Annotated in this window: 100 protein-coding genes, 3 tRNA genes and 1 pseudogene (2 of these 104 cut by a window edge); 58 read left to right on the top strand and 46 right to left on the bottom strand. The window is 53.0% G+C overall.

Translation table 11 applies throughout. From position 1 onward, the window contains the following. The 4 genes in view from ACMGG1_RS07260 to ACMGG1_RS07245 are tightly spaced (at most 18 nt apart) and all read left to right on the top strand, a layout consistent with a single transcriptional unit that may run on beyond the window. On the top strand, nucleotides 1-574 hold the 3' portion of the coding sequence (locus ACMGG1_RS07260) for a type IV secretory system conjugative DNA transfer family protein (protein ID WP_089575845.1). It extends 1,163 nt beyond the left edge of the window; 574 of the gene's 1,737 nt are visible here — the last part of the coding sequence; the start codon falls outside the window, past its left edge; the stop codon is at nucleotides 572-574. 8 nt (nucleotides 575-582) lie between these two features. Then, nucleotides 583-1,386, top strand: coding sequence for a MobC family replication-relaxation protein (gene mobC, locus ACMGG1_RS07255; protein ID WP_047740652.1), 804 nt, complete (start codon nucleotides 583-585; stop codon nucleotides 1,384-1,386). Next, nucleotides 1,379-1,504, top strand: a complete 126-nt coding sequence (locus ACMGG1_RS07250; RefSeq protein ID WP_256376340.1) for a hypothetical protein — start codon at nucleotides 1,379-1,381, stop codon at nucleotides 1,502-1,504. Before mobC ends, ACMGG1_RS07250 begins: the two co-directional genes overlap by 8 nt. A gap of 18 nt (nucleotides 1,505-1,522) precedes the next feature. Then, nucleotides 1,523-2,428, top strand: coding sequence for a DNA-methyltransferase (locus ACMGG1_RS07245; protein ID WP_224251940.1), 906 nt, complete (start codon nucleotides 1,523-1,525; stop codon nucleotides 2,426-2,428). A 145-nt stretch (nucleotides 2,429-2,573) separates the two neighbouring features. Here the strand turns inward: ACMGG1_RS07245 and ACMGG1_RS07240 are convergent, their stop codons facing one another. Then, a complete protein-coding gene (locus tag ACMGG1_RS07240; protein ID WP_197769050.1) occupies nucleotides 2,574-3,008 on the bottom strand; it encodes a winged helix-turn-helix transcriptional regulator in 435 nt (144 codons plus the stop codon). A 69-nt stretch (nucleotides 3,009-3,077) separates the two neighbouring features. On the opposite strand from ACMGG1_RS07240, the gene ACMGG1_RS07235 reads away from it, so the two are divergent. Beyond that, the gene (locus ACMGG1_RS07235) at nucleotides 3,078-4,031 is read left to right on the top strand and encodes an aromatic alcohol reductase (protein ID WP_047740651.1); all 954 of its coding nucleotides are present in this window, start codon (nucleotides 3,078-3,080) and stop codon (nucleotides 4,029-4,031) included. A gap of 105 nt (nucleotides 4,032-4,136) precedes the next feature. Here the strand turns inward: ACMGG1_RS07235 and ACMGG1_RS07230 are convergent, their stop codons facing one another. From ACMGG1_RS07230 to ACMGG1_RS07220, 3 genes are all read right to left on the bottom strand, one after another. Next, the gene (locus ACMGG1_RS07230; protein ID WP_047740649.1) at nucleotides 4,137-4,997 is read right to left on the bottom strand and encodes an SMP-30/gluconolactonase/LRE family protein; all 861 of its coding nucleotides are present in this window, start codon (nucleotides 4,995-4,997) and stop codon (nucleotides 4,137-4,139) included. Between the two features lie 100 nt (nucleotides 4,998-5,097). Beyond that, the gene (locus tag ACMGG1_RS07225; protein ID WP_012539997.1) at nucleotides 5,098-5,571 is read right to left on the bottom strand and encodes a DMT family transporter; all 474 of its coding nucleotides are present in this window, start codon (nucleotides 5,569-5,571) and stop codon (nucleotides 5,098-5,100) included. Between the two features lie 14 nt (nucleotides 5,572-5,585). After that, a complete protein-coding gene (locus ACMGG1_RS07220; RefSeq protein ID WP_047740647.1) occupies nucleotides 5,586-6,983 on the bottom strand; it encodes an amidohydrolase family protein in 1,398 nt (465 codons plus the stop codon). Between the two features lie 142 nt (nucleotides 6,984-7,125). Here ACMGG1_RS07220 and ACMGG1_RS07215 point away from each other — a divergent pair, with 142 nt between their 5' ends. Both ACMGG1_RS07215 and ACMGG1_RS07210 read left to right on the top strand, forming a co-directional pair. Then, the gene (locus ACMGG1_RS07215; protein WP_414161256.1) at nucleotides 7,126-8,013 is read left to right on the top strand and encodes a LysR family transcriptional regulator; all 888 of its coding nucleotides are present in this window, start codon (nucleotides 7,126-7,128) and stop codon (nucleotides 8,011-8,013) included. Between the two features lie 236 nt (nucleotides 8,014-8,249). Next, a protein-coding gene (locus ACMGG1_RS07210) for an IS3 family transposase (protein ID WP_089575847.1) occupies nucleotides 8,250-9,409 on the top strand; the annotation gives its coding sequence in 2 pieces (ribosomal slippage) (nucleotides 8,250-8,508 and nucleotides 8,508-9,409; 1,161 coding nt in all). Between the two features lie 78 nt (nucleotides 9,410-9,487). Here the strand turns inward: ACMGG1_RS07210 and ACMGG1_RS07205 are convergent. Then, nucleotides 9,488-10,678, bottom strand: coding sequence for a CynX/NimT family MFS transporter (locus tag ACMGG1_RS07205; RefSeq protein WP_047740640.1), 1,191 nt, complete (start codon nucleotides 10,676-10,678; stop codon nucleotides 9,488-9,490). An 86-nt stretch (nucleotides 10,679-10,764) separates the two neighbouring features. On the opposite strand from ACMGG1_RS07205, the gene ACMGG1_RS07200 reads away from it, so the two are divergent. Continuing rightward, nucleotides 10,765-11,559, top strand: a complete 795-nt coding sequence (locus ACMGG1_RS07200) for an AraC family transcriptional regulator (RefSeq protein WP_047740638.1) — start codon at nucleotides 10,765-10,767, stop codon at nucleotides 11,557-11,559. Between the two features lie 297 nt (nucleotides 11,560-11,856). Here the strand turns inward: ACMGG1_RS07200 and ACMGG1_RS07195 are convergent, their stop codons facing one another. The 10 genes and pseudogenes from ACMGG1_RS07195 to ACMGG1_RS07150 all read right to left on the bottom strand — a co-directional run bounded on the left by ACMGG1_RS07195 (nucleotide 11,857) and on the right by ACMGG1_RS07150 (nucleotide 22,768). After that, nucleotides 11,857-12,804 carry an ArdC family protein gene (locus ACMGG1_RS07195; protein WP_047740636.1) on the bottom strand — a complete coding sequence of 316 codons (948 nt, stop codon included), beginning with the start codon at nucleotides 12,802-12,804 and terminating at the stop codon, nucleotides 11,857-11,859. Between the two features lie 1,068 nt (nucleotides 12,805-13,872). After that, nucleotides 13,873-14,280, bottom strand: a complete 408-nt coding sequence (locus tag ACMGG1_RS07190; RefSeq protein ID WP_071844519.1) for a DUF6527 family protein — start codon at nucleotides 14,278-14,280, stop codon at nucleotides 13,873-13,875. Next, nucleotides 14,277-15,470 carry a ThiF family adenylyltransferase gene (locus ACMGG1_RS07185; protein WP_103072789.1) on the bottom strand — a complete coding sequence of 398 codons (1,194 nt, stop codon included), beginning with the start codon at nucleotides 15,468-15,470 and terminating at the stop codon, nucleotides 14,277-14,279. Before ACMGG1_RS07185 ends, ACMGG1_RS07190 begins: the two co-directional genes overlap by 4 nt. Continuing rightward, nucleotides 15,445-16,128, bottom strand: a complete 684-nt coding sequence (locus ACMGG1_RS07180) for a multiubiquitin domain-containing protein (RefSeq protein ID WP_080962815.1) — start codon at nucleotides 16,126-16,128, stop codon at nucleotides 15,445-15,447. Before ACMGG1_RS07180 ends, ACMGG1_RS07185 begins: the two co-directional genes overlap by 26 nt. Before the next feature lie 249 nt (nucleotides 16,129-16,377). Further along, nucleotides 16,378-16,715, bottom strand: a pseudogene (locus ACMGG1_RS07175) (transposase); the annotation flags it as partial. A gap of 187 nt (nucleotides 16,716-16,902) precedes the next feature. Next, on the bottom strand, nucleotides 16,903-18,654 hold the full coding sequence (locus ACMGG1_RS07170; RefSeq protein ID WP_414161255.1) for a hypothetical protein: 1,752 nt from the start codon (nucleotides 18,652-18,654) through the stop codon (nucleotides 16,903-16,905). Next, entirely contained in the window at nucleotides 18,651-19,130 is a 480-nt protein-coding gene (locus tag ACMGG1_RS07165; RefSeq protein ID WP_039356835.1) for a hypothetical protein, read from the bottom strand. Before ACMGG1_RS07165 ends, ACMGG1_RS07170 begins: the two co-directional genes overlap by 4 nt. Then, nucleotides 19,127-20,404, bottom strand: a complete 1,278-nt coding sequence (locus ACMGG1_RS07160) for a dsDNA nuclease domain-containing protein (RefSeq protein WP_227505318.1) — start codon at nucleotides 20,402-20,404, stop codon at nucleotides 19,127-19,129. Before ACMGG1_RS07160 ends, ACMGG1_RS07165 begins: the two co-directional genes overlap by 4 nt. A 402-nt stretch (nucleotides 20,405-20,806) precedes the next feature. Then, nucleotides 20,807-21,598, bottom strand: coding sequence for a PhzF family phenazine biosynthesis protein (locus ACMGG1_RS07155; RefSeq protein WP_261102683.1), 792 nt, complete (start codon nucleotides 21,596-21,598; stop codon nucleotides 20,807-20,809). Nucleotides 21,599-21,814: 216 nt separating this feature from the next. Continuing rightward, nucleotides 21,815-22,768, bottom strand: a complete 954-nt coding sequence (locus ACMGG1_RS07150; protein WP_020827734.1) for a LysR family transcriptional regulator — start codon at nucleotides 22,766-22,768, stop codon at nucleotides 21,815-21,817. 139 nt (nucleotides 22,769-22,907) lie between these two features. Between ACMGG1_RS07150 and ACMGG1_RS07145 the strand changes: the two genes are divergently transcribed. Next, nucleotides 22,908-24,077 carry a M20 aminoacylase family protein gene (locus ACMGG1_RS07145; RefSeq protein WP_142814842.1) on the top strand — a complete coding sequence of 390 codons (1,170 nt, stop codon included), beginning with the start codon at nucleotides 22,908-22,910 and terminating at the stop codon, nucleotides 24,075-24,077. A gap of 35 nt (nucleotides 24,078-24,112) precedes the next feature. Then, the gene (locus ACMGG1_RS07140; RefSeq protein ID WP_130016492.1) at nucleotides 24,113-24,901 is read left to right on the top strand and encodes an ABC transporter substrate-binding protein; all 789 of its coding nucleotides are present in this window, start codon (nucleotides 24,113-24,115) and stop codon (nucleotides 24,899-24,901) included. Between the two features lie 69 nt (nucleotides 24,902-24,970). Here the strand turns inward: ACMGG1_RS07140 and tmaR are convergent, their stop codons facing one another. The 3 genes from tmaR to ACMGG1_RS07125 all read right to left on the bottom strand — a co-directional run bounded on the left by tmaR (nucleotide 24,971) and on the right by ACMGG1_RS07125 (nucleotide 27,384). Further along, nucleotides 24,971-25,288 carry a PTS system regulator TmaR gene (tmaR, locus tag ACMGG1_RS07135; RefSeq protein WP_020827737.1) on the bottom strand — a complete coding sequence of 106 codons (318 nt, stop codon included), beginning with the start codon at nucleotides 25,286-25,288 and terminating at the stop codon, nucleotides 24,971-24,973. Between the two features lie 161 nt (nucleotides 25,289-25,449). Continuing rightward, nucleotides 25,450-26,517, bottom strand: a complete 1,068-nt coding sequence (locus tag ACMGG1_RS07130; RefSeq protein WP_020827738.1) for an FUSC family protein — start codon at nucleotides 26,515-26,517, stop codon at nucleotides 25,450-25,452. A gap of 99 nt (nucleotides 26,518-26,616) precedes the next feature. Next, complete coding sequence (locus tag ACMGG1_RS07125; protein ID WP_262243980.1) at nucleotides 26,617-27,384, bottom strand: N-acetylmuramoyl-L-alanine amidase; 768 nt, start codon at nucleotides 27,382-27,384, stop codon at nucleotides 26,617-26,619. A 214-nt stretch (nucleotides 27,385-27,598) separates the two neighbouring features. On the opposite strand from ACMGG1_RS07125, the gene ACMGG1_RS07120 reads away from it, so the two are divergent. Further along, nucleotides 27,599-28,345 carry a helix-turn-helix transcriptional regulator gene (locus ACMGG1_RS07120; RefSeq protein ID WP_020827740.1) on the top strand — a complete coding sequence of 249 codons (747 nt, stop codon included), beginning with the start codon at nucleotides 27,599-27,601 and terminating at the stop codon, nucleotides 28,343-28,345. 40 nt (nucleotides 28,346-28,385) lie between these two features. Here ACMGG1_RS07120 and ACMGG1_RS07115 read toward each other — a convergent pair whose 3' ends face one another. Then, nucleotides 28,386-29,495 carry an SDR family oxidoreductase gene (locus tag ACMGG1_RS07115; protein WP_046375008.1) on the bottom strand — a complete coding sequence of 370 codons (1,110 nt, stop codon included), beginning with the start codon at nucleotides 29,493-29,495 and terminating at the stop codon, nucleotides 28,386-28,388. Nucleotides 29,496-29,753: 258 nt separating this feature from the next. Here ACMGG1_RS07115 and ACMGG1_RS07110 point away from each other — a divergent pair, with 258 nt between their 5' ends. The 3 genes from ACMGG1_RS07110 (at nucleotide 29,754) to sbcB (ending at nucleotide 31,762) form a co-directional block, all read left to right on the top strand. Continuing rightward, on the top strand, nucleotides 29,754-29,963 hold the full coding sequence (locus ACMGG1_RS07110) for a hypothetical protein (RefSeq protein WP_122079862.1): 210 nt from the start codon (nucleotides 29,754-29,756) through the stop codon (nucleotides 29,961-29,963). A gap of 76 nt (nucleotides 29,964-30,039) precedes the next feature. Further along, the gene (locus ACMGG1_RS07105; RefSeq protein WP_046373098.1) at nucleotides 30,040-30,234 is read left to right on the top strand and encodes a DNA polymerase III subunit theta; all 195 of its coding nucleotides are present in this window, start codon (nucleotides 30,040-30,042) and stop codon (nucleotides 30,232-30,234) included. Nucleotides 30,235-30,334: 100 nt separating this feature from the next. Then, nucleotides 30,335-31,762, top strand: a complete 1,428-nt coding sequence (gene sbcB, locus ACMGG1_RS07100) for an exodeoxyribonuclease I (RefSeq protein WP_142814840.1) — start codon at nucleotides 30,335-30,337, stop codon at nucleotides 31,760-31,762. A 53-nt stretch (nucleotides 31,763-31,815) separates the two neighbouring features. On the opposite strand, the gene ACMGG1_RS07095 is transcribed toward sbcB, so the two are convergent. Further along, nucleotides 31,816-33,183 carry an APC family permease gene (locus ACMGG1_RS07095; protein ID WP_020827745.1) on the bottom strand — a complete coding sequence of 456 codons (1,368 nt, stop codon included), beginning with the start codon at nucleotides 33,181-33,183 and terminating at the stop codon, nucleotides 31,816-31,818. A gap of 533 nt (nucleotides 33,184-33,716) precedes the next feature. Continuing rightward, nucleotides 33,717-35,135, bottom strand: a complete 1,419-nt coding sequence (locus ACMGG1_RS07090) for a glutamine synthetase family protein (protein WP_414161254.1) — start codon at nucleotides 35,133-35,135, stop codon at nucleotides 33,717-33,719. A 394-nt stretch (nucleotides 35,136-35,529) separates the two neighbouring features. On the opposite strand from ACMGG1_RS07090, the gene puuR reads away from it, so the two are divergent. The 6 genes from puuR to ACMGG1_RS07060 all read left to right on the top strand — a co-directional run bounded on the left by puuR (nucleotide 35,530) and on the right by ACMGG1_RS07060 (nucleotide 43,259). After that, nucleotides 35,530-36,087 (top strand): HTH-type transcriptional regulator PuuR, encoded by a 558-nt coding sequence (gene puuR, locus ACMGG1_RS07085; protein ID WP_012145933.1) that lies wholly within the window; start codon nucleotides 35,530-35,532, stop codon nucleotides 36,085-36,087. Nucleotides 36,088-36,107: 20 nt separating this feature from the next. Next, nucleotides 36,108-37,388: an NAD(P)/FAD-dependent oxidoreductase gene (locus tag ACMGG1_RS07080; protein WP_201896208.1), complete on the top strand. Its 1,281-nt coding sequence runs from the start codon at nucleotides 36,108-36,110 to the stop codon at nucleotides 37,386-37,388. Between the two features lie 121 nt (nucleotides 37,389-37,509). After that, nucleotides 37,510-39,021: a sugar ABC transporter ATP-binding protein gene (locus ACMGG1_RS07075; RefSeq protein ID WP_414161253.1), complete on the top strand. Its 1,512-nt coding sequence runs from the start codon at nucleotides 37,510-37,512 to the stop codon at nucleotides 39,019-39,021. Beyond that, complete coding sequence (locus tag ACMGG1_RS07070) at nucleotides 39,018-40,013, top strand: ABC transporter permease (protein ID WP_020827750.1); 996 nt, start codon at nucleotides 39,018-39,020, stop codon at nucleotides 40,011-40,013. The genes ACMGG1_RS07075 and ACMGG1_RS07070 overlap by 4 nt, the downstream gene beginning before the upstream one ends. Nucleotides 40,014-40,258: 245 nt before the next feature. Next, nucleotides 40,259-42,253, top strand: coding sequence for a ligand-gated channel protein (locus ACMGG1_RS07065; protein WP_020827751.1), 1,995 nt, complete (start codon nucleotides 40,259-40,261; stop codon nucleotides 42,251-42,253). Between the two features lie 58 nt (nucleotides 42,254-42,311). Then, complete coding sequence (locus tag ACMGG1_RS07060) at nucleotides 42,312-43,259, top strand: siderophore ABC transporter substrate-binding protein (protein ID WP_128864582.1); 948 nt, start codon at nucleotides 42,312-42,314, stop codon at nucleotides 43,257-43,259. A gap of 50 nt (nucleotides 43,260-43,309) precedes the next feature. On the opposite strand, the gene ACMGG1_RS07055 is transcribed toward ACMGG1_RS07060, so the two are convergent. Further along, nucleotides 43,310-44,098, bottom strand: coding sequence for an ABC transporter ATP-binding protein (locus ACMGG1_RS07055; protein WP_414161252.1), 789 nt, complete (start codon nucleotides 44,096-44,098; stop codon nucleotides 43,310-43,312). Continuing rightward, nucleotides 44,095-45,177 carry a FecCD family ABC transporter permease gene (locus tag ACMGG1_RS07050; RefSeq protein ID WP_020827754.1) on the bottom strand — a complete coding sequence of 361 codons (1,083 nt, stop codon included), beginning with the start codon at nucleotides 45,175-45,177 and terminating at the stop codon, nucleotides 44,095-44,097. The genes ACMGG1_RS07055 and ACMGG1_RS07050 overlap by 4 nt, the downstream gene beginning before the upstream one ends. Before the next feature lie 352 nt (nucleotides 45,178-45,529). On the opposite strand from ACMGG1_RS07050, the gene ACMGG1_RS07045 reads away from it, so the two are divergent. Then, entirely contained in the window at nucleotides 45,530-46,627 is a 1,098-nt protein-coding gene (locus tag ACMGG1_RS07045; RefSeq protein WP_414161251.1) for a GGDEF domain-containing protein, read from the top strand. Nucleotides 46,628-46,682: 55 nt separating this feature from the next. On the opposite strand, the gene ACMGG1_RS07040 is transcribed toward ACMGG1_RS07045, so the two are convergent. Beyond that, nucleotides 46,683-48,161, bottom strand: coding sequence for an amino acid permease (locus ACMGG1_RS07040; protein WP_041414759.1), 1,479 nt, complete (start codon nucleotides 48,159-48,161; stop codon nucleotides 46,683-46,685). A 200-nt stretch (nucleotides 48,162-48,361) separates the two neighbouring features. Then, nucleotides 48,362-49,234, bottom strand: coding sequence for a DNA-binding transcriptional regulator YeiE (gene yieE, locus ACMGG1_RS07035; protein ID WP_041415520.1), 873 nt, complete (start codon nucleotides 49,232-49,234; stop codon nucleotides 48,362-48,364). Between the two features lie 261 nt (nucleotides 49,235-49,495). Between yieE and ACMGG1_RS07030 the strand changes: the two genes are divergently transcribed. Beyond that, a complete protein-coding gene (locus ACMGG1_RS07030) occupies nucleotides 49,496-50,584 on the top strand; it encodes a YeiH family protein (protein WP_217331648.1) in 1,089 nt (362 codons plus the stop codon). Nucleotides 50,585-50,687: 103 nt separating this feature from the next. Continuing rightward, complete coding sequence (nfo, locus tag ACMGG1_RS07025) at nucleotides 50,688-51,527, top strand: deoxyribonuclease IV (RefSeq protein ID WP_020827759.1); 840 nt, start codon at nucleotides 50,688-50,690, stop codon at nucleotides 51,525-51,527. Nucleotides 51,528-51,583: 56 nt separating this feature from the next. Here nfo and fruA read toward each other — a convergent pair whose 3' ends face one another. From fruA to fruB, 3 genes are read right to left on the bottom strand one after another with little or no spacing between them, the layout of a single operon-like run. Beyond that, nucleotides 51,584-53,275: a PTS fructose transporter subunit IIBC gene (gene fruA / locus ACMGG1_RS07020; protein ID WP_414161250.1), complete on the bottom strand. Its 1,692-nt coding sequence runs from the start codon at nucleotides 53,273-53,275 to the stop codon at nucleotides 51,584-51,586. Between the two features lie 11 nt (nucleotides 53,276-53,286). After that, a complete protein-coding gene (gene fruK, locus ACMGG1_RS07015; protein WP_012145945.1) occupies nucleotides 53,287-54,228 on the bottom strand; it encodes a 1-phosphofructokinase in 942 nt (313 codons plus the stop codon). Continuing rightward, nucleotides 54,225-55,358, bottom strand: a complete 1,134-nt coding sequence (gene fruB / locus ACMGG1_RS07010; protein ID WP_142814833.1) for a fused PTS fructose transporter subunit IIA/HPr protein — start codon at nucleotides 55,356-55,358, stop codon at nucleotides 54,225-54,227. The genes fruK and fruB overlap by 4 nt, the downstream gene beginning before the upstream one ends. A gap of 247 nt (nucleotides 55,359-55,605) precedes the next feature. Here fruB and ACMGG1_RS07005 point away from each other — a divergent pair, with 247 nt between their 5' ends. The 4 genes from ACMGG1_RS07005 (at nucleotide 55,606) to ACMGG1_RS06990 (ending at nucleotide 61,284) form a co-directional block, all read left to right on the top strand. Beyond that, on the top strand, nucleotides 55,606-56,028 hold the full coding sequence (locus ACMGG1_RS07005) for a nucleotide triphosphate diphosphatase NUDT15 (protein WP_414161249.1): 423 nt from the start codon (nucleotides 55,606-55,608) through the stop codon (nucleotides 56,026-56,028). A 259-nt stretch (nucleotides 56,029-56,287) separates the two neighbouring features. Further along, nucleotides 56,288-57,448 (top strand): NapC/NirT family cytochrome c, encoded by a 1,161-nt coding sequence (locus tag ACMGG1_RS07000; RefSeq protein WP_020827764.1) that lies wholly within the window; start codon nucleotides 56,288-56,290, stop codon nucleotides 57,446-57,448. A 12-nt stretch (nucleotides 57,449-57,460) separates the two neighbouring features. After that, nucleotides 57,461-59,941 (top strand): trimethylamine-N-oxide reductase TorA, encoded by a 2,481-nt coding sequence (gene torA / locus ACMGG1_RS06995; protein WP_020827765.1) that lies wholly within the window; start codon nucleotides 57,461-57,463, stop codon nucleotides 59,939-59,941. A 164-nt stretch (nucleotides 59,942-60,105) separates the two neighbouring features. Then, nucleotides 60,106-61,284, top strand: a complete 1,179-nt coding sequence (locus tag ACMGG1_RS06990) for a sugar efflux transporter (RefSeq protein ID WP_046375007.1) — start codon at nucleotides 60,106-60,108, stop codon at nucleotides 61,282-61,284. On the opposite strand, the gene ACMGG1_RS06985 is transcribed toward ACMGG1_RS06990, so the two are convergent. Next, on the bottom strand, nucleotides 61,281-61,535 hold the full coding sequence (locus tag ACMGG1_RS06985) for a YkgJ family cysteine cluster protein (protein WP_044552526.1): 255 nt from the start codon (nucleotides 61,533-61,535) through the stop codon (nucleotides 61,281-61,283). The two genes, ACMGG1_RS06990 and ACMGG1_RS06985, sit on opposite strands and share 4 nt — an antisense overlap. Before the next feature lie 284 nt (nucleotides 61,536-61,819). Between ACMGG1_RS06985 and mtr the strand changes: the two genes are divergently transcribed. Beyond that, complete coding sequence (gene mtr / locus ACMGG1_RS06980) at nucleotides 61,820-63,064, top strand: tryptophan permease (RefSeq protein WP_020827768.1); 1,245 nt, start codon at nucleotides 61,820-61,822, stop codon at nucleotides 63,062-63,064. Nucleotides 63,065-63,345: 281 nt separating this feature from the next. Continuing rightward, nucleotides 63,346-63,918 (top strand): elongation factor P-like protein YeiP, encoded by a 573-nt coding sequence (gene yeiP / locus ACMGG1_RS06975; RefSeq protein ID WP_020827769.1) that lies wholly within the window; start codon nucleotides 63,346-63,348, stop codon nucleotides 63,916-63,918. 38 nt (nucleotides 63,919-63,956) lie between these two features. Here the strand turns inward: yeiP and uxuA are convergent, their stop codons facing one another. Continuing rightward, the gene (gene uxuA / locus ACMGG1_RS06970) at nucleotides 63,957-65,147 is read right to left on the bottom strand and encodes a mannonate dehydratase (protein WP_217331650.1); all 1,191 of its coding nucleotides are present in this window, start codon (nucleotides 65,145-65,147) and stop codon (nucleotides 63,957-63,959) included. Nucleotides 65,148-65,482: 335 nt separating this feature from the next. On the opposite strand from uxuA, the gene ACMGG1_RS06965 reads away from it, so the two are divergent. Then, nucleotides 65,483-66,964 (top strand): mannitol dehydrogenase family protein, encoded by a 1,482-nt coding sequence (locus tag ACMGG1_RS06965; RefSeq protein ID WP_414161248.1) that lies wholly within the window; start codon nucleotides 65,483-65,485, stop codon nucleotides 66,962-66,964. A gap of 66 nt (nucleotides 66,965-67,030) precedes the next feature. Here ACMGG1_RS06965 and ACMGG1_RS06960 read toward each other — a convergent pair whose 3' ends face one another. Beyond that, nucleotides 67,031-67,339, bottom strand: a complete 309-nt coding sequence (locus ACMGG1_RS06960) for a type 1 fimbrial protein (RefSeq protein WP_041414761.1) — start codon at nucleotides 67,337-67,339, stop codon at nucleotides 67,031-67,033. Between the two features lie 317 nt (nucleotides 67,340-67,656). On the opposite strand from ACMGG1_RS06960, the gene ACMGG1_RS06955 reads away from it, so the two are divergent. The 8 genes from ACMGG1_RS06955 to yejF all read left to right on the top strand — a co-directional run bounded on the left by ACMGG1_RS06955 (nucleotide 67,657) and on the right by yejF (nucleotide 77,930). Further along, nucleotides 67,657-68,631 carry a CobW family GTP-binding protein gene (locus ACMGG1_RS06955; protein ID WP_414161247.1) on the top strand — a complete coding sequence of 325 codons (975 nt, stop codon included), beginning with the start codon at nucleotides 67,657-67,659 and terminating at the stop codon, nucleotides 68,629-68,631. A gap of 52 nt (nucleotides 68,632-68,683) precedes the next feature. Continuing rightward, nucleotides 68,684-69,388: a phosphatase PAP2 family protein gene (locus ACMGG1_RS06950; RefSeq protein WP_174574464.1), complete on the top strand. Its 705-nt coding sequence runs from the start codon at nucleotides 68,684-68,686 to the stop codon at nucleotides 69,386-69,388. A gap of 415 nt (nucleotides 69,389-69,803) precedes the next feature. Beyond that, the gene (gene mepS, locus ACMGG1_RS06945; RefSeq protein WP_041414762.1) at nucleotides 69,804-70,379 is read left to right on the top strand and encodes a bifunctional murein DD-endopeptidase/murein LD-carboxypeptidase; all 576 of its coding nucleotides are present in this window, start codon (nucleotides 69,804-69,806) and stop codon (nucleotides 70,377-70,379) included. Nucleotides 70,380-70,724: 345 nt separating this feature from the next. After that, nucleotides 70,725-72,311, top strand: coding sequence for a cyclic di-GMP phosphodiesterase (locus ACMGG1_RS06940; RefSeq protein ID WP_046373088.1), 1,587 nt, complete (start codon nucleotides 70,725-70,727; stop codon nucleotides 72,309-72,311). Nucleotides 72,312-72,400: 89 nt separating this feature from the next. Then, nucleotides 72,401-74,209, top strand: coding sequence for an extracellular solute-binding protein (locus ACMGG1_RS06935; protein ID WP_414161246.1), 1,809 nt, complete (start codon nucleotides 72,401-72,403; stop codon nucleotides 74,207-74,209). A gap of 10 nt (nucleotides 74,210-74,219) precedes the next feature. Beyond that, complete coding sequence (locus ACMGG1_RS06930; RefSeq protein ID WP_048759238.1) at nucleotides 74,220-75,314, top strand: microcin C ABC transporter permease YejB; 1,095 nt, start codon at nucleotides 74,220-74,222, stop codon at nucleotides 75,312-75,314. Then, nucleotides 75,311-76,336 (top strand): ABC transporter permease, encoded by a 1,026-nt coding sequence (locus ACMGG1_RS06925; protein ID WP_020827779.1) that lies wholly within the window; start codon nucleotides 75,311-75,313, stop codon nucleotides 76,334-76,336. The genes ACMGG1_RS06930 and ACMGG1_RS06925 overlap by 4 nt, the downstream gene beginning before the upstream one ends. 1 nt (nucleotide 76,337) lies before the next feature. Then, entirely contained in the window at nucleotides 76,338-77,930 is a 1,593-nt protein-coding gene (gene yejF, locus ACMGG1_RS06920) for a microcin C ABC transporter ATP-binding protein YejF (protein WP_187961688.1), read from the top strand. Between the two features lie 9 nt (nucleotides 77,931-77,939). On the opposite strand, the gene ACMGG1_RS06915 is transcribed toward yejF, so the two are convergent. The 3 genes from ACMGG1_RS06915 to rsuA form a co-directional block, all read right to left on the bottom strand. Then, complete coding sequence (locus tag ACMGG1_RS06915; protein ID WP_048759243.1) at nucleotides 77,940-78,284, bottom strand: YejG family protein; 345 nt, start codon at nucleotides 78,282-78,284, stop codon at nucleotides 77,940-77,942. A 602-nt stretch (nucleotides 78,285-78,886) separates the two neighbouring features. After that, nucleotides 78,887-80,095 carry a Bcr/CflA family multidrug efflux MFS transporter gene (locus ACMGG1_RS06910; protein WP_115060986.1) on the bottom strand — a complete coding sequence of 403 codons (1,209 nt, stop codon included), beginning with the start codon at nucleotides 80,093-80,095 and terminating at the stop codon, nucleotides 78,887-78,889. A gap of 39 nt (nucleotides 80,096-80,134) precedes the next feature. Next, complete coding sequence (gene rsuA / locus ACMGG1_RS06905) at nucleotides 80,135-80,848, bottom strand: 16S rRNA pseudouridine(516) synthase RsuA (RefSeq protein WP_128864591.1); 714 nt, start codon at nucleotides 80,846-80,848, stop codon at nucleotides 80,135-80,137. Between the two features lie 309 nt (nucleotides 80,849-81,157). Here rsuA and ACMGG1_RS06900 point away from each other — a divergent pair, with 309 nt between their 5' ends. Further along, nucleotides 81,158-82,915 carry a DEAD/DEAH box helicase gene (locus ACMGG1_RS06900; protein ID WP_046373083.1) on the top strand — a complete coding sequence of 586 codons (1,758 nt, stop codon included), beginning with the start codon at nucleotides 81,158-81,160 and terminating at the stop codon, nucleotides 82,913-82,915. 162 nt (nucleotides 82,916-83,077) lie between these two features. Next, the gene (gene rplY, locus ACMGG1_RS06895) at nucleotides 83,078-83,362 is read left to right on the top strand and encodes a 50S ribosomal protein L25 (protein ID WP_020827785.1); all 285 of its coding nucleotides are present in this window, start codon (nucleotides 83,078-83,080) and stop codon (nucleotides 83,360-83,362) included. An 84-nt stretch (nucleotides 83,363-83,446) separates the two neighbouring features. On the opposite strand, the gene yejK is transcribed toward rplY, so the two are convergent. Continuing rightward, nucleotides 83,447-84,457: a nucleoid-associated protein YejK gene (gene yejK, locus ACMGG1_RS06890; protein ID WP_414161245.1), complete on the bottom strand. Its 1,011-nt coding sequence runs from the start codon at nucleotides 84,455-84,457 to the stop codon at nucleotides 83,447-83,449. Nucleotides 84,458-84,761: 304 nt separating this feature from the next. On the opposite strand from yejK, the gene ACMGG1_RS06885 reads away from it, so the two are divergent. The 3 genes from ACMGG1_RS06885 (at nucleotide 84,762) to ACMGG1_RS06875 (ending at nucleotide 86,935) form a co-directional block, all read left to right on the top strand. Next, the gene (locus tag ACMGG1_RS06885; protein ID WP_020827787.1) at nucleotides 84,762-84,989 is read left to right on the top strand and encodes a YejL family protein; all 228 of its coding nucleotides are present in this window, start codon (nucleotides 84,762-84,764) and stop codon (nucleotides 84,987-84,989) included. Nucleotides 84,990-84,998: 9 nt separating this feature from the next. After that, complete coding sequence (gene yejM, locus ACMGG1_RS06880) at nucleotides 84,999-86,780, top strand: LPS biosynthesis-modulating metalloenzyme YejM (RefSeq protein WP_128864592.1); 1,782 nt, start codon at nucleotides 84,999-85,001, stop codon at nucleotides 86,778-86,780. A 78-nt stretch (nucleotides 86,781-86,858) separates the two neighbouring features. Next, a tRNA-Pro gene (locus ACMGG1_RS06875) sits at nucleotides 86,859-86,935 on the top strand. A gap of 245 nt (nucleotides 86,936-87,180) precedes the next feature. Here the strand turns inward: ACMGG1_RS06875 and ACMGG1_RS06870 are convergent. The 4 genes from ACMGG1_RS06870 to ACMGG1_RS06855 form a co-directional block, all read right to left on the bottom strand. Continuing rightward, nucleotides 87,181-87,256 (bottom strand) — tRNA-Thr (locus ACMGG1_RS06870). Nucleotides 87,257-87,262: 6 nt separating this feature from the next. Next, nucleotides 87,263-87,350: transfer RNA gene (locus ACMGG1_RS06865), tRNA-Ser, on the bottom strand. A 156-nt stretch (nucleotides 87,351-87,506) separates the two neighbouring features. Next, the gene (gene osmE / locus ACMGG1_RS06860; RefSeq protein WP_041414766.1) at nucleotides 87,507-87,836 is read right to left on the bottom strand and encodes an osmotically-inducible lipoprotein OsmE; all 330 of its coding nucleotides are present in this window, start codon (nucleotides 87,834-87,836) and stop codon (nucleotides 87,507-87,509) included. Nucleotides 87,837-87,903: 67 nt separating this feature from the next. Further along, a complete protein-coding gene (locus tag ACMGG1_RS06855) occupies nucleotides 87,904-89,310 on the bottom strand; it encodes a PepSY-associated TM helix domain-containing protein (protein ID WP_414161244.1) in 1,407 nt (468 codons plus the stop codon). Nucleotides 89,311-89,478: 168 nt separating this feature from the next. Here ACMGG1_RS06855 and ACMGG1_RS06850 point away from each other — a divergent pair, with 168 nt between their 5' ends. Further along, entirely contained in the window at nucleotides 89,479-89,919 is a 441-nt protein-coding gene (locus tag ACMGG1_RS06850) for a DUF2946 domain-containing protein (RefSeq protein WP_414161243.1), read from the top strand. Nucleotides 89,920-89,979: 60 nt separating this feature from the next. Here ACMGG1_RS06850 and blaSPR read toward each other — a convergent pair whose 3' ends face one another. Further along, nucleotides 89,980-90,876, bottom strand: coding sequence for an SPR family subclass B3 metallo-beta-lactamase (gene blaSPR / locus ACMGG1_RS06845; protein WP_414161242.1), 897 nt, complete (start codon nucleotides 90,874-90,876; stop codon nucleotides 89,980-89,982). Between the two features lie 79 nt (nucleotides 90,877-90,955). Here blaSPR and ACMGG1_RS06840 point away from each other — a divergent pair, with 79 nt between their 5' ends. Then, nucleotides 90,956-91,858, top strand: a complete 903-nt coding sequence (locus ACMGG1_RS06840) for a LysR family transcriptional regulator (RefSeq protein WP_414161241.1) — start codon at nucleotides 90,956-90,958, stop codon at nucleotides 91,856-91,858. A gap of 6 nt (nucleotides 91,859-91,864) precedes the next feature. Here ACMGG1_RS06840 and ACMGG1_RS06835 read toward each other — a convergent pair whose 3' ends face one another. Further along, nucleotides 91,865-92,332 (bottom strand): DUF1348 family protein, encoded by a 468-nt coding sequence (locus tag ACMGG1_RS06835; RefSeq protein WP_414161240.1) that lies wholly within the window; start codon nucleotides 92,330-92,332, stop codon nucleotides 91,865-91,867. Nucleotides 92,333-92,444: 112 nt separating this feature from the next. Between ACMGG1_RS06835 and ACMGG1_RS06830 the strand changes: the two genes are divergently transcribed. Next, a complete protein-coding gene (locus tag ACMGG1_RS06830) occupies nucleotides 92,445-93,023 on the top strand; it encodes a TetR/AcrR family transcriptional regulator (RefSeq protein ID WP_414161239.1) in 579 nt (192 codons plus the stop codon). On the opposite strand, the gene ACMGG1_RS06825 is transcribed toward ACMGG1_RS06830, so the two are convergent. Both ACMGG1_RS06825 and ompC read right to left on the bottom strand, forming a co-directional pair. Then, nucleotides 93,017-93,433 (bottom strand): VOC family protein, encoded by a 417-nt coding sequence (locus ACMGG1_RS06825; protein ID WP_392455621.1) that lies wholly within the window; start codon nucleotides 93,431-93,433, stop codon nucleotides 93,017-93,019. The genes ACMGG1_RS06830 and ACMGG1_RS06825 overlap by 7 nt on opposite strands. Nucleotides 93,434-93,587: 154 nt before the next feature. Then, entirely contained in the window at nucleotides 93,588-94,718 is a 1,131-nt protein-coding gene (gene ompC / locus ACMGG1_RS06820; RefSeq protein WP_201896192.1) for a porin OmpC, read from the bottom strand. Between the two features lie 721 nt (nucleotides 94,719-95,439). On the opposite strand from ompC, the gene ACMGG1_RS06815 reads away from it, so the two are divergent. From ACMGG1_RS06815 to rcsB, 4 genes are read left to right on the top strand one after another with little or no spacing between them, the layout of a single operon-like run. Beyond that, nucleotides 95,440-95,844, top strand: a complete 405-nt coding sequence (locus ACMGG1_RS06815; protein ID WP_122079885.1) for a DUF4186 domain-containing protein — start codon at nucleotides 95,440-95,442, stop codon at nucleotides 95,842-95,844. A gap of 54 nt (nucleotides 95,845-95,898) precedes the next feature. After that, a complete protein-coding gene (locus tag ACMGG1_RS06810) occupies nucleotides 95,899-97,053 on the top strand; it encodes an MFS transporter (protein ID WP_122079886.1) in 1,155 nt (384 codons plus the stop codon). 21 nt (nucleotides 97,054-97,074) lie between these two features. Further along, entirely contained in the window at nucleotides 97,075-99,777 is a 2,703-nt protein-coding gene (gene rcsD, locus ACMGG1_RS06805; RefSeq protein WP_414161238.1) for a phosphotransferase RcsD, read from the top strand. Further along, nucleotides 99,770-100,420 carry a response regulator transcription factor RcsB gene (rcsB, locus tag ACMGG1_RS06800; protein WP_004947156.1) on the top strand — a complete coding sequence of 217 codons (651 nt, stop codon included), beginning with the start codon at nucleotides 99,770-99,772 and terminating at the stop codon, nucleotides 100,418-100,420. The genes rcsD and rcsB overlap by 8 nt, the downstream gene beginning before the upstream one ends. A 50-nt stretch (nucleotides 100,421-100,470) precedes the next feature. Here rcsB and rcsC read toward each other — a convergent pair whose 3' ends face one another. Beyond that, nucleotides 100,471-103,341, bottom strand: coding sequence for a two-component system sensor histidine kinase RcsC (rcsC, locus tag ACMGG1_RS06795; RefSeq protein ID WP_187961696.1), 2,871 nt, complete (start codon nucleotides 103,339-103,341; stop codon nucleotides 100,471-100,473). Between the two features lie 164 nt (nucleotides 103,342-103,505). Continuing rightward, nucleotides 103,506-106,157: a DNA topoisomerase (ATP-hydrolyzing) subunit A gene (gene gyrA / locus ACMGG1_RS06790; protein ID WP_122079889.1), complete on the bottom strand. Its 2,652-nt coding sequence runs from the start codon at nucleotides 106,155-106,157 to the stop codon at nucleotides 103,506-103,508. Nucleotides 106,158-106,369: 212 nt separating this feature from the next. Here gyrA and ubiG point away from each other — a divergent pair, with 212 nt between their 5' ends. Then, nucleotides 106,370-107,095: a bifunctional 2-polyprenyl-6-hydroxyphenol methylase/3-demethylubiquinol 3-O-methyltransferase UbiG gene (gene ubiG / locus ACMGG1_RS06785; protein ID WP_414161237.1), complete on the top strand. Its 726-nt coding sequence runs from the start codon at nucleotides 106,370-106,372 to the stop codon at nucleotides 107,093-107,095. Nucleotides 107,096-107,155: 60 nt separating this feature from the next. On the opposite strand, the gene ACMGG1_RS06780 is transcribed toward ubiG, so the two are convergent. Continuing rightward, nucleotides 107,156-107,884: a FadR/GntR family transcriptional regulator gene (locus tag ACMGG1_RS06780; protein WP_414161236.1), complete on the bottom strand. Its 729-nt coding sequence runs from the start codon at nucleotides 107,882-107,884 to the stop codon at nucleotides 107,156-107,158. Nucleotides 107,885-108,281: 397 nt separating this feature from the next. Here ACMGG1_RS06780 and ACMGG1_RS06775 point away from each other — a divergent pair, with 397 nt between their 5' ends. The 7 genes from ACMGG1_RS06775 to nrdA all read left to right on the top strand — a co-directional run. Continuing rightward, a complete protein-coding gene (locus ACMGG1_RS06775; protein WP_128864601.1) occupies nucleotides 108,282-108,968 on the top strand; it encodes an RraA family protein in 687 nt (228 codons plus the stop codon). Nucleotides 108,969-109,038: 70 nt separating this feature from the next. Continuing rightward, the gene (locus ACMGG1_RS06770; RefSeq protein WP_104410954.1) at nucleotides 109,039-110,343 is read left to right on the top strand and encodes an MFS transporter; all 1,305 of its coding nucleotides are present in this window, start codon (nucleotides 109,039-109,041) and stop codon (nucleotides 110,341-110,343) included. A 2-nt stretch (nucleotides 110,344-110,345) separates the two neighbouring features. Beyond that, nucleotides 110,346-111,359 (top strand): zinc-binding alcohol dehydrogenase family protein, encoded by a 1,014-nt coding sequence (locus ACMGG1_RS06765; RefSeq protein ID WP_414161235.1) that lies wholly within the window; start codon nucleotides 110,346-110,348, stop codon nucleotides 111,357-111,359. Between the two features lie 25 nt (nucleotides 111,360-111,384). Beyond that, nucleotides 111,385-112,146, top strand: a complete 762-nt coding sequence (locus ACMGG1_RS06760; RefSeq protein ID WP_048759279.1) for an SDR family NAD(P)-dependent oxidoreductase — start codon at nucleotides 111,385-111,387, stop codon at nucleotides 112,144-112,146. 72 nt (nucleotides 112,147-112,218) lie between these two features. Then, nucleotides 112,219-112,545, top strand: coding sequence for a UxaA family hydrolase (locus ACMGG1_RS06755; RefSeq protein ID WP_020827811.1), 327 nt, complete (start codon nucleotides 112,219-112,221; stop codon nucleotides 112,543-112,545). After that, a complete protein-coding gene (locus ACMGG1_RS06750; RefSeq protein ID WP_128864604.1) occupies nucleotides 112,538-113,767 on the top strand; it encodes a UxaA family hydrolase in 1,230 nt (409 codons plus the stop codon). The genes ACMGG1_RS06755 and ACMGG1_RS06750 overlap by 8 nt, the downstream gene beginning before the upstream one ends. A 608-nt stretch (nucleotides 113,768-114,375) precedes the next feature. After that, nucleotides 114,376-115,343: the 5' portion of a class 1a ribonucleoside-diphosphate reductase subunit alpha gene (gene nrdA / locus ACMGG1_RS06745; protein WP_020827813.1), read on the top strand. Its footprint extends 1,321 nt past the window's final position; only the first 968 of its 2,289 coding nucleotides appear in the window; its start codon is at nucleotides 114,376-114,378; the stop codon falls past the right edge of the window.

Genomic DNA, 115,343 nt, shown 5'->3' with positions numbered 1-115,343 from the left:
GCGTGACCGGATAAAAGGCAAACCTCGTCCTGTCGCTATTTTCCTTGATGAACTCAAGTATCACCTGTCCCGCCCTGCACTTGAGGGACTTGGCGCAGCGCGGGACAAAGGTGTACATATCATCATGGCTCACCAGTCGGTAAAAGATCTATATGACTGTCCGGCAGATCTGGAGGGTGATGCCGTTGCCGGTTCGGTGATTGAGAACTGCAAGTTTATGCTTGTTTATCGCCTTCGCGATCCGGACACCGCCGACTGGGTGGCAAGGATGACAGGCTCTATTCTGGTTGACGATGAAATGAGAAAAGTTAAAACAGATATATCCCTGACGGAGAAGATGGAAACGGACAGGATGATCCGCCAGGCTGAACGATATTATATAGACAGCAACATGTTGCTTAACCTCCCCAAATTTGTTGGTTTTGTTTTTACCCAGAACGATCTGGCGAAGGCAACCAAGCTATTCCACATTCCAGCTAATAAGCAATATATCGACCTGTTTTCATTTGAACATAAAAACCCGCCGCATACCGAAAAAGAAAATCAGATTCATAAACCCTCCATTAACCTGTGAGGCTATCAATGCTTATTCATAACGTTGCTGAAAGAAATGAAGCCGCTAAACGGAGAATGCGGGCATTGCTGTATTTTCTCAAGGAGGAAACGTTCTCTGATTTCCAGACCTTAAAAAGAGTTGTTGGCTATAAAGGGAAACATAACCATGCGATGTATAACCTGCTGAATAAAGCGGTTTCAATGGGTCTCCTGAATAAACATGAGTATCCAGTATTGACCGGGAAAAAATCATTGTGGGGGATCACCATGCAGGGACTGGCAATGGTGGTTAGCGCTAATGACAGGGTTTTCCCCGCCTATTTTGAGCCGGGCAAACTCAAAAACTCGACGCTGGAACATCGACTGTTAAACCAGCGGGTAAGGATCGCCCTTGAGGAAAAAGGTGGCACAGGCTGGCTTAACGGCGACCGGGGAGAATTTATGTCGCGATACCCAGGCGTCCGGCACCGACCGGACGGCATTATTACCTTAAGCAGCGGTGCCATCGTTGCAGTGGAAACAGAGCGAACGATGAAAACCCGCGCCCGTTACATCAGCATCATTAACAGTCATCTGACCGCCAGCGACGCCGGACGCTGGCATTACGTGATATATGTTATGCCGGATGATAAAACTAAGGAGTCGCTGGTCAGGCTGTTTGGCAGCATCAGGACGGTGATGAGAAAGAGCGTTCCTGTTCCATTTGATGTGAAGAACCGAGAAATGTTTATCTTCCGCGCCCTCGATGAACTGGAAAATAGTGTCAAGGATAAACAAGGGCCCCCCTCCCCATCTGTCGGTGATGATGAAGGGAGGGAACGCCATGCATGATATTCTGACTCATGGCGACTGCCTTGACGTACTGCGCAATATGCCGGGCAACTCTGTGGACAGCATCGTGACCGACCCGCCTTATGGTATTAAATTCATGGGTAAGACATGGGACTAAGATGTTCCCTCACAAGCCATCTGGGAAGAATGTCTGCGCGTACTCAAGCCCGGTGGTCATCTACTGTCCTTCTCGGGATCCCGAACTCAACACCGGATGGCAGCGCGTATTGAGGATGCGGGCTTTGAAATACGTGACATGATCGTATTTCTCTACGAAACCAGCAACATTGCTCAGGCCCTCATTGAAAGTTTGTCGCCGGATCAGCTCAAATTACTGGACGCGACATTTGGACGTGACGGAATGTTGGGCTGGGTATACGGTTCGGGCTTTCCTAAATCTCACCATGCGTTAAAACCGGCACTGGAGCCGATTACCCTTGCCCGTAAGTCATTCAACTGGTCTATAGAATCGAATCTATGCGCGCATGGTACCGGCGTTCTGAACATCAGTGAATGCAGGATCCCTCTGGCAGAAGGAGAATCACCCTATGATTATCCAAATGGCCCGGGAGGTTCCGATCCTAACCACATGTGGCAAGGCAGAAATAAAGGTGCTGGGGATATCGCCAGGCAAGGAAACCCTGATGGCCGATGGCCTGCCAATCTTATCCATGATGGCAGTGATGCAGTACTTGCCTGGTTCCGGGATAACCCTCAGCAGGTAGAAATTAGCAGCGCCAGTTGGTTCTTTTATTGTGCAAAATCCAGCAAAAAAGACCGTGGTGAGGGTAACAATCATCCATGTGTAAAGCCCACCGAGCTGATGCGTTACCTTTGCCGCCTGGTTACTCCCCCAGGCGGCACTGTACTTGATCCCTTTATGGGGAGTGGAAGTACCGGTAAAGCTGCGGCGATGGAAGGTTTCTGTTTCATCGGTATTGAGCGCGAAGCGGATTATGTGGAAATTGCTCGCAGGCGTATTGCGGCAGCACGTAGCACCATGGCTCGTTCTGGCGATGCAGGAATACACATTGACAATTGAATTCGGGTAAAATGCCTCTAAAAATGTTAGCGAAGATTTGAGCTAACATTTTTATGGCTCAAGGCCATAACCTAACCTAACAGACAGCTTTGTGCCAGAAGCAGATCTTGAACAAAGTAAAGTTACCATTTACCCTGAAAACTTGTTAAGAACTTGGGATGCTGCTCTGTTTGTCGTATTTAAGCCTGTCTTCCCTGAAACGATCCGCATTCTCGACAATCCAGGTCCATAGCGGAATCATACGAACAAGCAGCTCCATCCCCGTATCAGAAAGCTCGTACTCGACTTTCGGAGGAACCTCACCGAAATCATGGCGGATAACCAGTCCGTCACGCTCAAGCTGCCGTAATGTGCGCGTCAGCATACGCTGAGTCACTCCATGCATACGCCTGCCAATCTCGGCATGACGCAGTCTGCCATAAACGCCAAGCGTGTTGACGATACCCAGCGACCAGCGACTTCCTGCATGAGTCAGCACTTCCCGCCGCAAACCATCATCATCGTCTCTCAGACCCTTACATACAGCCTGCGAATACTGAAGAATCTCTTCCCGAACCATCTCACTAGCTCCCAGTATCATGCATGTACCTTCTTTTTTAGCCTGTTATGAATTGCTAGAGTGGCTCAACAATTCCTGTAAGGCCAGATTATGAACAAAACTGCTCTTAACACTACGTCTGAAAATATCCTCGTGCTCGGTGCCGGTGAGCTGGGCCTCCCCGTTCTGCGAAATCTTGCCCTTCGGGCAAAAGATGTGGAGGGAACGAAAATCAGCGTGCTGCTGCGCGAAAGCACCGTAACGTCAGATGAACCTGGAAAACAATTCGTTATCACGGAAATCAGAAACCTCGGTATCAATATAGTCACGGGCGATCTCGTCATGAGTTCTGTCGACGATTTGGCCAGCCTCTTTGCGCAATTTGACACAGTCGTTGGCTGCACGGGGTACGCGGCCGGCATAAATACACCGATGAAACTGGCGCAGGCGGCCCTGCAGGCGCGGATTCCACGCTATTTCCCATGGCAGTTTGGTGCCGATTTTGATGCCATCGGACGCGGCAGTCCACAAGACATCTTCGACGCGCAGATTGACGTGCGTGACTTACTACGCAGCCAGCATGAAACTGAGTGGGTCATCATTTCGACCGGCATCTTCATGAGCTATTTGTTCGAACCAGACTTCGGTGTGGTCGATCTGCAGAACGATACTGTTCACGCACTCGGCAGTATTGACAACACCATGACGCTGACAACTCCCGATGATATCGGGATGCTGACGGCAGCGATCGTATTTAAAACTCCTCGCATCCGGAATGAAATTGTGTATATCGCCGGTGATACACTGACCTACGCAGAGGTAGCAGATAAGCTGCAATCAGCGCTTGGCCGTCCTTTCAGCTGCACGGAATGGAGCGAACAATATCTGATGGATAAACTCGCGCTCAACCCGCAAGACATGATGTCTAAGTATCGTGCCGTTTTTGCACAGGGGCGGGGAGTTGCATGGGATAAAAAGCAGACATTCAATGAACGCCATAACATTCCGGTTACCGACGTGGCAGCCTGGATAAATGCAAACCTGACCCCGGGCAGCTCATTATAAACGTATTTAAGCTGCTGTAATAAATACCAGAGTCTTTCTCCTACCTACCCGAATATGGTGAAGAGAAAGACTCTGTTCCCCCTGTTGGCACTGATAGCAAAGCGGTTACGCTGTGTGAGCTGAAAACCGGCTCTCCGGTAAACCGGGGAATACGGCTGATTCCGCTCTTAGCAACGCTCCATCATGCCTTGACGGCACAGAAAGACCCACGCTGGCACTGGTACAATACAGCGTTGTGAATGCTTCTCCCGCGAGTGTCGGGCAAGTGCTCTGAACTCCTGGAGAGGGCAGGATACTCTCCGTCGTTCCGTCCGGACGATAACGTACAACACGGCTTCCTCCCCATTCGGCATTCCAGACATAGCCCATTGCGTCCACGCAGGAGCCGTCAGGCGCCCCCTTTCCTTCTGTTGCAGTGAACACGCGCTGGTTATTCATAGAGGGGTAATCACAGCACATTATACGGCCCTGCATCGAGTCACAGTAATACATCGTGCTGCCGTCCGGACTGAAACAGATGCTGTTCGGGATGGCCACCTCAGGCAGGGGTAGCGTCTCAATGCTGAGTGTCGCTGCATTTAGCCTGTGAAATCTTCCTATGACTTTCGCGGGGTATCCGTCATCCATGGTCCCGAAGACGAAATTACCCTCGCGGTCGCACCGACCATCCCCTGTCCGTGTTCCCGGTCCTCCCGGTGACGCCACAACCGGCGTAAAGATACCCGTATTCAGATCGCAGAAGGCGAATCGGGACGCCAGTCCCATCAGTAAAACGTCAGAATGTTCAGTAAGTGCAAACGATCCGAGGCGCTCAGGCAGGGACCAGCGCATCACAACACTGGTGTCTTCTTCAAGGGCAAGCAGCTCGCTGCCTTCAATGTCAGTCCAGTAAATCCTGCGTGTCCTCTCGCACCAGATTGGGCACTCTCCCAGCAAATTTCTGGCATCAGCAGCCACTGAAAACATGTTATTTCTCCCGCATATAAAAGTTTCGCATCGCGCCTGACCAAAAGCGTAAGGCCATCTGCACTATGGCAGACGGCAGTAACAAGCTATTCCCACCCTGTCAGGGCAAAAAACGCGCTGAAAGTTTGTCACCAAAAAGCATGATGGCGAGTCCTGCCAGCATGACCAGCATGCCCCCCAGTTTGAGCAGCGAAACCGGTCGCCGTACAGCACCCAGCAGACCGAAATGGTCAATCATCTGCGACGAGAGTAACTGCCCAACGATTGCCAGCCCGAGCAGGGCTGAAAAACCGATTTTCGGTGCCAGCACCACGTAGCTGAACAACGCACAGGCACCGATCAGGCCGCCCGCCAGACTCCATGCTGGCTGCGAAGGAATAGCAGCGAGAGAGCTAAATAACCCTCCACGTAGCAGCGAGTAAATCCCGAGGCTCAACGCCCCGGCCGTAAAGGAAAAGAACGCGGCGGTGACCGGATCGCCCCCGAGTCCTTTTGCGAGCTGACTGTTCAGGGTCGTCTGCAAAGTAATACCAAGACCCGCTGCAAAAGCTATTACGTAATAAATCGCGCTCATGCTGTTATTCCCTGTCAGCTTGCCTGTACCAGCGGCAGGAATTTCTCCGCAAAGATGTCCGGCTCATACCCGGCGGCGGCGAAAAGGTGTTCGCGTGATTCATCGATGGCAGCACGAAGACGCTCGCTGTCCACGCCCAGAACTTTGCCGTTCTGCTTGACGATGCGCCCGCCAATCATGACGGTATCGATGTTGCTGCGTTCAGTTGCATGCACCACCGTCCCGAAGGCATTCCCGTTCGGATAGAGATTGAGATCAGCAGCGTTAATCAGGATCAGGTCGGCCTGTTTGCCTGGCGTCAGGCTACCCACTTTATCCTGTAGTCCAGCACAGGTCGCACCATCGACGGTTGCCGACTTCAGCAGCTGCGCTGCCGGGAGCGTTGTCAGAGAATGCCCTGAATCACAGCAGTGCTGCTTATGCATACCCATTACTCGCTGCAGATAGAACGCCACGCGCATTTCCATAAACATATCTGTGCTGTAAGACGTTTCGTTATCCACGCTCAGGCCAGGATTGATGCCATGGCGCTGCGCGGCCTCAATGGCAAACATCCCGCTTTCAATGCCATAGTGCGAATCTGAGCGCGGACAGACGTTCACCCGTACGCCGGCTTCACGCAGGATTTCCCAGCCCTCATCAGGCAGTGCTGTGCAGTGGTTGAAGATATTGTCCGGGCCCAGCAGGCCCTGCTGATGCAGTGATTTAAGCTCTGAAGCCATTTCAGCGCCAAAGAATTCGGTCACGATTGGCAGCCCGAGCCGGCGGGCCTCGGCCCACAATTCCGGCTCCAGCTGGGCCATGACGCCCAGAGAAACCAGTCCCTCAGGATTGTCTTTGAAATATTTTTCCTGCAGACGCTGCCAGTTACCCGGCCAGTGCGCTTTATCCCATTCGCCTGCTACCGGCGCGCCGGAAGCATGAATAGCGCGAATTCCGGCATCAAGCAGGGCTTCAACGGCGGCGTCTGCATGTGCTGCGGTACGGCTGTTGTGCGAGTTATCAATCATGGTAGTGATACCCGCATCAATCGCGCCCAGCGCCGTCAGGAGATTACCGACATAGATATCTGCGGGCCGATAGTATTTCGCAAACGAGAAGTGCGTGGCATTGCTATAGTCGTCCAGACAGGTGGCGTTGGGGTTGATGCGGCGCAGCTGGCCTTCCCAGGCGTGACGATGAGAATCGACCATCCCCGGCATGGCAATCATATTTGTGGCATCAATGACGTGAGCACCCTCGGCGTTCAGGTCCTTACCGATGGCGGTGATGGTTGACCCTGTGACAAGAATATCGCCACGTTCATAGTTACCAACATTCTCATCCATACTCAGTATGGTTGCACCGCGGATCAGCGTTACCGGCGCATTTGCCGTCTGATTGTTAACAATATTTCTGCTGTAATCGGTCATTTGAATTGTCTCTTTCAGGTTCAGAAGGAAAACAATACGCCTCCTATTTAAGCTGAAAAAGATGACTAACGTGTTTTCATCATTCAGAATTTGCGAATAATGATGGTTATCACCGTCACATGCTATTCAGGAGCGCAATCAGGTGGATCGAATTCAGGCTATGCAGGTTTTTATAAGGGTGGCTGAGGCCGGAAGCTTTGTCCGGGCAGCGGAAACACTGTCCCTGCCTTCTTCTACTGTTACCAGCACCATCAAAAACCTGGAGAAATATCTGCAGGTGCGTCTGCTGAACCGGACCACAAGACGGGTCAGCCTTACTCCGGAAGGTATGCAGTATCTGGCGCAGTGCCGGGAAATTCTGGCCTTAATTGAGCATACGGAAGCCAGTCTGGCCGATTCGAACAGGCGCCCCCGTGGCCGTTTACGCGTTGATATGCCCGGCGGTATAGCGCACTTCCTCGTGATGCCAAACCTGAAAGAGTTCTACAGCCGTTATCCTGATATTTACCTGATGATCGGCGTCAGCGACCGGCAGGTTGACCTGGTTCAGGAGGGCGTGGACTGCGTGATCAGAACCGGAGAGTTACTTAACTCCACGCTTGTAGCCCGTTCGCTCGGAGAATTTCGCTGGATCACCTGCGCCTCTCCCGATTATCTCAGGGAGTACGGTATTCCGCAGTCACCTGAAGATTTATCTCATCACCGGGCTATTCATTATTTTTCCGGACAAAGCCGGCGTACAGACGAATTGCGTTTTGTAAAGGGAACAGAAACGCTGTCCGTACCCGTCAGGGGGCAGGCAGCCGTCAACGAGACGGGACTCTATATAAAAATGTGCCTCGAAGGATTCGGGCTGGCGCAGCTTGCTGAGAACGTTGTGGCAGAACACCTTCAGAAAGGAACGCTGGTTGAAGTCCTGGCCGACTGGCAGCCGTCGTCTGTTCCTGTCGCATTGGTTTATCCCCATCAGCGTTTTCTTTCACCCGCCGTACGTGCATTTGCAGACTGGATAGATGAAATATTCAGTTGATACGTCTGTCACAGCTCCCCGTTGCACACTAAAAGTCAGTCATAAGGCTTGCTTATTATATTATTACTGACCGCGATCGCCCTGAGCGGCCTTTTCACCGAAAAGTCCGCTCATCGGGATAGTACAGATGGCTCCGGTACCATTAAGACGCTTCAGAACCTCGATGGAAAGTGATCTTACCCAGCAATAGTGGACACGAGACTAAGTGAGTAAACTCTTAACCAGAGGTGACTCATATGGCAAAACCAACGGCGACCAAAAAGCCCCGTAAACAACACACGCCGGAGTTCCGCCAGGAAGCCATCAAGCTTGCTGAACATATCGGCGTGGCCGCTGCAGCTCGCGAGCTCAGCCTGTACGAATCGCAGCTCTACAACTGGCGCAGCAAGCAGAAAAATCAGGCAACGTCCTCTGAGCGCGAGAGTGAACAGGCAGCTGAAATTGCTCGCCTCAAACGCCAGCTGGCTGAAAAGGACGAGGAGCTGGCCATTCTCCAAAAGGCCGCGACATACTTCGCGAAGCGCCTGAAATGAAGTATGTCTTCATCGAAAACCATCAGGCTGAGTTCAGTATTAAAGGCATGTGCCGGGTGCTGCGTGTGGCCCGCAGCGGCTGGTATGCCTGGCGGAGCCGTTGCACAGTTATCAGTGCACGCCAGCGCTTCCGACAGAACTGCGACAGCCTGGTCTGTAGCGCCTTCAGCCTGGCTAAACAGCGCTACGGAGCACCCCGCCTGGCAGAAGAGCTGCGTGCGCAGGGCCTGACATACAACGTGAAAACGATAGCCTCCAGCCTGCGGCGTCAGGGTCTGCGGGCAAAAGCTTCACGCCGGTTCAGTCCGGTAAGCTACCGTGAACACGGTCTGCCGGTCTCAGAAAACCTGCTGAAGCAGGATTTTAACGCCAGCGGCCCGAACCAGAAGTGGTCGGGAGACATCACATACTTACGTACGGCTGAAGGCTGGCTGTACCTGGCCGTGGTCATCGACCTCTGGTCGCGGGCCATTATCGGCTGGTCGATGTCATCGCGGATGACGGCAAACCTGGCCTGCGATGCGCTTCAGATGGCGTTATGGCGGCGCAGGCGGCCAAAATACGTTATCGTTCATACGGATCGGGGCGGGCAATACTGCTCAGCGGACTATCAGGCGCTACTGAAGCGGCATAATCTGCACGGGAGCATGAGCGCCAGGGGGAACTGCTATGATAACGCCTGCGCGGAGAGCTTCTTCCACTCGCTGAAGGTGGAATGCATCCATGGAGAACGTTTTACCAGCCGTGAAATGATGCGGGCAACGGTGTTTAATTATATAGAGTGTGATTACAATCGCTGGCGTCGTCACAGTGCCTGCGGCGGCCTCAGCCCGGAACAGTTCGAAAACCAGACCCTCGCTTAGGGACGTGTCCACTTCACGTGGGTAAGATCAAAGCATCCGCCGCAGAGGATCAGCTGGTACCCTGTTGTGTAAACCCATTCAGCCCGGCTGCTGTACAGGTTCCAGGTGCGCATCTCGTCCGGCAGCCATTCCGGTGCAGGCTCCTGCAACTGAGATTGCTGTGGTCATCAGTAATGGCACCGTCCAACCTCCGGACAACTCCTGTACTTTACCCAGCAACAGCGGTCCCATCGCCGCCATCAGATAACCGATACTCTGCGCCATACCTGACAGCGCGGCAGCATCACCAGCGTTTGTAGTGCGCAACCCGATGAAGGTCAGACCCAGCATCATGCTGGCACCCGAGCCGAAGCCGAGGAGTGCAGCCCACAGCATCGCCAGATTTGGCAAATAAAGGATGCCAATAAAGGACACTGCGGTTAACAGGCTGACGCCAGCAGCGGCTAATTTCTGATCGTTAAGACGACGCAGCGTGGCTGCCAGAATCAAGCCGGGAATGGCGGTGGTAAGCTGAAGGATACCATGTACCTCACCAGCCTGAGCTGAGGAGAGCCCACTGCCTGTCAGAATGGCTGGCAGCCAGCCGACCGCAACATAAAACGGCATCGCATTCAGGCCCATAAACAAGGTGACCTGCCACGCCAGAGACGAGCGCCAGACCGCAACGGTCGCTGCTTTTTTCTCACCTGCTACTGGCAGTTGATGCTTTTTCTTAAACTGCGGCAACCATAAAAGCAACGCAAGGAGCGGTGCAATAACCAACATGGCTAACGCGATGTTCCAGCCCCAGCTCTGCGTCAGAGGAATGACAATGGCAGAGCCAATGGCGCCAGCGGCGCCCATGGTGATGGAATATGCTCCCGTCACGGAAGCCACGTTGCCGGAAAAGTCACGCTTGATCAGGCCAGGCAGCAGGACATTGCCCAGGGCAATCCCGATACCAATTAACACTGTTCCGCCATAAAGCGCCCAGACGCTGTCTGTTGAGCGAAGCAGAATCCCCGCTGAAATCACGACCAGGGCACCAAAAAGGGTGCGTTCCAGGCCGTACTTGCGGGAAATCGATGCGCTCATTGGAGAAAAGGCGGCAAAGGCCAGTAAAGGCAGCGAGTTAAGCAGCCCAACGGCCGTGATACTTAGGTCAAAATCATGGCGAATAGACTCTAAAACGGGTGCGATAGCGGTAAAAGGAACACGCAGGTTAATGGCGATAAAAAGGATGCCGGTCACTAGTAGGATTGAAGACCACTTGTTCGTAGTGTGGGACATAAGTTTTGCTTTCTCTGAAAAAAGAAAGACTTTAAAGGACGCATGAGTTACAGAATATAGATAACCTGACAACATATAGCTAAATCATGCCAGTTAATAAAAAATCCGTGACCTCGCCGGAAGAGTTTAATGCCGATGATTTCAGTCAGGCCGCTATCGCCCTGCATGTATCATCGTCAGGCGAGTATGCCGGGCAGAGTCCGCACGCTCATCGCAAGGGGCAACTTATTCTCTCTTTGCGCGGTGCAGTGCGCTGTGAGGTTGAGGATGCGCTGTGGCTTGTTCCACCGGGACATGCCGTCTGGGTTCCGGGAGAAATCCCCCACCGTTGCCGGATCACGAAGAATGCAGACACGTGCTTTTTATTCATCGAGCCCGGCACGGCAGCGATGCCAGAAGTCTGCTGTACCATAGCGATTACACCTCTGGTCCGCGAGCTTGTTCTGTATCTTGCAGAGCAGGAACATGCTTATTCGCCTGACAGTAAGACCGCAAGGCTGGCAGCGGTGCTGCTGGAACATATACCGGATGTGCCGGTTAAAACGCTCCACCTGCCGAGATCCGACCATCCTAAAATCCGGACTATGGCTGAGGCACTTTTTAATGATCCTGATGACCGGAGGACGTTAAAACAGTGGGCTGCTCATCTTGCTACCAGCGAACGATCGCTGGCCAGGCTGATAAAAGAGGCGACAGGAATGAGCTTTGGTCGCTGGCGTCAGCAACTGCATTTGATGATTGCCCTGAGCCATCTGTCTGAAGGTCAGCCCGTGCAGTGCGTAGCCGGAACGCTGGGATATGATTCGGTCAGTGCGTTTATTACGATGTTCAGAAAAGCGTTGGGTAAATCACCGACGCAATATTTTTCTTCCCTGGATTAGTACACAAGCACAGAAGGCGGATTTATTCAAAGAACACCAGCGTCCGCTTTTCGCTCGTTGCCGACCGTCATGCTGAATCGTGTTATAACAAAGAACACGGCCAGATCAAGTCTGAGCCTATACATCTAAAGTGATGAGCGGGCTCTTTGCCGCCCGCCCCCGCAGCCTGCGAATTTTTCCTGACACACAGTGCCACGAAAAATTCGTAGGGAGGTTATACCTTTAACACCACCACGACTCTGCCCACAAGAATATATTGTCAAAGCCACATTCCTTTGCGGCTTCTTGCCCCTGCCCTCAGGCTTTATCCATCAAATAACGATGTGCTTTTGATGCCGCACTGGCGGCTTTGAAAATATAGCGTTTGTCGTTTTTCAGTGCTTTCAGCCAGGAAGCGATATAGCTTTCGTGCTGAACCTCTCCGAGAATCCCCAGATCCGCCATAAGGAACGCGCTTCCCAGCTCGGCGATCAACTCCTCATAAGCATAATCCTCACTACCAAATTTTCCTTTAATCTCGCGATTCAGGCGGCTTTTACCACCACTCCAGTGCACCAGTTCATGCAGTCCAGTGGCGTAGAAATTGGCTGCATCTGAAAACAGATAGCGCTCTGGTAGCCAGACTTCATCAGTTGAGGGTCTGAAAAAGGCGTTTTGTCCTTTCTCAATAATGTTTGCGCCGCTCTTCTGGAACAGATTTTCAGCCTTCGGCAATGGGTCAAAGGTTGCTTCCGGGCTGACTGTTTCAGTTGTCAGAGGCAAGCCGTCAATTTGCTGAACGTTAAACACGGTGAAAGTTTTCAGCATCGGGATCTGGTCGATTCCACCATATTCGTTTTCTTTCTCTAAGGTTGTATAGAAAATGGCTGTCGTGCCGTGCTCGCCTTTGCGAACCTGCCCACCTACTGCCTGTGCTTGTTTGTAGGTCATCCAGCGTGAATCACCGAAGCCCTGTTTTGACGCACTGCACCACAGCAGCATGATATTCATTCCGCTATACGAGATACCGGTTGCGAAGTTGCAAGGCAACCCAGACATGCCCGGCACCCGTTGCCACGGGCAAGACCATGGTTTTACACCGACTTCAAGCGCTGCAATGATGTTGTCGGTGACGGTCTGATAAATATCTGTTCTGGTTTGAGAAAACTTCGTTTTTGAGGAGCCTGACTGCTCCAGCGGGGATAAGCTGGTCGCCGCTGCGGTGTTAGGGGCGCTAGTCTGGGTGGTATGCAGGGAAATGGTCATGTTTTTTCTCCGTCAGTGGTGTGATTTTCGTCTTCGTATCGCCTGACGATTCGCTTTCCCGGCATCGTTCCGTCCCGCAAGGGCGCAGAATGCGTGCCATTTACCCTTGCGGGACGGGTTGTGTTGGGAAACGATTAACCGGAAGCTGATACGGGAACGAAAATCACGCTGGAGAAAAACTGCTCCTGCATAGGCGGGCGTAGCGCCCCTTGTTCCAGAGTGGTGAAAGGGGGTTGGGGGTTGGGGTTTGGGTTTGGGGTTTCCTGATAGAATCACATAGTGGGTGATAATATGTTTATCAACCGAGTTAGGCATTCATGTTCGCTGGAGATGGTTTTTTCTGTAAAGTCTCGCTCCGCCATTCTGATTCATATATATGATAGCTAAATTAAAATTTATTCAGAAAAATCAATCCAAACAACAAGTCGGCATAAAAATAATATAAAAAATGAATTAATTAATAATTAACAGTCACTCCAAGCCAGTAAAAATTAAAATCCCTCTCCTAGATTGATCTCCCGACTAGCCATATCATTATATATAAGCACCTCCCATGTGCTAGGCAGTTGTGGTTACAACATTAAGGCGATTGCAGTTATATTTCCGGCCTTGTTGTGTCAGCCTAAGCTGACGCGAGCCCTAATGAACTTCGCTGGCTTATGTCTCGTTACTTGTACGAACTCAGAGTTCGATAATTTTTCAGGTTTAGTACGCCTGGACCTTACCTATTTTGTCATTACTTACGACTAGTTGAGCAATCGCAGGAGACTTACTGATTTTGAGTCCTTAACAGCTACATCGTTTCCGGCTGGTTTAAATACTACTTATCGTGAGGCAGAATAGAGCAAATGGTTCTGGCCATTTTATTGTCCAGCACCGCCGATGCAAGTTTTACTGGCCGCTTTTTAAGGAGTTCTATTACCTAGGGCCCCGCCTGTTCACCTTTTGAGCTTGCGTTTTGCAAAAAATTTATTAACCATACATCCATATTTAATTTAAAAAAATTACAATAAAATATTAGGGAGGAGCAATCTAATTGCCCCCATGAATACTTCAAAAACCCAAATCTTATAAGCCAAGTTTATCTTTAATCCACAACCAAATTTTATTAAACACGCTCTGCTTGGAGTAAATGCGATTATAATGGTCAATTCGGGCTTGTTGCTCTCTATACCTTCCCTCTTGGATTTGCTTTTCAGTCCAAGCGCCGCACCATACTATCTTACCCTTTCTAATATAATAGTGAGATTTACATTCTTTTTGCCAATTACCTACAGAGGGATGTAAAGTTGGCCCCTGCTCAGTTTTAACAATACTCCACTCGTTGACATCTATTGGGGTTCTAATCTTTGCTCCGCATCCACATGCACATAAATGAGATGCCGTACCAAATCTTTCCGAGTAATAAAGGGTATTTGGCTCAAGATCTCTAGGCATACTATCAACTTCAACTAGCTTTATAGTAAAAGTTTTCATGATATTGACTCAGATACAATTTTCAAATCAGATATGTTGAATAATGTATGGTAAAAGTCTTCTTCACTCGAGTAAAATCCTTTATATTGCTTGAATTTTATAACTGCCAAGCAGGCATTCAATGCATTGAGCTCGCCGATTTGAATATTAGTGCGATATAAATTATCCCTTTGTTTAGATAAGTCAGACAGATTTTTATCCAACACTTCTTGGGCGCTCCCCTCCGGATAGTAAGTAGTTCTTATCATTCCGCTTAAGGTTCCTGATTTCTTAGATAAGCCCATGCCAACATCAATGTAAGGTATTCCTAAACTAATTAATGCTTCAAATATCTCTGCTCTTGACTCCCCATTATCTACACAGACAAAAGCAAAAGTCACTCCCTGTAGTAACTCTAATGATTCTGTACCAATCTTCTGTGTTTTAAGGAAAACTCCATGTCTGAAATTATCATATCGCTCCTGATATACAGTGCTTTTCTTTTTCTTAAACTCGGTATTTTCCGTTTTCCCAGGAGACCTGAAAGCATTATGAATGAAGAAATCGTCGAAATCGAACCCCCTTATTTCCTTGACTGGAGTCTTGACCAAAAAATCAAGAATATAAGAACCAGTGCCCCCTAGCCCTATAATTGCTACAATTTCACTTTTAAATTTATTCGACAACTCAACTATTTCGGCTCTGCTCGTTAAAGTATCTTGGAATTTAAAAACGCTATTTTCTTCTATATCAATTTTATGATTAAAGGTATAAGGATCAACATTGTATAATTCCATAGCTGGTCCAGATATTATTGATGTATAGCTTTCAATTTTTTTAAAAAAATCTTCAAAGTTGCCAGGTACCCCTTTTACATAGGGTTTATTTGAAAATTGTCTTTGAACTATTAAATCTGTACAATTTTCGCTTAATGTTAATGTAGCAGGACGGTCTGCTAAATTCGGGATCAACATGCCGTTTACATCACAAGGAGATTCTCCGGTAAAAAAAACCTGATGATCTTCTTGCATAACAGTTTCTGCGTCTTTATATACGATTTTGCATATAAATGCAGCGTACAATAATTCCTTACTTTCATTTAAGTAAGGAATATCTCTAATTATCAGATAATTACTATCGAAGCTTACCGCATAACCTTTTTCAACTAACAAGTTTAAGTCTTGATTATGACTGACCAGTTTCTGAAACATTGAATTCCATCCCGTTTTTTACATTAATGATAGCGCCTTTAGTGAGAATGCCTTCAGGCTTTACCCCTGGACCTTTTTTATATTTAACAGAATACGTTATTTCAGGGTGGGTAGCGTAATCAGGCACTTCCAATGTGACTACCTCTTCATAACTAATTTCTTTTTTGTACCACTTATGTAAAATTCCTTCTACAAAAATATCAAATGATAAGTCAGGCTTCTTTTTAGTATAAAAGCGTTCAACACTGGGTTGGGTAATATCTATAAGCCTATCATCATTAACTATTTGATCAGCCTCATCCTTATACTCTAAAAATAGATCGAAATCGCTTGAGTTTTTTTTGATAAGTTTCTTTATATCCCCCCCCCTGATTGCCCTCGGCCAAACCAAGTTGAGACCATCAACAGTAAAATTATAACTAGCATCGCCTTCTATGATATAAATATCGCTAGGGCTGGAAATATCTATTTTTTCATTAGGCCTTAATTCTTCCAGCTCTAAATTTTTTACCTGCTGATAAACCCTATAATTTTCAACTGGGTGCACACCAAAAACATCAGCCAACTCTCCACCTGTAACTTTGGCATCGTCAAAGGTGAAATCACTAAATTCAAATTTATCATCGGAAATTTTAACAACGTAGTTATTGTTACTCATTTTTCACCTATCTTTTTTAGGAGGAATCATCATTGACTTTTTAAATCGAATTCATGTTTCAATTTATTACCGAAAATTACGACAGTCAAGTAAACATGAAATAATTAAGATTATTTTTATAAGCAATTGTTTTTTAACAATTATTTTTGAAGAATGAAGATTAAAAATCGAATTTCGATTAGTATTTACATCTTGCTGACAAATAATTTTTCTAAGAGAGGATTTAGGTGGGGGTTCGGGCTGCTAAAAATAGACTGCCCTACTCAGTGATAACTTCCTGCATGCCCGGCAGATGCTCATGCCAAATTTTTGCGATCAGATAGCCCATAAGTTCACGTTTTATCGTTGGTTTTAAAGCTTTTTTCGATGACATCTTTCAGTGCCCCATATTCACGACCAAGCTCGGCAAACATCCTTTTGAGACGACGGTTTTCATCCTCAAGGCCTTTCATCTTTTTGATATCAGAGGCTTCCATCCCACTGTACTTAGCTTCCCAGTTGTAGTTCGAGGCCACAGATATGCCTGCTTCACAGCAGAAATACTTGACAGCACGTACGGCTTTGACGTACTTCAAAACGGCGATGATCTGGTGTTCCGTGAATAGGGTTCAACGCATAGCGATGTCCTCAGGGAACATAATCCGGCTGTCGGAAGATCTCTAAAAGTGGATGATTCGTTTTGCAGGGATGCTTAAAGGAGGTGCTCATATCATTATATATAACTTGCCATAATAAAATGACACATGCCGTAATAAACGGCATGAAAAAATTAAACTAGTATCTTCTTAAAAACATTTCATGCTGTTCACCAGGATATTTTGGTGTAAGCAAAATATCATTTTCATCACCTAAATACTTATACTCTGTGGAAGAGAATATAAATTGAAAATTAAACTTTTGAGATAACTTCTTCAAATTAAAAATGAAATTATTGATATCTTCGTAATGTATCTCATGCTGTTTAGGCGTATCGAATATTGCAAACATGAACGATTTATTTTCTAATTCAAGCATGCTTTCAATTAATGCACTACGATAAGCAAGTATAGCTCTTACTTTTGTACTTCCTTTGAGTTGCTCTAAAGTTTCAAAACCTAGAACAGGGCTAAAATCTTGCTCAAATGATATATTAAAATCTATGTTTGGGGTTTTTAAAACTTTTAGCCAACTGATGTACTTTTCTCTCAATGTAGATTTAACCCGCGTTAGCCGTGGTATTGACTGTCTATTTTTACCTAACCCCTCCAGTTTATCTAGCGCATTTTCCCGCTTATTAAGCATTTCGACATACTTATCCTCCAAAATTGATATTTTATGTAACTCACTTTTTTCTAACTGTAATTTAAACAACATAGATGTTATTGAAGAAATTGCATCAATTACTGATGAGAGGTCCTCTTCTTCTATGATTCCATTTCTCATAGAGTTGAGGTCTTCGACAGTTTTATTAACATAAGCTATTTCTTGTGTGATTTGATCATATCGTCCTCCATCCAAATTCAAGCTTCTTTCAATATCCTTGATTTGATCTTTAAGATATAAGAGATGTTTTGCATAACTTTCCGAACTACGCGAAAACATTTTACAATCAAGAGACGGACATATTTCTTCAAAAGAACGAAATATTCTTTTAGCTTCTTCGTTAAGGTTTAACGTATTGATCTCTGTATTAATTTCTTTCATTATCTGAACTAATGAAGACTCTCTTCTAGCGATAAAACTCAGTTCTTCGTTTAAATCCCTCAAGTTTTCTTTTTGTCTTCTTATAATTTCATCAATGCTATGAAGGGAATCATTCTTCAATGACTTACTATTTTTCAATACTGAAAGTTCATTTTTTAGATCTATAATTGAATTATCGATAGATTCTATATCTTTATCTTTATTAGCCTCTTTAGCTATTTCAATATCTCTTCTTTGCATAGCTAACGAGTTATCTAGGTATTTAATTTCCTCCATTATATTAATGGATTTTTTCTTAACATCGAAGGAATGTTTTTCGGGCAAAAAGAATACAATTCTAAGCATTTCAGAGAATTGATCTTTTATAAAATTATTTGGTGAATAATAAAACTTTGAATATCCGAAATCCTGATCTAAATAAAAAATTGGTAAAATAGTTGCTAAATACGGGTATGATTGCTTATTTTGGGTTGTAAGAAGAGATGGATATGCTAGTGATAGCTTTTCTAGGATAGATTTAGAGTAATCCGCTTGATTATAAAACATTGATTTTTTGCTATTACATACTAATGATAAAATGAACTCAGTATGTTCAAAATCTCTTGTCGCCCTAAAATTATCATTTCCTATGGTAAAAGTAAGGGTGGCCGATTTGCATAGTTTATAAATATCCTCTCTGAACTTACATGGATACCCTAAGCAATAGGAGATAGATTGTAATAATGGAGTTTTGCCACATCCATTTGGGCCATAAAGCTCAGTTATATGCTCCCCAAAAATAAGCTCATCTGATTCAAGACCTGAAAAATCTCTTCCATTTATTTTGAGACTTAATAATTTCATAAAATTTCACCGTCCAATTTTGAATCAACGCAGTAATTCCTGTATGCTCTATCTATCAAGGCTAGATTATAAGACAAATCACTTTCATATATAAACACTTCGTCAATAACTTTCTTCCCCAATTTCGTAATGTTTAACTTGTTATTTCTTTCGTCTATTATAATTAGACATACTGACTCAAGGAAATTCAAAGCGGTAACGGTTCGTATCCTAAGATTTGCTGACCATCCTAATAATTGTGATGATCCTTTAAAACCTAGCATGACATCCTCTAAAAGTTTCCCTACCAAACCTCCAACTTCATTTACTCTTGGTTTCACTCTATTTTTAGATATTAAAAGTATTATCATGGCTATTAAAGGAAGTTGAAAAAGAGCTTCGTTATTAAGGCCAACACTTTCTTGTCTTTCAATATTTTTTATATCTATTCTAATATCTTTTTGAGATATACTATCGAAAAATTCATCGTAATTCATTTTGAACGCTCTACAAGTCTCGCAAAGAGGCTTCCAGTCAAAGCTTCTTTATCTAAAGAATTAAGTAAATTATTTTCAAATAACGAATCATGTAATTCATTAACAACCGATCTTAAGCCTGAGAGAAATAAAACACCATGCATAAATGTCAGCTTATCTAATGTTGAATTTATTTCACTATCTATAGTAATGTAATCTAAGTCAGAAATTACATGTCTGTTTTTTCTTAACCACTGATCCCATTTTATTTTACACCTTGCAAAAAAATCAATTTGACTTTCACTAGCTCCAGCCTTTCTTAACAATCTCTCAATCACAGATGCTGATTTCAATGCATGCTCATCCCCATTATAAAGAAACTCATAATAAGCATTTTTGGAGATACTCAGTACATCCAATAAATCATCTATGTCTATTCCAGACAGATCCTTAATATTGCCCCTTGAGCAATCGTTGATTTTTACGCTTGACTTATTATTAACAAGAGCTAAAAGAGAAAGTAATATCTCCTTAGCTTCAATATGTGATAAATCTATTTCGCTGTATTTAAAAATTTTTTCCTTTGCAAGAATCTCAAATGTTTCATGTTTGCTTTTTATATATTCAACATCGGTTTTAAATTTTAATTTCTTGAGGTTTTCTTTTATTTCTTCAATTTCGAGATTTTTCTTCCCGTCTCTGATAGAAATGAAGCAGTTATTAAACGAATCAATAATCAGTTTACAATGTACACTGGAAAACGCATCGGTTTTAATATCATCAATGACATTCTCAATATCTTCGTCAATATGGGTATTTGTAAGAAAAATGACTTCCTTACAGGTATCTTCAAAATTTATAGTGTGTTGTAATAGTTTACCGACAAAACTATCTCTAATCATCTCATCTGTTTGAGGGTTTTTTTTAGTTTTTCTTTTTAATATTCCAAATACTTCTCGAAGTTTCCATATTTCACGTAATTTCTCCTTAGTTTTGACTTGCACAAAGGTATAATGGATATCATTAGCGACAACTCTCTCGACCACAAAATCGTCGTGAAATTCACAAAACACACGTTTTACATCTTTACCTTCTAAAATTGATAAACACGCGATACTGGCCGCTCGAATTTGAGCGTTATATCGTTCTAATGTGTCTCTGCCTGCTTGTTCTCTCGGTTTAACCTCATGTAACTCAGCCATAACATTCCACATTGGTCCAAAAAAACATATAGATAATGTAAATGCTGAAATCATTTTTTGAAACAAAAAATTCAGAAAATCAATCACAAACATCTTAATTCAACACTGTTTTTTTATCCAGTTAAAAATGCAAATTATCCATGCTTCAAGATCTGTCAATTCATTTTATGCGAATGTCCGAACTTAATTTCACAGAAAAGGGAACTCTTAGACAATCCACTGTAGAGTTGATTTGGTTGAATTAGCCTTACTCCGTACGTTGAATGTGGTTAAGCGCATGATCAAAATGGGGTCACTTTGGTGGTCTTGACAACTCGAGAATTATGGATCACTATTTTTATCAGCCAGTTACTGGCGAAGGCGATCCCAGTCAGAGGAGCCATATTAAAGACGCCCGCTTAAGGAAACTTAAGCGGGCGTTTTGCTTTTGGAGATTGGGTGAACGGCGGCTAAGGGTGGCAGCAGACCTTATATTTTGAGCAGCATTCAATAGGTCTAGCGCAACAGCACTTTGCCTATCAGATAGGTTGTTGCCTGTCCGCCGATGTAAACGCGATTGCCCACTAGCTGGCAGCGTAAATCCCCGCCACGCTCTAATCCCTGATGCGCCAACATCTGCGTTTTATTCAGTTTTTCAGCCCAGTAAGGAATGAGCATGCTATGCGCCGAACCTGTAACAGGGTCTTCCGCTACGGCTTCGCCTGGGCAGAAGAAACGGCTAACAAAATCGTATTCACCGTCACCTGCAGCCGTTATACACACCATTTTTCCCAGGGGAAGCATGCCATTGATATTCGGGCGTACAGTTTCGACCTGCTGCCGATTCTCCATTACTACCAGGTAATCACGCGCCACGCGCACTTCTTTACATTCTGTGATGCCCAACGTTTCCAGCAATAATGCCGGTGGCATGACAGGCTTGGTTTCCCATGCAGGAAAATCGAGCGTCAGCCATTTATCGTTGCGTACCACCGTCAGCGGGCCAACAAATCGGGTAGCAAAATGAATAGTCGAACCTGGGTAATCAAGATGTTCAAAGATAACGTGCGCAGCTGCCAGTGTGGCATGCCCACACAGATTTATTTCAGCCAGGGAGGTAAACCATCGCAACTCAAAGCCAGTATCATTTGCGACAAAGAATGCTGTTTCTGACTGGTTATGCTGCTGGGCCATTTTCAATAATGTCTCATCAGGCAACCATTCTGTTAACGGACATACCGCTGCGGCATTACCGCCAAAAGTCGTGTTGCTAAAGGCATCTATCATGTAAAAATCAATTTGTTGCATGGCGTAAATCTCTAATCGATCTTCGGGCAGCCCACACTCTACCACGCCACGACAACATGCAATTTCGTATTTTTCATGTATCCACATCCCCCCGAAAAAATGAAGATAGCGTCTAACTAACACTGAATACGGTATAGCGTTTTCTTGCGATATGAAGGCATCTGCTTAATGCCCTGAATAGCCGCCCCTCCAACCCGCTCGTACCACTCCCTATTCCTAAATCAACAGCCGCACCCGATCATAAATCAGTCGGTCCTCCTGTCGTGCGGAGCGGGCGTGCTGGCGCAGAGTGCGAATCAGGTTATCAATCAGCGCATGGGCGGCGGTGCTGAGAATGCTGTTGCGACGAGTCACGATATTCAGCCGTGCCGGATCGCAACTTTCCCGCAGCACCAACGGCTGCAAGCGCCCGGCAAACTGCGGCAGGCCGACCAACGGCGCCGGACACCAGGTACACATGTCCGCCGACTCTACCATCGCCTGCAGCATACCCAGGGAATGCGCATGAATAATACGATTCGGATCGAGGTGAGCGCCGTGTTGGCTGAACAGTTGATGAATTAAATCGTCATGATTTTCCGGTGTGTAGTTCAGCACCCAATCCTGCTCCAGCAACTGGTGAATCGAGGTGCTTTGGCTCAACGAATGCCCCTGCCGCACCATCACCGCCGTTTCATAATCGAGCAAGGGTTCACAATGAAACTCCTGCGGTGCCATCGAAACCGGAAGCGGCGTGATGGCAAAATCCATCGTGCCCTCACGCAATTGTGATTGCGCGTTGGCCATCAGGCTTTCAAACAGTTCCAGTTTCACCTTGGGCATCTTTTTGCGAAAGGCCAACACCGCCGTCGGCAACACCGTCAACATCAACCACGGCGTAATGGCCGCTTTCACCTGCTCTTGCGCTAACCCGCGTAACCCCGCCATTTCATTATTAGCCTGTTCCAGCTGATTCAGCACCAACCGGGCATGTGCCAACAGCGTTTTCCCGTACGGCGTAAACCCCAGCCCGCTCGGAGAGCGAAGCAGCAACGGCAGTTCCTGTTGTTGCTCCAGTTCACGCAAAGCGCGCGTAACCGCTGCCTGTGAAAGCCCCAATTGCCTCGCGGCGGCGCGGATACTGCCGCCGTCAGCGCTGGCCACCAATGCCTGTAACTGATGCAGTTTCATGACGCCCCCATGACAATCTATTGTTGTCAGCATAACCGAACGGCGGCTCCCCGACCAACGGGTTGTTTGCTAGTGTCGGGAGTATCTTGTTTTCCGCTTATCGAACGTCTGAAATCGAATATTCAATCAGGATACCGCGATGAATAATCCGCTTGTCTTACCTGAAATAGCGGCAGTTAAGCATGAAATGGTCGCTATCCGCCGCCATATTCATGCTCACCCCGAATTGGGGTTCAACGAGTTTGCCACCGGCGAGTTGGTCGCAAAACTGCTGTCCAACTGGGGCTATCAGGTTACACGGGAATTGGGGCAAACAGGCGTTGTCGCCACCTTGCGGCGAGGCTCGGGAAAATCACTGGGTTTGCGTGCCGATATGGATGCATTGCCGATTGAAGAAACCAGCGGATTAAGCTACACCAGCACCCACCGCGGCGTGATGCATGCCTGCGGTCATGATGGCCACACCACTATGCTGCTGGCAGCGGCGCGTTATCTGGCGCAACACTCTGATTTTACCGGGACTCTGCATCTGATTTTTCAGCCGGCGGAAGAAGGCGGCGGCGGCGCCAGAGTGATGATTGAAGACGGCTTGTTCGAACGTTTTCCCTGTGATGCGGTGTTCGCCATGCACAACGTACCCGGCTTTCCGGTCGGCCAGTTGGGCTTTGCCAGCGGCGCTTTCATGTGTTCGGCCGATACGGTCAATATTACCCTGCACGGTCATGGCGGCCACGGCGCGGTGCCGCAGCACACGGTCGATCCGGTGGTGGTTTGTGCCGCTATTGTGATGAGTCTGCAAACCATCGTCTCGAGAAATATCGATCCGCAGGAAACGGCAATTGTGACGGTTGGCGCGATCCAGGCAGGCCGTGCCGCCAACGTGATCCCTGCCACAGCAACCATGACGCTAAGCGTACGCGCACTGGATGCGGGCGTTCGCCAACGGCTGGAAAACCGCATTACGGCGCTGGTAGAAGCGCAAGCCGCCAGTTTTGGTGCTCGGGCGGACATTGATTACCAACAGGGTTATCCGGTTTTGGTAAATCACATGGCGGAAACTGAGCTGGCACGCACAGTCGCATTGGACTGGGCGGGTGAACAGCAGTTGATCCCGTCTCTGCGCCCCTTTACCGCCAGCGAAGACTTCGCATTTATGTTGGAAAAATGCCCCGGCAGCTATATCTCGATCGGCAATGGGGATAGTACGCCCGGCAATTCGCTACATAACGCCGGTTACGATTTTAACGACGAGTGCCTGCCGATTGGCGCCACTTACTGGGTCAAGCTGGTTGAGCGCTTTTTGGCTTAATCCCTTTTGCACACCATTACGCCGAGGAACATAAAATGAAAACAAAGATTAGCCTGGTTCTCCTGCTGCCGCTGGCGTTCAGTTTCGCCGTTTCTGCTGGGGAATTCAGCGGAAAAGTAATTAAACTCGGCGTGGATCCGACCTATCCACCGCTGGAATTTAAAACGCCACAGGGGGCGTTGACCGGATTTGGGGTCGATATTGCACAGGCAATGTGCGATCAAATGCAGGCCAAATGCGTTTGGGTTGAGAGCAGTTGGGATGGAATGATCCCGGGGTTGCTGGCGAAAAAATTTGATGCGATTGCCTCGTCGATGACCATTACGCCGCAGCGCCAGGCGCAGATCGCCTTCTCGGACAAGGTGTCTAATGCGCCTGCACGATTAGTGGCCCGTAAAGGCAGCAACCTGCAACCCACGGCGGCTTCGCTGAAAGGTAAATCCATTGGCGTGCAGCAGGGATCCAGTCAGGAAACTTATGCCAACGCCCTGTGGCGGCCGGCCGGCGTTAACGTGGTGTCCTACCAGAGCCAGCAGGAAGCCAATGAGGATTTGATCAACGGCCGCTTAGATGCTTCGTTGCTGGCCAGCGTCAGTGCCAGTGAGTTTTTCCACACCCCAGCAGGAAAAGACTTTGCCTTTATCGGTGCCGAACTCAGTGACAGCAAATATTTCGGTATCGGTGACGGCATTGGGCTGCGTAAAGAGGATATCGCCCTGCGTAACGCGTTCAATGCTGCGCTGCAGGCGATCATCGCCAACGGTACCTACAAGAAGGTGAACGATAAATACTTTGATTTTGACGTGTACGGCGCAGGCCACTAAAGGGGCTGGACTGGGGATACAGGGAAAACAATAAAAGGGCCAGGCGAATGCCTGACCCGATAAAAACGGTTACTTCACTTCGCCCATAGCCTTCAGCTTTTTGGACAGTTCGCGGCGTTCTTTGGACAAATCGGCATTTTTGATGATGTAATCATCAACGCGATCTTCATAGTCGCTGCGCATATTGGCAATGATGCCCTGAACGTCTTCAATGCTCATGCCCGGCTTGATGTACTCGCTCAGGTTATCGAGCAGCAGCACGCGTTTTTGGTTATCACGAACTTTCTTCTCGTTGTCGACAATTTCACGCTGCAGCTTATTTTTACGTCGGAACATACGCACAAACTCCAGAACGTCCTGGAAACTCGGCTTATTTGCATTATCCATCTTCATACCCTTGCTTTAGTAATACACAGATTCATTTGCTTACGGCCACAATGGTACCAAGATACAGGTTTGTGGCGGTCAGGCACAACACTCATCGCCCTATCTTACTCACTTTGGCGTCATGACAAAAACCCGAAGCGCCCGCTTCATGATCTGACCCCCTATTCACGCCCGCTGGCGGTACACACCTTGAGCAGATCGCCCAGTTCCTCCAACTGCTGCGTCAGTTCCATGCTCAACCATACGTAGCCATAAATTGGCGCTTCGCCGTGCTGACTGAAGCTGGCCTCCTGCATCAGGGTTTTCAATTCGGCGGCAATTTCGCTCAGTTGCCCCGCTTCTGCCGACAACTGTGTCTGCGGGCCGTCACGCATCGTTACTGCCAGCGACTGCAACGAATTCAGCGTTAGCAGTTGCGCACTGCGCAGCGTTTTGGCATTCAGCATAATAAAGTGGGTTTCGCGCGAGGCCCAATAAGCGTCGGCCAGCAATTCCAGCGTACAAACCAGGTTGCGGCTCAGCGTCTGCACCGCCTCGAAAACCGCTTTGGGGATGTGGGTCTCTTTGCTGCTGGGGACAATCAGGCCGCGTAATTTAACGACCTTATTGAGCAGGTCTTTCAGCTGTGGCTCCAGCCGCGGCCGTTCTATCATATTTGGTGACAGGTACGCGCCGTAGATCTTGCTGACGTTTTCCAGGCAATCCGCCATCTCCATACGCCACAAAATATAAGCACGTTGCGGATAAATGCTGGTGAACAGCAAAGCCAACAGCGAACCAAAAATTACGTCACCGCTGCGCCACAGTGCGGTATGCATATCACCGGCCCCCGCACCGCAAACCACCGCCAGCGTGATCCCCACCAGCAGCGCCATGTAGGGCCGCTTACCGAGCGTCAGATAGCCACAGAAAAACATCACCACCCCGCACCACACCAGCATCAGCGGCAATGAGTAAAGCTCGAGATACAGGGCAATCAGCCCCGAGGCGGCGCCAAATACCGTACCTGCGATACGCTGCAACGCCCGTTGCAGCACATTGCCCCAGAACGAGATCGGTCCCATCACCACCACCAGCGTAATCAGTGGCCAGGTGCCTTCCGGCACTTCGAGCAGGCGGATCAGCATAAAGGTCAGGATAAACGCCAGCCCAATGCGCACGCCGTGCACAATGCGGTAATGGCGATAGGTCAGACGTTCGAACGAGGATATTTTTCTGTCGAGGCGCACGATGCATCCCGTTATCAGTGGCGAGAAAGAGCATCAGTTTAGCGGAGGAAAGGGTTGGGAGAAAAGGCGGATAAGGCGTCCCTCATCCGCGCTCAAGCCTTAAGCGGCATATTTATCCACCAGCGCGCGTAAAATGGCGGCGGTTTCGGCATCCATCACACCGTCATATTTGCGCTGGCGGAAATGCAGTTGGAAGGCGCGAACCAGCTGGCGGTAACCCTCTGCATTGGTCACCGCCGAGGTGTCGTATCCATACCTGGCAAATAGCGCCAGTAAATCTTGCTGTGTAGGTACCCCCTGGCATTGATACTCATGCTGATAACGCTGCTTCACCGCGTCGTCATACCATGCACCGACACCGGCCTGGTACAGCTGATACCAAGGAAATTGCGGGCCGGGATCGCTTTTGCGGCCGGGAGCAATATCGGAATGTGCCACTACGTTAACCGGCGTGATATCCGGATAGCGCTGCAAAATATTTTGCGTCAATTGAGTTACCGCCGCGATCTGCTGCGGGTTAAAAGGTGGGAAAGTGATGTCTTCGCCATCTCCGCTCGCCAGATTGACGATCTCAATGCCAATCGCGGTATCGTTGAGGTTCGAACGATTGCCCCACTGGCTGGTGCCGGCATGCCAGGCCCGCTCGACTTCATCGACCAGATTGAAAATCCTTACGCCGCTAAAGCCTGCCGCCTTATAGGTTGGATCTTCGGGATCCGGCACCAGATAATGAGCGCTGACCGACTTGCCGGTCAATGACTGCACCGAATCGGCAAAATTCTGCGCGGTATAGTGCAGCACCAAAAAGCGCACCCGGTGGCCGAAGCTGGCTACCGAACGGTAGCTGTTGTAATCCATACTGAACATCGTAGATTCCTTGTGGGTTAAACACGTGTGATCCAACCACTGTAAAGGGCAAGAGTATTCGCCCCGATTCATACTGGCGCAACTTGCAGCGCCCTACAATTCCTTCATGGACCTTGTCCACTCGTCAATTTTTAGCTAATTGCTAAATTTAAAGCAAGCTAAATTTAGCAAAAACGATATTTACCTTTTTGCTAAAGAATGCGATCATCCGGCCATGGAAACCAAAGAAATAAGACGCAATAATTTGCGCGAGCTGATGGCCAGCTACGCCCGGCAGGGTATCAACCAGAATGATTTTGCGGTGCTGGTTGAGTCCTCTTCGCCCACGTTGAGCCAAATCAGCGGTGAAAAGTCCTCCCGCAACCTGGGCGATAATCTCGCCAGGCGGATCGAGGCCAAACTGAACCTGCCCAAGGGCTGGTTCGACGTGTTCCATGAAAAAGAATTGGTTCGCCCGTTCGATAACGTGGCGGCAGAGTCGGATTTTCAACCTGCCCGCCTCAAGCCGGTGGTGTGGGAAGATACCGAACAGGACAAGGAAGAGTTTGTGGAAATCCCCCTGCTGGATATCAATTTTTCTGCCGGCGATGGCTGTTATGAAATTGTCGATCGTGAAGAGTTTTCGCTGATTTTCCGCCGCTACTATCTGCACAAGATGGGGGTGGCGGTGAATGCCGCGCGGATCATCCGCATTTCAGGATCCAGCATGGAGCCCCGGCTGCAAGACGGCGACGTAGTGGGGATCAATACCGATGATACTCGCATCCGCGAAGGGAAAACCTACGCGATTCGCCACGGTAACCTGCTGCGGGTAAAAGTGCTGATCGAACAGCCCGACGGTGGCGTCACCATTCGTTCATTGAACCGGGAAGAATACCAGGACGAACACCTGAGCTACCCGCAGCGCAAAGACCAACTGGTGGTGCTGGGGCGCGTTTTCTGGTCGTCTTCGTCCTGGTAATGCGAGGATGCAGCAGGCGCCGCTAACCGGCGCCGTGCTGTTATTTGAAATCCACCACCATCTGCTGCTGAATGGACAGGCCCCGGGTCGACTGCACGCAACAGGCGATGTAGTCGGTAAAACGCGGCGGTTTCGGCATGCCCAGCTTAAGGATTTTGTCATTGCTGAACCGCACGTTGAGCATGGCAAAAGATCCATACAGGCGCATCGCTTTCAGCATCAGGCGTTCATTACATGGCCCGAAAATATCTTTGAGCTGCTTGCGCATTTTCAACAGGGCTTCATAACTGACCTGCGCATAGTGATCGCCGAGCGGAGGCTTCTCCAACGCAGCGGCAATGGCGCGATCAATGTCCGCGAAGCTAACGCTGCTCTCTTCACCGGCGGAGATATGATAAACGTCGTTATCCAGCGTCTCGCTGTTCAACAGCATCACCATCGCATCAGCACAGTAATCAACCGGGATCACATCGATATTGTCCTGCAGCGAGCACATAAACTTACGCAGCATCAGCGCCATGCTGAACACCCAGAAAATACTGCTGGAAGGCTGACAGCCCAGGCGAGTATGCCCTACCACGATCGAAGGACGAGCAATCACCAGCGGTAGCTGCGGGCAATGTTGACGCATGAGCTGCTCAATGGTGGATTTGGAACGGGTATATTCCACCAAATGCTCGGCCGTTTCTTCAAATTCACCGCTTTCCGCTACCAGTGAACCGGGTTCCGGCGCGCAGGACATTGCCGTCCCCACATGCAGGAAACGTTTTAATCCAGACACCTGCGCCATTCTTTTGGCGAATGCCAAAGTGCCTTCCACGTTAACCTTCCAAATAAGGGGGTTATTACCGAAAGAGGCTACGGCGGCACAATTAATAACGTGCGTTACATTGTTAATCCTTGTGTCTGCTAAAAAGTCAGCTGGCTCACTCAGATCCCCCAACAATATATTTTCTATCGTGATTTTAGAAAATAGTTCGGCTTCAATATTAAACTTCTCCATATTCATCCGAATACGGTCTAGCCCCTGCTGTGCATTATCAGCCCGCACTAACAGAAGATAGTTAATCGCCTGATTTTCTTTCAGTAATTTCTCAAGCACTGCACCACCGAGAAAGCCGGTAGCGCCGGTTAACAGCAGAGTTTTCATAATGTGCACCCACATTGGTATTGAATGCTGCTGATTGTATGTGGGGATAATTAAACGGATATTAAATAAAACTCAGTGGCACAAACTTATCTTTTCTTAATATTATCTTAAGGAATGTTTTGAAACATGGCTGCGGCATTTGGTAACACATTAATAAGAAAACAACCATAATAAACACCGCCGTTGACAAAGCATTGATATAAACTCTGATTTAATTCTCTGGTAAATGTTATTCCCTTTTATCATCCGGAGTTTTTTATGAGCTATAACCAAAAAGTCTGGTTGGGCGTCCTGGTCCTGTGCAGCCTTTTCTGGCTGGCGGTGATTGGTGGTGTGTTATCGGCCCATAAAGCCTTTGATCGCGCACAAATGCAAAATCAGCAGGAATATACGGCCAAATACTCTCAGCATTATCAGGGGACTGCGGCATCAGGCCAGCCTCTGCAGGCACGCTCACACACTTCATGAGCCTCCCCCCTGAATGGGGTAGGGACAAGTCAGGTTAACGATCCTATGATGCCCTTACAATCACAGGGAGAATCATATGGGGCGAAAGCTGGATAGCTTACCGCAAGCAGAACGTGAAAAGATTGAAGCCGATTTACTCGCTCTCAGCGTTATTTATAACGAACGTTATGGCATCAGCACCAACAACAACGGTGCCAGTGCCGAAGAACAAGTGCCCGATTATTTACGCCCCTACTTTCGTCTGCGCCTGAACTACTATCGCAATGCGTAATCCCGCGCATTTCGGCGATTAACGCTAACGACTGCTTGGCATCGCACATCTCGCCGTTACAATAGAGCAATATTCCCTACGCCACCTGAGAGATGCGAATTTGAGCAGCAAGGCACCGGCCACATTTTATATTCACGATTATGAGACCTTCGGCAAAAGTCCCTCCCTGGACCGCCCGGCGCAGTTTGCCGGTGTGCGTACCGATATGGATTTCAACATTATCGAAGAGCCGTTGGTCATCTACTGCACCCCGGCCGATGACTACTTGCCCGATCCTGAAGCGGTGATGATCACCGGTATCACGCCGCAACTGGCGCTGGCCAAAGGCGTCAACGAGGCCGAATTTGCACGCCAGATCCATCAGGCGTTCAGCGTGCCTGGCACCTGCATTCTCGGTTACAACAATATCCGCTTCGATGACGAAGTCAGCCGTAATATTTTCTACCGCAGCTTCTACGATCCCTACGCCTACAGCTGGCAGAACGGTAATTCGCGTTGGGATCTGCTCGATGTGATGCGCGCCTGCTATGCGCTGCGCCCGGACGGCATCGTGTGGCCAGAAAACGAAGATGGCTTCCCCAGTTTCCGGCTGGAACACCTGACTCGTGCCAACGGCGTCGAGCATGAGCATGCCCATGACGCCATGTCGGACGTTTACGCCACTATCGCCATGGCCAAACTGGTCAAGCAGGCACAACCACGACTGTTTGATTTCCTGCTGCAACACCGCAATAAGCATAAGCTGAACGCCCTGATCGACATCGCAGAGATGACGCCATTGGTGCACGTTTCCGGCATGTTCGGCGCCGCGCGCGGCAACACCAGTTGGGTATCGCCGCTGGCCTGGCACCCGGACAACAAAAACGCCGTCATCATGTGCGATTTAGCCGGTGACATGACGCCATTACTGACGTTGAGCGCCGATGAACTGCGCGAACGGCTGTATACCCGCCGGGAAGATCTGGCACCCGGACAATCGCCGGTACCGATCAAACTGGTGCATATCAACAAGTGCCCGGTATTGGCGCCGGCCAAGACCTTGTTGCCGGAAAACGCCGAGCGACTGGGGATCGACCGTCAGGCCTGCCTGCAAAACTTGCAGTTGCTGCGCCAGCATCCGGAGGTGCGCGAAAAAGTGGTGGCGTTGTTCGCCGAAGCCGAACCTTTCAAAGGCTCTGACGACGTCGACGCCCGGCTGTATGACGGTTTCTTCAGCGATGCCGACAAGGCTGCGATGAAAATCATCCAGCAAACCAAGCCGCAGAACCTGCCGGCACTGGATCTGACTTTCAGCGATGGGCGCATGAAGGAGCTGTTGTTCCGTTTTCGTGCCCGCAACTACCCCAATACGCTGGACGACGCCGAGCAACGCCGCTGGTTACAGCACCGCCAGGAAGTATTAAGCGCCGAGCGAGTGCAGAGCTACGTGCTGCAACTGGAGTCGTTGTATAACCTGCATGAAGGCGATAAAGAAAAGACCGCGCTGTTGAAAGCGCTGTTTGAATACGGCAAAGAGTTGGTGGGGTAACAAAAACAATAAAGGGCGCCAAGGCGCCCTTTTTAATGCTTAGCGATAAAAGCTTAAGCCACGTCTTCGCTAGCCTGCGGTACCGGCAGACGGAAGCTGCGCGTCACGAAGGCCAGATAAATCAGACCAATCGCCGCCCATACCAGACCCAACGTCATTGAGCTGGCTTCCAGATTGATCCACAGTGCGCCAACAGTTAGCGCCCCTAATACCGGCAGGATCAGGTAGTTGAAGGTATCTTTAACGGTACGGTTCAACTTGTCGCGGATATAGAACTGCGAGATAACCGACAGGTTCACGAAGGTGAACGCCACCAGCGCACCGAAATTAATCAACGCCGTCGCCGTTACCAGGTCAAACGACACCGCAGACAGCGCAATCACGCCAACCAACAGCACGTTCAGCGCTGGAGTACGCCATTTCGGATGCACATAACCAAAGAAGCGCTCCGGGAATACGCCGTCACGGCCCATCACGTACATCAGGCGTGAAACACCGGCGTGCGACGCCATGCCTGAAGCCAGTACGGTTACGCAGGAGAACACCAGGATCACCGACTGGAAGAACTTACCGGCCACGTACAGCATGATTTCCGGCTGGGACGCATCAGGATCTTTGAAGCGCGAGATGTCCGGGAAGTACAGCTGCACGAAGTAAGACACCACGATAAAGATGATGCCGCCGATCAATGCCGTCAGGAAGATAGCTTTCGGGATCACATTCTCTGCATCTTTGGTTTCCTCAGACAGCGAACTGATACCGTCAAAACCGAGGAACGAGAAGCACAAAATGGTCGCGCCGGTAATCATCGGCACCACGTGCGCATTCTCAGACCAGAACGGGCGGCTGCTGATCAGCGTGCCTGCACCTTCGCCATGCGAAATGCCATTCACCACCAGGAACAGGAACACGATCATGATCGCCACCTGCACCACCACGATAATGGAGTTCAGGTTTGCTACCAGCTTAATGCCGCGCAGGTTGAAAATCGTCATCAGCCCAACCAGCGCTGCCACGAAGATCCACGAAGGCACACCCGGGAAGATGGCTTCCAGGTAAATTTTTGCCAGCAGAATGTTGATCATCGGCATGAACAGGTAGTCCAGCAGTGATGACCAGCCCACCATAAAGCCGACGTGCGGGCTGATGGCCTTCTGGGCATAGGTATAAGCAGAACCGGCGGACGGGAATTTCCGTACCAGTTTGCCGTAGCTCAATGCGGTAAACAGAACCGCCAGCAGAGCAAAGGCGTACGCCGTCGCGACGTGACCATCGGTCAGGCCGGAAACGATGCCAAAGGTATCGAAGATGGTCATTGGCTGCAGGTAAGCCAGGCCCATCATCACTACCGGAACTAAAGTCAGGGTTTTACGCAGCTGTGCGCGTTGAGCCGGTGCGGCGCTGATGATGTTATCGGACATTGCGCAGCCCCCCCTTACCTTCTGCCTTGCGGAATATAGACACGCCAAGACTTAAGGTTGCGGGGAAACTTCGCAACTTGCGACTGAATTCAAAAAGAAGGGGATTGGAAGCTGGATAACGAGTCAAGGCTGCCTTGGCTGCTCCATAATCGCTGCGACCGCAGCGGAAACCGGCGGGCACCGGTGCTAAAGTGAAAAATTGCCCCATCTTTCTTATCCTCATGAGTCACGACCATAAAGTTTTGTTTGATCGCGCACGAAACTATTTATCTATCCGGATCGGTGTCCGGCCTCGCTTGGTGTATGAAACGCACAGTTTGTAGAACATAAATGCAAAAAAAATAACCGACGCGTTAAAACGTCGGCTATCTGCATTAGGGATATTTTGCACCAAAAACCCTCCTGATGACAAGATCAGGAAGGCTTCTTAAACAAATTCTTTTCGCGATCGTTCGGAAAACAACCCTTACAGGTGAATTAATCCGCTATCGTTCTATCGCACATCAAGTTAATGCCACACATTTTACGCCCCTTCAGGCATTTTTCAACATCCAATCAATCTCGGTTTCAGTCACCAGACGCTCAAATTGCATCAGTTCATCCATCTTGCAAGCGTGGTAAACGTGGGCAAAACGTTCGCCCAGATACTGCGTCAAGGCTTGCTGATGCTCAAACTCGTACAGCGCGTCGCTTTGGCGAATGGGGAACGGCACCCCTTCTTGTTCAAGACCATTACCGGTTACCGGCTCAGGCAATGGCAATTCATTGTCCAGCCCGTAAAGTATGCCTGACAGGATAGCCGCCACCACCAGATAAGGGTTGGCATCTGCCCCCGCTACGCGGTATTCCACGCGATGATTCTCCGGCTCGCCGCAGGGAATGCGCAGCGCCACGGTGCGATTGTTGTGCCCCCAGGACGCCTGAGTGGGTACATACATGCCCGGCTGGAAGCGGCGAAAGGCATTCACATTGGGAGCCAGTAGCGCCATCGAGGCCGGCATCAGGGTGATCATCCCCGCCAGCGCACGGTGCAACAGCGCCGAGTCTTCGCCATCGGGTTGCACGAACAGATTATTGCCGTTGCCGTCCAGCATGCTGATATGCACATGCATGCCGCTACCGGCGTATTCCTCATAGGGCTTGGCCATAAAGGTGGCGTGCAGGTGATGATTTTCCGCCACCAGCCGTACCAGGCGTTTCAACGACAGCGCGTGATCGCAGGCCAGCAGCACGTTATCGGTATGCTGCAGATTTACCTCAAACTGGCCGGGTGACGCTTCCGCCACCGCACCGTCCGCCGGTAAGCCCTGCATCTGCGCCAAGGTGTCGATGTCGTTGAGTACTTCGGCAAAATGATTCAGATTGTCCAGCGAATAAACCTGGCTCTGCATATTGCGCTCCTGGGTGCCGGGCGCACAGGGCGGTTGCAAATACCCCTCAGAGTCTCGCTGTCGATCAATGAGATAGAACTCCAACTCTACCGCTACCACCGGGAACATGCCGCGCTGGCGCAATGCCTGCCAAACTCGATTCAGGACATTACGGGGTTCAACGTCAAAGGGAGTACCATCTTCATCCAGCATGGTCAGCAACACCTGACCGATATTGTCCGGATCCGCCGCTGACGGCGTCAGCGTTCCTGCCACCGGCATACACACGTGGTCCGGTTCGCCCAGTTCCTGACCCAGGCCCGCCTCTTCCACCACGTTGCCCAAAATATCCATAGCGAATACCGAGGCGGGGAAGTAGCAGCCTTTTTCCAATTTTTTCAGTCCGGAGACGGGAATACGTTTACCGCGGAAGGAACCATTCAGGTCAGTGAGAAGGATGTCGATATACTGCGTTGAGGGATGGCGTTCCAAATAGTGAGCAACTTCACGTTGGAACGCGCTACTTCGCCTTTCTTCATTATGCTGTGCAAAATTTTCAACTGCTGCGATATTGGTTTGCATACATCACCCGCCATTATGCTTTGAGAACGCTGCTGCGTCCGCCTGCCGATAGGTTCAACACATGGTCTGATTTCTCTGTAGACTGCGCCACAGCGGGCGCTCAAAATAACATCCATAATATGAAACATAGCCTTAACACAAATAGTTTGCAAATGTTACAATCCTGTTTGATTATTCGCCACCGGCTGCTAAATTGATAAAATATTGACCGAAAAGGCGTTAACACTCTTTTTACGTGCAGAATTTCGTCCGCCAGAACGGGGGTGGTCATGGGCAATATATTTTCCAATTCCGACACAACTACCGATATCATGCTGTGCCGATATCACTCAGGCAGGCACCTGATACCCATATTCATTTCTGCCTGTCGTCCCTACCAGAAGGAAGTACCGCTATGAGCGAAGTCAGCTTGGCGCCGGGTAAGCGCCTGTCACAGATCCGTCTGCAATTGGGTTTGTCGCAGCGCCGGGTCGCCGAACTGTCCGGGTTAACCCACAGCGCAATCAGCACCATCGAACAGGACAAAGTCAGTCCGGCTATCAGTACGCTGCAAAAGCTGCTGAAAGTTTATGGGCTGTCGCTGTCTGCCTTCTTTGCCGAACCTGAAGCCGCCAATGAGCCCAAAGTGGTCATAGAAGCCGAGGATCTGATTGAGATAGGCAGCCAGGGGGTGTCGATGAAGCTGGTGCATAACGGCAACCCAACGCGCAATCTGGCGATGATGCTGGAAACCTATCAGCCCGGCACCACCACCGGCGAAAAAATAAAGCACCAGGGCGAGGAGATCGGCACCCTGCTGGAAGGCGAGATCATGCTGACGATCAACGGCCAGACCCATTGCCTGACCGCCGGCCAAAGCTATGCCATCAACACCGGCATTCCACACAGCTTCAGCAATACCTCGGCGCGCGTCTGCCGCATCGTCAGCGCACATACCCCGACTACCTTCTGACCTTGTTCGGCGGAGGCCCCATGACGGAACACGTTGCCAGTTATTATGCCGCCACCGCCAACACGTTCGCGCCCTACCCGGCGCTGAACGAGGATATCCGCTGCGACGTCTGCATTATTGGCGGCGGCTTCACTGGCCTGTCGTCGGCGTTGCATCTGGTCGAGGCCGGTTATGACGTGGTGGTATTGGAGGCTGCGCGCATCGGCTGGGGTGCCAGCGGCCGCAACGGCGGGCAGGTAGTCAACTCTTACAGCCGCGATATCGACGTCATTGAAGCGCGTTATGGCGCTGACACCGCCGCCATGCTCGGCAGCATGATGTTCGAAGGCGCAGAGATTATCCGCAAGCGCATCGATCAATACGCCATCGCCTGTGACTACCGGCCCGGCGGTATCTTCGCCGCTTTGAACTCTAAACAAAGCCACGCGCTGCAGCAGCAACAGGCCCGCTGGCGGCGCTATGGCAATGACCAATTGGAATGGCTGGATCGGCAGGCTATCCGCCGCGAGATCGCGAGCGATCGTTACGTTAGCGGGCTGCTGGACCGCAACGGCGGCCATTTGCACCCGCTCAATCTGGCGCTGGGCGAAGCCGACGCGGTGCGCCGTCACGGTGGGCGGCTGTTCGAACAGTCAGCCGCCACGCGCATTGATTACGCGGAACCGGCAAAGGTGCATACCGCCCAAGGCTCGGTCAGCGCCAACTTTGTGATCGTTGCCGGCAACGCCTACCTTGGCGATCGGCTTGAACCGCGGCTCAGCCGGTTGAGCATGCCCTGCGGCTCGCAAATTCTCGCCACCGAACCGTTATCCAAAGATATGGCGCTGTCGCTGCTGCCCAATAATTTCTGCGTCGAAGACTGCAATTACCTGCTGGACTACTTTCGTCTGACCGCCGACAACCGGCTGCTGTATGGCGGCGGCGTGGTATATGGCGCTCGCGATCCCGCCGATATCGATCCGCTGATCCTGCCCAAAATGCTGAAAACCTTCCCGCAGCTGAAACAGGTGCGCATTGATTACCGCTGGAGTGGCAACTTTCTGCTGACGCTCTCGCGCATGCCGCAATTCGGTCGCCTGGAAAACAATGTCTATTATATGCAGGGCGACAGCGGCCACGGCGTCACCTGCACTCATTTGGCCGGCAAGCTGATCGCCGAAGTGCTGCGCGGTGATGCCGAACGTTTTGACGCCTTCGCTCGCTTGCCACACCTGCCCTTCTTTGGGGGCCGCCAGCTGCGTGTGCCTTTCACCGCCCTGGGAGCGGCCTATTATGCGTTGCGCGACCGCCTGGGGTTCTAGCGTCATCCGCCAGGAATTTTTTCATCTCAGTTATGCCTTTTAGTTTGTTGCGAAATACGCAATCTGTGTTACAAAAGACTTACTTTAGCCATCTAAACACCTAAACGTCTTTAATTACACTATGCCAACCCCTACGCCCTCACGCCTCGAGATGCGCAATATCTCGATCGCCTTTGCCGGCTTCAATGCCCTGCAAAACGTCGATTTCACCCTGCAAGGAGGCTCAACACACGCATTGGTCGGGGCCAACGGGGCAGGAAAATCCACCTTGATGGCGATCCTTTCCGGCGCGCACGACCATTATCGCGGCGAGATTTTTATCGACGGGCAGCAAGTGGATATTCATTCCCCGCTGCAGGCCCGGCAATATGGCATCCACGTGGTGCAGCAGGAAGTGGATGTGGCGTTGATCCCCACGCTATCCGTGGCGGAAAACATCATGCTCGATTGGCTGAACGAACCGGGCCATCTGCTTAACTGGGCGCAACTGTACCGCCAGGCGGCGCAGCTACTGACTCAGCTGGATTTGACTATTAACCTGCGCCAGCGTTTGTCGGAGTGCACCCTGGCGGAAAAACAGCAGGTGCTGCTGGCACGCGCGCTCTCCCACCGCTGTCGTTTTCTGGTGCTCGATGAACCCACCGCCCCGCTCGATCGCGCCGAAAGCGAACGCCTGTTTCGCGTGGTGCGCCGCCTGCAGTCCGAAGGTATCGGCGTGGTGTTTATTTCCCACCGTATCCACGAATTGAGTGAAATTTGCGACCGCCTGACGGTGCTGCGCGATGGCCGTCACGTCAGTGAGGATGCCATGCAGGGCCTGACCGGCGAGCAGATCGTCGAGAAAATGCTCGGTCACCGGCTGGACGATATTTTCCCGCCCCCACGCCCACCGCACGGTTCTCGCCCGCTGCTACGGGTGGAAGGCCTGCACGATCGCCATAAGCTGCGCGACGTCAGCCTGCAACTGCATCAGGGGGAAATTCTTGGTATCGCCGGGCTGGCCGGTGCGGGAAAAACCGAACTGTGCAAGGCGTTATTTGGCGCCTCACCGGCGCGAATTGAACGGGGTGAACTGCTGGGAAAACCCTGGGCCCCCCGCGCTCCACATCTTAGCGTCGAGCAAGGGCTGGCGCTGGTGCCGGAAGAGCGGCGTAAAGAAGGCATTTTTATCGACGAAGCTATTCCGATGAACCTGAGCGTCAGCGCCGACGACAGCTTTTCCCGCTGGAGCCTGTTCAGCCGCCGCCAGGAACTGCGTTGGGCGCGCGACATCATGCAGCGCCTGAATATTCGCGCCTCCGGACCGCAGCAGAAGCTGGCGCGGCTTTCCGGTGGCAACCAGCAAAAGGTAGCGATTGGCAAATGGCTGCGCGGCGACGCTAGCGTACTGATTTTCGACGAACCAACCAAAGGTGTGGACATCAAGGCCAAACAAGAGCTGTTCACCCTGATCGACGGCCTGGCACGCAACGGCAAAGGCATTATTTATGCTTCCGGCGAGTTCTCGGAGCTGGTCGGCCTGTGCGATCGCATCTGCGTGTTGTGGGATGGCCGGGTCGTCGCGGAACTGAGTGCCGCCGACATTGATGAAGAAACCCTATTACTGTATTCCACCGGAGGAACCCCAGCGTGAGTAAAGAATTGTCCCTGCAAACTGCGCAACCCTGGCGCCATCAGCTGTTTGAGTTTCTCTACAAATGGGGGATGTTACTCACCGTTGTCGCGCTGATTGCCCTGTTTGGGATAGCGTCGGACAACTTCCTCGATCCGAACAACATCATCAATATTCTGCGTTCGATTGCCATCGTCACAGTCATCGCCATCGGAGTATCGATATCGCTGTCGGTCGGCGGTTTCGATCTTTCCGTTGGCTCCACCGCTTCACTGGCCAACGCCCTGGTGGTTTCGCTGTTCGTCTGGTACGGCTTCGGCACCACCGGTGCGATTGTGCTGACGTTGCTGATTTGTACCCTGGTCGGCCTGTTCAATGCATTCCTGATCGTGGTGTTGAAAATCCCCGATATGCTGGCGACGCTGGCCAGCCTGTTTGTGATCCAGGGCGTGGCGATGACCTACAGCTACGGCGGATCAATCACCCAGAATATGCTGCTGCCGAACGGCGATATGGCCGAAGGCCTGATCCCGGAGGTCTTTTCCTCACTGGGCCAGGTGCCGGTGATCGTGTTGATCATGCTGGCAGTCACGGTAGTGGTGCAGCTTTTCCTGTCGCTGACCAAACATGGCCGCCGCATGTATGCCATTGGCGGTAATCCGGAAGCCGCGCGCCTGTCGGGTATTCGCACAGTACGTTACAGGGTTGCCGCCTATGTTATCTCTGCCCTTCTGGCCTCGCTTGGCGGCATATTGCTGGCGTCACGTATCGGCTCTTCGCAGGTGAACGCCGGTGGCGGTTATCTGATGGATGCGGTCGCTGCCGCTTACATTGGTTTCTCGCTGGCCGGCTCCGGCAAGCCCAACGCGCTCGGCACGCTGGTGGGCGCGGTGATCCTCGGCGTGTTGCAAAACGGCCTGGTGATGCTCTCCGTTCCCTACTATGCCATGGACATTATCAAAGGTTTGGTGTTGGCCCTGGCGCTGGCAATCACCTACATCCAGAAACGCTGACTCCCTCTCTCGGCGCAGATTCTGCTGCGCCCTTTTTCCCTTGTATTCATGCGGTTAATGATTCCCCTCGCCTAAACACATACAAATGATACGAATTATCATTTGCGTTTACATTTTGTCGAAAATCCTTACAATAGCCTGACGAAACGGCGAACCCCGCAATGACGGGGCAAGTTTCTAATTATTATTCAACACGTTAAAACGACACTTTGTCGATTTACATCAGACCAGGAAAGGTTTGCCTCATGGAAAAGCCACGTTATAACAAATTAACCGCATTGATCATTGCTACATTGACCAGCGCCGGCGCCGTCGCTGCGCAACCAGACGCTCAGGACACCATGGTGGTAACCGCTTCCGGTTTCCAGCAGAAAATCCAGGACTCCCCGGCGTCCATTTCGGTCATCCCACGTCAGCAAATTGAAGACAAAGCCTACCGCGATATTACCGATGCGTTGAAAGACGTGCCGGGCGTCGTTGTTACCGGCGGTGGCAGCAGCAGCGATATCAGCATCCGCGGCATGTCCTCCAAATACACCTTGATCCTGGTCGACGGCAAACGCGTAGACACCCGCGGCACCCGCCCGAACAGCGACAACGCAGGCATTGAGCAAGGCTGGCTGCCGCCGCTGGAAGCGATTGAACGCATCGAAGTGGTACGCGGCCCGATGTCTTCGCTGTACGGCTCCGACGCCATGGGCGGCGTAATCAACGTCATCACCCGTAAAACCTCCACTACTCAGGCATGGAAAGGTTCACTGCACGGTGACGCCACCTTCCAGGAAAACAGCAATTCCGGCGATATTTTCCAGACCAACGCCTACGCTTCCGGCCCGCTGATTGAAGGCCTGCTGGGCCTGCGGGTCAACGGCCTGCTGTCGCGCCGCGCCGAGGACCAAATCCTCAACGGCTTCAATGAACAGCGCATGCGCAGCGGCACCGCGGTATTTAGCCTGACGCCAAACGAACAGAACGACTTCGATTTCGAAATCGGCCGCTCTTTGCAGGATCGAAACAGTACGCCGGGCAAATCCATGGCGACCGAAAACTGCCGCAACAAAAAGTGTACGCCGAACAGTGCCAGCGACAGCCTGTACACCCGTACCAACTACGCGGTAACCCACAACGGTTATTACGACTTCGGCAACACCACCAGTTACATTCAGCGCGAAGAGACCAACAACCCCGGCCGCGATATGAAGATGTATAACACCATCTTCAATACGCAAACCCAGTTTGATCTCGGCAGCCATATGCTGAACCTGGGCGGCCAGTACCGTTACGAAAAATTGAGTGATGGCGGTAATCAGTTAGCCGCAGCCGATAAGCTGAACCAGCTGACGCGCTGGAGCTGGGCGCTGTTTGCCGAAGACGAATGGGCGATGACCAACGACTTCAGCCTGACCAGCGGTATCCGTATGGATCAGGACCAGAACTACGGCAACCACTGGACGCCGCGCATGTATGGCGTCTGGCACCTGACCGAGCAATTTACGTTGAAAGGCGGCGTCTCCGCGGGCTATCGCTCACCGGATCTGCGCCAATCCTCCGCCGGCTGGGGGCAAATCACCGGCGGTGGCCGTACTTCAATCATTATCGGTAACCCGGATCTGAAGCCAGAGAAGAGCCTGAGCGAAGAGATCGGCGTGATGTGGGATAACCTGCAAGGTCTGAACGCCAGCGTTACCCTGTTTAACACCGACTTCAAAGACAAAATCACCGAAGTGCGTCGCTGTGACAGCGGCGACGGCGACGCGCAGTGCATGATCGGCAATACGCCGTATTACTTTATCAGCGACCGTACTAACGTCGATAAAGCCAATATGCGCGGCGTAGAAGCCACTTTCGGTTGGGAAATCACCAAAGATTGGCAGTTGACCACCAACTATACCTACACCACCTCCGAACAGAAGAGCGGGGATTTCCAGGGCAAACCGCTGAACCAAATGCCGAAGCATATGGTTAACAGCGTCCTGGACTGGCAGGCCACGCATGACGTCAGCCTGTGGTCGCGCGTTAACTTCCGCAGCAAGACTTCGGACTACATGAGCCGCTCTTCGATGGCCAAGAGCACGCCGTCTTATACCTTTGTTGACGCCGGCCTGAGCTACCAGGCGAATAAAAATCTGATGGTGACCGGCGGGGTTTACAACATCCTCGACAAGACCGTCGATTACGATAACTACAATACCGTGCTGGATGGCCGCCGTTACACCGTCGGCATGACCTACAACTTCTGATGCCACTTTGGGCGCGCGCTGCGCGCCCTTTTTATTTCTCTCACCCAAGGAAGCCACAATGACATTACGCCGCTCCCCTATGGTTCTCGCCCTGCTGGCCTGTATCGCGCTGGCCGGCTGTAACGGCAAGGTTCGCACACCGGCCGCGGATGCCCCTGCGACCGTCAGTTTTCAACATCTGAACGGCACCACCGAAGTGAAAAAGCACCCACAGCGCGTAGTGGTGCTGGACTATGCTTCGCTGGAAACATTGCAGTTGCTGGGCGTAGAGCCGCTGGCACTGCCGGGCAACCGCACCATGCTACCGGACAGCCTGAAACAGTACCAAAATGCCAAATACCTCAATGCCGGGACCCTGTTTGAGCCGGATATGGCCACGCTGCGCGCTGCCAAACCGGATCTGATCCTGATCGCCGGTCGTTCCTCCAAAGCCTATGACGAACTCAGCGGCATTGCGCCGACGTTAAATATGGCAATCGATCCGCAGGATCAACTGGGCAGCCTGAAACAACGCACCCTGCAACTGGGTGAGCTATTCGATAAACAGCCGCAGGCTCAGGCTGCAGTAGACAAACTGGACGCCGAGATTGCGGCGACCAAACCGCAGGTGGCCAAAGCCGGGCGTGGCCTGGTGGTGCTGTTCTCCGGCGGGAAAATCAGCGCCTACGCGCCCAAGAGCCGCTTCAGCTTTACCTATGACGCCCTCGGGTTCCAGTCTGCGCTGCAGAGCGACAACGCCGATGTCCGCGGCAATAAACTCACCCCGGAACAAGTGGCTCAGTTGAACCCGGACTGGCTGTTCATTATCGATCGCGATGCAGCCACCGGTCGTCCGAACGCGGTAGCTCCGCAGAAGATCCTCACTACCACGGCGTTGAAAAATACCGTAGCGGTCAAGAAAGGTCAGGTGGTTTATCTGCCGGCGGCTGAGGTCTATCTTTCCGGCGGCATCATCACCAGCCAGCATATCGTCGAACGCGTCGCCGAGGCGCTGAACAAGAAGTAATAAAAAACCCGGCGCTGTGAAGTGCCGGGTTTTTTGCTATCCACCAGGGATCAAATCGACGGTTGGTTCACCAACCCGTCAATCAGCACCTGCGGCGTTCCCTGCGAGCAAAGCTCAATGCGCCCACGAACGCCATACACCCGTGCCAGACTCTGCGGCGTGATCACCTCTTCCGGCGCACCGTCGGCAATCAATTCGCCATCCTGCAGCATCAGCACATGATCGCCATGACGCAGCGCTATATTGATGTCATGCACCACCACCACCGTGATGATATTGCGTTTGCGCGTCTCTTTGCGTACCAAATCCATCACGTGGAACTGATAGTTAAGATCGAGCGCGCTCAGCGGTTCATCCAGCAGCAGCAACGAAGGCTGACGGATCAGCGACTGCGCCAACCCCACCAACTGTTTCTGTCCGCCGGAAAGCTGATCGAGATAGCTCAGCGCCAGGTGGGCAATGCCAAGCTGCTCCAGCAGCGCCATTACCTCGGCCTCGCTGCCAGCATTGCTGCGGCCGCCCGAAGCGCGTTGCGCCACGATGATCGATTCCAGCACGTGCAGATGCACACCGGCTGGCAATGACTGTGGCAAATACACCACCTTCTCCGCACGGCGGGCGAATGGCATCTGCATCAAATCGATGTCGTCCAGCCACAGTTTCCCCTGTGCAGGGTTTAAACCCGCTAGCGAGCGCAGCAGCGTTGACTTACCGCTGCCGTTCGGCCCCAGCAGCACGGTGATTTGCCCGCGCGGCAGCATCGGGACCGCCAGGTTGCTGATAACCTGACGCTTGGGGTAACCAGCGGAGAAGCCTTCAATACGCAATCCCTGATTCATACATTCCCCCGATGACGCAGAATAATGCTCAGGAAGAATGGCACGCCCACCAGCGAGGTAACGATGCCCACCGGAATGATAATGCCCGGGATCAGGTTTTTCGACGCCACGGAGGCCATCGACAGTACCAGCGCGCCAATCAACGCACTGGCCGGCAGATAGAAACGGTGATCTTCACCGAAGATCATTCGGGCGATGTGTGGCGCCACCAGCCCGATAAAACCGATAGGCCCAACAAAGGCCACCGCCAGCGCGGAAAGAATGCTGATGCGCAACAGGGTCGTCAGGCGCAGACGGCGCACGTCGATACCGAAGCTCACTGCCCGATCTTCCCCCAAACGCAGCGCGGTCAACTTCCACGAGCTCATCATCGACAATGGCAGCAGCACGACGAATACGCCGAGCAAAATGCCCAGTTTGTCCCACGAAGCCCGCGCCAGGCTGCCCATAGTCCAGAACACCAGCCCCTGCAGCGTGTCTTCGCTGGCAATAAACTGCATCATGGAAACCAGGGCGTTAAAGGTGAACACCAGCGCGATGCCAAACAGCACCACGCCAGAGGTGGCAACCCGTGTCCAACGCGTAATGCCGTCCAACATCAATGCGGCGAACAGGGCGAAAATAAACGCGTTAGCGGAAATAAACCATTGATCGGGGATGCCCGGAACGCCAATCCCCAACACGATAGCCAGCGCCGCACCGAAAGCCGCGGCAGAAGAGACGCCGAGGGTAAAGGGGCTGGCCAGTGGGTTATTGAGGATGGTCTGCATTTCTGCACCGGCCAGGCCAAGCGCAAAGCCCACCACCACCGCCATCAAGGCGTAAGGCAGGCGGATATCCCAGACGATAACCCGCGTGCCGGCGTCGGCCGCCGCAGGATCAATCAGGGTTTGCCACAGGGAAGACAAAGAGAGCCCGGATGGGCCCATGGTAAAATCCAGCAGCAGCGAACCCATAATCGCCAGTGCCAACACCCCCATCATCAATAAACGGTGGCGGAGAATATGGTGATAACGCCCCATGGCGTTGACGTCGGGTTTACCCTTGGCGTCAGGCATAGGATCGGTGGATACGCTCATTATTTCGGATACCTGTTACGACAATGACCACAGCGGCGCGGAAACGGCCGCCTGAACGGAATAAGCAGCCGCTAACAATAAAGCAAACGATAATACTTATCAATCATATCAATAGCTATTACCTGCCATATAAAGATGTAACACTTTATTTTATAACGTTATTAACCAAACTCTTGCCATACCCTCGCCGCAGTGCCCAGGGTTAACAATTCCGAAAATATCGCCCCACTCTGCACAGCTGTGACAAATTGCAATAAAACCACATAGAATCCAAATCCTGACTGGTCACTGGCGCCCGCGCCGGGCCGGATATTTAGGGCCGATTTTCGGGACCCTTATCAAAGAGGCTGCAATGAGAAGTCGAACACCTGCGTTAACGCCTAAAAAACCCGCACTGTTGCACTGGCTGGTGCAAAGCCCACGGCTGGCTGATGACGCCAAATTACAACGCCAGATGCGGCTTACCTTGGTGCCTTCTTCCGCCACGCCATGGTTGAATGCCGCCGGGGTGGCGCTGCTGCTGCTGGGCTATATCTGGCTGGGCCACAAGGCGATCGGCGTGGGTCTGTTGCTGCTGCTGTTGTTGCTGACCGGCGGACGTTGGTGGCTGGCGCGAGCCAATCCGCTCCGTTGGCCCAACGCGATGCTGGTGACGGTACTGCTGTGGTGCGCACTGGTGGGCGCTGTCGCCCTGATGGCCATGCTTTCTGGCCGCATGGTGCTCATCTTGTTTGCCGGCTTGCTGATTACCGGACTGGCCTTCTGGCTGATGCAACGCCATGCCGCAGCACCGCGTTTTGCCCTGCTGGAAATCATGGTGCTGACGCTGCCCTATTTGCTGGCCGCGCCGCTGTCACGCGTGCAAAACCTGTTTTTACTGGCGGATATCATCCCGCTGTGGCTAGTGTTGGCCCATGGGTTAACCACGTCTTATCATCGTCAGCTCGCTGAGCGCGTCACCCTGAGCGCGGAAAAACAGCAAGCCGCCCATCAGGATCATTTGACCGGTTTCCTCAACCGTGCAGGGGGTGAAGCCGTGATGCAGGATATTTGTCGTCCTTCGGCAACGGTGCATCCGCTTTCCCATCTGTTTATTTTCGACTTTACCCCGCTGGCGGCGTTGTATCAGAGCCACGGCGTGCAGATCGGCGATGACGTGCTGCGCACCATCGGCGAACGCCTGAAAATGTTGGTGCGCCCCAGTGATTTTGTCTGCCGCTATACCGGCGGCCAGTTTCTGATCCTGGTTCACGATCTGCCTTACGGTTCCGAAGGTGAATTTTTGGCACGCTTCATTCCGGCGCTGGAAGCCCCCTACGCTTTTGGCGCATTCGGTGAGGTATCGCTGCAGCTCAATACCGGCGTATTGGCGTTAACCCAGGATTATCAATCGGTTGACAGTTTGATGGCCGCGGCGCAGCGGGCGCTGACGGTAAAAGGGAAGGAGTAGCTAGTCAGGGGATAAGGATAACGCGGCGGGCTCCCGCCGCGTTTCATACAAGACGTTAATTCACGTCCATTTTCGGGAATTCCATTTCGCTGTACTTCACGACACGGGTGCCGCGCGTCAGCTTGTAACCGAACCAAATGATCAGGAACAGCGGAATGCCGATGTAGGTCGCGGTCACGCCGTACCAGTCGATTCGATCTTGCAGGAATGCCTGATAGTTCTGACCCAACGTGATGATCAGGCACAGCACAAAGGCAAAGATCGGGCCCAGCGGGAAGAAGCCGGAACGGTAAGGTAAGTCGTTCAGGTCATGCCCCTGGATCATATAGCCACGACGGAAGCGGTAATGGCTGATGGCAATCCCCAACCAGGCAATAAAGCCGGTCATACCCGAGGTGTTCAGCAGCCACAGGTAAACCGACTGGTTGCCGAACATCGAACTCAGGAAGCACAGGCCCGCAACCACGGTCGTCGCATACAATGCATTACGTGGCACCCCGCCCTTCGACAGTTTGGCGAAGATACGCGGCGCTTTGCCTTCCGACGCCAGAGTAAACAGCATACGGGTTGAGGCGTACATCCCGGAGTTACCGGCAGACAATACCGCCGTCAGGATCACCGCGTTCATCACCGCCGCCGCCGACAGCAAACCGGCATGCTGGAACACCAGGGTGAACGGGCTGACGCTGATATCTTTCACATCATTGCGCAGCAGGCTCGGATCGGTATAAGGAATAATCAGGCTGATAATCAGGATCGCGAAGATATAGAACAGCAGGATACGCCAGAACACCTGACGCACCGCGCGCGGGATATTTTTGCCCGGATTTTCAGATTCGCCGGCCGCGATGCCGATAAGCTCGGTACCCTGGAATGAGAAGCCGACAATCATCGCCACGCCTATCATCGCCGAGAACCCTCCGGCAAACGGCGCGTCGCCGATGGTCCAGTTCTGCCACCCCGCGTGCTCGCCCCCTTTGAGGATGCCGAAAATCATCAGCACGCCAATGGCGATAAAGATGATGACAGTGGTCACTTTGATCAGTGAGAACCAGTATTCTGCTTCGCCGAAACCCTTAACCGAAATGTAGTTCAACAGGAACATCAGGCACAGGAACAGCGCGCTCCAGATCCAACCCGGAGTATCCGGGAACCAATAGGTCATGACCAACTGCGACGCTACCAGGTCAACGGCGATGGTCACCGCCCAGTTGTACCAGTAGTTCCAACCCAGCGCGAAGCCGAAGCCTTCTTCCACATATTTGGCGCCGTAGGTGGAGAAAGAACCGGATACCGGCATAAAGGCCGCCAGTTCACCCAGGCTGGTCATCAAGAAGTACACCATCAGCCCGATCAACGCATAAGACAGCAATGCCCCGCCTGGGCCTGCCTGCGAAACGGTCGCCCCAGAGGCGACAAACAGACCGGTGCCGATAGAACCACCAATAGCAATCATGGTTAAGTGCCGCGCTTTCAGCTCGCGCCGCAATCCGGGTGCTGGTTGCCCCGATGTTTTTATATCCTGCTGAGCCATTCTTACCCTATCTGCTGGTCAAAAAAAATAAGGGCGGATTGTAACAAATACCCGCCGGCGAACTAGTAACATTGCACTGATATAAGATAGCTTCATAATTCAGGGCTAATTATTAGCAACGGCCCATTAGGCCTTACTTACTGTCATTAATGTGACAGGGTGCAGATTTTTATGCTTCGTTTCTGCTTACGGAGGCATTTTCAGGACGCAAGCGTGCAGTAGCTGAGAAAACGCTGCAGGGCATTGGAGATGTGCTTTTGCCGGTGATGGATCAGATAAAGCGTTCGCATCAAGGGCGGCAACGGCAGCTGCAGTTCCACCAGCGCACCGCTGGCCAACTGTTCGCCTATCACCCGCCGCGACAGGCAACTGATGCCAATGCCGTGGCGCACCGCATGTTTGATCGCTTCCGAGTTCCCCAGCTCCATCACCAGCTGAAAGTGCGGCAGATGCGCCAGTAACAGATGATCCAACACTTCACGCGTGCCCGAGCCCCGTTCGCGCAGGATCCACGGCGCATTCGCCAACATCGCCAAGGTTAAAGGCTGGCCCGCCAGCGGATTGTCCGGTGCAGCGAACACCACCAGCTCATCCTCCAGCCACGGCTGAGTGACCAGCTCCGGCATATGGCAAGGGCCTTCGATCAGGCCTAAATCGACCCGAAAATCTGCGACCGCGACAATCACGTCCTGACTGTTTCCCACATTGAGCTCCAGCGGCGTGGCGGGAAAATCTTGCCGATAACGGGCTATCATCTCCGGCAACATATAGTTGCCGATGGTACTGCTGGCCGCGATGCGCAGCGCGCCACCGTCATGACGGAACAGTTGCTCAATCTCTCCGGCCTGCTCCAGCAACGCCAGCGCCTTCGGGTACAGCAGCCGCCCATGCTCATTGATGACCAGACGTTTACCGACACGATCGAACAACTGCACGCCCAGTTGCCCTTCCAAATCAGCCAGCGCCGCACTGACTGCCGATTGCGATAACGCCAGCACAACCGAGGCCTGCGTGGTCGAACCGCTTTTCAGCACTTCGGTAAAAACTTCCAATTGACGTAAGGTGATATGCATAAACTTCTCGATATACAAAAAAGCGGCCTGTCAGTAAAGCCACTGAAACTAATGCTAAATCTGCGCCACTGGCCGGCAGTAACGCACAGGGTGAATAACACTAAGGTTATCACGTTTGCAGAAATCGACATGGGGGTCACTCATGCTTCAGGCCGCAGACTAACCACTTATTCAGATAGGTTATAAATATATAATCAATTTCTCTTTTATGTCGCCAGCACGTAGTCTTTGGCTCAAGGATTTGATGACAAGGGCTGACTTATGGCGACCAATACCACACACGATTTTCCAACGCGGCAATTTCCGCTATTCGGTCTACCTCGGCTGGTGCCGGGGCTGCTGCTAACCGGTGCCATCACTGCGCTGGCGGTCTGGGTAGGTGATATTCCCTGGGTAGCCGGGCTGGGACTGGGCGCGCTGACGCTGGCGATTTTGCTCGGTATTTTAGTCGGCAATACGCTGTATCCCTGGCTACAACCGAGCTGCCATGGCGGTGTTCAGCTCGCCAAACAGCGTTTATTGCGTCTGGGTATTATCCTTTACGGTTTTCGCCTGACGTTTCAGCAAATTGCTGACGTAGGCACCACCGGCATCATTATTGATGCATTGACCCTGAGCACCACTTTCCTGCTCGCCTGCTGGCTGGGTAAAAAAGTGTTCGGTATCGACAGCCAGACCGCGATGCTGATCGGCGCCGGCAGCAGCATTTGCGGCGCGGCGGCCGTGATGGCGACCGAGCCGGTGTTGAAAGCCGACTCCAACAAGGTGGCGGTGGCGGTAAGTACCGTGGTGGTCTTCGGTACGCTGGCGATCTTCGCTTATCCGTGGCTGTATCAGTTGAACGAGCATTTCCAGTGGCTACCGTTTAATCAGGAAAGTTTCGGCATCTTTACCGGTTCAACCATTCATGAAGTGGCGCAGGTGGTCGCTGCCGGGCACGCTATCGGGCCGGATGCTGAAAACGCCGCGGTCATCGCCAAAATGATTCGCGTCATGATGCTGGCCCCTTTCCTGCTGCTGCTCTCAGGCTACATCAGCCGCAGCCGTAGCGCAGGAAGCACCGGTAGCCAGGCGGAAAAATCCGCGATAACCATTCCGTGGTTTGCGGTGCTGTTTATCGTCGTTGCCGGGTTGAACTCATTCGACCTGATCCCTGCGGCACTGGTAAAACACCTGATTACCGCCGATACCTGGATGTTGGCGATGGCCATGGCGGCGCTGGGGTTGACCACCCACATCAGCGCGGTGCGCCAGGCCGGGGTTAAGCCAATCCTGCTCGCCACGCTGCTGTTCGTTTGGCTGATTGTTGGCGGCGGCGCCATTAACCTTCTGGTGCAGTATTTTATCTGATTTGCTTCCCTTCAGGCCCGCAACCGCGGGCCTGCGCTTTTCCTGCCATTCAATCCTTCCGCTATCAATGCCATAATGACGCCGATTACACAGGAGAATGAAAATGAAGTTTGTCGGTGCACATGTCAGCGCGTCAGGCGGCGTGGATCAGGCGGTTATCCGCGCGCACGAATTGGAGGCGACCGCATTCGCCCTGTTCACTAAAAATCAGCGTCAATGGAAGGCCGCCCCGCTGCCTGCCGACGTGATCGATAAGTTTAAAAGCGCCTGTGCGCAGTACGGCTACGGCCCAGGGCAGATCCTGCCGCACGACAGCTATCTGATTAACCTTGGCCACCCGGTGACCGAGGCGTTGGAAAAATCCCGCGAAGCCTTTCTTGATGAAATGCAGCGCTGCGAACAACTGGGGCTGACCCTGCTGAACTTCCACCCCGGCAGCCACCTGTTGCAAATAGAGGAAGACAAATGCCTGGCACGCATCGCTGAATCCATCAACATGGTGCTGGACAAGACCGAGGGTGTGACGGCGGTTATCGAAAACACCGCCGGTCAGGGCAGCAATCTGGGCTTCAAATTTGAACATTTGGCGGCGATTATCGATGGCGTGGAAGACAAGAGCCGCGTCGGCGTTTGCATCGATACCTGTCACGCCTTTGCCGCCGGTTACGATTTGCGTACCGAAGAAACCTGCGAGCAGACGTTTAAAGAGCTCGGCGACATCGTGGGGTTCAAGTACCTGCGCGGCATGCACCTGAATGACGCCAAGAGCGAGTTTGGCAGCCGCGTCGACCGTCACCACAGTCTGGGTGAAGGCAATATCGGTAAAACAGTATTCAGCTATATCATGCGTGACGATCGTTTCAACAATATCCCGCTGATCCTGGAAACCGTAAACCCGGATATCTGGGCGGAAGAGATCGCCTGGCTGAAGGCGCAGCAGTAATTGCCAGATAAAAAAACCGGAGCCTGAGCTCCGGTTTTTTATTGCCTGCGCCAGCGTTAAGCTACCGTAGCCGCAGGGACTTCAGCGCGTTTCAGCAGTGCGTAAGACACCCCCGCCAGCAGCGTACCGGCAACGATCGCCACCAGATACAACAGCACCGGTGTGATAGCGCCAGGGATCAGCAGAACGAACAACCCACCGTGCGGTGCCATCAGCTTGGCGCCGAATGCCATCGACAGTGCGCCGGTCAATGCGCCACCCGCGATGCAGCATGGCAACACGCGCATCGGATCACGGGCGGCAAACGGAATTGCACCTTCGGAGATAAAGCACAGGCCCAACACCAGCGCCGCTTTACCGCCTTCCTGCTCGGACTTCTCGAACTTGCGACGCGCCAGTAATGTTGCCAGACCCATCGCCAGCGGTGGCACCATACCGGCCGCCATAATGGCCGCCATAGGGGCATATACCGACGAGCTCAGCAGCGCCACACCAAAAGCGTAGGCCGCCTTGTTAACCGGCCCCCCCATATCGGTACACATCATGGCACCGAGGATCGCCCCCAGCAGCACCGCATTGGCGGTACCGAGTGATTGCAGCCAGTGAGTCAGGCCTTCCATAATTTTCGCTACCGGCGTACCGACGATAAAAATCATGATCAAGCCGACAATCAGGCTGGCGACCAAGGGAATGATCAGGATCGGCTTCAGCGCTTCCATACTCTGCGGCAGACGCAGTTTGGTGCTGATAAATTTGGCCACATAGCCCGCCAGGAAACCGGCAATGATACCGCCGAGGAAGCCGGCGCCGGTGCTGACGGCCAGCATGCCGCCAATCAACCCCGGCGTCAGGCCCGGACGGTCAGCGATCGAGAAGGCAATAAAACCGGCCAATACCGGCACCATCAGCGCAAAGGCTGAGCCGCCGCCGATCTGCATCAACGCCGCTGCCAGCGTGCCCTTGACTTCGAATGCCTTGATACCGAACACGAACGACAGTGCGATACACAAACCACCCGCCACCACCATCGGCAGCATGTAAGACACGCCGGTCAACAGGTGACGATACGGGCCGGCGCTCTCTTTCTTCTTACCGGCAGTGGCCGGCGCACCGCTTTTTTGCGGTTGGAAAATCTCGGCTTCGGCCTGCGCCTTGTCCAGTTCCTGCGCCGTTTTTTTCAGCGCCAGGCCGGTAGAGGTACGGTACATCGGCTTGCCGGCAAACTTATCCAGATCCACTTCAATGTCCGCCGCCACGATCACCAGGTCGGCCGCCGCCACTTCTTCTGGCGTAATGGCATTGCCGGCGCCGACGGAGCCGCGGGTTTCAACTTTCACCCACCAGCCACGCTTTTTGGCTTCGCTTTCAATGGCTTCGGCCGCCATAAAGGTATGGGCCACGCCGGTCGGGCAAGCGGTGATCGCCACGATACGTTTTTGACCGGCGGCTTTAGCCGGTTCGACGGCTGCCGCGGCCGGTGCCTGATAGGCTTTCGCTTCGGCCATCGCCTGCGCCAGGAAGGCTTCCGGCTCACGCACCGCATGCGCCACGTCACCCACATAAACCCGTTTGCCGTTCAGCGCGGCGTCAGCAGGTACAGTTTGCCCTGCCACCACCACCAGTTCAGCGTCGGCGGCTGCCTCAACCAACGTCAGGCCGGTTTTCACCGCAGCAGCGCCAAGCATGCGTTTCGCCAGGTGACTACGTGCCTGCCCCAGCGAATTGTCTATCATCAGCAGTGTTTTCATTCTGCCTCCTGCTATTGATTAAAAGGTTTCAGATCGACACGCGCCATCATCGCGGCCAGCTGTGGACGGTCGGTCACGCCAACGTTGCTCTGGCTTACCGCCAGCGCAGCCACGGCGGTGGCCAAACGCAAAGTGTGTTCACTGGATTCACGCATCAGCAGGCCGTAAATCAGGCCGCCGACCATCGAGTCGCCGGCACCCACGGTGCTGACCACTTCGCAGGCCGGTGGCTTGGCAATCCAGGCGCCGGACGCGTTGACCCACAGCGCGCCTTCGGCACCGAGGGAGATAACCACGTGGGCAATGCCCTGATCGCGCAGCGCATGCGCCGCTTCGACCACGTCAGCCAGCTGCGGCAACGGACGCCCGGCCCAAATTTCCAGCTCGCGGCGATTCGGTTTCACCAACCACGGCGCCGCTTTCAAGCCGGCAACCAGGGCTTCACGGCTGCTGTCGAAAATGATGCACGGGCACTGGGCGCGCAAACGGATCATCCAGTCGGTGAAAGCGTCGGGATCGACCCCCGCCGGCAGGCTGCCGCTGACCGCGACCATGTCGAACTGGCCCAGCCAGCTCAGGGAATCGGTCACGAAACGTTCCCAGTCCTGCCCGCTGACTTCAAAACCGGAGAAATTGAAATCGGTGACTTCACCGTCTTTTTCGGTCAGTTTGACGTTAATACGGGTCCGTCCCGGCACCACCTGGAAGCGGTTGGCAATGCCCAGATCGCTGAACAGCAGTTGGAAACCGTCCTGGTTGTCTTTTCCCAGGAAGCCGCCCACCGTCACATCAATACCCAGATCCTTCAGCACCTTGGCGACGTTGATGCCTTTCCCGGCGGCGTGAAGGCCGGCGGTTTTGACCAGGTTCACTTCACCGCGCTCGATCTCCGGGCAAAAGCCCACCAGATCGTAAGCCGGATTCAAGGTAATTGTTGCTACTCTTCTGCTCATGCTGCGCCCTCGCCCAGTCCTTCGTTAATCGCTTCACCGATCGCCTTCAGCGCCGTTTCAGCATCTTCACCTTTGGCGGTAAAACGCAGGTGATGTCCTTTCTTCACGCCCAACGCCACCACCTTCATCAGGCTACGTCCGTTGGCCGGTTTGCCACTGCCATCCAGGTTAGTGACGGTAATTTCACTGCTGAATTGCTTGATCACATTGACCAGCGCCGTGCCCGGACGGGCATGCAGGCCGTGTTCGTTACGGATCACGTACTCAGCGCTCAGCGTGGTGTCTTCTTCTTCCACCTCACTGGTCAGCAATGCCAACAGGGTGACGGCATCCGCGTTCAGCAAGCGTTCAGCTTTGTTCGCCAACAGCAGATCGCTGAGGTAGTTCAGCACCGCCAGCGGCTGCTGGTCAGCCACCGACAGCGTCAGCAACAGCGCAACCTGCTCGCCCTCTTCGTCAAACGGCTGCGCCGGACGGCTTACCGTAGCCGCGCTAGCCAAGTTGCCTTCGGTGCTGTCGCTCAGCCAAATGCCCTGCCCCAGATTCAGCGGCTTGCGGGTGATGACGTCGCTGACGAATTGAGCGTTAACCGCACCGATTTTCTGCAGGCGGCCCGCATTCAGCGCCTGCAGCGTCATCAGGCTGTCGGCGGCCACGTCTAGCGCAATCAAGGAAGCGTCGAACTTGAATTCCGCCGTCAGCTTTTCGCCCATCAACAAGCTGCGTAACTCTTCTGCCGAGGTGGTTTTCGCCAGCTGTTCGGCTACGCTGTCGTCGCTCAGAACGTGGGTCAACTGACGCAACAGCGCCAGGTGTTCATCGGAACGTGCGGCAATGCCGATCACTACGTAAGCAGTTTGGCCTTCGCCCCACTCGATACCCTGAGGGAACTGAAACACCTGCACGCCGGTGTTCAGCACCAGATCGCGGGTATCGGTAGTGCCATGCGGGATGGCGATACCGTTCCCAAGATAAGTGGAAGTTTGCAGCTCACGCTGCAACATGCCGTCCACGTAAGGCGCGCTGACGCAGCCGGCCTCGGTCAGTGCGGCAGCCACCTGACGGATGGCCTCCTGTTTGTTACTCGCGGTAGCACCCAGGTGAATATCTTGCTGTGACAACTGGAACATGATTCTCCTCTCCTGCTGAATTGAATCGTTTCAGCTTCGTTGGGAAAAAGGAGCGTTACCGGTACGACATTATCGCGCCCATAACGCTGAAACGTTTCAAGGAGTGTGTAAGGCCCCATGAGCGAAAGCAAGTTTTCTCAATTTTGACGTGATAGATTTTTGACCTTACGCACACTTTTCCAGAAGGGTTACCCGTTGCAGCGCTAAAATGACATACTGTGCTGAAATTTTGCTGACGGAGGGAAACATGACTGTAGTGGCGGGCGTAGGCGTAATCATTGTCAATGAACAAGGGGAAATTTTGCTGGGCAAACGCTGCGGCAAGCACGCCCCCTTCTGGTCCATCCCCGGCGGGCATCTGGATGCCGGCGAAACCTTTGAACAGTGCGCACAGCGTGAGATCGCCGAAGAAACCGGGCTGATCATCGCACCACCGAGCTTTGTCGGCATCAGCAATAATCTGCAAACCTGGCGCGCCGAGGGAAAGCATACGGTTTCCATCTGTTTGCTGACGCCCCATCCTGGCGGGGAAGCCGAGCTGAAAGAACCGGATAAATGTGCCGAATGGCGCTGGTGCCTGCCGGAAGCATTACCTGAACCGCATTTTGAAGCCAGCCGTAATGCCATTCATCTGTGGCAGACGGGCCAAACTTACCTACCGGCAAAATAGCTGTTTTCAATCACGGTTTAGCTCTCCTTTCCGTGATCTCGCTCATAGTCTGATAAATCCACATGAAAAATGCGTTATATAAACCAGAATATAACGCTGAAAAATCCCCCGAACGACCATTTTTCTTCTAAAAATACCCCTATAGTATTAGATGACTTTACCAATAGTACCTATACTTCCTCAGGTATGTCGGCGCTCGTCCGGCACTTTTTTTTGGCAAGGTTTTCCTTGGTATTTCATAATTATAAGCGGATTCAATATGACCAATAAACTCACTGGCTTGATAAAAAAGCACCGCTGGGGATGGCTGTGGATTTTGCTGCTCGGAATTATCCTCGGGGCAGCATTATTGGCGGGTACCGCCACCGTATTCCATAAAACCAGCGACACCGCCTTCTGCGTCTCCTGCCACACCATGCAACAACCGCTGGCCGAATATCAGGGCAGCGTTCACTTCCAAAATACCAAGGGCATTCGCGCTGAATGTGCCGACTGTCACGTTCCCCATGAGCCCCTCGACTACCTGTGGACCAAAATCCGCGCGGTAAAAGACATTTATGGCGAGATGGTGGGCACCATCGATACGCCTGAGAAATACGAGGCGCACAAGCTGGCCATGGCGCAGTCGGTCTGGAAAACGCTCAAAGAAAACGACTCCGCCACCTGCCGCTCTTGCCACAGCTTTGACGCAATGGACATCACCGCTCAACGGCCTGAAGCGCGTATCCAACATCCGGTGGCCATCAAACAGGGTGAAACCTGTATCGACTGCCATAAAGGCGTCGCGCATATCCTGCCGGACATGAGCGGTGCAGCCCAGGCCGGTGCCGCCGAGTTGGCGAAAGCCGCCGCTGAAACCTCGCCAACCGCCACCACGTTGTACACCATTGCCACAGAACCCTTCTTCCTCAAACCGGACGACAGCCACAATGCCGGCAACCTGATGCCATCCACCGAAGTGCAGGTGGTGAAACAGGAAGGCGACAAAGTGCTGGCCAACGTCACCGGCTGGCAGCAAGACGGTGTCGCTGAAGTGTTCTACGCCGCGCAGGGCAAACGCATCCTCAGCGTGCTGCTGGGTGAAGACGCTCGCAAACTGCTGAAAACCGGCACCACCATGACCGATGCCGAAACCGGTCTGGTATGGCATCAGGTTTCTCTGCAAGTTTGGCTGCCGCGCAAACAACTGATCGACGATCAGCAAAAAATCTGGCGCTACACGGCAGATATGATGTCGGCCAACTGCACCGGTTGTCACGGCCTCACAGCCCTCGATCGCTTCAACGCCAACCAGTGGATCGGCGTAATTAAAGGTATGGCTCCACGCACTTCGCTGACGCAGGAACAGCTGCGCGTTCTGACACAGTACGTGCAGAAACACGCCAGTGACATGCAGCCAGCCGCACCAGCCAAGCTTTAAGGGAGAAGCGAAATGAGCAAGTATCAACAACAAGCGTTAAAAATGAGCCGCCGCCGCTTCCTGACTGGCGCGACCGCGCTGGCCGCAGCACCGCTACTGGCGGGCCTGTGGCCCAAGTCAGCGTTGGCCCAGGCCATCAGCCAGGCGCTGCCGCAATTCGTCGTGTTGCGTCAGGCACAAAAAGGCATTTTGACCGGCGCGCACTGGGGCGCCTTCGAAGCCATCGTCCAGGACGGTAAAATGGTCGGCGTGCAGCCGGTCAAAGACGATCCTTATCCGAACGAACTGATCACCATGGCGCCCTATCAGGTGCACGCCGAAAACCGTATCAAATACCCGATGGTGCGCAAAAGTTGGCTGGAAGGCGGCCCTGGCAGCCGTACCGAACTGCGTGGTCGTGACGAGTGGGTACGCGTCAGTTGGGACAAGGCGATTGATTTGGTCTGTGGTGAGATCACCCGCTTGCAGAAAGACCATGGCCCGCAGTCCATTTATGCCGGTTCTTATGGCTGGAAAAGCGTCGGGATGCTGCATAACAGCCGCACGCTGCTGCAACGCCTGATGAACCTGACCGGCGGCTTCCTTGGTTACGCGGGCGACTACTCCACCGGTGCCGCGCAGGTGATCATGTCGCACGTGGTGGGCTCCATGGAGGTTTACGAACAGCAGACCGCCTGGCCGAACGTGATTGAAAACAGCCAACTGGTGGTGCTGTGGGGCTGTAACCCGATGATCACGCTGAAAAACAGCTGGAACGTCCCGGACCACTACGGCCAGACGGGCTTTGAGGCGCTGAAGAAGAAAGGCACCCGAGTGATCAGCATTGATCCGGTACACAACGACAGCGCCAAATTCGTCGATGCGCAGTGGATCGCTCCGCGTCCTTATACCGACGGCGCCATGCTGATCGGCATCGCCCACACGCTGCTGACCGAGAAGCTGCATAACCCGGACTTCCTGAAAACCTACACCGCCGGTTTCGACAAGTTCCAGGCCTATCTGTTGGGTGAAACCGACGGTACGCCGAAAACTGCCGAATGGGCGGCCGATGTGTGCGGCGTCGATGCTGACGTGCTGCGTCAGTTAGCACGCGACATGGCGAAAAATCGCACCATGATCATGGGCGGCTGGGGGATCCAACGCCAGCATCATGGCGAACAGCAGCATTGGCTGTTGGTTACCGTGGCGGCGATGCTCGGCCAGATTGGCCTGCCGGGCGGCGGCTTCGGCTTCAGCTATCACTACTCCTCCGGCGGCAGCCCGACGGCGAAAGGCGGCATCATTTCCGGTATCTCTGCCGGTAACGCACCGAAGAACTCACCGGCACCGATCCCGGTGGCGCGCATCGCCGAATGCCTGACCAACCCGGGCAAGACAATTAATTTCAACGGCGCACAGGTCACCTACCCCGAGGTGAAAATGGTCTATGTGGCGGGCGGCAACACCTTCCACCAGCATCAGGACACCAACAATCTGGTCAAGGCCTGGCAGCGGCCGGACACCATCGTGGTGAACGAGCCTTATTGGACCGCCACCGCAAAGCATGCCGATATCGTTCTGCCGGCCACCACCAGCTACGAACGCAACGATCTCGAAATGGGCGGCGATTACTCACAGCTGTATGTGTTCCCAATGCATCAGTGCGTCGCGCCGCAGCATGAATCACGCAGCGATTTCGATATTTTCGCGGCCATGGCGGCCAAGCTGGGGGTGCAGGACGCCTTTACCGAAGGCAAAGATGAAACCCAATGGCTGAAAGGCATGTACGATGACATGAAAACTCAGGCACGTGCTGCCCGGGTCGCCCTGCCACCGTTCGACATGTTCTGGGAGTCCAACAATTACGTGCGCTTCCCGGTGCCGGAGGCCAATACCCAATGGGTGCGTTTCGCCGACTATCGTGAAAACCCGCTGCTCAATCCACTGGGGACGCCATCCGGTAAAATCGAGATCTACTCCGACGCCATTGCCAAAATGAAGTATCAGGATTGCCCAGGTATTCCGACATGGATGCCGCCGCATGAATGGTATCGCGGCCCGGAAGCGGTGAAATACCCGCTGTCGCTGAACACCGCGCACCCGATCAACCGCCTGCATTCGCAGCTCGACAACACGCCACTGCGCAAGAAATACGCGGTAGCCGATCGGGAAGCGATTGTGATCCACCCGCAGGACGCCCAGTCACGCGGCATTGCCAATGGCGATCTGGTGCGGGCCTTTAACGATCGCGGCCAGATCCTGGTGGGTGCGGTGGTGAGCGAAGACGTGCGCCCTGGCGTGGTGCGCATCAGCGAAGGTGCCTGGTTCGATCCGGCCGATCCGTCACAGCCGGGTTCGCTGTGCAAGAACGGCAACGTCAACTGCCTGACCTTCGACGTCGGCTCCTCCAGCCTGGCTCAGGGTAACTGCGGGCAAATGGCACAGTTGCAGATCGAGAAGTATCAGGGCGAGGTGCTGAAAAACACCGCGCACGACGTGCCGGCTGGCGCCTAACGTCGAAGTTTGTCATACCCAGGGCGATGGTGACATCGCCCTTTTTTTAGCCTTATGCAGGAAAGAACTTTTTACCATTAAGCAGAATGAAACCGGTTTTTGTTCTTTTTAAACAGGCGTATTATGCGCGCGACTCCCTCATTTACGGCTATTTGCTGACCTCTATGCCTACTTCAACTGCGGTAACGCGACGCTCGCCCGATCTGACTTCGCTGGCCTTTTTAGTGGTGGCGTTCCTCACCGGGATTGCCGGTGCGTTACAAACCCCGACGCTGAGCCTGTTCCTGGCAACCGAGGTGAAGGTGCGCCCTTCCATGGTTGGGTTATTTTTCACCGGCAGCGCGGTGATCGGCATCCTGGTCAGCCAGTTTCTGGCTCGACGTTCGGATCAAAAAGGGGATCGCAAAACGCTGATCTTCCTCTGCTGCATGTTAGGGGCACTGGGCTGCGTACTGTTCGCCTGGAACCGTAATTATTATCTGTTGCTGGCAGTCGGCGTAATGCTGACCAGCTTCGGCTCGACCGCCAACCCGCAGATGTTCGCTCTGGCGCGCGAACACGCCGACCGCACCGGCCGCGAAGCGGTAATGTTCAGCTCTATTCTGCGGGCTCAGGTTTCTCTCGCCTGGGTTATTGGGCCGCCTATCGCCTTTGCGCTGGCATTGGGATTCGGTTTTAAGGTGATGTATCTGGCCGCCGCCGCAGCGTTTATCCTGTGTGGCGTGCTGGTGTGGAAAATGCTGCCGTCGATGCGTAAAACGCCGGTGGCTTCCAGCACCACGCTGGAAGCTCCGCGGAAAAATCGCCGCGATACGCTGCTGCTGTTTTTAACCTGCACCTTTATGTGGACCGCCAACAGCATGTATTTAATCAATATGCCGCTGTATATGGTGCATGAGCTGCAACTGCCGGAAAGGTTGGCCGGAATATTGATGGGGACGGCGGCCGGGCTGGAGATACCGACCATGTTGCTGGCCGGCATGGTGGCGAAACGCTTCGGTAAACGTTTCCTGATGCGTTGCGCGGTGGCGGCGGGCCTGCTGTTTTACTTCGGGTTACTGTTTATCACCGGTACCTGGCAACTGATTGCCCTGCAATTGCTCAACGCGGCGTTTATTGGCGTGCTGGCAGGCATTGGTATGCTCTATTTTCAAGATTTGATGCCCGGTCAGGCCGGGGCGGCAACCACTTTGTTTACCAACACTACGCGCGTGGGCTGGATTTTTGCCGGTTCAATCGCCGGCGTGGTGGCGGAGGTCTGGAACTATCACGCGGTGTTTTATTCCGCGTTGGCGATGGTGGTCGGCGCGGTGCTGTGCCTGTGGAAACTGAAAGACGCTTAAGGTGCAGTATCCGCTTCCAGCTTGATCAGATAGACCAATGCCTGGTCGCGGTGGTCATGGCACATTTCGCGGCTGGCCTGCAGGCTGCCGCAGACCTTGGGCCGCAGCGGTGAATGAAACAGGCCACAACGCAGCTGCTCGCTCAGATGAATGCAGCGGGTGTTGGCGGGCTTGCCGTTAGGCATGCCGGGGATCGGGCTGGATATTGAAGGCGCAATACAACAGGCGCCGCAGTCGGTACGACAGTCCATCAGCGAGTCTCCCGGTGGGCTGGCGGAATTGAAGCGCGACAATATCAGTCGCGCTCATCGGCCGCCAGCATAATCCGTATTGGCGCGCGAATCTTTACATCTCGCGTTTTAAATCGTGAATCGCCCCGTTTTCTCACCCGCCCGCAAATTGCCATAAACTCCCCTTCCGCCGCCAATTAATGCATGAAACAAGCGCATTAGCGGCTTTACATGCGCCAACCGCACATGTACCATTGAGCTAGTACAAAAGAATCCACGGCCGACGAGGCCAATCAGGAGCAAAAATGTCCGCGGACACCATCCAGAAGCTTTCCCGCCCTTCAGTGCTTGGCGGCGCGATGATCATTGCAGGCACCGCCGTCGGCGCCGGCATGTTCTCCATTCCCATCGTCACTTCTGGCGTGTGGTTCAGCGGCTCCGTCGCGCTGCTGGTTTATACCTGGGCCTGCATGCTGATTTCTGGCCTGATGATCCTGGAGGCCGCCCTGCACTACCCAAGCGGCGCCAGCTTCCACACTATCGTCAAAGATCTGCTGGGTAAAGGCTGGAACGCCATTAACGGTATTTCCATCGCCTTTGTCCTGTACATCCTCACCTATGCCTATATCTCCGCCGGTGGCTCGATTATCGCCCACACACTGGAAGGTATCGTCGGCGTCGGGCAGTCCACCGCCGGCTTGGTGTTTGCCGTGGTGGTGGCGTTTATCGTGTGGCTCTCCACCCGCGCCGTTGATCGCCTGAGCACGATCCTGATCGGCGGTATGGTGATCACCTTTGTGATGTCGGTGGGCGACATGTTCACGCATGTGCAGCCGGCAGTACTGTTCAACCGCGGTGACGACCAGGCCAGTTACCTGCCTTACGCCCTGGCGGCGCTGCCTTATCTGCTGACCTCCTTCGGTTACCACGGCAACGTGCCGGGACTGGTGAAGTACTACCACAAAGACAGCGGCGCAGTCGTGCGCAGCCTGGTGTACGGCACCCTGCTGGCGCTGGCGATCTATATCCTGTGGCAGTATGTGATTCAGGGCAACATCGCCCGCGATGCCTTCAAACAGGTGATTGCCGAAGGCGGCAACATTGGCAGCCTGCTCAAGCAGATGGGCAACGTTTCCAGCAGCCAGACCGTCGGCCAGCTACTGAACGCCTTCTCTTATATGGCGCTGGCGAGCTCATTCCTCGGGGTGTCGCTGGGGTTGTTCGATTACCTGGCAGACTTCTTCAAATTCAGCGATGACACCGTCGGACGCAGCAAAACCGCGCTGGTGACCTTCGCGCCGCCGACCATTGCCGCCCTGCTGTTCCCGAACGGCTTCCTTTACGCCATCGGCTTCGCCGGCCTGGCCGCCACCGTTTGGGCGGTAATAGTACCGGCCATGATGGCGCGTGCCAGCCGCCGCCGCTTTACCGAAGCGCAATATCGCGCTCCCGGTGGCTACGGCATGATCCTGTTCATCATTCTGTTCGGGGTGATCAACGCCGTCGCGCACGTGTTGGCATTGCTGGGTCTGTTACCGGTGTTCCAGTAATACCGTAGGGGATGGCGTCCGCCGTCCCCTTAGTCTGATGACAAACACCCGAAAAACGTGGTTTTCGGGTGTTTGAGGTAAATCAGAAGACACCATCCTTTGTTTTTATTTGCCCCAGAACAGAACTTTTAACTGCAAAGGACGTTGTCAGCAATTTGAGGGGATGGCGCCCGCCATCCCCTTTTTCTGTCACTGTTTTTGCTCGATCTGCTTGCCTGAAATCAGCGGCGCGAGTAACTTGTCGCAACTTCCCAAATACTCTTCATTGCAGGTTATTTTATATGGCAAAAGCTAACGAAATTAAGCGCGGCATGGCGATCAACTACAACGGCAAACTGCTGCTGGTGAAAGACATTGATGTGCAAAGCCCAAGCGCGCGCGGCGCCAGCACCTTGTACAAAATGCGCTTCTCCGACGTCCGCACCGGGCTGAAGGTTGAAGAGCGCTTCAAGGGCGACGATATTCTGGACACCATTAGCCTGTCACGCCGCAAGGTGAACTTCTCTTATATCGACGGCGAAGAATACGTATTTATGGATGACGAGGATTACACCCCGTATATCTTTAAGAAAGACCAGATCGAAGATGAACTGCTGTTTATTCCTGAAGGCGGTCTGCCGGGCATGCAGGTACTGACCCTGGATGGCCAGGTGTTGGCGCTGGAACTGCCGCAGACCGTGGATATGGAAATTGTCGACACCGCCCCGGGCATCAAAGGTGCCTCTGCCAGTGCCCGCAACAAGCCGGCCACCATGGCGACCGGCCTGACCATTCAGGTACCGGAATACCTCAGTGCCGGTGACAAAATCCGCATTCATATTGCCGAGCGCCGCTACATGAGTCGCGCTGACTAGTCGATATTCTGGGGCCTGTATGGCCCCTTTTGAATGGCTTAGGGCAAATCCGGGAAGAAGCGGCGTTTAAGCGCCAGCTCCACCCCGCGCAGTTCCGCCAACCCCTTCAAACGACCAATCGCCGAGTAGCCCGGGTTGGTTTTTTTCTTCAGATCGTCCAGCATCTGGTGTCCATGGTCGGGACGCATCGGGATCGGCCGGCGATCGCCTGCCTGATGGCGCCGTTGCTCCTCAGTGAGGATCGCCTCGATCACCGCCACCATGTCCACGTCGCCTTGCAGATGCGCACCCTCGTGGAAACTTTTCGGGTTTTCTTCGCGACAGGTAGCACGTAAATGGGTGAAGTGGATGCGATCGCCGAAGGTTTCGATCATCCGCACCAGATCGTTATCCGCCCGTACGCCGTAAGAGCCGGTACACATGGTGAAGCCGTTATACCGGCTGTCGACCGTTTGCTTGAACCACTGCATATCTTCAATGGTAGAGACGATGCGCGGCAACCCCAAAATCGGCCGCGGCGGATCGTCCGGATGCACCGCCAAACGCACGCCAACCTCCTCCGCCACCGGCACAATGGCGCGCAGGAACACCGCCATATTCTCTCGCAGCTGCGCCTTGTCGATCCCATCGTACTCCGCCAGGCGGGCGCGGAATTGATCGAGGGTATAGCCCTCTTCGGCCCCCGGTAATCCGGCGATAATATTGCCGGTCAGCTTGGCAACCTCCGCCTCGTTCATCGCGGAAAAATAGGTTGCAGCCTGCTCCTGTTCTTGCAGCGTATAATCCTGCTCTGCGCCAGCGCGTTGCAGGATATGCAGATCAAAAGCCGCGAAGGCGGTCTGATCGAAACGCAACGCTTTCGACCCGTCCGGCAGTAAATACTCCAGATCGGTGCGCGTCCAGTCCAGGATCGGCATAAAGTTGTAGCACACGGTGTCGATGCCGCAGGCCGCGAGGTTACGCAGCGATTGCTGATAGTTAGCGATATGCTGCCGGTAATGGCCGCTGTGGGTTTTGATCTCCTCATGCACCGGGATACTTTCCACCACCGACCACACCAAGCCTTTCTCCGCCAATAGGGCCTGACGGGCCTTGATCTCTTCGACCGGCCACACCTCGCCATTCGGGATATGGTGCAAGGCGGTGACGACGCCAGTGGCGCCGGCCTGGCGCACATCATCAAGAGAGACCGGATCGTTCGGCCCATACCAACGCCATGTTTGTTCCATTATTTATCCTTGTAAAAATTGCCCAGTATCGCGGAAGTGATAAAGATCGCCCTGCTCCGGCCATCTTGTTATACCAAAATAAAATAGATATCGGTTATCTTTCACCTTACTCTTTCGCCAATTGCTGTCAAAAGTGAAACCGCGATTGGTTGATCCACTTCACGGATCTGGCTTATTTTGCACGCGCGCATGTAATTAGTGCGCTTACATCCTTACACTGGCGGCAGAAAATTCGTGCAGCCCCGGCAGAAGGAGTGCCGTATTCTGCACAAAAAACTGGTCCGATAACTTTTAAAGTTAACCGCCAACACCTTTACTCAGCCTTGGAGCTTTGCATGAAGACTATCGCCAACACGCCGCTTCCGGATGCCGTCCAGCAGCCAGGTTACGATCGCAGCGCATTACAGAGCCGCATGGTGCACATTGGATTTGGCGCCTTTCACCGCGCCCACCAGGCGCTACTGACCGATCGAGTGTTGAATCGTCAGGGCGGCGACTGGGGGATCTGCGAAATCAGCCTGTTCGGCGGTGATAATTTGTTCCGGACGCTGCGCCAGCAGGACCATCTTTACAGCGTGCTGGAAAAAGGCGCGGCGAGTAATCAGGCTATCGTGATCGGTGCGGTGCATGAGAGCGTACACCGCAAGCTGGAAGGGATTGGCGCCGTATTGGAAAAGCTGGCGGAGCCACAGGTGGCGATTGTCTCGATGACCATTACCGAAAAAGGCTATTGCATTGAACCCGGCAGTGGAAAACTGGATCTTCAACATCAGGCGATCCGCGCCGATCTGGCGAATCCCGGCGAGCCTTCCACCGTGCCGGGGATCCTGGTGGAAGCGCTGCGCCTGCGTCTGGAACGTGGGCTGCCCGCCTTTACCCTGCTCTCTTGCGATAACATCCCGGAAAACGGCCACGTGCTGCGTAACGCGATCGTCGGTTTGGCCGAAGCGCGCGACGGCGCGCTGGCCGACTGGATTGCCCGCGAGGTGAGCTTCCCCAGCACCATGGTAGACCGTATCGTCCCAGCCGCTACGCCAGAGACGCTGGATGAAGTGGCCGAGGCGCTCGGCGGCGTTCGTGATGAATGCGCCATCGCCTGCGAACCCTTTATCCAGTGGGTCGTTGAGGATAACTTTGTCGCCGGCCGCCCGGCCTGGGAACGGGCCGGTGCACAGTTGGTCAATGACGTGCTGCCTTTTGAGCAGATGAAACTGCGCATGCTGAACGGCAGCCACTCTTTCCTGGCCTATCTCGGGTATCTTGGGGGCTATCAGTACATCAACGACTGTATGGGCGATGAGTCTTATCGCCGCGCCGCACTCCACCTGATGCTGGCCGAACAGGCGCCGACGCTGAACGTTAGCGGCATCGATTTGCCCGCCTATGCAGCACAACTGATTGAGCGTTACAGCAACCCGGCGTTGCAACACCGTACCTGGCAAATCGCCATGGACGGCACGCAAAAATTACCGCAGCGTATGCTGGACTCGGTGCGTTGGCATCTGCAGCATGGCGGCAGCTATGCCGGTCTGGCTCTCGGGGTAGCAGGCTGGATGCGCTATGTCGGCGGCGTGGATGAGGCCGGGCAGCCAATAGACATCCGCGATCCGTTATTGGCTACGCTGCAACAGACAGTGGCTTCAACGCCGGATGATGAACAACGGGTAAAAGGCCTGTTGGGTCTAACGGCTATTTTTGGTGAGCCGTTGGCGGCCAACGAGGAATTTGTCACGGCGGTCACCCGCGCCTACTTGTCATTACGCGATCGCGGTGCGCGTCAAACGGTGCAAAACTGGGTGTCGACTCAGTTGGCTTAGCCATTGAACAAGAAGTAAAACGGGGAAAATGACGATGCCGGATATCATCCGGCATCGCCGAACGACTTAACGATAAACTACCGTCATCACTGCAAGTTTTTTCTGTTGATCCACCCACTTCATTTCGGTCGAACCTAAATTCAGCGGCAGTTCTTTGCGTGTAGCATCAAATTTCGACAGGGCCTGTTGGTCTTGATAGTGCTGCCCATTTCGGTAACATTGCGTATTGGCCGTTGAAGCGGTAACTTTCACCGTACAGGGGCTTTCCACAATAGATCCGACAAAACGAATAACTCCGCCAGTGGTTCCTGCATGACTTACTGCCGTCCATGAAAACAACATTCCTGCGATCAAAAATAACCGAAAGACATTCATGGCAACCTCATTTTTTGTTAAGCCAATTTAAACATAGAGGATCTTCTTAGGAATAATCGCAAGGTAAGGGCATTTATTTGGCGGGTAATCGGGCAATTAACAAAGTTAAAACAAGCTACTAACAACTATTTCCCTTAGGTAATATCCGGTTTTTACTGGGATTTTTCCTAATAATGACCGCCATTTTGTTGCTTTAAAATGACGTATCTCAATCTGTCGGATTTGTGACTTAACGCAGGGAGAGCAGCGCCATCCTGCCTGGTGAAGTAGAATGGCCAAACTATTGCCCTTAAATTCATTAACATCAGGAATAATTAATGACTAAAACTAACCTGATCACCGGTTTTCTCGGCAGCGGCAAAACCACCACCATCCGCCATTTGCTGGCTAACAAGCCGGAACATGAAAGCTGGGCGGTGCTGGTGAATGAGTTCGGTGAAATTGGCATCGACGGCGCGCTGCTGGCTGACAGCGGCGCAGTGTTGAAGGAGATCCCTGGCGGCTGCATGTGTTGCGTGAACGGGCTGCCGATGCAGGTCGGGCTGAACATGTTGCTGCAACAAAACAAGCCTGATCGCTTGCTGATCGAACCCACCGGGCTCGGTCATCCGAAACAGATCCTGTCATTGCTGACGCAAGACAGTTACGCCGGTTGGATCGATCTGCAGGCCACGCTGTGCCTGTTGGATGCACGCCAACTCAGCGAACCGCGCTACCGCGACAACGAAAACTTCCGCGATCAACTGGCGGCCGCCGACATTATTCTGGCCAGCAAAAGCGACACCTATCAGCCGCAAGATCTGATGGCCCTGCAGCAATGGATGGAACAGGATGGCCACCAGCGTCCGCTTTATCATATTGAACGCGGTCAGGCCGATGTCGCGTGGCTCGACCAACCTCGCACTAATCGTACAGAATTACCCGATGCACAACATCATCATAGTCATGCCAAAACGCAGGGCCTGGCCGCATTGCGACTGCCGGAAACTTCCCGCTGGCGTCGAGCGCTCAACCAGGGCCAGGGTTTTAACAGCTGTGGTTGGATTTTTGACGCCGATACGGTGTTCGACACCGTTGGCATTATGGAGTGGATACGTCTGGCACCGGTCGAACGCGCCAAAGGTGTGGTACGTATTGCTGAAGGTACACTTTTAATCAACCGTCAGGGGCAAGATCTCAATATCGAAACGCGCCCTGTTACACCGCTGGACAGCCGAATTGAACTGATTCACAGCGAGAATGCGGACTGGAACGCGTTGCAATCCAAGCTGTTTAGTATTCGTTTAAGTTGAGATCTTTACCGTTAATGCCCTTTTACTCTTTAGACAGACTACAGGTTATGCCATGACTCGCCGCAACTTACCCCTCATCATTTTCTTCAATATATTGGGCATTGTGCTGTTCTTGTCCTGGTACCTGCCGGCGAATCACGGTTATTGGTTTACTCTGGATTCGGAAATTTTCTTCTTCTTTAATCGTCATCTGGCTACCGATCCCGGTTTTTTACATCTGGTGGCTATCACCAATAACCGCGCCTTTGACGTCATTTCGCTGCTGGCCATGGGGCTTCTGTACCTGTGCTTTTACCTGCAGCAGGATGGCGCCGGGCGTCGCCGCTTGTTGATTACCGGCGTTGTCATGCTGCTGACCGCCGTGGTGCTGAACCAGCTTGGGCATTTGCTGCCGGTCAAACACCCTAGCCCGTCGCTGAGTTTTGAGAACATCAACCGCGTCAGCGAACTGACCGGTATTCCGACTAAAGACGCTTCAGGCGACAGCTTCCCCGGCGATCACGGCATGATGCTGATGATATTTTCCTGCTTTATGTTGCGTTACTTCAACCGTCGCGCGTTCGCCGTCGCGCTGCTGATTACGGTGGTATTTTCATTGCCGCGCGTGATGATTGGTGCCCACTGGTTTACCGATATTGCCGTCGGCTCGCTGTCGGTGGTGCTGGTTGGCGCCAGCTGGTGTCTGATGACGCCGTTTAGCGATGTGCTGATCCGGGGTCTGAATCGCCTGCTACCCGGTAAACACCGTCCAGCATAGTCATAACTATTGGTTATGATCCCCAGGAGGCCCGCCGGCCTCCTGATTATTTCCCCACCGCATTTCGTTTATTTCCCCATCAGCGCGTTAACGCTTTCGCCACCTGATTTCACGCAAAACCATCACAACGGACAATCAGCGTTTTTTATATGAAGATTTACATTATGTTACATCACAAATTCATATAAAAAAGGGTGGAAAAAGGCTCGCAATCCCCAATTCGTTACGGTAATCTCGGATGCGTTTGTGCCTGGTTTAACCTGACTCAGCTTCAAATCCACTAAAAATGTGCGTTCCAGCACGTTTTCAGAGGTAACTGATTGTCGTTAAAACAGCTGCAGATTAGTCTCGTTCCGTTTGGCATTTTTCAGGTAGCGACTGACGTCGTTAAGGACTTCAAGGGAAAACAATAACAATGGTCAAATCTCAACCGTTTCTGAGATATTTTTTGCGGGTAGTACCTGCAATTGCCGCAGCGGTAATGCTCTCCGCGTGCAGCACGACTCACACTTCGAACTTGAATAACGCACAAACTGAGATGCGTGCAGTTAATGACAAAGACGGTCTTTTACTGCAAGCCTCTCAGGATGAATTCGAAGCAATGGTCCGTAACGTTGACGTCAAGTCAAAGATTATGGATCAGTATGCAGACTGGAAAGGCGTTCGCTACCGTTTAGGCGGTGAAACCAAGCGCGGCATCGATTGCTCGGCGTTTGTACAGCGTACTTTCCGCGAACAGTTTGGCATGGACTTACCGCGTTCGACCTACGAACAGGAAGACATGGGCAAGAAAATCTTGCGCACCAAACTGCGTCCTGGCGATCTGGTGCTGTTCCGCGCCGGTTCAACCGGGCGCCACGTCGGCATCTATTTAGGTAACGATCAATTCGTTCATGCCTCTACCAGCAACGGCGTGATGATTTCGAAACTGAGCGATAACTACTGGAATAAACGTTATCGCGAAGCCCGCCGGGTGCTTACCAGCAGCTGACGGCGCATGACCTGATTGTCCTGAATACCAAACGAGCGATAGAACGCTGCCTTCGGGCAGCGTTTTTTTTTGCACTGCTGTCTGCTCCGGATTGAGATCTTATAATCCGTTCGCAGCGCTTTGCCCCTACCCCAGTATTTCGCGATATTATTTGTAGGAAACTACGCACCGATCAAAAACTCACCTATTATCGTCAAATGGGATAATGGTAGTCATGCCTGATTTAAACGATTAACAACCGTTAAATAATCGATGAATAATGACTGCAACAGCGCCGTTGGGATATATTACGCAGTCACTCTATAACAAAAACAAATTGATACGCCGTGCTCAGGGGGCAGGTTTATGGGCTTGAAAAGGGCATTTGCACGCCACGTCTCTCACAGACGACGCAGTTTGGCTAAAAGCGCCATCGTAGCCCTGGTCTTTTTTATCCTGTTCATGGCGATTACACTCTCTCTGATTGACCACCAGCGCACGCAATATCAACATCGGGTCGAGCAACGCACACAAAAATTCACAGCCGATACGCTTAATGATCTGACAACCATCATGCAGCAGTTAATGCCGCTGATTGACCGACCCTGTTCTGCCAGCCAACCGGATATTACTTACCAGGCTGCTTTCCATTCCGGCGTACGCACTTTTATGCTGGTAAAAAATGGCTTTGCCTATTGCTCTTCGGCCACCGGCGAAATGATGCTGGCGCTGAAAAACATCTATCCGGAGATTGACCCGCATCAGTCGTTGGATCTCAAATTGCAGCAGGGAACGCCGCTGGTACCGGGGAAACCGGCAGTAGCCGTCTGGTTACGTCAACCAGGAAAAGAAGACACCGGTGTGCTGGCGACGCTGGATATCGCGCTTATGCCCTATCAGTTGTTTACCTCTCGCCCGGAGCGGGCACCGGCGATTGCTATTATCCTGGGCGATCGTGCGCTGACCAGCTTTAGTCCGAATTTAATGCCGGTGAACCAGTTACCGAACGAGAAAGCCGATCGCATCTCTATCGCCGGCACGCCGATGACCATTCTGTTTTATAACCAAAAGCTGACGCCCAACGATATCCGCCTGACCCTGATGGGCAGCCTGGTACTGTCATTAATGATCGGCGTGCTCTGTTATTACATGCTGTTGCTGCGCCAGAGCCCGGAACGCGCCCTGATGCGCGGTATCAAGCGCAACGAATTCTTTATCGAATATCAGCCGGTGTTCCATACTCAAAGCGGCACCATCGGCGGGCTGGAAGCCTTGATCCGCTGGCAGCATCCGATTGAAGGCCGCATCCCGCCGGATCTGTTTATTCCCTATGCCGAAAGCGAAGGGCTGATTGTGCCGCTAACGCGCCATCTGTTCCGCCTGATTGCCGAAGATGCACCCAAGTTGGCGACGGCGCTACCGCAGGGGGCCAAGCTCGGTCTGAACATCTCCCCTTCCCACCTTAGTGCCCCCTCCTTCCATCACGACGTGTATGAATTGCTGGCGCAACTGCCGGGCGATTACTTTACGTTGGTCTTTGAGATTACCGAGCGCGGCATGGTGGAAGAAGGCAATGCGCTGGCGGAGTTCGACTGGCTGCACCAGCAGGGCATCGAGATCGCCATTGATGATTTCGGTACCGGCCACAGCGCGCTGATCTATCTGGAACGCTTTAGCATGGATTATCTGAAAATAGATCGTGGTTTCGTTAACTCCATCGGCCAGGACACGGTCACCGCCCCGGTCCTGGACGCGGTGATTTCGCTGGCGAAAAAGCTGAAGATGCAAACCGTAGCGGAAGGCGTAGAAACCGCAGAACAGGTAAGCTTTCTGCAGGAACAGGACGTGAATTTCATGCAGGGATATTATTACAGCAGACCACTGAGCATCGACAACTTCGTGGCCTTCTGCAATGCCCATACCGTGATGGATCATCAGGCGCTAAAGGGCTGATCTTTTAACTTCTTTACCCTGCGGCGCGGCGGCAAATGTTATGCTGGCCGCAGGCTTAATTGACTTTACAGCAGGAGCTTACCGTCAAGATGTCCGTGCGCGTTTTTGCTGCCCTGGTGCTCTCAGCACTGAGTTTCGGTCTGCAGGCTGAAACCCTCAATGAAAGCTATGCTTTCGCCCAGCTCGGTGAGCCCAAGTACTCCACCGACTTTAGCCATTACGACTACGTTAACCCGGCGGCGCCCAAAGGTGGCGATGTGCGGCTGGCAGCGATCGGCACCTATGATAACTTCAACCGCTACGCCCCCCGCGGCGTGCCCGGCGAACGCACCGACGCATTGTATGACTCTCTGTTTACTACCTCGGACGATGAAATAGGCAGCTACTACCCGCTGATTGCCGAATCTGCCCGCTTCCCGGCCGACATGCGCTGGGTAGAGATCGATATCAACGCCCGCGCCCGCTTCCACGATAGCACGCCCATCACCGCCGCCGACGTGGCCTTCACCTTTAACAAGTTTATGACCGAGGGCGTACCGCAGTTTCGCGTCGCTTACAAAGGTATTACGGTCAAGGCTATCTCACGTCTGACGGTACGTATCGAATTCCCGCAGCCGGATAAAGACAAACTGCTGGGGCTGTTTAGCCTCCCCATATTGCCGCAAAGCTTCTGGAAAGATCACAAGTTGAATGAACCCCTGAGCACGCCGCCGCTCAGCAGCGGGCCGTACAAGATTGCCAGCTACCGCCTAGGCCAATACATTACCTATCAGCGCGTGCGAGATTATTGGGCGGCTAACCTGCCGGTTAACCGTGGCCGTTTTAACTTCGACAGCATCCGCTACGACTACTACCTGGACGATAAAGTTGCGCTGGAAGCCTTTAAGGCCGGTGCCTATGACTTCCGCATTGAAGGCTCGCCAAAAAACTGGGCAACCCAGTACCAGGGGGGCAATTTCGCCCGCAACTATATAATCAAACAGGACGAAACCAACCAGTCGGCGCAAAATACCCGCTGGATGGCCTTCAACATGAGACGCCCGCTGTTTGCCGACCCCAAGGTTCGCGAGGCGATCACACTGGCGTTTGATTTTGACTGGATGAACAAGGCGCTGTATTACAATGCCTATCAACGCACCAACAGCTATTTCCAAAATACGCCTTACGCCGCCAGCGGTTATCCTGACGCGGCTGAATTGGCGCTGCTGGCACCGCTGAAGGGCAAGGTACCGGCGGAAGTCTTCACCAGTATCTACCAGCCACCGTCCTCCGACGGCAGCGGCAACGATCGCCAGAACCTGCTGAAAGCCACGCAGTTGCTGAACCAGGCCGGCTGGGAAGTGAAAAACCAGCGGTTGGTGAACAGCAAAACCGGCCAGCCCTTCAGCTTCGAACTGATGCTGCTGAGCGGCAGCAACTTCCAGTACGTATTGCCGTTCCAGCACAACCTGAAACGGCTGGGCATCGATATGCAGATCCGTGAGATCGACATATCCCAGTTCACTAAGCGTATGCGAGACGGTGATTTCGACATGATGCCGACGGTCTATTTGGCTATGCCCTTCCCAAGCTCCAGCCTTGAGACGCTTTGGGATTCCAAATACATCAACTCCAGTTGGAATATCCCCGGCGTCACCGATCCGGCCGTCGACAGCCTGGTCAGGCAGATCGCCGCGCACCAGGGCGACGAGAAAGCCCTGCTGCCGCTGGGCAGGGCGTTGGATCGGGTACTGACCTGGAACAGGTACATGCTGCCGATGTGGTATTCCAATCACGATCGCTACGCGTACTGGGACAAATTCTCCACGCCGCCTATCCGCCCGGCCTATGTGATCGGCTTCGATAACTGGTGGTTTGACGTCAATAAGGCGGCGCGTTTGCCGACTCAACAACAATAAGGAATCTGCGATGGCGGCTTATTTAATTCGCAGACTGCTGCTGATTATCCCCACCCTGTGGGCGATCATCACCATTAACTTTTTTATCGTGCAAATTGCGCCCGGTGGCCCGGTCGATCAGGCCATCGCCACTATCGAAATGGGCCAGAGCAGCGGCTTCGGCGGCGGCGGAATAGGCGACGGCCTGGGGCATGCGCGCACCGGCGTTGCCAGTGCCACGGACAGTCAATACCGCGGCTCCCGCGGGTTGGATCCGGAAGTGATCGCCGAAATCACCAAACGCTATGGCTTCGACAAGCCGCTGCACGAGCGCTATTTCACCATGTTGTGGAATTACATGCGCCTCGACTTCGGCGACAGCCTGTTCCGCGGCGCGTCGGTGATGCAGCTGGTCGGTCATAGCCTACCAGTCTCCATTACGCTGGGGCTGTGGAGTACGCTGATCATTTACCTGGTGTCGATCCCGCTGGGGATCCGCAAAGCCGTACATAACGGCAGCGCCTTCGACACCTGGAGCAGCACCCTGATTATCATCGGTTACGCCATTCCCGCTTTTCTGTTCGCCATTCTGATGATTGTGCTGTTCGCCGGTGGCAGCTATCTCGACTGGTTCCCGCTGCGTGGTCTGGTTTCCAGCAATTTCGATACCCTGCCGTGGTACAGCAAAATCACCGACTACCTGTGGCATATCACCCTGCCCGTTCTGGCGACGGTGATTGGCGGTTTCGCCACCCTGACCATGCTGACCAAGAATTCGTTCCTCGACGAGATCCGCAAACAGTACGTGGTTACCGCCCGCGCCAAAGGGTTGGACGAGAACAAAATCCTTTATCGCCACGTGTTTCGCAATGCCATGCTGCTGGTGATCGCCGGCTTCCCGGCGACCTTTGTCAGCATGTTTTTCACCGGTTCTTTACTGATCGAGGTGATGTTCTCGCTTAACGGGCTGGGCCTGTTGGGCTATGACGCCACGCTGCAGCGCGATTATCCGGTGATGTTCGGCACGCTGTATATCTTCACGCTGATTGGCCTGCTGTTGAATATTCTCAGCGATATCACCTATACCCTGGTCGATCCGCGTATTGATTTCGAGGCCCGCCAATGAGCCGCTTAAGCCCAATTAACCAGGCGCGCTGGGCACGTTTTCGCAGCAACCGCCGCGGCTACTGGTCGCTGTGGATTTTTCTGGTGCTGTTTGTCCTCAGCCTGGGGGCCAACCTGATCGCCAACGACAGGCCACTGCTGGTGCGCTACGAAGGGCGCCTGTATCTGCCGTTCATCATCGACTACAGCGAGACAACCTTCGGCGGCGAGCTGAACACCGCCACCGACTATCAGGATCCCTTCGTAAAAAAACAGATCGACAGCCACGGCTGGGCTGTTTGGCCGCCGATCCGTTTCAGTTATGACACCATCAATTTCGCTACCGAAGTGCCCTTCCCCTCCGCGCCTTCACGCCACAATCTGTTGGGCACCGACGGCAACGGCAGCGACGTTCTGGCCCGCGTGCTGTATGGCTTTCGTATTTCGATGCTGTTCGGACTGGCGTTGACGCTGTTCTCCAGCGTGATTGGCGTTTGCGTCGGTGCCGTACAGGGCTACTACGGCGGGCGCATAGACCTGTGGGGCCAGCGCTTTATCGAGGTGTGGTCGGGCATGCCGACGCTGTTTTTGATCATTTTGTTGTCGAGCATCGTACAACCCAATTTCTGGTGGCTGCTCGGCATCACCATTTTATTCGGCTGGATGAGCCTGGTGGGCGTGGTGCGCGCCGAGTTCTTGCGTACCCGCAACTACGACTATATCCGCGCCGCACGCGCCATGGGGGTGCAGGATCGGGTCATTATGTATCGCCATATGCTGCCCAATGCGATGGTGGCGATGCTGACTTTCTTGCCGTTTATTCTGTGCGGCTCCATCACGACCCTGACCTCGCTCGACTTCCTGGGTTTCGGCCTGCCAATAGGCTCCCCGTCGCTCGGCGAACTGTTGCTGCAGGGCAAGAACAACCTTCAGGCGCCGTGGCTCGGCATCACCGCTTTCCTGGTGCTGGCGGTGCTGCTGTCTTTACTCATTTTTATCGGCGAAGCGGTACGCGACGCCTTTGACCCCAGCAAGGCGCATTAATATGGCTAGCACTCCTCTGCTTTCAATTCAGGATCTCGGCGTGGCTTTTCGTCAGGGAGAGGTATTGAACCCGGTGGTCAACGGCCTTTCGCTGCAGATCGAAAAGGCAGAGACGCTGGCGTTGGTGGGTGAGTCCGGTTCAGGCAAAAGCGTCACTGCGCTGTCGGTATTGCGCCTGCTGCCCTCGCCTCCGGTGGTCTATACCGCCGGCGATATCCAGTTCAACGGCAATTCGCTGCTGCATGCGCCAGAGGGCGAGCTACGCAAGGTGCGCGGCAACCAGATTTCGATGATATTCCAGGAGCCGATGGTGTCGCTCAATCCGCTGCACACCATTGAAAAACAGCTGGCCGAAGTGCTGGCGCTGCATCGCGGCATGCGGCGCGACGTCGCACGCGGCGAGATCATCCAATGCCTGGATCGCGTCGGTATCCGCAATGCCAAAGGACGGTTGAAAGACTATCCGCATCAGCTTTCCGGCGGCGAGCGGCAGCGGGTGATGATCGCCATGGCGGTGCTGACCCAGCCCAAATTGCTGATCGCGGATGAACCCACCACCGCGCTTGATGTGACTATCCAGGCGCAAATTCTGCTGCTGCTGAAGGAGCTGAAGCAGGAAATGGGCATGGGGCTGCTGTTTATCACCCACAACCTGAATATTGTGCGTCGCCTGGCGGACAACGTGGCGGTGATGCGCCAGGGCCAATGCGTTGAGCAGAACGACCGTGTCCGCCTGTTTAGCCAGCCGCTGCATCCTTACACCCAGCAATTGCTGGCGGCGGAGAACGTGGGCGATCCGCTGCCGTTGCCGGCGGATGCCGCTCCGCTGCTGAAGGTGGAAAACCTGCAGGTCAGCTTCCCGATCAAACGCGGTTTGCTGCGCCGCACGGTCGGTCATCATTATGCACTGAAGGATTTGAGTTTTGAGCTGAAGGCCGGGGAAAGCGTTGGGCTGGTAGGAGAATCTGGTTCGGGGAAAAGCACTACCGGGCTGGCGCTATTGCGTCTGCTGAGTGCCAAAGGCGCTATGTGGTTTAACGGCCAGCCGCTGCACCAGTTCAGCATGAAGCAAATGCTGCCGTACCGCAGCCAGATGCAGATTGTGTTCCAGGATCCTTTCTCGGCGCTGAACCCTCGGCTGAACGTGCTGCAAATTATTGCCGAAGGTCTGGAAGTACACCAGAAACTGAGTGCCGAGCAGCGAGAACAGCGGGTGATCGAGGTATTGCAAGAAGTGGGATTGGATCCTGCTTTGCGCCACCGTTACCCAACCGAGTTTTCCGGCGGCCAACGCCAACGTATCGCCATCGCACGTGCGCTGATTTTACAACCGCAGTTGCTGATCCTGGATGAGCCAACCTCGTCGCTGGACAAATCGGTGCAGGCGCAAATCCTGACGTTGCTGAAATCACTGCAACAACGCCATCGGCTGGCCTATCTGTTTATCAGCCACGATTTGCAGGTAGTGCGTTCGCTGTGTCATCAGGTCATTGTATTGCGACAGGGAGAGGTGGTTGAGCAAGGCGATTGTCAGACGATCTTTAACTCGCCCGCCGCCGCTTATACGCAGCAGCTGTTGCAGTTGGCGGACTAGCGGCGGGAGTCAGAAAGGGTATTGCGCACTCATGGGTTCGGCGATAGCGGCACCGACGTTTTTGAGCCGGCACAGGGTGGTACTTTCGTCACAGCGTTGCACAAACAGGCAAGGCTCCCCTTCCCACTCCACGATGGCGCAGTCGACCTGAATCTCCTGCAAAGACAGATTAAGCTGCTGCATGACCTGCCAGGCGTCAGCCCCTTCATGGCTGAGCAGTTTCAGGCCAATCAGGTTGTTATCTTCGTCTATTCCGCTGATCGGAATCGGTTCGACCTTGACGCCGGTAGAGCCTGATAGCCAACGATAACTTTGCGGCAAGCGATGCACTACCGAAAGTTGGATACTTTCCACATGAAATCCCTAGTTTGAAAAATGAAACGCTTTTAACCTGACAGGGTAACTAAGTTATAGCCGCTGCGTCCCGACTCTGCCGCCCATGAATGTTATTTAAATGTAAATAATGTCACAGGCAGTTAACTTACCCCTGCGCTTACTGATGTCCTGCCGTTTTTCAGACACTCTGCGTTGTCGTTTCACAGCATTTTGCGACTCAGCTCGCATTTTTGCGTTATATGTAACCCTTTCCCGCCGCAATCTCAACTCTTTTTTCTCTCAATGCGGTTACTTTTCGCTCTTTATAATTTTACATTGTGGAAACATTTAACTTCTTGACGCCGAGGTCAACCTTAAGTTAATGCCTTGATTATCAATGCCCCTAACCTAAACACCCGCCGATTTCCCCTCAAACCCCGGAGTGTAAATACCCGCCGCCGCTTGCCACAGGCAGAGCAATTTATTTAACAAAAAGCACACAGCATAAACGGCAACCTGTTGATTGGCGCGTGGAGGCTTAGCAATAAACCGACTGACGTCATTGAAGTTCAGGGAGGCAAAACGGAAGGTGCAACCCACTCAGGCCCAAACGTAACGTTGAGCCTGAGTCAGGGGGAGAACTACGGCGTGTTCGGTGAGGCTTTATGGCGCGGCCGGCTGGCGTATAAATAGAACAGTACCGCAACGATACTGCACAACGCCATCGACGAGACCATCGGCCAGGCGCTCTTGCCGGGCGCCATCGCCAGTACCGCGCCCACCAGCGCACCAATACTGAAACGTAGCGTACCGGCCAGAGAGGAAGCGGTGCCCGCCATATGCGGGAAATCGTCCAGGATCACTGCCATGGCGTTTGACGAAATCATGGCGATACAGCCCAGATACACCGCCACGCCCAGCACCAACGCCCAGAAGCCCAGGCCGATTGCGCTAACCGCCAGTAACCACAACCCCATCGCCAATTGAACAAACAGGCCCAAACGGAACATTTTGATCGCCCCCAGCCGCCGCACATTGCGGCTGTTGACCAACGTTGTCAGGAACAAAAACACAATGTTCAGCGCAAAATAGTAACCAAAATGCTGCGGCGATACGTGATTAAGCTCGATATACACAAACGGCCCGGCGCTGAGGAACGAGAACATGCCGGCAAACGAGAAGGCGCTGGCCAGCATGTAGCTCAGCACCCGCTTGTGCCGGAACAATGAAGCGAAGTTGCCCAGCGTGGTTCGCAGATGAAATTTCTGCCGTCGCTCCTTCGGCAGCGTCTCCTTGATAAAGAACGCCACCAGCAACGAACCGATCAGCGCCGCCGCGCCCATGGTCCAGAAAATCGCATGCCAACTGAACCACAGCAGCAGCGCACCGCCGATCATCGGCGCCAGCAAAGGGGCGATGGTCATCACCAGGATGACAAACGACATCATGCGTGAGAATTCGTCCTTGGTGAACATATCGCGCATCAGGGCGTTAATCACCACGCTCGCCGCCGCCGCAGACAGCCCGTGCAGGAAACGCAGGTTGATCAACTGGTCGATCGACTGCGCCATCGCACAGGCGCCGCCGGCAATCGCGAAGATCAGCGTTCCCCACAGGATCACCGGCTTGCGGCCGATACTGTCTGACATTGGCCCGTAGAACAGCTGCCCCAAAGCAAAGCCGAGCATATAGGCGCTGAGCGTCATCTGCACGCTGCCCGCCTCGACGCCGAACTGTTTGGCAATCACCGGCATACTGGGCAAATACATGTCGATAGCCAATGGCATCAGCATGGAAAGCAGGCCCAGAATAAAAATCAAACCGAGGTGAGATGACCGGTTCTGTTGCACGTTCAACGACTCCTTCATCAGCCGTAGTGAAGTAATGAATTAATCCTGCAGGTGCGGTGCGCCCACGCTGGCAATCTCTTCTTCGGTCAGCGGACGGTATTCGCCCTCGGCCAGATCCTCATCCATCACGATGGCACCGATACGTTCGCGGTGCAGTTCAATAACCCGGTTGCCGACCGCTGCAAACATGCGTTTCACCTGGTGATAACGCCCTTCGCTGATGGTCAAACGCACCAGGTTGTCTTCTATCTTTTCCAGTTGCGCAGGACGGGTCAGATCTTTTTCGTTATGCAACTGCACGCCTTCGGCAAAGCGCTGCGCGGTGTCTTCCCCCAGCGGATGTTCCAGCGTCACCAGATAGGTTTTCTCACAGTGGTGTTTCGGTGAGGTGATGCGATGCGACCATTGACCGTCGTCGGTCATCAGCACCAAGCCGGTGGTATCGATGTCCAGGCGACCGGCGGCGTGCAGCTTATAGGCAACCGGCTCATCGAGGAAATACAGCACCGTCGGATGATCGGGATCGTCCGTAGAACACACGTAACCCTGCGGTTTATTGAGCATAAAGTAGCGCGGGCCCGTGAGCTGCTGCAGCGGGTTGCCGTCAAACGCCACCACCTGCTCCGGAGTCAGTTTCAGGGCTCCGCTCTTAACCACTTCACCGTCGACGGTGACGCGTTTGGCCCGAAGTTCACGCGCTACCAGCGCACGGCTAACACCTAACTGCTGAGATAAAAACTTGTCCAGTCGCATTGAATCTGCTTTGCCTGTCGTTGTTATGATCGCATTGATCGTATTGCTAAAATATGACACCCACCGTTGCACCAGGTGCAACAGGGCAGGTTCGAAGAGGGGGGAACAGCGATTACTGTCACACGAGTATAGCGGCGGAAACGGCCCCCTGACAGAGGTAATTTCCACGCTTCTCGCACCGCGCGCGCTCAGAAGGCATAATAATAGAAATTTTTTAGCCATCAGGGGAGTAGAATGTCACTGTTTTTGTGGGTTCAGATGTTACAAAACCTGTTCCCGATGGCCCTTCTCAATCCACGGCGTTAATTTATGGCCTTTACTCTGCGCCCCTACCAACTGGAAGCGGTCGAAGCCACCATTAAACATTTCCGCCAGCACCCGCAGCCGGCGCTGATTGTGCTGCCGACCGGCGCCGGTAAAAGCCTGGTGATCGCCGAGCTGGCGAAGCGCGCGCGCGGCAGGGTCCTGGTGTTGGCCCACGTGAAAGAACTGGTGGCGCAAAACCACGCCAAATATCGCGCTTACGGACTGGAGGCGGATATCTTTGCCGCCGGTCTGCAGCAAAAAGACAGCGCCGGTAAGGTGGTATTTGGCAGCGTTCAATCGGTGGCGCGCAATCTGTCGCTGTTCGACGGCGCATTTTCCCTGCTGATCATCGACGAATGCCACCGCATCAGTGACGACGACGAAAGCCAGTACCAACAGATTATTCAGCATCTGCAGAAAACCAACCCACAGCTGCGGCTGCTGGGACTGACCGCCACCCCGTACCGGCTGGGAAAAGGCTGGATTTATCAGTATCACTATCACGGCTTTACCCGCGGCGATGCCAGCAGCCTGTTCCGCGACTGCATTTATGAGCTGCCGCTGCGTTACATGATCAAGAACGGCTATTTGGTGCCGCCGGAACGGCTGGACATGCCGATTGTGCAGTATGACTTCAGCCGTCTGGAGGCCAGAAGCAACGGCCTGTTCAGCGAGGTGGACCTGAACCGCGAACTGAAGCAGCAAAATCGCATCACTCCGCATATCATCAGCCAAATCGTGGAATACGCCGAAACGCGTAAGGGGGTGATGATTTTCGCCTCCACCGTTGAGCACGCCCGTGAAGTTCACGGTCTGTTGCCGTCAGGCGAGGCCGCGTTGGTCAGCGCAGAAACCCCTGCCGCCGAGCGTGATGCCCTGATTGAAGCGTTCAAACAGCAGCAATTGCGCTATCTGGTGAATGTGGCGGTACTGACCACCGGTTTTGATGCACCGCATGTTGATCTGATCGCCATCCTGCGCCCAACAGAGTCCGTTAGCCTATATCAACAAATCGTCGGCCGCGGGCTGCGGCTGGCCCCCGGCAAAGAGGATTGTCTGATCCTCGACTACGCCGGGAACCCGCACGACCTGTTCACGCCGGAGGTGGGGGTCAGCAAGCCGCACAGCGATAGCCAACCGGTGCAGGTATTTTGTCCCGGCTGTGGCTTCGCCAACCTGTTCTGGGGCAAGTGCACCGAGAATGGCGATATCATCGAACATTACGGTCGCCGCTGTCAGGGTTGGCTGGAGGACGATGAAGGCCATCGCGAGCAGTGCGATTACCGTTTTCGTTTCAAAAGCTGCCCGCACTGCGGTGCGGAGAACGACATTGCCGCTCGCCGCTGCCATCAGTGTCAGGAGGTGCTGGTCGATCCCGACGATATGCTGAAGGCGGCGCTGAAGCTGAAAGACGCCCTGGTATTACGCTGTGGCGGCATGGAGTTGCAAAGCGGCCGCGATGAAAAAGGCGAGTGGCTAAAGGCGACCTATTACGACGAAGATGGCACCAGCACCAGCGAACGTTTTCGATTGCAAACGCCGGCGCAACGCAAAGCCTTCGACATGCTGTTCCTGCGCCCACATCAGCGTGCGCCTGGGGTGCCGTTCGCTTGGCAAAATGCCGCCGACGTGCTGGCCAAGCAAGCGCTGCTGCGTCATCCGGATTTTGTTGTGGCGCGCAAACGCGGTCAATTCTGGCAGGTACGAGAAAAAGTGTTCGATTATCAAGGACGCTTCCGCCGCGCCAATGAGCTGTACTGATCTTTGCCCCTTGCAAATCAGGCAGGTTTCCATTGCCCTGTGGGCGGCTTTCCGTTAAAATGCCGCCCGCTTTGCCTGGGTTCGCCCGGTGCTAAAGCAGGTTATCGAACTTGCTACTGGGTCGCCTGTAGCAGGGTAAATTTTCTTTTAAGAGAAAAAACAATGTTCACTATCAATGTAGAAGTACGTAAAGACCAGGGTAAGGGTGCGAGCCGCCGCCTGCGTGCAGCAAATAAATTCCCAGCTATCGTTTACGGTGGCGAAGAAGCTCCAGTTTCCATCGAGCTGGACCATGATTCTGTTAAGAACATGGAAGCTAAAGCAGAATTCTACAGCGAAGCTGTAACTCTGGTTATCGACGGTAAAGAAACCAAAGTTAAAGTTCAGGCTGTACAGCGTCACCCGTTCAAGCCGAAGCTGACCCACATCGACTTCGTTCGCGCGTAATCGCAACGTATTCGAGCTTTTCGGGACGCCGAAGTAAAAAACGCCGCAATTGCGGCGTTTTTTATTGTCTGCGATCCGGCGAAATTATTTGTTGCCGCCGCCCAAACGACGTTGTAACTGATCGCGCAGGTTCGGCGGCGTGCCTTTAATGGTTAGCGTGTCGGTCGCCGCATCCCAGAATACACGTTCCCCCAGCAGCATGGCGTCAAAGTTCATGCTGATGCCGCCGCCGCTGCCGGCAAACTTGGTTAACTGACGCAGCGTACCGCGATCGGCCGGGAAGCTGTCTTCCAACTGATAGCCCTGCTCGCTGGAAAACTGCAGAAAATCTTTCTCGCCCACCGGCGCAATCTCTTTCGACAGCTCCTGCAGCTCGATCTCTTCACCGGCCTGCAGCTGCTCGTTGCAATAGCTGTAAACCTGCTGGCGCACCGACTGGCGTTCATTTTTGTCCAGCTGCGCATCGGCACAATAATCGTCAACCGCCTGCAGTAAGCCGCGGTTCTGCGCCTTGGTGTCCAGCCCTTCCGCCGCCGCCAGGAAGTCCATAAAGAAATCGGAAACCTTACGGCCCACACGTCCACGCAGGAAGGTCAGGTAACGGGTCGATTCCGGATTGGTTTCCCACTCGGTCAGATCGATACGCGCGACGATGTCGGCGTGGGTGATGTCCAGATAATGGGTGGTGTTGATATCCAGTTCTTCGTTAACGCGCGAACTGTTGCGGCTGTTGAGGACCGCAATCAATAAATACTCCGCCGCCAGGTAACGGTACTGGCCAAACAGCACCACGCCACCTTCGGCAAACGGATATTTGGCCAGCTCATCGCGCAGACGGCCGGTCGCTGCACGGCTGAAAGCCAGAAAGTCTTTGTCTTCCTTACGGCAGGTGCGCAACGCGTCCGCCAGTTCACTGCCCTCGTTGAACAGGCCGTAAGCCTTGCTCTTGGCGCTGTAGACACGATGCAGCTCTTCCATCATCTCTTCTACCGCCGCATTGGTGGGCAGCAGAGTATCGCGCAGCACCACGTCCAGCGTTTGTTCGTCACGTTTGATCAACTGGTGCAGAGCAATCTGGTCGATATCCAGACTCATGGTAAATCCTCCTGTTCTTTTAGCGCGTATTCAAACACTGAAGGCCCCCGCGCTGCAACTTTAAAGCAGTGTTCAACCCGTCGACGATCAATATATTTCCACCATCCATACAGGCGCTAAATACCTCGATTCACCGACGTATTACAGGCTATACACCGGCAATCGCGCAGAATCATTGATATGGCCCGCAGGCTCCTCTCGCCACGCTAGGGTTTGAAAGACAAAGGGAATCGATAAAAGAGCAGAAAATCACTGTCCTATACGGTAAGATATGGGACTTTGTCAGGCTTTGAGCGCAATTTTTATGCCACAATCATCCCGTTACAGTGACGAACACGTCGAACAACTGCTCTCCGAGCTGGTTAATGTTCTGGAAAAACACCATACTCCCACCGATCTGTCTTTGATGGTGCTGGGCAACATGGTGACTAATTTGATCAATACCAGCGTTGCTCCAGTTCAGCGGAAAACGTTGGCAAGATCGTTTGCAGAAGCCCTGCAAGCTTCTATTCGTGAAGATAAAGCGCATTAATAAATACTTATGGTGACAAACCGTCAGCGTTATCGTGAAAAAGTCTCCCAGATGATCAGCTGGGGGCACTGGTTCGCCTTATTCAATATCCTGCTCGCCCTCGGGCTGGGTAGCCGCTACCTGTTTGTCACTGACTGGCCCTCTTCCCTGTTGGGCCGGGTTTATGCCCTGGTCAGCTTACTGGGGCATTTCAGCTTTATCGTTTTCGCCGGCTACCTGCTGGTTATTTTCCCGCTCACCTTTGTGGTGATGTCGCAGCGGCTGTTGCGATTTATCTCCGCCGCGCTGGCCACCACCGGCCTGACGCTGTTGCTGGTCGACAGCGAGGTCTTTACGCATTTCCACCTTCACCTTAATCCGGTGGTGTGGGAGCTGGTGGTCAACCCGGATCAAAGTGAGCTGGCGCGCGACTGGCAGCTGATGTTTATCTGTGTGCCGGTGATCTTCCTGGTGGAGATGCTGTTTGGCACCTGGAGCTGGCAAAAGCTGCGCAGCCTGAACCGCCAACGTTTCGGCAAGCCTCTGGCGGTGCTGTTTATCAGCGCCTTCTTTGCCTCGCACCTGATTTATATCTGGGCCGATGCCAATTTCTATCGCCCGATCACCATGCAGCGGGCGAACCTGCCGCTGTCGTATCCAATGACCGCGCGTAAATTCCTTGAGAAACACGGCCTGCTCGATTCGCAAGAATATGAACGTCGGCTGGTGCAGCAAGGGAATCCGGAAGCCGTTGCGGTGGAATATCCTCTTAACGACCTCAGCTACGACGACAAAGGCAGCGGTTATAACCTGCTGATGATCGTGGTAGACGGCGTACGTCAACAGGATATGAAGCAGGATATGCCTGCCCTCAGCCGCTTCGCCCAGGAAAACATTCGCTTTAGCGATCACTACAGCTCTGGCAATCATGCAGATACCGGCCTGTTTGGCCTGTTCTACGGCATTTCGCCGACCTATCTGGACAGCATTCTTGCCGCGCGCAAACCTTCCGCTCTGATCAGTGCGCTAAGCGCCCAGGGTTATCAATTTGGTTTGTTCTCATCCGACGGCTTTAACGCCAGCCTGTATCGCCAGGCGCTGTTGACCGATTTCACGCTGCCGGCACCTGTCCAGCAAAATGATGCGGTGACCACGCAGCAGTGGCAACGCTGGTTGGCCGATCAAAACAGCAACGCTCCGTGGTTCTCTTACATCAACTTCCGCGGTGCAGAACCGGCAGCCAATGAGAAAACCCCTGCCCCGGCTGACTTTATTCAGCGCTACCGGGCCGGCGCACAGGATGTGGATGCGCAGATTGCCCAGGTGCTCAACACGCTCAAAGAGCGTGGCGTACTGGATAAAACCGTGGTGGTGATCACCGCAGAGCACGGCGTTGAATTTAACGACACCGGTAAAGGTTACTGGGGCGCAGGCCGCAGTTTCAGCCAACAGCAGCTACAGGTGCCGTTGATTATCCACTGGCCGGGTACGCCAGCGCAGACCATCAATAAACTGACCGGTCACAATGACGTAATGCGTACGCTAATGCAGCGTTTGCTGCACGTGAAAACGTCCCCGAAAGACTACTCGCAGGGTGAAGACCTGTTTACGGCCCAACGCAGAAACAACTGGGTGGCTACCGGTGATAACAGCCTGTTGGTGATCACCACACCAACGCAAACCCTGGTGTTGGACAGCAGCGGCAATTACCATGCGTACGATAAAAACGACAAAGAGATCAAAGACGAAAAACCACAGCTCGCTCTGTTGCTGCAGGTGTTGACCGACGTGAAGCGCTTTATCGCCAACTAATCGCTTAAAATACAAGCAGTCAGGCGAATTCGCTCTTGCTTTGAGATTGGGAAAGGGTAGTATTATTTCCCACAGCGTCGGCATGTAGCGCAGCTTGGTAGCGCACCGTCATGGGGTGTCGGGGGTCGGAGGTTCGAATCCTCTCATGCCGACCAAATTAATGAGAAAAGCCTGCTTTAAAGCAGGTTTTTTTTCGTCTGTCATTTACGAAATTGGCTCCTTTAATCTAATCGGCCTGTTCTCACGCCTGGCCGCTACGGGGTTATATTCCCCCATTGTTGGGCTATGCGCGCTTAGAGACTGGCATTAGGTACTAACTATAGGAGCCAAAACGAAAAACCCCAGCAATCGCGAAGATTACTGGGGTCCGTAGACGCTTTGAGCGTCGGTACTGCTTATATGGTGCCGGCTACCGGAATCGAACTGGTGACCTACTGATTACAAGTCAGTTGCTCTACCTACTGAGCTAAGCCGGCTAAATTTGGCGGAAGGACAGAGATTCGAACTCTGGGAGCTGTTACACTCGACGGTTTTCAAGACCGTTGCCTTAAACCACTCGGCCATCCTTCCAATGGGCGCAGATATTAGCGCTACCGTTATGAAATGTCTATCGTTTCATGAAAAAAAATGCAGGAAAAAGTGCGTTTGCTTAAACTTCAAGCCGCTAACGGTTAAAAAATGAAAAACCCCGCAAAAGCGGGGCTGGATTGCTCACTTAATCGGGGATTATTTAGGCTGTGAGTCGTAATCAGAACAGGTCTGATAGCCTTTGTTCATCACATGTCCGGTATCGCTGTAGCTAACAAAATAGGTTTGCACTTTCCCGTCACGCGGCGCTACCGCATAGGTGTCGCAAGTCCCCTGAGCGTGAACCAAAGTCGCCGTGGTTGACGGTGGACCGGCAATGGCACGAACCTGCTGTTTGGTCATCCCTACTTTGACATCACTGACCACAGGCTCCTGAACGTAACTGGCGGCCCTGTCATAAGCCGTACAGCCGGCAAGAATAGAAAATGTCGCTGCTGTGCAAACGGCTAAAATCAGCTTGTTCGTCATGACTTGTCCTCTTGGAGTACGTTTGTTGTACTCTAAGTCTAGAAGAGGAAAGGCTTTTCTACAAATTTCACTTTGTCGATAGGTGCGGTTTACGCCGTCGCGTAGCCAGATACCACAGCAAATCACACAGCAGAAACATCAGTAAACTGACGCCCATCACCGGTAAACAAAAGCCCAGCAGCAGCGTCAGGCAGACAATCAGCAACAGCGGCCCTTTTGGCGTTTTGCGCAGCAACATAAAGGGGGAACGGGCAGGTTTACGTACTACTCGCGTTGGCCGACCTCGCCACCACATCAGGTACCCCATCACCACCATCGCCACCAACCCGGCGGCAAAGACCACCAGCACCAGCTCATTGACCAGGCCAAACAGGACGCCCATATGCAAATCGATTCCCCAGCGCGTTAATTTTGCCGCGAGCGGGTATTGTTCAAAACTGACGCGATTGGTAATGGCCAGGGTTACGGGATCGATAGCAACAGCATCAACCTGCGTCGGCCAACGGCGATCGATCTCCATGACCGTCCAGGCCTGCCCCGCCATCGCCGGCTGCTTGATTTCAACCCTGGCGGCGTCGATACCGGCCTGCCGTGCACCGACCAGGGCCCTGTCATACATGGCGCCATCCTGAGGCGGTTCCGCCCTGACCATCATATGCTCATGGTGTTCCGCATGAGCGCCGGCAGGCACAGCGTCCTGCCCGTTGATCGCCGTAGACAGCGAGGGCGTCGACCAGCCGAATTGCTGGCGCAGCACGCTGATGTTCTCCCCGGCCCACTGTGACCAGGTCAGCCCGGTGGCAGAAAAGAACAGCAGGCCGACCAGCAGCAGTACGCCACTTTTTTCATGTAACCTGCGTAAACCACCACGCTGACGCGTTACCTTCTTACGCCTGCGCGCCCCCCAGAGGATCAGCCCCCCCAGCGCGGCAATCCATAGCCAGGAGGCTGCCAACTCGCTGTAATTGCGCCCTACATCCCCCAGCAACAGACTACGGTGAAATTGGTCCAGCCAGGTGCGCAACGGCAATACGCCGCTGGTACCATAAACCGTCATTACGCCGTGCGTCTGCGCCGTAACCGGATCAACAAACACCGCCAAACGTTCCGAAGCCTGAAGCCCTGCGACGTTAAACAGTACCCGGGTATTCTCGCCCTCCGCCGGAGAAGGACGCACTGCCGACAGAGAAGCTTTTGATGGCGCTATCGCCTGAGCGGCCATAATCTGCTGTTTTAACGGCAGTGCCGGACCGGTACTGTCGTTATACAACTGCGGGGCATAAAGCCGTGATTCAATTTGCGGCGTCAAGGCATAAAATATGCCACTCAATGCCGCAATAAGTAAAAACGGCCCAACAAAAAAACCAATATAAAAATGAATCCGCATAGCCAACGGAATAAACCAACTGCGAGTAGTCACCTGCGGGTTAATATTCTGCGCAGCAGCAGGCAACGCAATATTGCGTTCAGACATGATAAGTCATCCGTGGTCAAATGGAATTACCCGGAATTTACCCGAATTAAACTCATTTAACAAACAGATTTCTTCTCTGTTTAGCTTAATTCTCATCAATGTTACAATAGTGGAACAACTGCTGACATTGTCATTCCTTTACGCTTTAACCCTGCAAGGACGCTCCTGGTGAAACTGTCAATTCAACATATGTGCACGCTGGCCTGGCTGGGCCTGTTCGCTATGTTGATGATATTCATCGCGCCATCAATTTCCACCCATCTTGCAAAAAATAGCATGGATAACAGCGAGATGACTGGCATGTCCATGAGTGCGGAGCATGCTGGACACAGGACAATGATGAGCCAGAACCTCGCCGATAGCCCGCCGGCAGGGCACAACATGGCGGACATGAGCACCGGCGACTGTTTTAACTTCTGTGGCTACTGCAGCCTGTTTCATCACAGCCCGCCACTGGTCATTTTGCCGTCAGCACTCCCGGCGATCAATATTCAACGCGCGCCATCCCTTATTCAAAATCTTTTTCACATTATTATCCCCTCTGCCTTTCCGCCTTATCAAACCCGGGCGCCACCTTTCATCCTCATTAATTTTGTTAAATATATCTAAATCACATACCTTATTTTATTGGGTAGGGTTAATTGCGCCAAAATAAAATAGAAAGATAACTTAATCTTTACTTTGCTGCTGTTTTAACTGCGTCTCAAAAGCCCGTTGAGACTGTTGCACATATTGCTGTAACCCCAGCCGATCGACAAAAGCTTCCCGATCGCCAGCCTGAAGTCGCGCCATTTTATTTTCCAGATCGAAGCGCGTTCCCTTATTGGCGATAAAAATATCCGCGTGCTGCTGGGCCAAAAGCCTAAAGCTGCTGCGGATGTCCTGCACCAGACTCGGGTAGTTTTTGTTATCGACCAGATAGTAGTCCGGGGTTGCCAAACTGTCGGCATAGACCAGCCGATAGGTTTTCCCGCTCTGCCGCAGCGTGGTCGTCCATGAAGTGGCGCCAGGCAAATGCCCCGGCGTCATTAACGCCGTAAATTTCAGCCCGCCCAAAGTAACGCTATCCCCTTGCCCGACGATAATGTCGACCTTCACCGGAGGGAAACCAAGTGCATCTCCCAAGGCAAAATCCTGTTTTCCTCCCCGTGCCAACTGTTGGGCATTGGCGGCGCTGGCAACCACTTTCGCCCCGCTCCAGGCTTTCAAACGAGCGATGCCTCCAGCCTGATCGAGACGTGCGTGACTGTTAAGAATGAATCGCAACTCCTTGATGTTGAAACCCAATGCCTCAATATGGGATTTTATCACCGGTGCACTGGCATCCAACCCCGCGTCAATAAGAATCAATCCTTCCGGCGTGCTGAACAGCACGCAAGAAAGGTTGCGTGTGCCGACATAATACACCTGAGGGAAAATCTGGAATGGCGCCACCGGCTGCGCCCATTGCTCAAACAGTGAATAGGGCGGCGCACTGGACAACGGTTGCGCAGGATCGAGCTGTGCCTGAGCGTTAAAGCACAGTGAGAATGTCATAGCCATCAGATAACCCATGTTTTTTTTCATGTTTCAGCTCTACGGGGAAAAACAGGGCTGAAGTATACTCAGCCTAATATTGAAGCGTATTCAATTTAAAAGGCTATTAATGAACATCCTGCAAATGGACATGAACCTGCTGAAAGTGCTCTACCTGTTGACCAGCACCGGATCCAGCCAGAAAACGGCGGATAAGCTCGGTATCAGCACTTCTGCCGTCAGTCACGCCCTGGCCCGCTTGCGTGAGGTGCTGGATGAGCCTCTGTTCCGGCGGGAAGGGCATCGCCAGGTGCCGACGCTGTTTGCCCTGTCGCTTAAAGAAACGCTAACGCCCTTGTTCTCTTCGCTGGACAGTGAATTGTTCGGCCATGTGCCGGACGCGCCACGGCATTTCACCCTGGTTGTGCCGCCGGCACTGCATCCGATCTTATTGCCGTTGCTGGCGCAGAAAAGCACGCTTGCCAATGCCGATATCCGCTGCCAAAACTTTGAGCGACGTTCATGGCGCACTGAGCTGCTGGAAGGCGCGGTAGATATGGTGATTGCCGTTGGCGATCACCAACAGCGCACCAGCGCGCTGCGTTATGAGCTTATTGGCAGCACCCGCCTGGTGGCGGTATTCGGATCGCCGTTGCGCCAGGTATTAGGTCACAAAAGCCGGCTGACATTTGGTGAACTGGCAGACTACCCGCACTATTACTGCCATCCCTGGCCACAGGCAGAGAACGAACTTGACCGTCAGTTGGAACGCCAGGGTTTACAACGCAGGATCCAGCTCAGCTGTGCCGATTACGCGCAGTTGCCACCGGTACTGCGCGCAGCGCCACTGATGGCGGTAGTTCCGCAACCCTGGTTCAACGCACAGCAGGACAAGCAGGGACTGTACGCCCTGCCGATCCTGGACGATCTGGCGATTGGTTATCTGTTTTCACACTATCGCCAGGGTGAAATCGAGTGGAAAAAACGGCTGATCTCCTCTCTCCATGCGGAACTCAAACCCTATTATCACTAACGGTAATCAGAAGCCAAACTCGCTCAGGGACGCAATATCATCCGGGCGGCGACCGAGCGGCCAGTGGAATTGCCGATCCTGCTCGCGGATCGGCATATCGTTGATGCAGGCGTGTCTGTTGATCATCTGGCCATCCGTATTGAACTCCCAGTTCTCGTTACCAAAACTGCGGTACCAGTTGCCGGAGTCATCACGCCATTCGTAAGCAAAACGCACTGCGATGCGCGCCCCGTCAAATGCCCATAATTCTTTGATCAGCCGATATTCCAATTCCTTTGCCCACTTGCGTTGCAAAAAAGCACAGACAGCCTCACGGCCATCAACAAACTCAGCGCGATTACGCCAATGGGTATCGACCGAATAGACCTGTGCTACCCTTTCCGGATCGCGGCTGTTCCAGGCATCTTCCGCCAAACGGACTTTCTCAATCGCCGATTCACGGGTAAAGGGCGGCAAGGGGGGTTTAATGCTCATAGCTTACCTCGGAGGTTAAATTGATGTAGACAGATTTGTCTACACAATTACGCTAGCGCAAGTAGACAGAGTTGTCTACAATCATCGCAGCCTATTTTATGGAAGTATTTAAATGCACGCAGCTCCCCAACCTCTGCCCCCACGCCAGCGTATCCTGCTGACTGCCCACGATCTGTTTTACCGCGATGGGGTGCGAGCGACCGGTATCGATCGCATCATCAGCGAATCTGGCGTAGCAAAAGTGACCTTTTATCGTCATTTCCCCAGTAAAAACGAGTTGATTGAGGCGTTTCTGGCTTACCGTCATGAGCAATGGTTGAGCTGGTTCAGTCAGTCACTGTCACAGTATGTCGAGCAGTTCGGGGATGTCTTACCTGCCTTGGTGCCTTGTCTTGAGGAATGGTTTAGCGATCCGCACTACCGCGGCTGCGCTTTTATCAATACGGCGGTTGAACTGGCGGATATGTTGCCGGAAAGCCTGGACATCGCCCGCCGACACAAGCAGCAAATGGCCGAGGAGCTCGCTCGCTATCTGCCCCTTGGCCCGGAACGAGAACAACGGGCAGAGATGCTGGCGATGCTGATTGACGGGGCGATCGTCAAGGTGCAAATAGAGCAGCAACCGCAGAATGCCTTATTGCTGTTGAGGGAAACGCTGAAGGCCTTAGCCGAAGTTTGGCATCATCAGTAATTGGCCCAAATCCCCGGCGTCACCAGCTCCATCAGGTGACCGTCGGGATCGCGGAAGTAGATGCTCTCACCGCCGTGATCCCAGCTCATCCGCCCTTCTATCTCGATCCCCTGAGTCGTCAGATGTTGCTCCCAATGCGGCAACTGTTCTTTCGCCACCGCTAACCCGATATGCAGTGGCCCGCTGCCGTCATGCGGGGGGATATACCCTTCTGGATAATGCGCGCCTTTCAGCGAGTCCCCTTCGATAAACAACAGCAACACGCTTTGTTCACCGACGTTGTAAGCGCGGAAACGCTCGTTCGCCACCATCACCGGCAGTTTTAAAACCTGCTGATAGAATGCAGCGGCGCGTTCGATATCTTTGACGTACAGTACGGTTTCAACCACCCGATTTATGCTGAGTTCCATGCTAACCTCCTGATTTATCTCTGTGTAGAAAGTTTAGGTAAGCCGCAGGATCTCAGAATGGCAATCCGTGCCTCATTCATGCCAATTCGTGCCAAACCGCAGGCAAAAAAAAACGCGGCCCGAAGGCCGCGTGGTGACACTCACACTCTGTTGCTTAGAACTGGTAAACCAGGCCCACGGCAACCACGTTGTCGGTGTTGATCCCGGCAGACTTGGTGAAGTCGTTGTCGTCCAACAGGTTGATTTTGTAGTCAACGTAGGTGGACATGTTTTTGTTGAAGAAGTAGGTCGCACCCAGATCCACAAATTTGACCAGATCTTCGTCGCCGTAATCCTTGCCGTTAGCGGCCAGACCCAGGTTTTTACCTTTGGTTTGGTTATAACCAACGAATGGACGCAGACCGAAGTCAAACTGGTAGTGTGCGTAAGCTTCGATACTTTGCGCCTTGTTGGCATAACCGTAAGCGTCGCTGCTGGTAGAGCCAAAGCGTGCGGCATTGTAAGACTGGGTGAACATCACGGCCAGGTAAGCGTCGTTGGCGTCATATTTCAGACCGCCAGAATAACCTTCAGCACGATCGCCACGGCCCATGATGCCGCTGTATGCGCCACCGCCGTTTTGCTCGCTGGTACGTTTGGAGCTAAAGAAGGCACCTGCCGCGCTGATGCCATAGCCGATGTCGTAGTTCACCGACATGCCGTAGCCGTCGCCGTTCTGATTGAGAACTTCACGGCCGTTGTTAGACTCTTCGCCGTTGCCGTTTTTACCCTGGTACTGCAGAGCAAAGTTCAGGCCGTCAACCAGACCGAAGAAGTCGGTGTTACGGTAAGTTGCCAAACCGCTGGAACGTTGGAACATGAATTGGTCGGCACCGTAAGTGGAGCCATCGAACTCTGGCTGCAAGTCGGTATAAGCGGCAACGTCATACAGCACGCCGGTGTTACGGCCGTAGTCAAATGAACCGTAATCGCCAAACTTCAGGCCGGCAAAGCCATAACGGGTAAAGTTCTTGTTGTCTTGGCTTTCAGCGTGGTTGAGGTTTGCCTGATATTCCCATTGACCAAAACCGGTCAACTGGTCGCTGATTTGTGTTTCGCCACGCAGGCCGAAACGCATATAAGACATGTCGCCATCGGAGCCATTGTTGTCAGAGAAATAGTGAAGACCATTGATCTTACCGTACAGATCCAGTTTATTGCCGTCTTTGTTGTAGATTTCCGCCGCACCTGCGGTGCCTGCAACCAGCAGTGCGGGGACGATCAGAGAAAGAACTCGAAGTTTCATTGTTATTATCCTCGTTTATTATGTCGAGCTATGGCCACTGCCCTTTTGAGCATTATTAGCACGACTGTGCATTACCATTCTGGTAACAAGGGTAATATTAATCCAGAAAGAAAATGATACCAAGTATCCGATAGTGTTTCAGTGTGATTATTAAAGGTTTCCAAATGTAAAATTGAGCGAACTTACACAAAACATTACAGACATAAAAAATAAGGCACGCAATGACAAAAAACACACTTATAGATATAAAATCATGTAGTTATACAAAAACCTAAGAAAAAAAAGATAGCCATACAAAAGTCACTATCAATAAGCACATTGTGCCAAAAGAATCCCATAACGCTGACGTTATAATAATCCCGCTATCATCATTATTTTCATTATTACCTTCATTATCTGTAAGATAATTTTTTGTACATTCTGTACACTTCAACCGGCTTATGGCCGGTTTTTTATTTCCTCATACTTAGCTCACATTTCATCTTAATTCGCACTTTATGCCAAAAAATAATCACTTGAAGATATTATCCCCCCAATTAAGTTCCGCACTAATAGCTAATCTTTTCTTCTGTTTTAGACTACTTATTAAGCGCACTAATTTGGAATGCATTTTATTGCTTAAATAACTTTCGCTTCGTGCTGCAGGGTTTTGAACCGACAACATTGGTCGCACGGTTGCTATTTTGATAACCTGCACAAAATGCCCCGAAGAAGATGAACCATGCTATTTCAACCCGAAGCGCTATGGCGTCGGCTACAAAGCTCCCCTTTCCGCGCCAAATTTCGTCTGAATCCCAAAGACCAGCTTTATTTTGAAACCAAAGGCTTGCCGCTGATCCTCAGCCATGCACGAGATTTTATCGATCAACGGTTGGCTGCGCCTTTTCCGAACAATGACGGCAAGCAGACCCCCATGCGCGGCCATCCGGTGTTTGTCGCCCAGCACGCCACCGCGACCTGTTGTCGTGGTTGCCTGGCCAAGTGGCATAACATTCCGCAAGGGCAAGCACTTAGCGAACAGCAAAAGCAGTATATTGTGCAGGTCATTGGCCTGTGGCTGGAACGTCGCGCAGCACCGAAGGCCAATGACGGCGCAATTCCTTTCGACCCGGATCGCGGATTGTGATAAAAACATTCCATAACTTTCAGTCCCTCTTCCACAATAGATCCCAAAGCCCACATGACATCCACCTTATGCAATGAACAGCAAAAACCCGGGGTACCGGCTCAGATCGCCACGCGGCTGGCCTTTTTTGTCGCCGGGTTCGGCATGGCCGCCTGGGCGCCCCTGGTTCCCTTCGCCAAAGCGCGCATCGGCATTGATGATGGCTCTCTCGGTCTGTTGCTGCTGTGCATTGGTGCGGGTTCGATGCTGGCGATGCCGCTCACCGGTTTTCTGACCGGCAGATTGGGCTGTCGGCCGGTGATCTTGCTTGCTGGTTTGGCGCTGTGCATCGATTTACCGCTGCTGGTGCTGATGAATACCACCCTGGGCATGGCGTTGGCACTGCTGCTGTTTGGCGCAGCAATTGGCATGATCGATGTGGCAATGAATATACAGGCCGTGGTGGTCGAGCGTGCCAGCGGCAAGGCAATGATGTCGGGCTTTCATGGTTTCTTCAGCGTTGGCGGCATTGCCGGCGCCGGGGGCGTTAGCATCATGTTGTGGCTGGGACTCTCCCCTCTGTTGGCGACCTGTGTCACCGTATTGACCATCGCGGCGTTGCTAACCGTAGCCAGCCGCAATTTGCTGCGCGAAAGCGGCGGTGAAGAAGGTGGACCGATGTTCGTCGTGCCACGCGGTTGGGTCATGTTTATCGGCATTCTGTGCTTTATCATGTTCCTGGCGGAAGGGTCGATGCTCGACTGGAGCGCCCTGTTCCTCACTACCCTGCGTGGGGTTGACCACAGCCAGGCCGGATTAGGCTATGCGTTGTTCTCCATCACCATGACCCTCGGCAGGTTGAACGGTGACCGCATCGTCAACGCCCTGGGCAGATATAAGGTCTTGCTGCTCGGCAGCCTGTGTGCCGCTATCGGTCTGAGCATGGCGATTGTGTTCGATAATGCCATGGTCTCGTTGATCGGGTTTATGCTGGTAGGGTTGGGTGCCTCTAACGTGGTGCCGATCCTGTTCAGTGCCGCAGGCAATCAACATGATATGCCGGCCAATCTGGCTATCGCCTCAGTGACTACCGTAGGCTATGCCGGTATTCTCGCCGGGCCGGCGTTAATCGGCTTTATCGCCCAGTTCTCCAGCCTGACGGTCGCCTTTGCCTGCGTTGCCGTCTTACTGCTGGCTGTTACCGCCAGCGCCCGGGCGATAACCCGTTGATTCAGGAATGCGCAGTCAACTATGCAAAACAAACAACTGACCATTAGCTCAAGCAATATTACCCGTTGCTTCCTGCTATTTGCCGTGCTGCTGACGATTGCCATTGGCCTGTACGGCTACAACTATACCAACGCCTGGCTGGCGGAGAAAAAATATGCGCTGAACAGCATCGCCAATGGGCTGCAAAAGCGCATCGACAACTATCGCTACGTCACCTATCAGATCTACGATAAATTCGGCAATGCGGCCTCCCTGAACGTCGATCCCAGCCTGCAGGAAACCCGACTGCGGCCGGACGTTTACTACCTGGAAAAACCGCATAAGAAAACCGACGCGGTCATTTTTGGCAGCCATGAAGAAGGGACATTGGCGATGATCGCCAATATTTCAGACTATCTGGATGCCCGCTGGGGTGCCAAGACCGAAAATTACGCCATGTATTACCTTAATGGTCAGGACAACAGTCTGAGTCTGATCACCACTCAGCCGTTAAAAGAGTTGGCCTCTCGCTTCAAGGAAAACTACCTGACGACGTCGGCGGAAGATCGTCGCGCCGAAATGCTGCAACAGGCGAACATGCTCGACGAGCGCGAAAGCTTTTCCGCCTTACGCAAGCAACGTTTCCAAAACGCCTATTCGTTTTCAATCCGTACGACCTTTAATCAACCGGGGCATCTGGCCACGGTGATCGCCTTCGATTTGCCGATTAACGATATCATCCCGATTAATATGGCGCGTGCCAACTTTATGCTGCTGCCCGATAACAGCAATCTGGACGATGGAACTCTGCCGATTGAAGGCACCACCAACGCCGGTATAACGATGAGCGGCAACTGGGTGGAATTCAGCGCTTCCCTGCCCAACGCACCGCTGAAAGTGGTTTACCGCGTCTCCGCCATCAGCCTGACCATAGATCTGCTGCGTAACAATATTTGGCTGATTGCCATCAATTTGCTGCTGTTGGCGCTGTCGCTGGCAGGCATTTACTTTATTCGTCGACAATACATTCGCCCTAGCGAGAACATGGCGGTTGAACTGGAGGCCGAACGCGCGCTGAATCAAGAGATTATCGCCAGCCTGCCTTCCGGCCTGCTGGTGTACAACTTTGCCAGCAATACGGTGATCGCCAGCAATAAGATTGCCCAACATCTGCTGCCTCACCTCAGCCTACAAAAAATCGCTCATATGGCCGAACAGCACCACGGGGTGATTCAAGCGACGGTCAACAATGAGGTGTATGAAATTCGCATTTTCCGCAGCCAGCTCTCAGCGGAAACTTACCTGTTCCTGTTAAACGATCAGGACAAGGAAGTCATGGTCAACAAGCGGTTGCAGCAGGCACAGCGCGAGTACGACAAAAATGTACAGGCACGCAAACTGATGCTGCACAATCTGGGGATCGAACTGAACCAACCGGTGCGCCAAATGCACGATCTGGCCGATCGCCTGCGTACGCAACCGGATGAAGAACAACAGCAAGCGCTGCTAACAGAGTTGACCACACAGTCATCCTCGGTGCTGGGCTTGATTGAAAACATCACCCTGCTCACCCGGCTGGAAACTCAGGACTGGCAACCTTCGCGCCACCCGTTCAGCCCTTTGGCCCTGATAGATGAATTACTGCGTGAAGCCCTGCCTTCCATCAATCAAAAAGGACTGTCGCTGTTCAATCATTTCCAGCTTGATGTCGAGCAGCAATATATCGGTGACGCTAACGCGCTACGCAAGGTGATCTCGCTGCTGGTGCATTACGCGATTATCACTACCGCCTGCGGCAAGATTTCGCTGGTGGTTGATCATGAACCCGAGCACCCCGATCGCCTGGTGTTCCACATCAATGATACCGGCTCGGGTATTTCCAACGAGGAAATCAGTAACCTCAACTATCCGTTCCTCAGCCAAACGCTGGTGGATCGTTTTAATCATGGTTCCGGCCTGACCTTCTTCTTGTGCAACCAGCTATGCAAAAAACTCAACGGCCAGTTGGATATTCGCAGCAAGGTCGACATCGGCACCCGCTACACCATTCGCGTACCGATGGAAATGGAGAAAAAGGAGACGGAAGCGCAGGAAAAACTGCTCGATGGCGTAACCGCCCTGTTGGACATCACGTCCGAAGAAGTGCGCGGCATTGTTACCCACTTGCTGCACGCCTATGGCGCGAGCTGCATCATTGCCGATGAACGCCAGATTAACCGCGACTACGACGTTCTACTGACCGACAACCCGCAAAGGGCTGACGATTATACCCTGCTGCTGACCAGCGATGAGGCCGGATGGCAACAGCTTGAAAAACGGTATATTCGGGTAAACTATAACCTGAGTGGCGCAATGATAGACGCCGTGCTGATGCTGATTGAGCAGCAAATGGCCGCGTTGGAACAGCCGGAAAGTCCGCTTTCGCTGACCGCCGATGATATCCAACTCTATGAAAAACAATTGAAATCAAGTGATTACTATGGCCTGTTTGTTGATACAGTACCCGACGATATCAAAAAACTGTATACTGAGGCGGGCAGCAGTGATTTCAATGCTCTGTCACAGACAGCACACCGCCTGAAAGGCGTGTTTGCCATGTTAAATCTGCTTCCCGGCAAGCAACTGTGTGAATCGTTAGAACAGCACATCGCAGACGGTGATGCGCTCAAGATCGAGAATAACATCAGTCAGATTGATTTTTTCGTCAGCAGACTGCTGGAGCAAGGTAGCCAACAACATGAATAACCTGAACGTAATTATTGCTGATGACCATCCTATCGTACTGTTTGGCATCCGGAAGTCACTTGAGCAAATTGAATGGGTGAATGTCGTTGGGGAGTTTGAAGACTCAACAGCACTGATCAACAATCTGTCCAAGCTGGACGCCAACGTACTGATCACCGACCTTTCAATGCCGGGCGATAAATATGGCGACGGCATTACGCTGATCAAATACATCAAACGCCATTATCCGCAGTTGTCGATCATCGTTCTGACCATGAACAACAACCCGGCCATTCTGAGCGCCGTGTTGGATCTGGATATCGAAGGTATCGTACTGAAACAGGGCGCGCCTACCGACCTGCCGAAAGCGCTGGCCGCACTGCAAAAAGGCAAGAAGTTCACGCCGGAAAGCGTCTCCAAGCTGTTGGAGAGGATCAGCGCCAGCGGCTACGGTGACAAACGCCTGTCGCCAAAAGAGAGCGAAGTACTGCGTCTGTTCGCCGAAGGTTTCCTGGTGACCGAAATCGCCAAGAAACTCAACCGCAGCATCAAAACCATCAGCAGCCAGAAGAAATCGGCGATGATGAAGCTGGGTGTCGAGAACGATATTGCGCTGCTCAACTACCTCTCTTCCGTCAGCATGGCACCGCTGGACAAAGAATAAATAACTCGGTAGTTAACAAGGGCGCGGCATTTTGCTGCGCCCTTTTGCTTTTAGGCCTCTTCAGACTCGGCGCGCACATAGCGCACCTGCTGGCTGTAAAACGCCAATGTTTGTTCCAGCGTTTCCAGCGTCACCGGTTTCGACAGGCAATTATCCATGCCGGCCTCAATACAGCGCTGCTTCTCTTCAGCCAGGGCATTCGCCGTGACGCCGATCACCGGGGAAGCAAACTGCATTTCACGCAGGCGCTGAGTCAGATGATAGCCATCCATGTTCGGCATATTGACGTCGGTCAGTACGATGTCGACGGTGTTACGACTGAGTACATCCAACGCATCGACCCCATCATTGGCCGTCACCACCTGGTAGCCCAGCGAGCTAAGCTGATCGGACAGCAACCGACGGTTGATCGGATGGTCGTCCACCACCAGTAAATGAATATCACCGTTGTCGATCAAGCTGGCCTTGGCCGGCACCGGCAATTGTGCCAGGGTATTGCCGCTTTCAGCTTGAGTGCCAAACAGCCGGTTAAGCAGCACCAGGGTTTCACGCGGCGTAGAGGTGCTGTGCATCCAGTAACCCGGGCGCGTTTCCTGCGACGGGCCGATGTGTTCAATGGAAAATTGGATCTGCGCCAGCAGCGGCGTGCTAATCATCAACGGGTGATCGCTGAGCATCACTTCGCCTTCGGCGGTGTCCTGCCCCTGATGGCGTAATACCGTCGCACCATAACCGCCCAGGATTTCCATCAGATAACTTTCCAGCCGCTGGTTGCGAATATCCAGCCACAGCGTTTTGCCCTGCCAGGTATCGCTCGGCTGCGGGATCGGGAACTGGGCGCTAAACAGAGGAATACGGATGGTGAACAGGCTGCCTAATCCCGGTTCGGATTCAACGGCAATGTCGCCGTCCATCATGTTGATCAGCTTCTCGCAAATCGCCAGCCCCAGCCCGGTACCCTGGAAATGGCGCTGCACACCGCTGCCCACCTGGAAGAACGGGTCGAACAGGCGGGTAATTTCTTTCTCCGGGATACCAACGCCGGTGTCACGAACGCTGAATTCCAGATAATTGCCGCGGGTGCAGACCTGCAGGATGATGCAGCCGGTATCGGTGAACTTAATGGCGTTGTTCAACAAGTTGGACAACACCTGCTGCAACCGTACCGGATCGCCGGAAATGCGCTCAGGCACGTTTTGCTCGATAAAGCAGTACAGCCCCAACCGCTTCTTCACCACCAGCGGTAAGTAGTTGCCGGCGATGTGGGTAATCACCTCCAGACAGGAGAACTCCCGCGGTTCAATCTTCAACTGCTCGGATTCAATTTTCGAGAAGTCCAGAATATCGCTGATGATCTTCAGCAGCAGCCCGGAAGAGTTGTTCATCGCATTGACCAGTCGATCAACGCCCTGCGGTAACGCCTTGGTCTGCAGCAAATCGAGGTTGCCGATAATGCCGTACAGCGGCGTACGCAGCTCATGGCTAACGGTCGCCAGGAACATCGATTTCGATTGGCTGGCCTGTTCCGCGGCGGCGGCCATCTCTTGCAGCGATTCTTCCATTTTCACGCGGGCGCTGACATCCACCAGCACACAAATCGCCACATCCTCATTACGATAGCGAGAATGAACGAAGCTGATCTGCAGGTTATTGTTATTGCTGGTCATCACATCTACAAAATTCACCTGCTGTTCGCAGATGATGCGCGTAATGCGGTCACGGTCTTCGTGGGTCAGTAAGTTGATGTAATTGTGCGCCAGTTCGTTACTGAGGATATTGGTGCCGTCGCTGATGCGCAGAATACAGATGCCCACCGGCGCCGAGGCGACAATTTTACGGTTAAACTGCTCATGTTCTTCCAGCCGGAAGGCGTTATCCTCTGCCGGCAGGAACATTTTGCGTTCAAACAGCCAGGCCAGGGTGAATAGCACGATGGCGGACAGCAGATTCAGCAGCACCGCATTGAGGATCAGCATTTTGAAGCGCTCAACCACCGTCTTCACCGGCACCGCATACACGATGCTGAGCGAGGATGGCGGCAACGCCTTTTTCATGATGAGATCGCGGTAATTATCGACGTAACCAAAGTAGGCTTGTTCCAGCGGATAACTGTCGGGCGCTTGCGCATTGCGCTCACCATCCGCCAGCTGCAGTATCGGTTCGTTGTTCTCATCCAGCAGAGTGACGGCGATCGGCAGGTTGCCGGTAGTCACGAAGTCTTCCAGACGTATAGTCTGCTCAATGCCCAGCAACGCTTCCAGCTTGGAGCCAATATAGATTGGCGTCAGTACATACAGATAGCCGACATCCGGCCGCTGCTGGCTTGGGCTGATCCAGTACAGATTGTTGTCTTTATCCTGGTTCTTGGCGTTGCGATATTTAAGGATGCGCTCATGCAGCGTTTTCAGCGCATCTGAACGGTTGGCTACGCCGCTGCTGCCGCCGAACTCCGCCATGCACAGGCTATCCCCGCCGATAAAAAACACCCGGTTGAGATCGTAGGCCGCGACAAAATTCTCTTTCCAATACTGGATCAACCCGCTCAGCGAATTGAGCGAGCTGCGGTAAGTGCTATTAAGCGAACAGTTGGACTCCGGATAGAGCGGGAAAAACTCTGGCGGGCTGCTCTTGCCGGGAAAGATGCCGCTGAACATGTCCAGGCTGCTGACCGAGCCATTGAGGCGGTTTTCTGCCATATATTTGATATCACGAATGATATCGGCCGAATGGCGGATGTAGCCCTGCGCCTGATCAAAATTCAGATTGTAGTCCTGCCGAATGTCAGACTCTTTCTGATGCAGGATATTCAGGATATAGAAAGTGGTGAGCAACGCCCCCAACGACCACAGCATTATCGCCAGCACCCGGAACAGATAGCGGGAAATCTTTAACGTGGTGCGAAAAGAGGCTAAATATTTCAATCGGATACCATACAAATGTGAGTGGTGACCAGCGCGTTCATAGCAGAGCCGGGAGCTGTTGGCTTGAGTTCGCTAATTAAACCATATAACTGAAAAAGGGCCTAGCATCGCTGCCAGGCCCTGTATTTCTCAGTGCAATAGTGGCGTTAGTCGCCCACTATGGCTTAGGCGTTGTCATCTTCCGCGTCGTCTACCGCTTCAGAATCGTCGTCGCCTTCGTCCAGCGGCGTAGCGTCTTCTTCTACGGCTTCTGCGCCGGCTTCCAGACTATCCAGTTCTTCGTCTTCTACCGGTTCGGCAACGCGCTGCAGGCCGACGACATTCTCGTCTTCCGCAGTACGGATCAGCGTAACACCTTGGGTATTACGGCCAACCACGCTGACTTCCGAAACGCGAGTACGCACCAGCGTACCGGCATCGGTGATCATCATGATCTGATCGGTGGTATCCACCTGCACCGCACCCACTACCTGACCATTACGCTCGCTCACCTTGATGGAGATAACCCCTTGGGTGGCACGTGATTTGGTCGGGTATTCGGTGACCGCAGTACGCTTACCGTAGCCGTTCTGGGTAACGGTCAGAATATCGCCTTCACCGCGAGGCACAATCAGGGAGATAACGCTGTCGCCTTCACCCAGGTTGATACCGCGCACGCCGGTAGCCGTACGGCCCATAGAGCGCACCTGCGTTTCCGGGAAGCGAACCACTTTACCGTTGGCGGAGAACAGCATGACTTCGTTACTGCCGTCGGTCAGGTCAACACCAATCAGCTCGTCACCCTCATTGAGGTTAACGGCGATGATGCCGGCGCTGCGTGGACGGCTAAAGTCGGTCAACGCGGTTTTCTTCACGGTGCCGCTGGCGGTTGCCATGAACACATGACGCCCTTCTTCATACTCGCGCACCGGCAGAATGGCGGTGATACGCTCATTGGCTTCCAGTGGCAGCAAGTTGACGATTGGACGACCACGTGCGCCACGGCTGGCTTCAGGCAGTTGATACACCTTCATCCAGTACAGGCGGCCACGGCTGGAGAAGCACAGGATCGTATCGTGGGTGTTAGCCACCAACAGACGATCGATAAAGTCTTCTTCTTTGATACGTGCAGCGGACTTGCCCTTACCGCCGCGGCGTTGCGCTTCATAGTCGCTCAATGGCTGATACTTCACATAGCCCTGGTGCGACAGCGTAACTACCACGTCTTCCTGGTTGATCAGGTCTTCGATATTGATATCGGACGTGTTGGCGGTGATCTCGGTACGGCGGCCGTCGTTGTACTGCTCTTTAATTGCGACCAGCTCTTCGCGGATCACTTCCATCAGGCGGTCTGGGTTTTCCAGAATAAAGATCAGCTCGGCAATGGCGGTCAGCAGCTCTTTATACTCGTCCAGCAGCTTTTCATGCTCCAGGCCGGTCAGTTTCTGCAGGCGCAGATCCAAAATCGCCTGAGCTTGCTGCTCAGTCAGGTAATATTTGCCGTCACGGATACCGAACTCCGGCTCCAGCCACTCAGGGCGAGCCGCGTCATCACCCGCGCGTTCCAGCATGGCGCCTACATTACCCAGATCCCACGCCTGAGCGACCAAACCGGCTTTCGCTTCCGCAGGGGTTGGCGCACGACGGATCAGTTCGATGATCGGATCGATGTTGGCCAGAGCGATAGCTAAGGCTTCCAGAATGTGGGCGCGATCGCGAGCTTTACGCAGTTCAAAGATGGTACGACGGGTGACCACTTCACGGCGGTGACGAACAAACGCCTGCAAAATGTCTTTCAGGTTCAGCAACTTCGGCTGGCCCTGGTGCAATGCCACCATGTTGATGCCGAAGGTGACCTGCAATTGCGTCAGTGAGTACAGGTTGTTCAGTACCACTTCGCCAACCGCATCGCGTTTGATCTCAACCACGATACGCATACCGTCTTTGTCGGACTCGTCGCGCAGTGCGCTGATGCCTTCCACGCGCTTTTCTTTAACCAGCTCGGCGATCTTCTCGATCAGACGCGCCTTGTTCACCTGATACGGGATCTCGTGAACAATAATGGTTTCGCGCCCGGTCTTGGCATCGGCTTCCACTTCAGCGCGTGCGCGCAGATAGATCTTGCCGCGCCCGGTGCGGTAGGCCTCTTCGATACCGCGGCGACCGTTGATGATCGCCGCAGTCGGGAAGTCCGGCCCCGGGATGTGTTCCATCAGGCCTTCGATGCTGATGTTTTCATCATCGATGTAGGCCAGACAGCCGTTGATAACCTCTGACAGGTTATGCGGCGGAATGTTGGTGGCCATACCCACGGCAATACCCGACGAGCCGTTAACCAGCAGGTTCGGGATCTTGGTTGGCATGACGGCTGGGATCTGCTCGGTGCCATCGTAGTTAGGCACGAAGTCGACGGTTTCTTTTTCCAGATCCGCCAGCAGTTCGTGAGCAATTTTTGACATGCGCACTTCGGTATAACGCATTGCCGCGGCGGAGTCGCCGTCGACGGAACCGAAGTTACCCTGACCGTCCACCAGCATATAGCGCAGTGAGAAAGGTTGAGCCATACGCACGATGGTGTCGTAAACCGCGCTGTCACCGTGTGGGTGATATTTACCGATGACGTCCCCGACGACACGGGCCGATTTCTTGTATGGTTTATTCCAGTCGTTACCCAGTACGTTCATCGCGTACAAAACGCGGCGGTGTACCGGCTTCAGTCCATCACGAACATCTGGCAGCGCACGTCCGACAATTACGGACATCGCGTAGTCCAGATACGAGTTTTTCAACTCGTCTTCGATGTTTACCGGTGTGATTTCTCTGGCAAGGTCGCTCATGGAGCTGCTATCCCTCTACTAATGATTCATCTGCCCGCTGCCATAGTGGCAAAGGTGTAAAACTATATCACAAAGCACGCTTTACGGGAAAATAACCGCCGCCGATTCACTGAAATTGTGCATATATGTGCGCTAAAAATGCATCGGCGCAGACGGCGCTGCGCCGGAACATGTATAATCCGCGCAACGAGAACCAGGAGCCAAATACGCCCATGAATGCAGAATCATCCAGCCAAGCGCAAAACGTAGACCATCAGGAAATCGCCAAGTTCGAGGCCGTGGCCTCTCGCTGGTGGGATTTGGAAGGTGAGTTCAAACCGCTGCACCGTATCAACCCGCTGCGTCTGAATTATATCCTGCAACGTTCAGGCGGCATTTTTGATAAAACCGTCCTCGACGTGGGCTGCGGTGGCGGCATTCTGGCGGAAAGCATGGCGCGTGAAGGTGCCAAAGTGACCGGTTTGGACATGGGCGCCGAGCCATTGCAAGTGGCCCGATTACACGCGCTGGAAACCGGCATGAATGTGAATTACGTGCAGGAAACGGTAGAGAGCCACGCCCAGGCCAACCCGCAAAAATACGACGTCGTGACCTGCATGGAAATGCTGGAGCACGTTCCCGATCCGGCTTCGGTGGTGCGCGCCTGCGCTCACCTGGTCAAACCGGGTGGTCATGTGTTCTTCTCCACCATCAACCGCAACACCAAGGCCTGGCTGATGGCGGTCATAGGTGCGGAATATATTCTGAAGATGGTCCCTCAGGGTACCCACGACCATAAGAAGTTCATCCGCCCTTCTGAACTGATCGGCTGGATCGACCACACGCCGCTGCGCGAAAAACACATGATTGGCCTGCATTACAACCCGATCACCGACCACTTCAAGCTGGGCGGCAACGTTGATGTGAACTACATGGTACATACTCGACACGAAGGCTGATGCCGCTCTCAAACGCGGTGAGTATTTAAGCGCTCGCCGCACAAAAATAAATGCCCTTCTTCAGGCCCCGTCATTGGCCTTCTCACCCTTTTCAATCAAAGAGTTGACCGCCGTATTAAAATGGTTCGTCATCGCTTTCATCGCTCCTTCCGCGTCCTTGGCGCAAACGCAATCGCAAATATCCTGATGCAAAGAGACAATCTGTTTTCTTTCGGCGTCGGTTCCACTTTGCGCTTCGAGACCGGCATGGATAGAACGTCTGAGTTGTTCATGCAGGGATTGCAATAAAATACCGGACAGAGGGTTGCGAGATGCCCTGGCAATAATGAGATGGAAGTTAATGTCATGCTGAATAAATTTTTCAGCGTCAAAGATGCACGCCTCAATCTGCTTCATCTCATCTTGCAGTTGGCGAAAATCCTCCTCATTGCCGTTGGTCGCCGCCATGCCGGCACTGCCGATTTCAAGCCACTGGCGCACGCTCAAAATCTGGGAGACCGACACCTGATTTGAAGCTATAGCAAAGCCAAAAATAAGCTCAAGCACGCTGCTGTCGAACGCTTTCACCCGCGGGACTTTACCGCTTTTAATCTCTAGGATCCCCAGTGCTGACAGCGAACGGTATGCCTCACGGATCACCCCTCGACTGACACCCAGTTCCTCAATTAATTTTACTTCGCTTGGAACCGCCATCCCCGGCGTCAACTGTTGCTGGCTTATCATATCCAGCACGTAATGCTTGATTTGCGAGGACAATGTGTGGCTCTGAATCGGCATCTTTGTATCCATTTTAAACGACTCCAAAATTTACAACTTCAAATGTACTGGATGAAGAACAAAGCAGAAAATATCACGGCAGACGACTGACAAAGCCGGTTATTAGGCAGAGCGTGCCCATCATGGTTCTCGGTGCGCCTGGCCCTGGTATCCCGGGCTCAAAGACCACCTGGTTATCGAACTCACGATATTTTCTTCTCTCAGACCACCACCACAATTCAACACCATCAACGGCCCCTTCCGGGCGGTTCTCGCCGCCATTTTACTAAAAATGTGAGCTTAATATCATATATAAAATCATCCCTACCAACCTGTTTGACAGGTTGATAGGTTGCGCGTAATTTTTCCTGTGCAAACACCCTAGCCTGCTCTTAAGGCCAAATAGAAATTGTCTTTTCAGGAGAAAAAAATGTGGTCGAATGATAAAGAGCTGTTCCAACTGATGCGCACCAAGCTGTTCCCCGCCGTTGTGGGGGATATTCTTGATACTATGGGATTTTTACATCAGTTTTTTGCCCCCTCCATTAAACCGCTTCAGATGAATATGGTGGTTGCCGGCAGAGCGATGCCGGTGCTCGAAGCCGATGTCTACGAGCTCAAATCCAGCTCTGGGCATAACGAAATCACCCAACAGCCTTTTGGGTTAATGTTTGAAGCACTGGACTCGTTGAAAGAAGACGAGGTGTACATCGCCACGGGAAGTTCTCTGCGTTACGCGCTTTGGGGCGGCCTGATGTCAACCCGGGCTCGTCATCTGAAAGCGGCTGGCGCCGTGCTTGATGGTTATGTACGCGACAGCAATGAAATTCTGGAATTAAATTTCCCCACGTTCTCGCACGGCACTTATGCACAAGATCAAGGCCCCAGAGGAAAGGTGATCGATTATCGCGTTCCTATTGAATTTAACGGAATAAGGGTACACCCCGGCGATATCGTCTATGGCGATCGCGATGGTGTATTAATCATCCCGCAAGAAGTTGAACGTGACGCCATTAGTTTGGCATTAGAAAAAGTCTCCACAGAGAATCGCGTCAGGACGGCCATCGGCAATGGCATGAGCACGGTAGAGGCATTCGAAACCTTTGGCGTAATGTAATTTCACTAAGCCCATAATATTGATTGGCAAGGTGGGTTTATATTTAGTCATACAATATGAGTATGCAATCATGAAACAGAGAAATAAAATAATAACACTCTTGTTTATAGCCAGCATTATTAACTACCTGGATCGGGCTGCATTTTCTGTTGCCATGCCCTATATAAAAGATTATCTACAACTCTCTCCTGCTGAAATTGGTGTAATGCTGAGCAGCTTCTTTTTCGGCTATGCCTTATTTAACTTCGTCGGGGGGTACCTGTCTGACATTTACGGCCCGCGCAAAGTGATGGCCATTGCCATGCTTACCTGGTCGTTATTCTGTGGTCTGACAGGGGTCGCTTTCAGCTACATCATCCTATTTATTATTAGAGTCATTTTTGGGATGAGCGAAGGCCCGGTCAGCACCAACATCAATAAGGTCATCACCCACTGGATCCCGATTCACCAGCGCGCACGCGCCATTGGTATTGCCAATGCAGGCAACCCACTTGGAGGGGCTATCGCGGGCCCCATCGTTGGATTCCTGATCATTATGTGGAACTGGCGAGTGGCCTTTATCATCCTCATGTCACTTGGCTTTGTGTGGACCTTCTTCTGGCTAAAAAACTTTACTGACCACCCTAAAGATCACCCGAAAACCCAACCTATTGAAATTGAAGAGTTTGAAACGGCTCTGCACAATGCGCCGGTAAACCATGATACCCAGACCAAGCTGCCGTTTCGCTTTTATCTGACACAGCCACTGGTTTTGGCGACCGGCATGGCGTTCTTTGCCATCAACTATATTCTTTATTTCTTCCTGACCTGGTTTCCCAGCTACCTCTCAATGGCAAAAGGGCTGAACATTGCTGAAATGAGCATTGCCTCCTCGATTCCGTGGTTACTTGGCAGTGTGGGCATGGTCATGGGAGGCGCTGTCTCCGATTATATTTACAAGAAAAGCGGAAGATTACTTTTTTCCAGAAAGCTGCTTATTGTTGTCGGTTTAATTGCCTCGTCTGTATGCATCTGTATTGCCGGGATCGTAGACTCCGTGACCTTTGCCGTCATTATGATGTCATTCGGCATATTCTTTATGTATCTGGCAGCGTCATCGCCCTGGTCTATTATTTCCGACAGTATTTCCGCAGATAAAGTGGGTGGCGTGGGCGGCTTTGTTCACCTGCTGGCGAATACTTCAGGCATGATCGCCCCTATTCTGACCGGTTTTATTGTTCAATACAGCGGTGGCAGCTTTATTTCAGCCTTCGTATTAGCCGGCATCGTAGGTATTTTCGGCGCATTAAGCGTAGCGTTATTTGTCAAACCCATTAATTCAAATAAAAAAGCACAACCTCTCACGGACACCTTAACAAACCTGAGGAAACAATAATAATGAAAGCATTAACCATTGATAAAACTTCCCATACCGAGTTCGTCGACATCCCTGAGGCCGTATGCGGTGATAATGATGTTCTTATTGATGTTCAGCGCGTCGGCCTCTGCGGCTCCGATTTAAATACCTACCGTGGGTTTAACCCCCTGGTTGTCTACCCTTGCATCCCAGGCCATGAAATTAGCGGCGAAGTTATCCGCACAGGGTGCAATGTCACGACGGCCAAACCGGGCGATCGTGTGGTGGTCTTGCCTTGTACAGAATGCGGGGTTTGCAGCAGTTGCCTTGCTGGCAGGCCGAACGCTTGTAAGCACAATCAAACGCTCGGCGTCCAGCGTCAGGGTGGTATGGCGCAAAGGCTGGTTATCCCAGCGAATAAAATTCTTGTTTGCAATGCCCTGAGCTTTGATGAACTGGCTCTGGTTGAACCTCTGGCCGTTGGGCTGCACGCCGCCCGTCGTGGTGCCATTCAGGTTGGAGAATGGGTGGCCGTGATAGGTTGCGGTGTCATTGGTCTGGGGGCCATAGCCGCCGCAGCAGCAATGGGAGCACGAGTGATCGCCATAGACATAGACGATCGCAAACAGGCCGTGGCTCTGGCCTGCGGCGCTTGCTCATTCCTCAATGGGACAAAGGTCGACCTCGCCGACGAGCTGGGCAGGATCGACGAAGGCCGTGGCCCGGCACTGGTCATTGAGGCCGCCGGGCAAACCTCTTCAATCGAGCAATCTCTCGAACTGGTCGCCTTTTCTGGCCGCATCGTTTACGTCGGCTACGCAAAAAAACCGGTTAACTACAACAGCGCGCTTTTTTTGCTGAAAGAGGTGGATATCCGCGGCTCACGAAACGCCACGGTGGCAGATTTTCGCGCCGTACTGGCCTTGATGGAACAACAGCGCTATCCCCTGCATTCAATTATCACCACTCATTACCCGCTCGACCAGGCAGGTGAAGCCTTTATTGCGTGGGCAGCCGATCCTGGTGCCGTGACCAAAATACTTATCGCCTTTTAACCGCAATTAATCAGAGATTATAACTATGTTAAAAAATGCATTTTCACTCGAAGGTAAAACGGCATTAATTACTGGCGCGGCCAGCGGCTTGGGTTACGCAATGGCTGAATGCATGGTGGCCAGTGGCGCAAAAGTCATCATAGCCGACCTCAATGGCCCACTCGCTCAGCAGGCTGCTGAAAACCTCGGTCCTATGGCAACCTACAGTCAATTTAACGTCAGTGAAACCACCAAAACCCAGGCATGGGTGAACGGTTTGCTCGACCAGGTTGGGCAGATCGACATCCTGGTCAACAACGCGGGCAACCATTGCAAAAAGCCCATCGAGGAGATGAGCGTTGAGGATTTTGAATCCGTTCTTGATGTTCACGTTGTCGCAGCGTTTGCCTTGACCAAAGCGTTAGTCCCGCACATGAAGCGGCATGGCAATGCCAGCGTTCTGTTTACCGCCTCCATGACGTCATTTCTCGGGCAGCCCTATGTCGCCGGCTATGCGGCGGCGAAATCGGCCTACCTGGGGCTTATCCGCGCGCTGACCACCGAACTGGCTGGGGCAGGCATACGCGTCAACGGCATCGCCCCGGGCTGGATCGACACGCCCATGCTGCGGAAGGCCATTGAAGGAGATGATGAGCGCCGCAATAAAATTCTCGGACGAACCCCGATGAAGAAATTCGGCAAGCCAGAAGACATTGGCTGGGCCGCTACTTATTTGGCTTCAGAGGCAGCCGCCTTTATCAGCGGTCAGGTTCTGGTGGTTGATGGTGGCGCTCTGATTGGTTTCTGATTGATTAGCCAGTGCTATTGCTTGGTGATAGCACTGAATATCCGTCTAAATAATAAGATCAGGAGGGCTATTATGGAGCAAGTCGCATACAAGATTAATGACGTTGATAATGTCGCTACGGCGCTAACGCCCATACAAACGGGCAAAGTCTCGGTTCGCGGCTGTGGGAATGACACCGTCATCGCCAATGAGAATATCAATATCGGCCATAAAATAGCGTTATGCCCCATTTCCATGGGCGACCCCATCATTAAATACGGCATCAACATAGGCAGTGCGACCCAAGCGATAAAAACCGGCGATTGGGTTCACCTGCACGTTATGCATAGCAACTATGACGAACGCTCATCCCATCTGGATCTGGTGACCGGTGCCCCTAAGGATGTCAAATATGAATAAGTTAGAAAGCCTGAAATCGGTGACGTGGTCAGGTTACCAGCGCCAGAACGGCACCAAGGGGATCCGCAATAAAATATTGGTTATTTACACCGTGGAATGCGCCCATTTTGTGGCCGATAAGATAACCGAAAAAGTGAATGACGCCGAAGTTGAAGCGGTTGGGTTTTCCGGTTGTACCGACAATGAGTACGCCGTAAGAATGCTGATCTCATTAATTCGCCATCCTAATGTCGGTGGTGTCCTTGCCGTAGGGTTAGGGTGTGAGTACATCCAGCCAGAGTGGCTTAGCAATATCGCAAAAGAAGAAGGAAAGCCGACGGCCTGGTTCTATATTCAGCAAACCGGCGGCACAAAAGGCAGCGTGGAGTTAGGCGTTGAGCATGTCAGGAGAATGCAGACAGAATTAACGCGCACCAGCCGAGTGCCTATGGGCTTTGCAGACTTGATTATCGGCAGTGAGTGTGGGGGCAGCGACTATACCAGCGGGCTGGCGGGCAATGTGGCGGTGGGCAACTTTTTTGATTGGTTGGTCGATGCGGGCGGTACGGCAATTTTTGAAGAGATCGTGGAAGCCATAGGCTTGATTGATATTTTGTCCCAGCGCGCGGCAACCGAAAGCGCTAAGGATGAAATCGTTGCCACCTACAATAAGGCGCTCGATTACTGCAAATCGGTGAGGCAATACTCGGTCAGTCCAGGAAACTTTGCCGGTGGACTATCCACAATCGAAGAAAAAAGCATGGGTGCCGTAATAAAGAGCGGCTCTCGCCCCATCCAAGGGGTGCTTAAAGTCAGCGGTTGTCCCCAGCGAAAAGGCCTATGGTTACTTGATAGCACGCCAGATCCTCACTGGATGCAATTTGGCATCACTAACCCTAATGATAATGAAGGGCTGATGGATCTTATCTCCTGCGGTAGCCATATTATCTTTTTTGTCACCGGTCGCGGCAGCGTCGTGGGCTCCGTGGTTGCCCCCGTGATAAAAATCACCGGCAACAGCCAAACGTTTGAAAACATGATTGATGATATGGATGTGGATGCCGGCCGGCTGCTAAGCGGGGCCATATCGCAACAACAGCTTTCTCTGGAAATCGCTCAATTGATGGTGGCGATTGCAGCCGGGCAAAAAAGCAAAAGTGAGGAACAGGGCCATAAAGAATATTTTATTCCTTATAAATATCAAAGCAAAGAGGTGCTGATCCCCACGCGATGCGAAAGCTAGCCGTATCAACCGCCGTCAGTCGATACCTAAAAATGATCAATTTACGGGAGTGAGGCGACATGAAAGCTCCCGTAAACCTCTTGTGACGCAAACGCTCTATTGCGAAAGCAAGGGCTGGAGACCGCAATCTCTGGTCTGGTCCCCATCGCCCCCATCGCACGGACGAGAAACCGTGGTTAATGGCAGCCCTCATTTTGGGGTAAAGTAGCTACATGGAATCACACAGGCAGACATTGGACAAAAGATTGCGCCAGCCCAGTGTTCTTCTTGTTTATGAATTTTTAGAACTTTGATGGCTAACAATATGCCGTTTTTTTCTAACGTTTAATAAAGCGGCAAACGATCACGTTTTTCTGATTATAGGGAAAATCTTATCCCGCTTATTGACAAGCTTGTCGCACCAGTCACAGCGCGCACTGCGAAAGACAAGTCACATTTCACCCCCAAGTTATCCACAAATTAGGCCACTTTTGTTCACTTGCAAACGCCCTGTTTTCTCACTATCTTGTTACCTCACCGACATACACCCCCTATATATAGTGTTTACATACTGAGCAGAGCTACTACACTTCTGCTTAGGGGCACCATACGGACAGGTAAAACACCACATGAACCAAAGTCTGCTTGTTACTAAACGCGATGGGCGTAAAGAGCGCATCAACCTCGACAAAATCCACCGTGTCATCGACTGGGCCGCGGAAGGGTTAAACAACGTCTCCGTTTCTCAAGTAGAGTTGCGTTCCCATATTCAGTTTTATGACGGCATCAAAACTGCTGATATTCATGAAACCATTATCAAAGCAGCAGCCGATCTGATCTCGCGCGACGCGCCGGATTACCAGTATCTGGCCGCGCGCCTGGCTATCTTCCATCTGCGTAAAAAAGCTTACGGTCAGTTCGAGCCGCCAAAGCTGCTCGCTCACGTGACGCGCATGGTAGAAATGGGCAAGTACGATAAGCATCTGCTGGAAGACTACAGCACTGAAGAGTTCGAGCAGATGGACTCCTTTATCGATCACTGGCGTGATATGAACTTCTCCTACGCGGCCGTTAAGCAGCTGGAAGGGAAGTATCTGGTGCAGAACCGCGTCAGCGGCGAGATCTACGAGAGCGCGCAGTTCTTGTATATCCTGGTGGCCGCGTGCCTGTTCTCCAACTACCCGCGTGAGACCCGTCTGGACTACATTAAACGTTTCTACGACGCGATCTCCACCTTCAAAATCTCACTGCCTACGCCAATCATGTCCGGCGTGCGCACCCCTACCCGCCAGTTCAGCTCTTGCGTGCTGATCGAGTGCGGCGACAGCCTGGATTCCATCAACGCCACTTCCAGCGCCATTGTGAAATACGTTTCGCAACGCGCCGGCATCGGTATCAACGCCGGTCGTATCCGTGCGCTGGGCAGCCCGATCCGTGGTGGTGAAGCCTTCCATACTGGCTGCATCCCGTTCTACAAACACTTCCAGACCGCGGTGAAGTCCTGTTCTCAGGGCGGCGTACGCGGTGGTGCAGCGACGCTGTTCTACCCGATGTGGCATCTGGAAGTTGAAAGCCTGCTGGTGCTGAAAAACAACCG

Origin of the sequence: Serratia sp. BNK-12 (assembly GCF_047456085.1) — a bacterium.
Classification (GTDB): Bacteria; Pseudomonadota; Gammaproteobacteria; order Enterobacterales; family Enterobacteriaceae; genus Serratia; species Serratia liquefaciens.
This window is presented reverse-complemented; position numbering and strand designations above follow the sequence as displayed.

Coding starts and splice junctions, on each gene's coding strand:
- mobC (WP_047740652.1), top strand. CDS start 583: ATGCTTATTCATAACGTTGCTGAAAGAAATGAAGCCGCTAAACGGAGA.
- ACMGG1_RS07250 (WP_256376340.1), top strand. CDS start 1,379: ATGCATGATATTCTGACTCATGGCGACTGCCTTGACGTACTGCGCAAT.
- ACMGG1_RS07240 (WP_197769050.1), bottom strand. CDS start 3,008: ATGATACTGGGAGCTAGTGAGATGGTTCGGGAAGAGATTCTTCAGTAT.
- ACMGG1_RS07235 (WP_047740651.1), top strand. CDS start 3,078: ATGAACAAAACTGCTCTTAACACTACGTCTGAAAATATCCTCGTGCTC.
- ACMGG1_RS07230 (WP_047740649.1), bottom strand. CDS start 4,997: ATGTTTTCAGTGGCTGCTGATGCCAGAAATTTGCTGGGAGAGTGCCCA.
- ACMGG1_RS07225 (WP_012539997.1), bottom strand. CDS start 5,571: ATGAGCGCGATTTATTACGTAATAGCTTTTGCAGCGGGTCTTGGTATT.
- ACMGG1_RS07220 (WP_047740647.1), bottom strand. CDS start 6,983: ATGACCGATTACAGCAGAAATATTGTTAACAATCAGACGGCAAATGCG.
- ACMGG1_RS07205 (WP_047740640.1), bottom strand. CDS start 10,678: ATGTCCCACACTACGAACAAGTGGTCTTCAATCCTACTAGTGACCGGC.
- ACMGG1_RS07200 (WP_047740638.1), top strand. CDS start 10,765: ATGCCAGTTAATAAAAAATCCGTGACCTCGCCGGAAGAGTTTAATGCC.
- ACMGG1_RS07195 (WP_047740636.1), bottom strand. CDS start 12,804: ATGACCATTTCCCTGCATACCACCCAGACTAGCGCCCCTAACACCGCA.
- ACMGG1_RS07190 (WP_071844519.1), bottom strand. CDS start 14,280: ATGAAAACTTTTACTATAAAGCTAGTTGAAGTTGATAGTATGCCTAGA.
- ACMGG1_RS07185 (WP_103072789.1), bottom strand. CDS start 15,470: ATGTTTCAGAAACTGGTCAGTCATAATCAAGACTTAAACTTGTTAGTT.
- ACMGG1_RS07180 (WP_080962815.1), bottom strand. CDS start 16,128: ATGAGTAACAATAACTACGTTGTTAAAATTTCCGATGATAAATTTGAA.
- ACMGG1_RS07170 (WP_414161255.1), bottom strand. CDS start 18,654: ATGAAATTATTAAGTCTCAAAATAAATGGAAGAGATTTTTCAGGTCTT.
- ACMGG1_RS07165 (WP_039356835.1), bottom strand. CDS start 19,130: ATGAATTACGATGAATTTTTCGATAGTATATCTCAAAAAGATATTAGA.
- ACMGG1_RS07160 (WP_227505318.1), bottom strand. CDS start 20,404: ATGTTTGTGATTGATTTTCTGAATTTTTTGTTTCAAAAAATGATTTCA.
- ACMGG1_RS07155 (WP_261102683.1), bottom strand. CDS start 21,598: ATGCAACAAATTGATTTTTACATGATAGATGCCTTTAGCAACACGACT.
- ACMGG1_RS07150 (WP_020827734.1), bottom strand. CDS start 22,768: ATGAAACTGCATCAGTTACAGGCATTGGTGGCCAGCGCTGACGGCGGC.
- ACMGG1_RS07145 (WP_142814842.1), top strand. CDS start 22,908: ATGAATAATCCGCTTGTCTTACCTGAAATAGCGGCAGTTAAGCATGAA.
- ACMGG1_RS07140 (WP_130016492.1), top strand. CDS start 24,113: ATGAAAACAAAGATTAGCCTGGTTCTCCTGCTGCCGCTGGCGTTCAGT.
- tmaR (WP_020827737.1), bottom strand. CDS start 25,288: ATGGATAATGCAAATAAGCCGAGTTTCCAGGACGTTCTGGAGTTTGTG.
- ACMGG1_RS07125 (WP_262243980.1), bottom strand. CDS start 27,384: ATGTTCAGTATGGATTACAACAGCTACCGTTCGGTAGCCAGCTTCGGC.
- ACMGG1_RS07120 (WP_020827740.1), top strand. CDS start 27,599: ATGGAAACCAAAGAAATAAGACGCAATAATTTGCGCGAGCTGATGGCC.
- ACMGG1_RS07115 (WP_046375008.1), bottom strand. CDS start 29,495: ATGAAAACTCTGCTGTTAACCGGCGCTACCGGCTTTCTCGGTGGTGCA.
- ACMGG1_RS07110 (WP_122079862.1), top strand. CDS start 29,754: ATGAGCTATAACCAAAAAGTCTGGTTGGGCGTCCTGGTCCTGTGCAGC.
- ACMGG1_RS07105 (WP_046373098.1), top strand. CDS start 30,040: ATGGGGCGAAAGCTGGATAGCTTACCGCAAGCAGAACGTGAAAAGATT.
- ACMGG1_RS07095 (WP_020827745.1), bottom strand. CDS start 33,183: ATGTCCGATAACATCATCAGCGCCGCACCGGCTCAACGCGCACAGCTG.
- ACMGG1_RS07090 (WP_414161254.1), bottom strand. CDS start 35,135: ATGCAAACCAATATCGCAGCAGTTGAAAATTTTGCACAGCATAATGAA.
- puuR (WP_012145933.1), top strand. CDS start 35,530: ATGAGCGAAGTCAGCTTGGCGCCGGGTAAGCGCCTGTCACAGATCCGT.
- ACMGG1_RS07080 (WP_201896208.1), top strand. CDS start 36,108: ATGACGGAACACGTTGCCAGTTATTATGCCGCCACCGCCAACACGTTC.
- ACMGG1_RS07075 (WP_414161253.1), top strand. CDS start 37,510: ATGCCAACCCCTACGCCCTCACGCCTCGAGATGCGCAATATCTCGATC.
- ACMGG1_RS07065 (WP_020827751.1), top strand. CDS start 40,259: ATGGAAAAGCCACGTTATAACAAATTAACCGCATTGATCATTGCTACA.
- ACMGG1_RS07060 (WP_128864582.1), top strand. CDS start 42,312: ATGACATTACGCCGCTCCCCTATGGTTCTCGCCCTGCTGGCCTGTATC.
- ACMGG1_RS07055 (WP_414161252.1), bottom strand. CDS start 44,098: ATGAATCAGGGATTGCGTATTGAAGGCTTCTCCGCTGGTTACCCCAAG.
- ACMGG1_RS07050 (WP_020827754.1), bottom strand. CDS start 45,177: ATGAGCGTATCCACCGATCCTATGCCTGACGCCAAGGGTAAACCCGAC.
- ACMGG1_RS07045 (WP_414161251.1), top strand. CDS start 45,530: ATGAGAAGTCGAACACCTGCGTTAACGCCTAAAAAACCCGCACTGTTG.
- ACMGG1_RS07040 (WP_041414759.1), bottom strand. CDS start 48,161: ATGGCTCAGCAGGATATAAAAACATCGGGGCAACCAGCACCCGGATTG.
- yieE (WP_041415520.1), bottom strand. CDS start 49,234: ATGCATATCACCTTACGTCAATTGGAAGTTTTTACCGAAGTGCTGAAA.
- ACMGG1_RS07030 (WP_217331648.1), top strand. CDS start 49,496: ATGGCGACCAATACCACACACGATTTTCCAACGCGGCAATTTCCGCTA.
- nfo (WP_020827759.1), top strand. CDS start 50,688: ATGAAGTTTGTCGGTGCACATGTCAGCGCGTCAGGCGGCGTGGATCAG.
- fruA (WP_414161250.1), bottom strand. CDS start 53,275: ATGAAAACACTGCTGATGATAGACAATTCGCTGGGGCAGGCACGTAGT.
- fruK (WP_012145945.1), bottom strand. CDS start 54,228: ATGAGCAGAAGAGTAGCAACAATTACCTTGAATCCGGCTTACGATCTG.
- fruB (WP_142814833.1), bottom strand. CDS start 55,358: ATGTTCCAGTTGTCACAGCAAGATATTCACCTGGGTGCTACCGCGAGT.
- ACMGG1_RS07005 (WP_414161249.1), top strand. CDS start 55,606: ATGACTGTAGTGGCGGGCGTAGGCGTAATCATTGTCAATGAACAAGGG.
- ACMGG1_RS07000 (WP_020827764.1), top strand. CDS start 56,288: ATGACCAATAAACTCACTGGCTTGATAAAAAAGCACCGCTGGGGATGG.
- torA (WP_020827765.1), top strand. CDS start 57,461: ATGAGCAAGTATCAACAACAAGCGTTAAAAATGAGCCGCCGCCGCTTC.
- ACMGG1_RS06990 (WP_046375007.1), top strand. CDS start 60,106: ATGCCTACTTCAACTGCGGTAACGCGACGCTCGCCCGATCTGACTTCG.
- ACMGG1_RS06985 (WP_044552526.1), bottom strand. CDS start 61,535: ATGGACTGTCGTACCGACTGCGGCGCCTGTTGTATTGCGCCTTCAATA.
- mtr (WP_020827768.1), top strand. CDS start 61,820: ATGTCCGCGGACACCATCCAGAAGCTTTCCCGCCCTTCAGTGCTTGGC.
- yeiP (WP_020827769.1), top strand. CDS start 63,346: ATGGCAAAAGCTAACGAAATTAAGCGCGGCATGGCGATCAACTACAAC.
- uxuA (WP_217331650.1), bottom strand. CDS start 65,147: ATGGAACAAACATGGCGTTGGTATGGGCCGAACGATCCGGTCTCTCTT.
- ACMGG1_RS06965 (WP_414161248.1), top strand. CDS start 65,483: ATGAAGACTATCGCCAACACGCCGCTTCCGGATGCCGTCCAGCAGCCA.
- ACMGG1_RS06960 (WP_041414761.1), bottom strand. CDS start 67,339: ATGAATGTCTTTCGGTTATTTTTGATCGCAGGAATGTTGTTTTCATGG.
- ACMGG1_RS06955 (WP_414161247.1), top strand. CDS start 67,657: ATGACTAAAACTAACCTGATCACCGGTTTTCTCGGCAGCGGCAAAACC.
- ACMGG1_RS06950 (WP_174574464.1), top strand. CDS start 68,684: ATGACTCGCCGCAACTTACCCCTCATCATTTTCTTCAATATATTGGGC.
- mepS (WP_041414762.1), top strand. CDS start 69,804: ATGGTCAAATCTCAACCGTTTCTGAGATATTTTTTGCGGGTAGTACCT.
- ACMGG1_RS06940 (WP_046373088.1), top strand. CDS start 70,725: ATGGGCTTGAAAAGGGCATTTGCACGCCACGTCTCTCACAGACGACGC.
- ACMGG1_RS06935 (WP_414161246.1), top strand. CDS start 72,401: ATGTCCGTGCGCGTTTTTGCTGCCCTGGTGCTCTCAGCACTGAGTTTC.
- ACMGG1_RS06930 (WP_048759238.1), top strand. CDS start 74,220: ATGGCGGCTTATTTAATTCGCAGACTGCTGCTGATTATCCCCACCCTG.
- ACMGG1_RS06925 (WP_020827779.1), top strand. CDS start 75,311: ATGAGCCGCTTAAGCCCAATTAACCAGGCGCGCTGGGCACGTTTTCGC.
- yejF (WP_187961688.1), top strand. CDS start 76,338: ATGGCTAGCACTCCTCTGCTTTCAATTCAGGATCTCGGCGTGGCTTTT.
- rsuA (WP_128864591.1), bottom strand. CDS start 80,848: ATGCGACTGGACAAGTTTTTATCTCAGCAGTTAGGTGTTAGCCGTGCG.
- ACMGG1_RS06900 (WP_046373083.1), top strand. CDS start 81,158: ATGGCCTTTACTCTGCGCCCCTACCAACTGGAAGCGGTCGAAGCCACC.
- rplY (WP_020827785.1), top strand. CDS start 83,078: ATGTTCACTATCAATGTAGAAGTACGTAAAGACCAGGGTAAGGGTGCG.
- yejK (WP_414161245.1), bottom strand. CDS start 84,457: ATGAGTCTGGATATCGACCAGATTGCTCTGCACCAGTTGATCAAACGT.
- ACMGG1_RS06885 (WP_020827787.1), top strand. CDS start 84,762: ATGCCACAATCATCCCGTTACAGTGACGAACACGTCGAACAACTGCTC.
- yejM (WP_128864592.1), top strand. CDS start 84,999: ATGGTGACAAACCGTCAGCGTTATCGTGAAAAAGTCTCCCAGATGATC.
- osmE (WP_041414766.1), bottom strand. CDS start 87,836: ATGACGAACAAGCTGATTTTAGCCGTTTGCACAGCAGCGACATTTTCT.
- ACMGG1_RS06855 (WP_414161244.1), bottom strand. CDS start 89,310: ATGTCTGAACGCAATATTGCGTTGCCTGCTGCTGCGCAGAATATTAAC.
- blaSPR (WP_414161242.1), bottom strand. CDS start 90,876: ATGAAAAAAAACATGGGTTATCTGATGGCTATGACATTCTCACTGTGC.
- ACMGG1_RS06840 (WP_414161241.1), top strand. CDS start 90,956: ATGAACATCCTGCAAATGGACATGAACCTGCTGAAAGTGCTCTACCTG.
- ACMGG1_RS06835 (WP_414161240.1), bottom strand. CDS start 92,332: ATGAGCATTAAACCCCCCTTGCCGCCCTTTACCCGTGAATCGGCGATT.
- ACMGG1_RS06830 (WP_414161239.1), top strand. CDS start 92,445: ATGCACGCAGCTCCCCAACCTCTGCCCCCACGCCAGCGTATCCTGCTG.
- ACMGG1_RS06825 (WP_392455621.1), bottom strand. CDS start 93,433: ATGGAACTCAGCATAAATCGGGTGGTTGAAACCGTACTGTACGTCAAA.
- ompC (WP_201896192.1), bottom strand. CDS start 94,718: ATGAAACTTCGAGTTCTTTCTCTGATCGTCCCCGCACTGCTGGTTGCA.
- ACMGG1_RS06815 (WP_122079885.1), top strand. CDS start 95,440: ATGCTATTTCAACCCGAAGCGCTATGGCGTCGGCTACAAAGCTCCCCT.
- ACMGG1_RS06810 (WP_122079886.1), top strand. CDS start 95,899: ATGACATCCACCTTATGCAATGAACAGCAAAAACCCGGGGTACCGGCT.
- rcsD (WP_414161238.1), top strand. CDS start 97,075: ATGCAAAACAAACAACTGACCATTAGCTCAAGCAATATTACCCGTTGC.
- rcsB (WP_004947156.1), top strand. CDS start 99,770: ATGAATAACCTGAACGTAATTATTGCTGATGACCATCCTATCGTACTG.
- gyrA (WP_122079889.1), bottom strand. CDS start 106,157: ATGAGCGACCTTGCCAGAGAAATCACACCGGTAAACATCGAAGACGAG.
- ubiG (WP_414161237.1), top strand. CDS start 106,370: ATGAATGCAGAATCATCCAGCCAAGCGCAAAACGTAGACCATCAGGAA.
- ACMGG1_RS06780 (WP_414161236.1), bottom strand. CDS start 107,884: ATGGATACAAAGATGCCGATTCAGAGCCACACATTGTCCTCGCAAATC.
- ACMGG1_RS06775 (WP_128864601.1), top strand. CDS start 108,282: ATGTGGTCGAATGATAAAGAGCTGTTCCAACTGATGCGCACCAAGCTG.
- ACMGG1_RS06770 (WP_104410954.1), top strand. CDS start 109,039: ATGAAACAGAGAAATAAAATAATAACACTCTTGTTTATAGCCAGCATT.
- ACMGG1_RS06765 (WP_414161235.1), top strand. CDS start 110,346: ATGAAAGCATTAACCATTGATAAAACTTCCCATACCGAGTTCGTCGAC.
- ACMGG1_RS06760 (WP_048759279.1), top strand. CDS start 111,385: ATGTTAAAAAATGCATTTTCACTCGAAGGTAAAACGGCATTAATTACT.
- ACMGG1_RS06755 (WP_020827811.1), top strand. CDS start 112,219: ATGGAGCAAGTCGCATACAAGATTAATGACGTTGATAATGTCGCTACG.
- ACMGG1_RS06750 (WP_128864604.1), top strand. CDS start 112,538: ATGAATAAGTTAGAAAGCCTGAAATCGGTGACGTGGTCAGGTTACCAG.